The organism is Nitratireductor sp., from assembly GCF_017794765.1.
Lineage (GTDB): Bacteria > Pseudomonadota > Alphaproteobacteria > Rhizobiales > Rhizobiaceae > Nitratireductor.
On sequence record NZ_CP051236.1, the window covers coordinates 2,165,983 to 2,280,688 of the forward strand.

Sequence of the window (114,706 nt, forward strand, 5' to 3'; positions counted from 1 at the left end):
CGGGGGAAGAGGTTGATGTTTGATGCGTTCGGAGTGATGCGGCCCGCCAGAACAGTACTGTTCGGCGATGGCCAGCGAAGGGCAGTCGGTCGCGTTGCAGCGGGTTTCGGTAAAAGGGCGCTGGTGTGCACAGATGAGCGTTTCGCCGCGACGCAGGAGATGGCCGAACTCAAATCGCTGATGGAAGCACAAGGCATAGAGGTCCGCATCTTCGATGGGACGGAGCCAGAACTGCCAATTGCCGGTGTGCAAGAATGCGCGGAAGCCTACAGGGATTTCGCTCCCACAGTCATTGTCGGAGTGGGCGGCGGAAGTTGTCTTGATCTTGCCAAGCTGGTCAGCCTTCTGCTCGCGCATGGCGGGTCGCTTCCCGACTACTATGGCGAGATGAAGGTACCCGGTCCGATCATTCCGGTGGTCGCTATCCCGACCACCGCCGGCACAGGCTCGGAAGTTACACCGGTGGCCGTTCTGGCGGACAGCGAACGGGAGCTGAAAGTCGGCGTTTCCAGTCCCTTTCTGGTGCCGGAAGCAGCCATCTGCGATCCCGAATTGACGATTACGTGCCCGACATCTCTTACCGCAATTGCCGGTGCCGATGCGCTGACACATGCCCTTGAGGCTTATACGGCAATCCGGCATTCGCCCTCTTCGGAGATCGCTTTCGAGCGCGTGTTCGTCGGGAAGAACGTGATGAGCGATTACCATGCGCTCGAGGCGATCCGTGCAATCTCGCAGGCGCTTCCAAAAGCCGTCGCGAATGGTTCCGACCTCGAGGCCCGCCGGATGATGATGTATGGATCCGTCGTGGCGGGTCTGGCTTTCGGCGTTGCGGGGACGGCGGCAGCGCACGCCATACAGTATCCGGTTGGGGCTCTCACCAAGACGGCGCATGGCCTCGGTGTCGCTGCGTTAATGCCGTTTGTAATGCGCTTCAACCGTCCCCAGTGCACAAACGAGTTTGCACAAATAGCCAGGGCAATGGGTGCGGAAACGCAGCTGGATGAAGACGCCCTCGCGGATATGGCTATCGAGAATGTCTGCGCGCTTTTCTCCTCAATCGGTATTCCGCAAACCCTAGGCGAACTCGGCGTTCCAGGGGATCGGCTGGACTGGATCGCAGAAAAAGCACTGCTTGCTGGTCGCTTGGTCAACAACAATCCGCGCCCGCTCGATCTCGAGAGTGTGCGCCAGATCGTGGATGACGCACACACAGGGCTTTAAGCGCCCGGCATTCAAAACATTACGGAAAGCGACATGACACTACAGATCTCTCAAGTCCCGACGAATCTTCTCATCGGCGGTGAATGGTGCGAAGGCAGCAGCGGCAAGCGCATCCCCGTCTATAATCCCTCCAATGGCGAGGTTCTTGCCAGCGTCGCGGATGCCACACTGGACGATGCACGAAAAGCGATCGACGCGGCCGAACAAGCTGCGGCAGGCTGGCGCGCGACTGCCCCCCGCGAGCGCGGAGAAATCTTGCGGCGCTGCTTTGACCTGATGCAGCGCGACAAGGAGAAACTGGCCCGACTCATCTCACTGGAGAATGGGAAGGCATTGAAGGATGCGCGCGGCGAAGTTGCCTATGCGGCGGAGTTCTTCCGGTGGTTCTCCGAGGAAGCGGTGCGCGTGAATGGTGATGTCAGCGTTGCACCGGGCGGCGCAAGCCGCATCCTGGTTCAATACGAGCCAATGGGAATTGCCATGCTGGTGACACCCTGGAATTTCCCGGCGGCCATGGCGACGCGGAAGATCGCGCCGGCCCTTGCAGCAGGTTGCACCTGCATTCTCAAGCCGGCCACCGAAACCCCTTTAACGGCTTTCGTCATGGGAGAAATCCTGGCGGAAGCAGGCGTACCCGCGGGTGTCGTGAACATACTGACCACCTCCTCCTCCGGTAAGACGGTCAGCTCCATCCTCCACGACCCGCGGGTGCGCAAGCTCTCCTTCACTGGGTCCACGGAAGTCGGACGTATTCTTCTCCGTGAAGCTGCCGACACGGTCGTCCATTGTTCCATGGAATTGGGTGGCAACGCTCCGGTTCTCGTTTTTGATGATGCCGATCTCGACAAGGCGATCGAGGGGGTCATGCTGGCGAAGATGCGCAATGGTGGTGAGGCGTGCACGGCCGCGAACCGCATCTATGTGCAGGACAAGATTTATGACGCTTTTGTCGAGCGTCTTGGCCAGCGGATGGAAGCGCTGACGCTTGATGAAGCGGCGAAGGAGTCGACCGATTGCGGACCCCTGGTCAATGCACAGGCGGTCGAAACGGTCGGCGGCCTTGTGAAAGACGCAGTCTCCAAAGGAGCGCGCGTGGTGACGGGCGGCAAGCAGGTCACCCAGCCCGGACATTACTATCAGCCAACGGTGCTCGCTGAAATTCCGGAGAATGCGCTTCTGCTGCAGGAAGAGATTTTTGGTCCGGTCGCGCCTGTCATCCGGTTCCAAGATGAAGACGCCGCCATCAGATCGGCCAACGACACCGAGTATGGCCTTGTCGCCTATGTCTTTACCGAAGACTTCAGACGTGCATTGCGGGTCAGCGAGCGGCTGGAAGCAGGGATGATCGCCATCAACCGCGGGATCGTCTCCGACCCTGCCGCGCCCTTCGGTGGCGTAAAGCAAAGTGGTTTGGGACGCGAGGGCGCACATCACGGGATTCTGGAATTCATGGAGGCCAAGTACATCTCGGCTGAATGGTAGCAGCGTCCTCCATACGCGCTGTGGGGCAATCAATCTGTATGGATAACAAGACATGGGAGGAAAACATGTTGAACAGACGCAAAGTGCTGGGGGGTATTGCGGGGGGAGCCGGTGTCGCGGGCTTGGCAAGTCCTGCTCTGGCCAAGGGAACCAGGGAACTTTCCATGGTGACATCCTGGCCAAAGAACTTTCCCGGTCAGGGAACCAGCGCCGAAAGGATCGCTGACAGCGTCCAGCGCATGACGGATGGGCGGATCACCATCAAGGTGTACGGTGCCGGAGAACTCGTGCCGGCGTTTGAGGTCTTCGACGCCGTCTCCTCTGGCAAGGCCGACATGTATCACTCGGCGGATTACTATTTTCAGGGCAAATCATCCGCCTACAACTTCTTTTCGACCGTGCCGTTCGGTCTGATCTCGAACGAACTTGATGCCTGGGTCTATCACGGCGGCGGTCAGGAGCTTTGGGACGAGGTCAGCGCCGGCTTTGGGATCAAGCCGCATCTGTGCGGCAATAACGGTGTCCAGATGGGCGGCTGGTTCAACAAGGAGATCAATTCGCCGGAAGACTTCAAGGGGCTGAAGTTCCGAATGCCGGGGGTTGGCGGTGAAGTGTTGCGGCGCCTTGGCGCCAATACGCTGACCATGCCGGCGGGCGAGGTGTATACTTCCCTGCAGTCGGGTGCGATCGACGCTGCCGAGTGGGTCGGTCCATGGAACGATCTGTCGCTCGGCTTCTACAAGGTCGCGAAATACTATTATTGGCCCGGTTTTCATGAACCGGCATCGACCTTGTGTCTTGGCACCAACAAGACGCTTTGGGACGGGCTCGACGCGTTCGATCAGAACGCCATCGCCACCGCCTGCCGGGTCGAAAACACAGCGGTTCCAGCAGAGTTCTACTTCAACAACATGAAAGCGCTTGAAACGCTGGTGGACGATCACGGTGTCGAGCTTCGCGAGATGCCGGCAGACGTTTTCAATGCGTTTGGCGAGCAGACAGAGATCGTTCTCAAAGAGCTCGCGGACAAGGACGCGATCACACGCAAGGTGTATGAAAGCTATGTCTCTTTCCGCAACGATGTGTCCAAATGGACCCGCGTTTCCAATGGGGCCTATATCGCAAATCGTCAGCTCTTCCTCGAAAAGCTCCTGAAGCCTTGAACAACCGCTCTGGCGGCCGCTTTTGCGGCCGCTCGGATCGATGAATATGCGGGTTCAAGGGGGAGCACAATGAGCCAGAGATTTCTGACAGGTTTCAGCGATAGCATCGACAGGTTCAATGACCGGCTGGGAAGGTGGGGCTCCTGGCTGATAGGCGTCTTGATCCTGATCCAGTTTCTGGTGGTGGTCCTGCGCTACGTATTTGGTCTTGGGTCGATCAAGCTCCAGGAATCCATCATCTACACCCATGCGGTCGTGTTGATGTTTCTGGCGGCCTACACGCTGCGCCATGACGGGCATGTTCGGCTCGATATTTTCTATTCCGCCGCCAAAACGCGTAGCCGGGCATTGCTCGATCTGTTGGGGGGACTCCTCTACCTGCTGCCGATGTGCGTTTTCATGCTCTACGTCACGGCTCCTTATGTCGGCCGATCCTGGTCGGTTCTGGAGGGTTCGCGCGAATTGTCCGGACTGCCCGGCGTCTATCTCGTGAAAACAAGCATGCTGTTCTTCGCCATCCTCCTTTTGGCTCAGGGCCTGTCGATGATTGCCCGTGCCTGGCTCGTCTATCGATACGACGAGCCCGATACCACGGACGGTGTCGACCACAGCGCCGGAGTCTGACTATGAGCCAGGAAATCTTCCTCACAATCTACTTCGTGGCGTCCTGTCTGGTGCTCCTGACGGGGTTTCCGGTTGCATTCACACTTGGCGGCATTGCCCTGATCTTTGCCGGGATCGGTGCCTCCATCGGCCTCTTCAACCTCTCGTTTCTTGGATATTTCCCCGAGCGTCTTTACGGGATCATCACCAACGATGTTCTGGTGGCCATTCCGATTTTCGTCGCAATGGGGGTTATCCTAGAACGCTCGAAAGTCGCTGAAGAGCTGCTCTACAGCATGGCCCGGCTGTTCGGACGATTGCCGGGAGGGTTGGGTATCTCTGTCACGATCGTCGGTGCGCTGCTGGCAGCTTCCACCGGAATTGTCGGGGCAACAGTGGTGGCCATGGGTCTGGTATCGTTGCCACTCATGCTACGCCATCGATACTCTCCGCGCCTGGCATCGGGGTCCATCGCGGCGGCGGGAACGTTGGGACAGATTATTCCCCCGTCCACAGTGCTTATTCTGTTGGGTGACGCGCTTTCACCAGCATATCAGCAGGCTCAGCTCAAACAGGGAAATTTCGCTCCCGAACCCTTGTCCGTGGGGGATCTGTTTGCCGGTGCGCTCTTCCCCGGGCTGGCATTGGCAGGGCTTTATATAATGTGGCAAATCGCAGTGGCGATTTTCGCACCGCAGCTCTGTCCGCCGGTCAGGGAGGAGAGCGTTCCTGCGGAGAAACACCCGTTGCGGGAAGCCTTGCGCGCACTGGTCGCACCGCTCGTTCTTATCATCGCAGTGCTGGGGTCGATCATCGCTGGTATCGCAACGCCGACGGAAGCAGCCTCTGTGGGCGCTGTCGGTGCGATTTTTCTGGCGGGATTGCGTGGAGGGCAGACAGGCAACAGCCTGATTGTGCTCGCTATCGTCGCACTCGTCGTTGCGCTTGGCTTGCAAGCCTTCTTCGATCTTCGTGTCGCACGCTCGCAGATTCCTTTAGGTGACGTCGTTGCCATCTTCCTTGCGGCAGTCAGCGTGGTGCTGGTTCTAACGGGTCTCGGGGTCAGCTTTTTGAAGCTTCACAAGGCCGGGGTCATGGCATCTGCCTTCCAGTCCACCGTCAAGATCACAGTCATGATCTTCAGCATCATGATCGGCGCGGCGCTCTTCTCGCTGGTCTTTCGCGGCATGGGGGGTGATGACATTATTCACGAGGCGCTGAGCGGGCTTCCGGGTGGACTGACGACGGCCATCGTGGTCGTTCTGGGCGTGATGTTCCTCCTGGGTTTCTTCATCGATATCGTGGAGATCATCTACATCGTCGTACCGCTTGTCGCGCCGGTCCTGTTTGTTTTGGGCGCGGATCCGGTCTGGCTGGGCGTGATGATGGGCATCGTCCTGCAGACCTCCTTCCTGACGCCACCCTTCGGTTACGCGTTGTTCTATCTCAAGGGCGTAGCTCCAGCCTCAATTCGGACCACGGACATCTATCGTGGGGTCATACCTTTTGTCGGCGTGCAGATCCTGGCGCTGATCCTCATCTGGTTCCTTCCGCAAATTGCCTTGTGGCTGCCCGCGGCCATGGGCCGGTGACGGGGAGGGGCCGATAACGCCGCGTCCATGATGGTTCCGGCGCATATGCAGAAAACAGCAGAAAGAAAGGTCATCATGCTGAACAATGTTGATACCGAAGCTCTCGCCGGTGCGCGTCAGGCGATCCGGGAAAAACCGGAGGCGGGTATTGCTTCCTATGGCGTCTCCCTCGCCTGGCAATCGGGTGTGCGGGCGAATGTCCGCACCCTGCCCATGTCACTGGGCGGGGAGGAGATTTCGCGAAATTTTTCCTGGGTGGTGGACGAGCCGCCACAGCTGCTTGGTGAAAGCAAAGGGCCCACGCCTCAAGAATATCTGATGTCGGGTGTCGGCGCTTGCATCATGGTCGGCTTCATCGTCAACGCTTCTGTTAAGAAAGTGGCGGTGCGCAAGCTGAATGTTACGGTCAAGGGCAGCCTTGATCTTGCCGGCTTTCTCAACCTTCGGGATGATGCCAAGGTGGAAATGCTCGGGCTGGAGTATCAGATCGACGTCGATTGCGATGCCGATGATGTACAGCTTGAAGATATCCGGAAGGCGGCTGTCGAGTTCAGCCCCAACGCCATGACCGTTTCACGCGGTATCCCCCTTTCCGGCGAGGTGCGCCGCGCCGCATAGCCCTCCTCAGGGTTTCAGCGCTGCCCGCTTCAGTTTGCGGGCAGCGACAGTGTGCGAGATGTCCAGGCGCTTTGCCAGTTTGCGACTTGACGGGTGATCTTTGAAATGGGCCCGCAAGAGGAAGCGCTCGAACAAGGCCTGCGCGCTTTTGAAATCAGGTGCTTTTAGAATCTGGCTTTCCAAAACTTTTTCGGCGGGGGCTTCTGAAAGGCTTTCATCGCTTTTCGCGGATGCCCTATTGTCTGGGAATGCGCTGATCGACAGGTGGTTTTCACTGTCCTTCAACATGGAAACTGCGCGAAAAATCGCATTCTGCAGCTGACGCACATTTCCCGGCCAATCGGCGATCTGAAGGTGGCGCATGACGGTCCTGGGTACATCGACAGGGGTGCGACCAATCTGTCTGCTCGCCCGTTGGGTGAAGGTTTCAGCGAGCATGGGAATGTCTTCTCTCCGGTCCCGCAAGGCGGGAAGCTCAAGAGACAAGACGTTCAGCCGGTAGTAAAGATCCTGCCGGAACCGGCCTTCGGCAACGCGCTTTTCCAGATTGCGATGGGTGGCAGCGATAAGCCGGACATCAACGCGGCGCGCTGCTTTGCCCCCGACCCGGAGGAAACTGCCATCTTCAAGAAAGCGCAGGAGCTTGGCCTGGATATAAGGCGACAACTCGCCGATCTCGTCCAGGAAGAGCGTTCCCCCATCCGCCAGTTCCACAAGGCCCGGCTTGCCATTGGCGCCGGCCCCGGAAAAAGCGCCCGGTTCGTGACCGAACAGCTCACTTTCCGCGAGATTTTCTGGAATGGCTGCACAGTTCAAAGCAAGAAAGCTTTTGTTTTTCCGGGGACTGAGATCGTGGCACGCACGTGCGGCGAGTTCCTTGCCAGTTCCTGTTTCGCCTTGGATGAGTATCGTTGCGTTAATGGGCGCGAACCGCGCGATGAGATCGCGGGCGCGGACAAGAACAGGCGCCGTTCCCAGGATTTGTGAGAACGCGTCCTCTGTCGGTTGGTTGGAAACCCGGGAAAGGTCATGGCCGATCTGAGCCAGGGAGCGGAAGAGCAGCATCGCGCCCAGGCGCTCTTTCGTTCCGCGCTCACCGCTGCTTTGATCATGAGCGATCGGAATGACCACCACGTAGTAACTTTTTCGCCCGACCGGAATCTCCACGCTCCCTCCGTGGGAAATCAGCTTCTGCAGCTGTCTGCCGGTCGCTGAATCAGACAGATGCGGTTCGGGCTTTCCGATGGAATGGTCGATGAAATCGCCTTGTGAAACGAGGTTGTTTCCGGCTTCATTGATCATAATCACGCAACTGTCAGCGTCGACCACGAAAAGCGGTTCCTGCATGGCAGCGACCAGCGTGTCGAGCTGATAGCGGCGTACCTCTCCGGGAAGCATATCGATTTTTTGCACCGCATGAACGCCATCGACCTCGAGAAGCGTTGCAAAAAGGGCATCGCAGTGGTCATCCCGCAACCGGGGCACGTCCACATAGATGAAATGCCATTTGATCTCCACGCCCCTGAGCACAAAGCCATGCTGAGAAAACACTGAAAGAACATCAGCGGCTATGCCGACGCGCGTAAGCGTATGAATCTCGAGTTTCATGAAATCCGATCCGATATGAAATTTACACGAACCGTATCGATTTCGATACGATTTTGAAAGAGCTGCATCGAACCTCATATTTATGCAGCCGAATCAATGGGATATCGATAGCGATGGAAATGGCACGTTGCTTGCTGCGTGTTGTCTGTCCCCGTTGGGGTGTAAAAGGCAAAGGAGAAAAACATGCCATCTGTAGAGCAATTGTTGTGCCGGCCCGAAAGTATCGAAGCCATCGATGCGGTTTTGAAGGATCCGAAGAATCCGCTGGTGAAAGCTTTCTTCGACGTTGTTGCCAAATACGGTACGCCAGAAGAGATCAATGAGAAGGCGAACAAGGCCCGCGATATCAAGGCGATCAAAGAGCGGCTGAAGGCGATGAAATCGCCTTACCTCGCGGATTTGGAATGGCTTGAGGAGCAGCGCGACAAGGGTGCGTTCGTTTCAATGGACGAGTACTACACCCGTGTTCTGGGATCTGCCGAAGCGGCAAGCAACATCAACCAGGACAACGCTGTAACACTCGAAATCAGCGCGGTTCAGTTTTTTCCTTGGCTGATCAGTGAGGCACAGCATTCAATCCGCGACCGTTCCATCATGCCGGGACGCTATATCCGCGTTCGTAACATGAAGGAATCCGAGCAGGACCGTGGTGATCTTTTGGCGATCGCCGGAGCGATGCAGATCATCGGTGCTTCCTATGTGGAGACGCTCGATACCAAGGGCACGGATGGATCGAACGTGCATCTGGGAGGGCCCGATACAATTGCCGGATATTTCGGTGGTCTGGGCATGCCCAATGACTATCCGTTGAAGTGGCTGGACGAGTATCTGCACTACTACACCACCTACGGTATCCGACAGGTTCTGAATGTCAGCCAGGGCCAGCTCATGATCGGCTATTGGTTGAACAAGATCGGTGTCGACAACGAGTTCAAGATCTCCGTCTTCTATTCCGGACATGACAGCGCCTTCGGGGCATACTTCACCTTTGTCATGGCCAAGCTCATGGAGCGCGAGGACGGCCGCGTGCCGCTGATTGGCCTTAACCTGAGCAATTCGGTGTCATCGGATACCATCAGGCAGATCGCGACTTTGCGGGACCTGTTTGGCATGCGCGAAAAGGTGCGTATCGAGCATCACGTAACCGAAACCTACAAGCATATTGTTCAGCAGCCTTATCTGCGTCGCGATCAACTGGTGGAAGTGGCGGCAACGGTCTCGAACATCGCCGCGAAGCACGAAGGTGGCGAACCGGCGATCGAAGCGGAGCGGGCCCACCCCTCCGATTGCCTCGAATACTTCTGCACTTTGGAGGAGCTTGAGCGAACCGGTCACATGGCCGTTCTGGAACAGAATTATCTCGACAAGCATCATTCCATCAATTTGACGGCTGATGCGCTGACCAAAGCTGGAATAGGCTTTGTAGGCGCACGCAATCTGCACAAATAACAATGTTTGCCGGCGCGCACCAATCCAGTGCGCGCCGGTTCAAGGGAGCGGAGCTATGGGGTTGGGTTATTCGCGTGACATGCGGGTTAACAAACTGGCGGATCAATTGCCGCCAGGGATGGTGCTTTGCGGAAAAGACGTTCCTGAGCGCAATTGGGGGGATGCGTCGCTCGTTCCCAAGGTGGAACCACTTGCGCTAGTGCGACCCCGCACGACCAAAGACGTGTCTCTCACTTTGAAGTTGTGTAATGACATGGGGCTGAGTGTTGTTCCGCAAGGCGGGATGACGGGCCTCGTGGGCGGGGCTAATCCGGATCCGCATTCGATTGCACTGTCACTCGAACTGATGCGCGAGGTCGAGGAAATTGATCCGGTTTCTTCAACAGCAATCGTACAGGCAGGCGTTCCACTTGAAGCGCTGCAGGAGGCTGCAGGAAACGCTGGATGCATGTTCGGACTTGATCTTGGAGCCCGCGGGAGCTGTACGGTCGGTGGGGCGATCTCGACCAATGCAGGGGGCAACAGGGTTCTGCGCTACGGCATGATGCGCGAACTGGTTCTCGGTGTGGAAGCCGTGCTACCCAATGGTACGGTGATTGAAGACATGAACCGCATGATCAAAAACAACGCCGGCTATGATCTGAAGCAGCTGTTCATCGGCTCGGAGGGGACGCTTGGAATTGTAACCAGGGCTGTCCTTAAGCTGCATGCCGCACCCGCTTGCCACATGGCTGCGCTTTGCGCGCTTCCCGACGAAGCTTCACTTTTCCGATTGCTGGAGGCAGCGCGGCGCGATCTCGGACCGCTGTTGAGCGCATTCGAGGTGATGTGGCCCGATTTCTGGAACTGTGCCGCTAAACTGCGTGCTGACAATCAAATTCCGCTTCAGGATGGGCAAGCATTCTATGTTCTGATTGAGATTCAAGGAATGGATGCCGAAGTAGATCCTGTGCGCCTGCGGGATTTTCTGGAGAAATGTTACGAAGATGCTGTTCTTACGGATGGCGTCGTGTCTGCGAGCCAGAGGGATCTACAAAGGTTTTGGTCCATTCGTGATATGTCTGGCGAACTCACTGGTCTATTCGGGCCACATTGTGCATTCGATATCGGGGTCGCACCGGCAATAATACCCGAGCTAGTGCGTACCATCCGAAGAGAAATGGAGACCTCATTTTGCGAACTTGCCGCTGTGTTCTACGGGCACTTGGCGGACGGCAATCTTCATATCAACGCGTGGGACACGCGAGGACGTACACCGCCGTGTGAGAGATTCAGCGGAGCCGTCTATGAAATTGTTGTACAGGCTGGCGGAACGATCTCTGCCGAACACGGAATCGGCCTTCTGAAAAGGCGATATCTGTCGAAAGCAAAGTCCGGCCAGATGATGGATCAGATGCGCCAGTTGAAACGGGTGTTTGATCCGAAGTACATCCTCAATCCGGGGAAAGTGGTATGAAGATCCCTGGGACTATCTCGCCGTAATAATCGCTGACCTGAGAACGTGATAGTTCAAAAATCAATTCATGCGCAGCTATCGCGCCATGCTGGCGGAGCCACATGTCGATCGCGGAGATCATATCTAGCGTTGTTTTATTTTGCGACAGTGTGAAAATCGATCCTGACGTAGCATTGCTTGCATTTGGAGTATCATCAGGAGGGTCTGATCGCACGTAATGATGTTTGTACGCCCCTGAAACTGCCTGCAAGTTCAGTGGCGTCTCAATCCTGTCTGTCGGCGGTTGATCGAGGTTCCGCCTCCTGAGAGGAACAAGGTGACCAAGTGAGAAATGCCCGAGATAGGGTGCCAAATTGCGCCACGTCCCGAGCCAGGTTTTTTCAGGCACGTCGCGGGCCGATGGGCCAACCGGAAGCAGTACAAATCATTGTATTCAGATAGAGAATGGCGCACCCATCAGGATTCGAACCTGAGACCTCTACCTTCGGAGGGTAGCGCTCTATCCAGCTGAGCTATGGGTGCTTACCGTGTCGCAACTGCTTACGCAGTGCTTACGTGAACTTTTCGCGAATTGAAAGATCAGAACGAGGGCCTCGCAAATCCTTGTTCCTGTTGTCCTTTTTCGTTTCCTCGTTTGTGACTGCTCCCTTGACTTCAGCCTTCGGAGGGCAGCGCTCTATCCAGCTGAGCTACGGGTGCTGGCCGATCTGCGCTGGATACGAAGCATCAGCGCGCCGCTTTCATAGCCGAAGCATCCGCCTGCATCAACGATGAAATGCATGTCCCGACATTCCGATTGAAAAGCCGGGGCGACCGATAGCTGTCCGCCTGGACATCGAGCAGGAACTTTTGCTTTTGCCGCTGTCCCAAAGCGCTAGCGCTCGGTCTGTTCCATCATCATGAAGTCAACCAGCCGGTCGGGATCGCAGATGTGGCGGCGCATTTCTGTGGCCGCGCGCGCGCCCTCGCCAGCCTCAATGGCTTCCAGGATCATCGCATGTTCGTTATGCGACTGTCTCATGCGGTCGAGACGACGCAGAAGCCAGCGACGATAGGGGGCGAGCTTGGTACGAAGCCCCTCCAACTGCTCCATCAGATAAGGATTGCCCGCACCGCGATAGATTGCCTGGTGGAACTGGAAGTTCAACCGGTCAAAGCCGTTGCGGTCGCCGGCATCGACGATAGCTGCTGTTTCTTCATGTATGGAGCGTAGCTGCTCGATCTGTTGCTGGTTCATGCGCCGCGCCGCGCATTCGACAGCAAAGGACTCAAGCCCCGAAAGAACCTCGAACATCTGCGCCAGATTTTGCGCGGTAAGGGAGCGCACGATGGCGCTGCGGCGCGGTCGAAGCTCGATCAGGCGCTCCACGCCGAGCCTGCGCAGCGCTTCGCGGATCGGCGTGCGCGATACGCCGAAACGCTCCGCAAGCCGGCGCTCGTCCAGCTCGTCGCCCGGCCTGATCACACCGTCGATGATTTCCTGTTCAAGTTGCCGCGCCAGCCCTTCGGCCAGCGGCTTGTCGTCGGAAACAGTCTTGCGCCTTGCTGTCACCTTGCACCCGCATCCATACCCAGTTTCGAATTTCTTGACCGTTCTTCCGGCTATTGACAAGCCGGTTCGCCACAAACTACGGTTTGGTATACCAGATTTAATATTTGGTGTTCAAATGGGAACGAGAGCCGGGCAACCGGCGGGAGGAAATTGATGAACAGATTCATGGCAGCGGCGCTTGCCTGCGCTGCTTCGGTAATCGCCGTGGAAGCGGCGTCGGCCGAAACCGTTCTGCGGCTCAGCCATTCCTACACCGACGGCGACACACGCGATCTGTGGGCTGACCGGATCTCGGAGATCGTAGCCCAAAAGACCGGCGGAGAGGTGAAGGTGGAGGTCTATCCCAACCAGCAACTCGGCAAGGCGCGGGCGCAGGCCGACTTTGTGGCGCGAGATCGGATCGACATGGCGATCTACCCGCTGCCCTGGCTCTCGGGAAAGGTGCCGATGGCGGAGATCGGCGCGCTTCCGGGGCTCGTCGCATCCCCGCAGGACGGATTGGTGTGGCGTGAGCGGGCGATCTGGCCGATGCTCGAGGAGGCGGTGTCGGAAGCAGGCCTGGTTTTTGCCGGTGGCGGCTGGGCGATGGGCACGATCGGGAACAAGGGCGAGGCAATCGTGCTGCCGGAGGACCTGAAGGGTCACAAGATGAGAGGGCTTGGCAAGGCCACCGAGATCATGATGAACGGCTATGGCGCGACGATCACATCGCTGCCCGCGTCGGAAATCTACCAGTCGCTGCAGACCGGCGTTCTGAGCGGCGTGCTGACGATCTATGCGTCCTTCGAGGGATACAATCTGCAGGAGGTGGTCGATCACCTGATGGTCGGTCCAGGCTTCGTGGGCGCCATGCATTCGGTTCTCCTGTCGCCCGGTGTGGAGGAAAAGATCGGCGAGGCGCATTACGCGGCTCTTCTGGAAGCCATTGCCGAATCTGAAGCCTGGTTCGCAGAACAGACAGTCAAGGACAACAAGCGGATATCCGATGCCTTCCGGGAGGCCGGCGTCAGCGTGCATGAGCTCACCGAAGAGCAGGTTGCACAGTGGCATGATGCGGCGCGCGAGCACGCCTGGGCCTATTTCCGGGAAAGTGTCCCCAATGGTGATGCCGTTCTGAAAGCGGTGGACCAGCCGCGCCAATGAATGCGCTCAACGAAGCAAAGTCAGATCATGGCGGAGCGCCCGAAGGGGCGCCCGCAGAGCAGTCACCACTTCTGAAGGTGCTTTTCAGAGTGCGAGCGGTGCTGCAGCGTGTGTCGGCCGCCGCAGCCATGGTGTCGGCGGTCGGCGTCGTGGTGGCATCCGCCGTCATCACCTGGGCCGTGTTCGCGCGGGGCCTTCTCGGTGTCAATACGATATGGGAACTGGAATTCAGCGTCTACCTTCTGATCTTTGCCGCCTTCCTCTCGGCCGCCTTTACGGACCGCAGCGGCGGCCAGATCAGCGTCCAGATTCTCGCCGGATATCTGAAGGGGCGCGCCGGGCAGGTACACACCGCCAGCCTTGAATTCCTCGCGCTGTGCCTCTTCGTGCTCGTGACCTATTCCGGCTGGAACATGTTTCTTCATTCCTGGGAGACCGGCTGGCGTTCGGAGACCCTGTGGGGTCCACCGCTTTGGGTGCCGCATCTGGCGATCCCGCTTGGTGGAACACTTCTGGTCGCGTCGCTCGCGGTTGATCTGACGATCCGGCTGTGCGGTGGCCGGCTCGAACAGCCGCAGGGAGGGCATCACTGATGGATCCGGTCACGCTTGCCTTCGTTTCGGTTGGCATTCTTCTCCTTTTCATCCTGGCGGGGCTTCCCATCGGCTATGCGCTGCTTGGCGCGATGGTGGCCTCATCCGTTCTGGTCGGTGAGCCGGGTGAACTGCTTTACATCGCGGAAACGGCTTTCCAGTCGCTCGATTCCATCGAGCTGGTCGCGCTGCCGATGTTCATCTTCATGGGCGCGGTGGTGGCGGTCAGTCCAGCCGGCTCAGACATCTATTCCGCGCTGAGCAGACTCCTGCCCGTGCCCGGCGGGCTCGGCATGTCGACCATTGCCGGCTGCGCAATGTTCTCGGCCATCTCCGGGTCCTCGCCGGCCACGGTGGCGGCGATGGGCTCTTCAGGCGTGCCGGAAATGCTCGCGCGTCGATATCCGCCAGGGCTTGCCTGTGGCATCGTTGTCGGTGGTGGAACGCTGGGTATTCTCATACCGCCCTCCATAGTGCTTCTGCTCTATGGCGTGGTGACGAAAACCTCCATTGGCCAGCTCTTTCTTGCCGGCATTCTGCCGGGGCTGATGCTGGTGGTGCTGTTTTCGCTCTACACCTGGTTCGTCATGTGGCGACACCTGGCGAAACTGACGCCCGAACAGCGCGCGGAATTTGAAGAACTGGGCGCCGCGCGCGCCGCCAGCGGCCAGAGCGGCAGTTTTGGACGGGTTTTACCCTTCTTTGCTCTGATGGCCGGCATCATGCTGGCGCTCTATGGCGGCTGGGCAACGCCTTCCGAAATCGCCGCTGTCGGTGCGACGGCCTCCATCCTTCTGGTGCTGGTGATCTACCGCATCACAAGCTGGTCCGTGTGGCGCGAGCTTTTGCTCAAGACGGTACAGGACACGTCGATGATTCTCATCATCGCCGCCTTCGCCTACACCTTTTCGCAGTTTCTCGCCTTCCACAATGTCGTGTCCGCCATCACCAGCCTGCTGGTCGATGCATTCGACAATCGCTGGCTGACGCTGTTCGCCCTTTGGTTGGTGATGCTGGTTCTGGGCTGCTTCCTGCCGCCTTTTGCCATCGTCGTCATCGTGGCACCCATGTTCCTCCCCTTTGTGCTCAGCGCCGGTTTCGACCCGGTCTGGTTCGGCGTCTTTGTGACCCTGAACATGGAGATGGGCTGCATCACGCCGCCTCTGGGCATCAACCTTTTCGTGGTCAAGGCCATAGCCAGAAAGGTTGACATGCGGGAGATCATGATGGGTTCGCTGCCGTTCCTGGCGATCCTGGGCATTGGAACGCTGCTGATTACCCTGTTTCCCGAGATTGTTCTTTTCCTACCTTCGCAGATGATGAGATAACTATGTTGCAGTCGCCTTCGGCACAAGCGCGCGCCATCACGCGCATTCAGAGCTACGCTCTCAACATTCCAGCCGAGATCACGGCGGCGGGCGTCACCCGCAGTCTCGATCTATCCGCCGTGGTTTGCACGGTGGAGACCGCCGATGGTCATGTGGGACATGGCTTTACGGCCATCACCGAAGAACGCACCGTTGCCGAAGCCATCCGCGAGGTGGCAGCACCCGCGCTGGAGGGCATGGACCCACTGGCCACAGAAGCGATCTGGGAAAAGCTCTTCTGGCTAATGAGCCCGCGCGGGCAGACGGGTTATGCCTTGCATGCAATCTCCGCAGTCGACACTGCGCTGTGGGACCTGAAAGGAAAGATCCTCGGCCAGCCGGTGTGGCGGCTTCTGGGTGGCGCGCGCCGGGAAGTGCCGGTTTACGTCACCTGCGGCTTCAATTTTCTGACCATCGATCAGCTTGTGCAGTCAGCGCGTGGCTGGGTGGATGCCGGGTTCAACCGCCTCAAGATGACCGTGGCGCCAGAGGCCACCCGCCGTCGCGATGTGATCAACGTTGCTGAAATGATTGCGGAGGATGCGCGTCGGGTGGCTGCGGTGCGCGAGGCGGTTGGGCCGGACGTGCAGCTCTTCATCGATGCAAACTGCAATCTCGATCCTCACAGCGCGTTCAAACTGGCGCAGGCGGTGGCGCCCTACAGGGTCGATTTCTTCGAGGAGCCGCTTCTGAAAAACGATACCGGCTGGCTGGCGGATCTGCGCCAGCGCTGTCCCGTGCCGCTCGCGGGCGGACAGAACGAGGGGCTTGCCTATCGCTTTCGCGACCTGCTGGTGGAGAAATGCGTCGACGTTTTGCAGCCCAACGTTGTGATTGGAGGCGGTTTTACCCAAGCGCAGAAGATCGCGGCGATGGCAGACGCCTTTGCAACGCCGATTGCCAATGGCGGTGGCTGGCCTTTCCACAATGCGCATCTGCATGCCGGCGTGTCGAATGGCGGACTGGTCGAGTATCACGTGCCAGCAGTCAATGTGTGCGAGAAGATCTTCACCGGCCTGCAAAAGCCGGAACGCGGGAAGATGAGCCTTTCAGAACGCCCCGGCCTCGGATTCGATCTGAACATGGATGCGGTCAGCGCGTTTTCCGCGCGTCCTTCCGCTGCTGGTCATGGCAAGGGGTGAGGGTATGGGCGACAAACCGGTAATCGGCATGATCGTTCCACCGGCGGCGGGCGCTGTCCCGCCGGAACCTCGGGCGCTTTATGCGGCGCGGGCTGAATTCATCGCGGAGGGACTGGCCCTGAAGGCGCTTTCGCCGGAAGGTTATGACGCGGTGATCGAACGGGTGGAGGAGCTTTCCATGCGTCTCGCAAAGCGGGGCGCGCAGGCGATTTCTTTGATGGGGACATCGCTGAGTTTCTATCGTGGCGCTGCGTTCAACGCAGAACTCATTGCGACAATGGAAAAAGCCTCGCGGCTGCCCGCTACCACGATGAGCGACAGCGTCCTGGAAGCTCTGGCAGCGCTTGGTGTGCGCCGGCTGGCGGTGGCCACGGCCTATCGCAGTGTCGTCAATGACCGCCTGAAGACGTATCTGGAGAACGCCGGTTTCGAGGTGAAGGTCCTGCGCTCGCTCGACATCGAGGATGTGGATGCGATTGCGACTGTGACCAGCGAAACACTGATCGATCTGGGCGTGGGAACCTGCCGCGCCGCGAAGGATGTGGAGGCGCTCTTCATTTCATGCGGCGGTTTGCAGACGCTTCCGGTGACGGAAACCATCGAGCAGCAATGCGGTCTGCCGGTTGTTTCGAGCGCTCTGGCAGGGGCATGGGGCGCAATGGGGCTTCTGGGGCTTGACCGGCGTGCCGATGGGGCAGGCCGTTTGTTTCAGATTTAGCTTGTCACCGAAATAAAAACCACCTGCGAGGCGCTGACCCCGCAGGTGGTTTTTCCGGGGAAACATGGTCCCTGGAGCGCATTCAGCGCGCCGCTTTAACGGCCGAAACGATTGCCCGCATGAACGATAAGATGTCCGGCTTTGCGTTTTCCGACACTTCGTTCTGGGGCACCTCTCGAAGTTCTCGGGCCTTCATGATCACGCGGGGAGGGCGCCTGGAAGAGAGGAGCTAGGTGCTGCCGGAGCGGGCACCCTTGCCGAGATCCCTGCGCGCGCGCTCTTCCTTGTCCAGCTTCTCGAAACTCTCGATGACATCGTCTGCCTCCTGTTTGACGTCCGGAACGGCATGGCGCTGATTGCGGACCTTCGCCTGGTCGTCGCCCTGCAACTGATTATTGCCCATCCGGTCGGCGGCGAGATCGCTGCTCTGGATGTCCGATGCGCGATCTTTTTTCTGCCGGTCGCTCATGCCAGTGCTCCTTTCGGGGTCTGTTCAACATCTGTGGTCTGAACGGAGGACGGGAGGTTTCCGTTCCATCGCCGGGCGTCACGGCTCTCCGGAACGAAGAGAGCGGACGGGCGTTGGCCGCCAATGCAGGACACAATTGTTAAAGCGATCTGGAGCTGGCTGCAAAACAACCATGGCGCCGTCAGTGCGCTGGCAAGTCTCGCCACACTGGTGGTATGGACGCTCTATTTTCAGATGCTGCTGATGAACTACCGGCGCACGCTTCGTCCCAAAATCCTGATCAATCGGGGCGCTGGTCATCGCCTGCAGGCGCATTGCCTGATTGCGAACATGAGCGCCGAGCCCATTTATATCGAAGCTGTGTTGCTGGAGGTAGGCTATCTTGCCGACGGCGAGAAAGCAGTGGCACGCAATCGGTATTCACTAAGCGACCTCGATCTCGACATCCTGAATGGCAGCGACCGCAATCCGCAATGGTTTCAGGGGCCGCTCGATAGCAGCGAATGGCTTGATATCGGCACATTTCAGCAATTGATCGACAAGGTGCTCGAGCAGAACCGCACGGCTGAGGGCGCCTGGCCGGTTGATCGGAAACCGGCCCTTGAGAGGTTGCGCGAACTGACTGTCATCGTGGTGGCCACCTACCGTGCCCAGGACCTTCTGGTGGCTGCGCGCCGCAGTTTCGATGTAGAGCAGGACACGATCGGAAAACGGCTGATGCCGCGCCATTTTACGGCCGAACAGATCAGGTCCCGCAGCGACCGGCGAGCGCTTGAAAGGATCATGAGAGAAGGCAGATAGAGGCCTGGCTCATTGCCCGGGTGCGGCGCACACCCCGATCAGACAAGAGGCGGTTGAAGCACGCGCCGCGGAGCAATGAGCCCTGCCGTCAGGCCTTTGCGGTGGCGTCAAGAGCTGCGGCAAGATCGGCCTTCAGATCCTCAACATCTTCCAAGCCGACTTGCAGTCGGATCACCGGGCCTTCTTCGGGCGGCTTGGCGATCGTGCGGTCGTTGAGCTGCACGTGCACTGCAAGGCTCTCGTAACCTCCCCATGAATAGCCGAGGCCGAAATATTTCAATGTGTCGAGAAACGCGTGAGCCTGCTTTTCGCCGCCTCCATCGAGGACGATGGAGAACAGTCCGCTGGAACCGGTAAAGTCGCGCTTCCAGATCGCGTGGCCGGGATGTGATTCGAGAGCAGGGTGGAGAACGCGGGCAACGCCCTTCTGCCCCTCCAGCCAGCGCGCGAGCGCCAGTGCGCTCTGCTGGTGGCGTTCGAGTCGCACGCCCATGGTGCGCAAGCCACGCAGCACCTGGTAGACATCGTCCGGTGCAGCACAGATGCCGAGTGCCCCGTTGGCGTCGAGCAGGCGCTCGAAGCACGCTTCATTGGCCGAAACTGTTCCCAGAAGAACATCTGAATGGCCGCCAGGGTATTTGGTGGCCGCCTGAATGGAAATATCGACCCCGTGGTCGAGCGGGCGGAAGAAGAGTGGTGTCGCCCAGGTGTTGTCCATCATCACGATGGCGCCACCCCGGTGGGCGATGTCGACAATGGCCGGGATGTCCTGCATTTCGAACGTTCCGGAGCCCGGAGCCTCCGTAAGGACCACTTTGGTATTGGGTTGCATCAGTGTGGCGATGCCTTTGTCGGCAGCCGGGTCGTAATAGGTCACTTCGACGCCAAGCCGGGTAAGCATGGTATCTGCGAAATGGCGTGTCGGATGATAGACCGAATCGACGATCAGGATGTGGTCGCCGGACGACAGGAAAGCGAGCATCGGAACGGTGACAGCGGCTAGCCCCGAAGGCACGATAATGGTGCCGGCAGCCCCTTCCAGCTCGTTCATGGCGGCTGCCAGCGCGTCGGTGGTGGGGGTGCCGCGGGTGCCGTATGTATATTTCTGGTTGCGTGAGGCCATGGTCCCGGCATCGGGAAACAGCACGGTTGAAGCGTGAACCACCGGCGGGTTGACGAAACCGTGAAAGTCGCGCGGGTTGTTGCCCATATGGGCAAGTCGCGTGTTGTCTCCGACTTTAGTCTTATTCATTTCGTTCATGGAACCTGTCGCTTGATTGACTGCGGACGCGCCCTGGATTGTGAGCGGAAGGAAAACCCTCAAAACCGGGCGTTTGAGATGCCGGATGGAACGCCATTGTCGGCGACCCGTCAACCGGGGAGGAGCTGCGCGCGTGCCTCTGGAGCAAGGGTCTTTGGCTCTTGACCCAAACAGATTTATGGCATTCGATGGGACCAGTGCGTGGGAGAGGAAGTGCGTGTCCGCCCTCTTTGGGCCGGCGCTCCGATTGGGGTGTACGGGACATTCGCCTGCTTCCGCACTGAAAATGTCAGGGGATAAGCCCGAACACAGAAAAAAGGGTTCGTAATCATGAAAAATATTGTCAAAGCGTTGCTCGGCTCGGCCGCGATCGCGATGATGGCAGCACCGGCTTCCGCGGCCACGCTGGACGATGTCAAGGCGAAAGGCCACGTCCAGTGCGGCGTCAACACCGGTCTGATCGGTTTCAGCGCACCGGACGACCAGGGCAACTGGAAAGGCCTCGACGTGGATTTCTGCCGCGCCGTGGCTGCCGCAATCTTTGACGATCCCGAAGCAGTGGAGTTCACGCCACTGTCGGCGAAAGACCGTTTCACGGCGCTTCAATCGGGCGAGGTGGACGTGCTTTCGCGCAACACCACCTGGACGATCAGCCGCGACACCGCGCTTGGCCTCAACTTTGCTGGCGTCACCTACTATGACGGCCAGGGCTTCATGATCAATGCAAAGAAGCTTGAGGGCATCAACTCAGCACTTCAGCTTTCAGGCGCCGCGGTCTGCGTACAGGCCGGCACGACGACGGAATTGAACCTTGCCGACTACTTCAAGGCAAACAACATGGAGTACAGCCCAGTTGTTTTCGAGAAGTTCGAAGAGGTGAATGCGGCCTATGATGCAGGGCGCTGCGACGTCTACACGACCGATCAGTCCGGTCTTTATGCCGTCCGCTTAAACCTCACCAATCCGGATGATCACATCGTTCTGCCCGAAATCATCTCCAAGGAACCCCTTGGGCCAGCAGTGCGCCATGGCGATGACCAGTGGCTGGATATCGTGAAATGGGTCTATTACGCGCTCGTCAATGCAGAAGAGCTGGGCATCAGCCAGGCCAACCTCGAAGAGAAGATGAACTCGGACAACCCCGAGGTGCGTCGTCTTCTTGGCACCGAGGAAGGCAGCAAGCTTGGTACCGATCTTGGTCTGACCAACGATTTCGCCGTTCGTGCGATCAAGCATGTGGGCAATTATGGCGAAATCTTTGAGCGCAATGTGGGTGCAGAGAGCCCGCTGAAGATCTCGCGCGGGATCAACGCCCTTTGGACGAAGGGTGGCCTTCAGTACGGTATGCCGATCCGCTGATCGGATCCCGTCAAACTAATGCGTGAGAGGCGGTTCGCGCCGCCTTTCACCATTCCTGGTGAGGATAGCCATGGCCACCCCGCAATCAACTGTGGAGGGCGCGGCGCCTCGTGTGCCGCTCTTCTATGATCCGCGCGTTCGAGGAATTGCCTATCAAGTCCTGGTATTTGCCGGCCTGATTGCCCTGATCTACTGGATCATCGGCAACACGACGGCAAATCTACAACGTGCCAACATCGCATCCGGGTTCGATTTCCTGCAAGGACGTGCCGGCTTCGACATTGGTGACAGCCTTGTCGAATTTTCTTCCGATTCCACTTATGGGCGCGCACTCTTCGTCGGGTTCCTGAACACGCTTCGCGTGGCGATCGTCGGTATCATCACTGCGACGATCATCGGGTTCATCATCGGTATCGGCCGCCTGTCGAAGAACTGGCTGATCAATCGCATCTGTCTCGTCTATGTCGAGGTTTTTCGCAACATTCCGCCGCTTCTGGTGATCTTCTTCTGGTATTTCGGTGTCCTCTCCGTGTTGCCGCTGCCGCGCGAGAGCATCGACCTCCCGTTCGGATCCTACCTCAACAGCCGTGGGCTCTATTTTCCCCGCTTCCTGTGGGGTGAGGGGGCCTGGCTTGTACTCGTCGGACTTGTGCTTGGCATCGTCTTCACCTTCTTCGTGCGCCGCTGGGCGCATCGCAGACAGATGGCGACGGGCGAGCAGTTCCCGGTGTTCTGGACCAGCGTGGCGTTGATTGGCGGCTTGCCCCTTCTGGCATTTGTCGTCACCGGCCTGCCGCTGAGTTTCGAGTTTCCGGAACTGTCGACCTTCAACCTGCGTGGCGGCATTCAGGTGCGTCCGGAATTTCTGGCACTATATCTGGCCCTGTCGTTCTATACGGCTGCCTTCATCGCCGAGATCGTCCGCGCCGGGGTGCTTGGCGTCAGCCATGGCCAGAGTGAGGCCGCTCAGGCACTGGGCCTGCGCTCGAGCCAGTCGATGCGGCTGGTGATCATACCGCAGGCATTGCGGATCATTATCCCGCCGCTGACCAGCCAGTATTTGAACCTGACCAAGAACTCTTCGCTGGCGGTGGCAATCGGCTATCCCGATCTCGTTGCCACAGGCGGGACAACGCTCAACCAGACAGGTCAGGCCATTGAAGTGGTCGCTATCTGGCTGGTCGTCTATCTCGGTCTCAGTCTCGGAACGGCCGGTTTGATGAACTGGTACAACGCGCGAATGGCGCTGGTGGAGCGATAGGATGCAAGAACACGATCTTTCCTTCGTCCGCGCCGAGATGGTGGCCAATCAGGCGCCACCCGTCTCGGACCATGGGCCTGTTTCATGGTTGCGCAAGAACCTGTTTGCTAACGTGACGGACACGATTTTCACAATTCTTGGCATTGCTCTGATCGTGATGATCGTGCCGCCGGTAATCCAGTGGGCGTTCATTGATGCCCAATGGACCGGGGCGGACCGCTCCGTCTGTGCCACCGTGGTGCAGGGTGGCACGCAGCCGGAAGGCTGGTCCGGAGCATGCTGGGCCTTTGTGGATGCGAAATTCCAGCAATTCATGTTCGGGCGCTATCCCGTCGATGAACGCTGGCGCGTATATCTGACGGGCTTTCTGTTCGTGGCGCTTCTGACACCGCTCCTGATTCCCGGCGTTCCGCGCAAAGGGCTCAACGCCATCCTTCTGTTCGTCGTATTTCCGATTGTCGGCTTTGTCCTTCTGTCGGGAGGCGTGTTCGGGCTTCGACCGGTGCCGACCCCGCTCTGGGGCGGTCTGCTGGTGACGCTCGTGCTTGCATATGTGGGCATCGCGGTTTCGTTTCCGCTCGGCATACTTCTGGCGCTTGGCCGCCGGTCGCAAATGCCGGTGGTGAAGCTGGTGTGCGTTGTCTTCATCGAGACGATTCGCGGTGTGCCGCTGATCACCATCCTGTTCATGGCGAGCGTTATGCTGCCGCTTTTCCTGCCACCCGGCACCTCGTTCGACAAGCTTCTGCGGGCGCTGGTCGGCGTGGCGCTCTTTGCCTCGGCCTATATGGCGGAGGTGATCCGCGGCGGGCTTCAGGCAATCCCGAAAGGGCAATATGAGGGTGCGGATGCGCTGGGTCTGAGCTTCTGGAAGAAGATGAACCTTGTTGTTCTTCCGCAGGCGATCAAGTTGGTCATCCCCGGCATCGTCAACACCTTCATCGGCCTCTTCAAGGACACGAGCCTTGTCTACATCATTGGCATGTTCGACCTTCTGGGGGCAGTGCGACAGAACTTTGCGGACGCGAACTGGGCATCGCCCCAGACACCGATCACCGGTCTCGTGTTTGCCGGTTTCGTATTCTGGCTGTTCTGCTTCGGCATGTCGCGCTATTCAATTTTCATGGAACGCCGGCTCGATACCGGCCACAAACGCTAGGCCGAGAGCCAAGGGGAAACTAAAATGGCAAAGGAAAACGCCGTCCGGGCCGAAGAGCTCCACGCCGACCGAAGCAAGATGCAGATCTCCGACACAGACGTCGCGATCGACATCGTCGGCATGCACAAATGGTATGGTGACTTTCACGTGTTGAAGGACATCAATCTCAGGGTGATGCGTGGCGAGCGCATTGTGGTGTGCGGGCCTTCCGGCTCGGGAAAATCCACCATGATCCGGTGCATCAACCGGCTTGAGGAACACCAGAAGGGCAAGATCGTCGTAGACGGCATTGAACTCACCAACGATCTGAAGAAGATCGACGAGGTGCGGCGTGAAGTCGGAATGGTGTTCCAGCACTTCAACCTCTTTCCGCATCTGACCATTCTGGAAAACTGCACGCTGGCCCCGATCTGGGTGCGCAAGACGCCCAAGAAGGAAGCCGAGGCGACCGCGATGCACTTTCTGGAGCGCGTGAAGATCCCGGAACAGGCCAACAAATACCCCGGCCAGCTTTCGGGCGGTCAGCAGCAGCGTGTGGCGATTGCCCGCGCCCTGTGCATGAACCCGCGCATTATGCTGTTCGATGAGCCGACCTCTGCGCTCGATCCGGAAATGATCAAGGAGGTGCTCGACACCATGGTCGACCTTGCCGAAGAGGGTATGACCATGATCTGTGTCACCCACGAAATGGGCTTTGCCCGCCAGGTGGCCAACCGTGTGATCTTCATGGACCAGGGCCAGATCGTGGAGCAGAACACACCGGAAGCCTTCTTCGATAATCCGCAGCACGAACGCACCAAGCTGTTCCTGTCGCAGATCCTGCACTGATCTCCCGGCACGAACCGAAACACCAGCGCCGCGTCTCCCTGTGGAGGCGCGGCGTTTCTCATTTCTGATACAGGTAGGTGGTGCCGGGAGTTCAGAAGTGCTCGGGAGCTTCTGCGTCGAAACCGTATAGCCAGTCGAAATCAGCCATGAGAGCGTTATCGCCGCGCCCTCTCAGAACCATGTCGCGCGCAAGCGCGACCGCGCCGCGTGCATGCCATGTGAAGCGATTGAAGGCGCCGCGACGGGCAACGCGGATCACCCGGGGCTTGCGCGCCGCTTCATAGGTGGCGAGGGCAGAGGCCGGTTCGCCGGCAGCACCGACCAAAAGCCTGGCAAGCACGACCGCGTCCTCGATAGCCATCCCGGCACCCTGAGCGGCAAAGGGAGGGACTGCATGGGCTGCATCGCCGATGAGCGCCACCCCCTGCGGACTGGTCCACGCGTCTGCGGGGTTGACTGCATGAACCGGCCAGACCGTCCATGAGGCGCTCTCTGATCCTGCGAGCCGGCCGAGGGCCGGATTGACCCGGGCGAGGGTCTTTTTAAGAGGGGTATCATCGACGTCCTGCGCCCAGGCATTGAGCGGTACTTCGCCGGGCAAAATGACGACCAGATTGATCGCACGCCCACCGCTGATCGGGTAGGCGACGAGGTGAAACGCCGGATCCAGGAAGGCTGTCACCCTGTCAGCGACAAGAGCATCGCCCAGTGCTGCCCGCGCCTCTGCTACTGGCAACGTCGCACGCCAGGCAATGTATCCGGTGAAGCGGCTGCGCACGGAGGAGCGGACAAGACGTCGGGAATGTGACCACACGCCGTCGGCGGCGATCAGAAGCGGTGTGTGAACGTCCTCAATGGCGTCGTCTCGCCGGATGTGCAACCGCACACCGCCATCCTTTAGAAGCTCTGATTTCTCGACCAAAGCTCCGGTGACGACCTTAATCGACGCTTCGCTTCGCGCCCGCTCAAGAAGCGCGCTTTGCAGATCCGCGCGGTGTGCAACCAGATAAGGTGCATTCCAGCGTGTTTCGCCCGCATCCCCCAGACGAACTTGGGCAAGGGGAGACAGGTTGCCAGCCCTCATCAGGGTCACCGCCTGCGGGCGCACGGCCCGATCTCCAAGGACGTCAAGCACGCCGAGGCGGGCCAGAAGGCGCGTCGCATTGGGAGAAAGCTGAAGACCCGCGCCGACCTCAGTCAGATCAGGCGCGCGCTCGTAGATGCGCACCGGCAATCCTTGCCGTGCCATGGCGAGCGCAGCCGTCAGGCCGGCAATGCCTGCGCCGGCAATAATTGCTGCTGGGGCGTCCGTCATCGGCCTGTTGGCTACTCAGGCCGCTTCCTCGAACTGGCAACCTTCGGGCTTGGTCTCGGCGGGTTTCAGCGCCGGGTTGTAACGGTAGAGCGTCGAGCAATAGGGGCAGACCCGTTCGTTCTCGTCGCCCATGTCGATGAACACATGCGGATGATCGAAGGGCGGATTGGCGCCGACGCACATGAATTCCTTCACGCCGATTTCGATTACTTCGTGTCCGCTGGTGTTCTGAAAATGGGGAATGGCAGATCCGGCCATCATCGTCTCCCGCTTGGAATGCGTTGGAAGTTGCCTGCGTTTGTAGCATAAACTGCATCTTTGCAAGCCTATGATATGAAACTGTCGCAAAACCATGTCACCAGATAAACTGGCGGCAAGCGAACTGTGTCGTGTGACTGGAAAAGCGCGAGTGAGATTATGAATGAACTGAAGCCGGTTCGGAATGAGTTTTCTCTGGAGACAGGCGCTGCCGATGAAATCGCCGGCGCCAGCCCGGACCGTTTCGTCAACCGTGAATTCTCCTGGCTCCAGTTCAACAGGCGGGTTCTGGATGAGGCTCAGAACGAGAGCCACCCGCTTCTGGAGCGTCTGCGGTTCCTGTCGATCTCGGCCGATAATCTGGACGAGTTCTTCATGGTGCGTGTTGCAGGTCTCGCCGGACAGGTACGCGAGCACATCGCCACGCGCAGCGCAGACGGCCGCACGCCCGAAGAGCAGCTTGAACATGTGTTGCGCGAGGTGGCGCGGCTACAGATCGATCAGCACGACAGCCTCAATGCGCTTCTGGCGCTCCTGGGCAGGGAAGGCATTGAGCTCGTTCGTGCCGACGCCTTGAATCAATCTGACATGAAATGGCTGGAAGACCATTTCATGGAAGCGATTTTTCCGGTTCTGACTCCGCTGTCCATCGACCCGGCGCACCCGTTTCCATTTATTCCAAATCTTGGCTTTTCCATCGCGCTCGAACTGCAACACGAAGGCGAGCTGGAACCGATGACCGCGCTTTTGCGTCTGCCCGTGGCGCTTAAGCGGTTCATCCAGTTGCCCGACCGCAGCGGCACGGTCCGTTTCATTACGCTCGAAGATGTCGTCAGCCTGTTTATCGGAAAGCTTTTCCCGCGCTACCAGGTGATTGGCTCCGGCACATTCCGCATCATCCGCGACAGCGATATCGAGGTTGAGGAAGAGGCCGAGGATCTGGTACGCCTTTTCGAATCGGCCCTGAAGCGCCGTCGCCGCGGCTCGGTGATCCGCATCGAGTTCGACAATGAGATGCCAAAAGGCTTACGGGATTTTGTCGCGAGCGAATTGGGTGTCGCGGAAAACCGCATCACTGTTCTGGAACGGCCATTGGCCATCAACCAGATTTCCGAGATTGTGAAGGTGCCGCGGGAGGACCTTCTGTTCCAGCCTTACAATCCGCGCTTTCCCGAACGCATCCGAGAGCATAATGGCGATTGTTTCGCAGCCATCCGCGAGAAGGATTTGATTGTCCACCACCCCTATGAATCGTTCGACGTGGTGGTGCAGTTCCTGCGCCAGGCCTCGCAGGATCCGGAAGTGGTCGCGATCAAGCAGACACTCTACCGAACCTCGAATGACAGCCCGATCGTGCGGGCCCTGATCGAGGCATCCGAGGCGGGCAAATCCGTTACGGCGCTGGTGGAACTGAAAGCGCGCTTCGACGAGGAAGCGAACATCCGCTGGGCGCGCGACCTGGAAAGGGCAGGCGTGCAGGTCGTGTTCGGCTTCATTGAATTGAAGACGCATGCGAAAATGTCGCTCGTGGTACGCCGCGAGGAAGGCAAGCTGCGCAACTACTGTCATCTGGGCACGGGCAATTATCACCCGATTACTGCGCGGATTTACACCGACCTGTCCTACTTCACGGACGATCCGCAGATCGCACGTGATGTGGCGCAGGTGTTCAACTTTATCACCGGCTATGCCGAGCCCGATGGCGAAATGCGAATAGCCGTATCGCCTTTCTCGCTGCGCAACCGGCTGCTCGATCATATTCGCGCGGAGATCGAGCATGTTAAGGCGGGACGGCCGGGCCAGATCTGGATGAAGATGAATTCACTGGTGGACCCGCTCGTCATCGACGCGCTCTATGAGGCAGGGCAGGCGGGTGTCGAGATCGATCTGGTGGTGCGCGGCATCTGTTGTCTGCGTCCGCAGGTGCCGGGCCTTTCCGAGCGCATCCGGGTGAAATCCATCGTTGGCCGCTTTTTGGAACACAGCCGGATCTACTGTTTCGGCAACGGACACGGCCTGCCGTCCGACGAGGCGGTGGTTTATATTTCGTCGGCCGATATCATGCCACGCAACCTCGATCGGCGCGTGGAAACCATGGTGCCGATCACCAACCCCACGGTGCATGAGCAGGTTCTCGGGCAAATTATGCTCGGAAACATCATGGACAACCAGCAAAGCTTTGAAGTATTGCCCGATGGCACCTCTCGGCGCATTATGCCTGAAGAGGGAGAAGAACCGTTCAACGCTCAGGAATATTTCATGACGAATCCGAGCCTATCCGGTCGCGGCAATGCCTTGAAGTCTCATGCGCCGAAGCGGATCGCCGCTTTCAAAAAGCGCAAGAAGGTAGATGCCGAAGCCGTTTCACCAACGGACTAACGGACATATCTTTTGGGCATAGCTGAATCTCAGGGCCGGCTTCAGGACCGGCGTCCCGTTTCGGTCATCGATATCGGGTCAAACTCGATTCGCCTCGTGATCTACGAGGGGGTCGCGCGCTCCCCGAGTGTGTTGTTCAACGAAAAAATGCTGGCCGGCCTCGGCAAGAGTATCGTCACGACGGGCGAACTGGACCCTGAAGGCGTGACGCGGGCGGTCGAAGAGTTCCGCCGCTTCCGCGCGCTGTCCGAGCAGGCCGGCGCGCAATCCCTGCACGTGCTTGCGACCGCTGCGGCACGCGAGGCGAAGAACGGCCCGGACTTCATCCACCGGGCAGAAGACATTCTGGGCACGAACATTCGTGTGCTCTCCGGCCGCGAGGAGGCGAAATACTCCGCCTTCGGCATCATGTCGGGCTTTCACAAGCCGAACGGCATTGTCGGCGACCTTGGCGGCGGCAGTCTCGAACTCGTTGAGGTTGAAGGCTACGAGATGGGCGACGGCATTACCCTACCACTCGGCGGCTTGCGGCTTAAAGAGATGGCGAAAAACTCCGTAACCAGGGCCGGGCGCATCGCTCGAGATGAACTGGCCCGCGCCCCGTGGATGAAGGACGGAGCCGGGCGCCCCTTCTACTGCGTCGGCGGCACATGGCGAAACCTCGCCCGCCTGCACATGCTTGAAACCGGCTATCCACTCGAGGTGATGCACCATTACGAGATGGACATCGAGCAGTCGATGGATTTTCTGAAACGCGTCGCCGGCGGTGTCGACCGTTTCGCCGGTATCAGCCACATCTCCAAGAACCGCCGTACGCTTCTGCCCTATGGTGCGACGGTGCTGCAGGAAATCATCAAGGCATCAAACCCGTCCAAGATTGTCTTCTCGGCACTCGGCGTGCGTGAAGGCTATCTCTACTCGCTGCTGGAGGAAGAAGATCGCAGGCGGGATCCGCTGCTTTCGGCCGCTCAGGAACTCGCCGTGCTGCGGTCACGTTCGGTGACTCACGCGCGTGAACTGGCTGAGTGGAGTGGACCGGCGCTGGAGGCGCTTGGCATCGAAGAGACGGAGGAGGAGGCGCGCTATCGCGAGGCGGCGTGTCTTCTGGCCGACATTGGCTGGCGCGCGCACCCGGAATACCGGGGCACCCAGTCGCTCAACATTATCGCTCATGGCTCCTTCATCGGCATTGACCACCCGGGCCGGGCCTTCATCGCGCTTGCCAACCTGTTTCGGCATGAAGGGCTCTTCAATGATGCCCTGTCGCCGCGTATGCGCCAGCTGGCGACACCCCGTTACGTCGAGAGAGCACGGATACTGGGAGGTCTTCTGCGAGTGGTCTATCTGCTGACGGCTTCGATGCCGGGCATCATACCCAAGCTCAAGTGGGAAAAGCGGGAAGACGGTGCCATAGTGCTTCTCATTCCCAAATCACATGAAGCCTTGATGGGAGAACGCCCTGTTGGCCGAATGGCACATCTGGCCAAAGTCACGGGACTGAATTTGGCACTCGAAGTGGCGAAAGAATAGGCTGGGGTAGCGCTGACAGCCCCTTTCTCCTCCGTGATCCGGGAGAAAGGGCATTGATGTCAGAACAGCATCATCCGGCGATGATCGATTGGAAGAAAAAGGCTGTGGAATCCAGTTCTGCTGCTATTCCGCAGCCTCGCTATGGGCATCGGCGGGCTCAAAGATCTCGATCTTCCGATTGTTGAAACGCAGCGCAAGCTCGCCCTGCACCAGTTTCATCGCTTCCTTGCCGAAGACCTCGCGCCGCCAGCCTGACATGGCCGGAACATCAGCATCCGCGCCTTCGGCGGCGATACGGTCGATATCGTCGCTGGAGGCAAGCATTTTCGGCGCCACACCCTGCTTGTCGGCTACGAGCTTCAGCAACACTTTGAGAAGTTCGGCCGCAGCGGCTGCTCCCTCGGGGGCCTGGGGTGGACGGGGCAGGCGCGGCAGATCCTCTTTCGGAATCGCCATCGCCTTGGCGACGGCACCCAGAAGCCCCGCCGCTGCACTGGATCGTTCCCAGCCTTTCGGAATCGTGCGAAGCCGCCCCAGCGCCTCGCTGTCGCGCGGATGCTGCTGTGCCACTTCGTAGATTGCGTCGTCCTTGATGACGCGCCCACGCGGCACATTGCGCTCGCGCGCCTCACGCTCGCGCCAGGCCGCGACGTGCTGGAGTATGGCGAGGTCGATGGGTTTCTTGACGCGAAGCTTGAGCCTCTTCCATGCATCATCGGGATGCGGGTCATAGGTTTCGCGTGCTGTCAGCACCGCCATTTCCTCGTTGAGCCAATGCGCTCGACCCTCACGCTCCAGCTCGGTCTTGAGGTGCTGGTAAACATCGATGAGATGCGTCACGTCGGCGAGCGCGTAGCTTAGCTGCTTGTCGGAGAGAGGACGGCGGCGCCAGTCGGTGAACCGTGATGATTTGTCGATGCGTGCGCCTGTAATCTTCGCGACGAGCTGATCGTAGGAGACACTATCGCCGAAACCGCAGACGGAGGCGGCCACCTGCGTGTCGAAAAGAGGAGTGGGGATCAATTTCCCGAGATTGTAGACGATCTCGACATCCTGACGCGCCGCGTGGAACACTTTCACGATGTTCTCGTTGGCCATGAGCGCAAAGAACGGTGTGAGGTCGATCCCATCGGCGAGCGGATCGATGAGCGCGGTCGCACCCGGCGCTGCCATCTGGATCAGGCAGAGCTCCGGCCAGAAGGTCGATTCGCGGATAAACTCAGTATCGACGGTGACGAAATCGGATTTTTCGAAGACGTGAATCGCCGCTTCGAGGTCTTTTTGCTTGGTGATCAGATCCATTCTGTTTCTTTAGGTCATGCTGGCGAAAAAGGAAAGAATCCGCTTGCCGCGATTAAAGGTCGTCGATGGATCGCTGATTGCGGCTGCGCCGTGCCATCCGGACGAAAACAGGCGAAGTTCGCAACAGCGCCGCAAAGCGCCGCCGCCTCGCTGCCGGAACGGATGGGCGCACGCTCATCCGGTAGAAGGTCACGCCGATCAGCACCGCATAGACAATGGACGTGTAGGAGAAGAGCGCGTGTGGGCCAAAACGCTGCATCAGAAGTGAGGCCAGCAGAGGTCCGACCATGGCGCCGAGCGAATAGAAAAACAGCAGGCCGGCGGCGAGCTGCACGAACTGATCCTTCTGGGCATGATCGTTGGCGTGAGCCACGGACAATGAATAGAGCGACATGGCAAAAGCGCCAAACAGGAAGACAAGGAGCATGTTCGCGTTGGGGCTGTCGCTTGCAAACCAGACGATGATCAGCGCGGAGACAAGTGCACCGATGGTGGTGCAGAGAAGGACGACGCGACGGTCGTGACGATCGGAGAGCGCCCCCAGAGGATATTGCATCACCGCCCCGCCAATAATGCCCGCGCTCATGAAGGTGGCGATCTCCGAAACGCTGAAGCCGATGGATTGGCCGTAGATCGGCCCGACGATGCGGAAGGCACTGTTGGTGAGGCCGACCGCCAAACAGCCGAAGGCGGCCAGCGGCGAGATGCGCCAGACGGCGGCGAGGTCGAGGCGCAACTCGGCCGGCGGGCGGGGATTGGACCGGTCGGCCATGGAGACCGGCACCAGCGACAGGGTGATCATCATGGCCATGACGGCGAAGGTGACGAAGCCTTCGATGCCGAGTGCCGGCAGCATGTATTGCGAGCCGGTGACAGCGGCGATGTCGATGATGCGGTAGATGGCCAGAACGCGGGCGCGGTTGGTGTTTTGTGCGGCTGAGTTCAGCCAGCTTTCGATGGTGGTGAAGAGGCTGGAAAAGCAGATACCGGAAAGGAAACGCACCGCGATCCAGGCCAGCGGATCGACGAAGAGCACGAGCAGCAGCGCGCCGGCGGCTCCCAGTGCCGCAAGTGCCGCAAAAGCCCGGATATGGCCCACCGCGCGCAAAAGACGCGGTACGTAGAGACAGCCGATCAGGAAACCGGCGAAATACGCACTGCCCATGAGGCCGATAGTGGTTTCGGAAAAACCCTCCGCCGCGCCGCGAAGTGCGATCAGCGTGCCCTGAAGCCCGTTGCCGGCCAAAAGGATACCAGCGGCAATGAGAAGAGGGATCAGCGGGCGAAGGCTGGACATGGTGGGAGGCCCGTGCTGGGAGGCGCGGCAGGTCGCACCGTTCAACAACGAGCTATAGGATGCCCTGTACCAATTCTCTTGGGCCAGCAGGCCGGGGCGATGGTCCCAGTCGAGCGGATGCCAGCCGACGGAATGATCGAAAGCGTGGCCAGGGTGCCGGCAGAATTGAATGCCTTCAACGTCTGCCGGCGTGAAGCTAGCGGCCGTATCGTTCGATCACCTCATGCAACGCCACATGTCCGAGACACGCACCAGAACCGGCGACGCTTTCGCCGCTTTCGAGCGCCAATGCATAGGCAATGGCCGGGTCCGCCTCGATGCGTCGGCGTATATCGAAAAGCTTCGGCCAACGTTCCGGGGAAGCAACCTCGTGGAAATCAAGCCAACGTGCCACGCCGATGAGAAGAGCGTCCGCGAGAGTAGGGCTCTCGCCAACGAGATACGGCCCGTCTCCCGTCATGGCCTCAAGTTTATCGTGACGCTCGATGACTGCTTCGCGGCCAAAGGCGCGCAGCACCTCCTTCTTCTGCGCGTCAAGGGTATCGTCTTCCAGAGCCACCCAAAGAGGGCCGAATGCCGAGGTGAAGCCCGTGTTGATAAAGGCCATGAGCTGATGCATCCGGTCAGCTTCGGCTGAGCGGGGCGCAAAACTGATGCGCCGCTCATCATCCCGCGCTTCCAGCCACGCGGCAATGGCCATGGTTTCAGTCAGAGGCTCCCCCACATCGGTGATGAGCACGGGGGTTTCGTGCCGGGCGTTGAGGCGCGCATAGGAAGGCTCGCGCATCTCACCAAGCATATCCACCCGGCAAAGCCGGTAGGATTTGCCAAGCCATTCCAGCCCGGCCACAAGCCCCATGGAGCTTCCCGCCGGGAAGCCGTAGACAAGAATCGGTTCCATTTATCGTTCTCCGTGATTTCTCGGTGATCACGCTGCGCAGCGATGCTGGAACCTAGCGGCTTGTGCCACCATGTAAATTACGCACTTTTTTGTAACCCTGGACTGGACCCTCGCCATGAAAGATCTGGTTTCGCGCTGTCCCATCGAAGAGGTGATGCGCGTGTTGAGCGGCCGATGGCCGACGCTGCTCATCTATTACTTGAAGGAGGGCACGAAGCGCTTCAGCGAGTTGCAGCGTGATAACCCGACCGTGTCCCACCGGATGCTTTCGCTGGAGTTGCGCAAGCTCGAACAGGCCGGCATCGTTGAGCGCACGGTGTTCGACGGCTATCCGCTGCGAGTCGAGTACGATTTGACGAGGGCGGGGCTCGATCTCGTACCGTTGATCGATGCGCTCGGTGACTGGTGGACTGAAACTGACACCGCCCGTGTCATCGTGTCGAATGAAAAGGCCTGATACCGAGGCGGTGGGGGGCGCGCTGCGGCCCGGCACCTTGACAAATCAGGCCTCCCATGCGCTTTTCCCGCCGACCTTCCGGGACGGTTTCGCCTTGTTCCGGGCACGAATTTCAGAACACGGATGATATGACCATGCATCGCTACCGCAGCCATTCCTGCGCCGAACTCAGAAAATCCGATGTGGGCGCGAATGTGCGCCTGTCCGGCTGGGTGCATCGCGTGCGCGACCATGGCGGCCTCCTGTTCATCGACCTGCGCGATCATCACGGCGTGACGCAGATCGTCGCCGATCCCGATTCTCCCTCGTTCAAGACCGCGGAGACTGTCCGCGGCGAATGGGTGATCCGTGTCGATGGCGAGGTAAAGGCGCGCACCGACGAGACGATCAACAAGAACCTGCCCACGGGCGAGGTGGAGATTTTCGCCCGCGCGATCGAAGTGCTGTCCGAGGCGAAGGAGCTTCCGCTGCCGGTGTTCGGCGAGCCGGACTATCCTGAAGACATCCGCCTCAAATACCGGTTCCTCGATCTGCGCCGCGACACGTTGCACAAGAACATCGTTCAGCGCACGAAGATCATCGCCGAGATGCGCCGCGCCATGGGTGAGGCGGGCTTCACTGAATATTCGACGCCAATCCTCACTGCTTCCTCGCCCGAAGGTGCGCGCGACTTTCTGGTGCCGTCACGTCTTCATGAAGGCAAGTTCTACGCACTGCCGCAGGCACCGCAGATCTACAAGCAGCTGATCATGGTGTCGGGCTTCGACCGCTATTTCCAGATCGCGCCCTGCTTCCGCGACGAGGACCCGCGCGCAGACCGCCTTCCGGGCGAGTTCTACCAGCTTGACCTCGAGATGAGCTTCGTCGAGCAGGAAGACGTGTTCCAGACCATGGAACCGGTGATGCGCGGCATCTTTGAGAAGTTTGCCAACGGCAAGCCGGTGACGGACGTCTTTCCGCGCATTCCCTATGACGAGGCGATGCGCAAATACGGTTCCGACAAGCCGGATCTCAGAAACCCGATCGAAATGGAAGATGTCTCCGAGCATTTCCGCGGCTCGGGCTTCAAGGTTTTCGCCAACATTCTCGCCAATGACGAGAAAGCCGAAGTGTGGGCCATTCCGGCCAAGACGGGTGGCTCCAGAGCCTTTTGCGACCGCATGAACTCCTGGGCGCAGGGTGAGGGGCAGCCGGGGCTCGGCTACATCTTCTGGCGCAAGGAAGGCGAGGGACTTGAGGGCGCCGGCCCGATTGCCAAGAATATCGGTCCCGAGCGCACCGAGGCAATTCGCACCCAGCTTGGCCTTGAAGACGGCGACGCCTGCTTCTTCGCTGCAGGCGACCCGAAGAAATTTGCCGCCTTTGCCGGCGCTGCCCGCACACGAGCGGGCGAAGAACTCGATCTGATTGATCGCGATCAGTTCAAGCTCGCCTGGATCGTCGATTTCCCCTTCTACGAGTGGAACGAGGACGAAAAGAAAATCGACTTCGGCCACAACCCCTTCACCATGCCGCAGGGCGGTCTGGAGGGGCTGGAGGGCGAGGATCCGCTGTCGCTGAAAGCCTACCAGTACGATCTCGTTTGCAACGGCTTCGAGATCGCATCCGGCGGCATCCGCAATCATCTTCCTGAGGTGATGGTCAAGGCTTTCGAGAAAGTCGGCTTTACGCAAAAGGACGTTGAAGAACGTTTCGGCGGTCTCTACCGCGCATTCCAGTATGGCGCACCGCCCCATGGCGGCATGGCGGCCGGTATCGACCGCATTGTCATGCTGCTTCTTGGCGCAAAGAACCTGCGTGAGATCACCATGTTCCCGATGAACCAGCAGGCACAGGATCTTCTGATGGGCGCGCCTTCGGAAGCGAGCGCCGCACAGCTTCGTGAATTGAACCTGCGTCTGGCACCGGTCAAGAAGGATTGAGTGAGCGAATAGTGAGTAGCGAATAGCGAATAGCGAAAAAAGGGTTGCAGGCTGTGCAAGGCCTGCAACCCGTCTCTTTTTGCGACCAGCTATTCGCTACTCGCTACTCACTATTCGCTATTCACCACTCACTCATTCGCTGTGATCGAAAGGCCCACCTGCTTGGCCAGCGCTTCAGGTGAACCCATGGCAGTACCCATCAGAACGGCGAACGGAATCCCTTCTTCCGGCGCAACGCTGATCGTGATGTTGCGCGGATTGTCGAGATAGGTGGTAACGGCCTTTGAGAGGCGCTGTGTCAGGTCTGGACCGAGATACTGACCGGCCATGAGAGGCACGATGGCTTTGGCCTGATTGGCGACGTCTTCCGGCTTGACCCCTTGCTGTTCCGCCGCATAGGCGAGCACCTTTCCAGTCAGTGACGCATCCGAAAAGCGGATCGAAGCGCCATGCAGGCTGAGCTGCTGCATGAGGCCGAGCATGGCAAGGCCCTGCGCCTGCTTCTGCTGTTCGGTGCCGCTATCCATCTGGTTCTGCATATCCTGCAGGGTGCGGATGAACTCCGGCGTGTAGCCGCTGATGTCCGCCGTGATCGCCAGTGTTCCGGCATTCTCGACCTTGACGTCGTAGCGCGTGATCTTCATGCGACCGTCGGCCAGAGCCCAGCTACCGGCCATATCAACGCTGCCAGCAAGCTCCTCATAGCCATATTCGCCCAGTTTGCTGCGCGCATCGCCGTTGTCGGTAAGCGTTGCGACATCCAGCCAGAAATTCTCGACGGCTCCGACAAAAGACATTGCCTCGGAGCCGTCACCAAGCGTGGTGTTGGCGTGAAGCGATTCGAGGGTAAAGACGGGCGTTTCTTCTTTCCCCACACGCGCGCTGTCGAGCGCGAAGCGGCGATATTGCATCAGGCCGCCATAGGGCGCGTTTTCGCCCTCTTTAGGCAGAATGAGCCCTTCGACGGAAAGGCCGCTCAATGCGATATCGAAGCCTTCCTCCGACTGTTCGAAACTGTCGATCGCGATTCGGCCGATCTCGTAGACGTTGTCGGTTTCGGTAACGTCCTCCAGGAGAAAATCACCGAGCTCGACCTTCGCCTCGACGTCCAAAAGGCCGAGAGATGCATTTTCCAGAACGATCGAATCGCCATCCTGGCGGACGCCGCTCCATTCCGCCGTCAGCCCCTGATCTCCAAGCAGGGTCTTGTAGCGGGCGGCGACCTCTTCCGCCTCCCAGGCCCAGGCGGAGTGCAGCGCCGTTGCCGAGAGAAGCGCAGCGAGCGAAAGAGACTTCAGCTTGGTCATGTGGCTGAGCATGGGAATTTCCTTGAAATTGCGTAAGGTAACAGTCACCCAACAGGTTCGTTGGCTGAAAATGCGATCTGAGGATGACCTGAGGGCATTCCTGTGTCAATTTTACGGGCGTTCGAATGGTTTAAGCACCACCAAGGAATCTCCGGGAGAGGCAGAGAATGAGGGCATTGGGGCAACTGGGGGCAGGGCTTTTCCTGACGATGTTGTTTTCGCTGGCCGCACAGGCCGTAGAGCTCCACGAAGGCATCACCTACCGTCAGGGACTGAAACTCGACATTCATGCGCCAGACCGTCCTGGCCGCACGGCGCAGGCCGGTGTCGTTCGTATGAACCTTTTCTCCTTCGGTCAACGCAAGGCGCCCGTGGTGATCTACGCCCATGGCGGTGGCTGGGTGAAGGGCTCGCGCAAGAAGGTCTATTCGCTTCCCGAATGGCTTACCTCGCGCGGTTACCTGCTTGTGGCAATCGACTATCGCAAGGTTCCGCAGACGACGATTGACGGCCAGGTGAACGATCTTTCGGCGGCGATCGCCTGGGTGCGCTCCAACATTTCGCGTTATGGCGGAGATCCCTCACGCATCGTGCTCATGGGGCATTCTGCCGGGGCGCATCTGGTCGCCATGGCGGCCGCCCGCAACGTTGCGGGCTCTATCCGCGGGGTCATACCCAACGACGTGCAGGCCTATGACATGGTTGCCTACGCGGGTATGCGTGGTTCGCTCGGCTATCCCTACATCAATGCGTTTGGCTCCGATCCCAACGACTGGGTGCGCTGGTCGCCCGTCACCTATGCCCGGCGCGGCTCCGGCTTCCCGCCGCATCTCTTCCTGCATTCGGGCTCCAACGGCGCGCGCCGCAAGGCGCTGACCAATGGTTATTCCAATCTCCTGAGGGCGCGTGGAGCGCGTTCAGCCGTGTTCGACGGTGGTCGCTACACCCACGGCTCGATCGCGCGCAAGCTGGGTGAACCAGGCGATCCCGCGACATTGACCATCGAGCGGTTCCTGGCGCAGGTGACGCGGTGAGGGAACAGAGCGAGTAGCGAATAGGGAATAGCGAATAGGGAAAAAGGGCTGGACACCTGCGTCGCCTGAGGCAATCCATACTCGCTACTCGCTACTCGCTACTCGCTACTCGCTACTCGCTACTCNTACTCGCTACTCGCTACTCGCTACTCGCTACTCGCTACTCGCTACTCCCCCCTTGCCGCGAATCACCCTCTGGTCTAACCCGAACCCATGGGAAAAGATTTGCTTCCGCCCGGTGGCGACGGCGGTGATGCCGTCGAGCCGGTTGATCTGAAAAAGGCGCTTGAAGAGCGCTATCTCGCCTATGCGCTGTCGACGATCATGCATCGCGCTTTGCCGGATGTGCGTGACGGGCTGAAGCCGGTGCATCGGCGCATTGTCCACACGATGCGGCTCCTTCGTCTCAGCCCCGACCAGGGCTTTGCCAAATGCGCCCGCATCGTCGGCGACGTGATGGGCAAGTTCCACCCGCATGGCGACCAGTCGATATATGACGCTCTGGTGCGTCTGGCGCAGCCCTTTGCCATGCGCTATCCGCTGGTCGACGGGCAGGGCAATTTCGGCAATATCGATGGCGATAACGCTGCCGCCATGCGCTACACCGAAGCGCGCATGACCGAGGTCGCCTCGGAAATCCTGACCGGCATCACCGAGGATGCGGTTGATTTTCGCCTGACCTACAATGAGGAAGACGAGGAGCCCACGGTTCTCCCCGGCGCGTTCCCGAACCTTCTGTGCAACGGTTCGTCGGGCATTGCCGTGGGCATGGCCACCTCGATCCCGCCGCACAACGCGGCCGAGGTTTGCGATGCGGCGCTTGCCGTCATCGACGATCCGGAAATCGATCCGGACCGCCTTCTCGAGTTCGTCAAGGGGCCGGATTTCCCGACCGGCGGCATCATCGTCGAGGATCAGGCCTCGATCCGCGAGGCCTATTCGACCGGTCGCGGCGGTTTCCGCGTACGGGCGCGCTGGCACAAGGAGGATCAGGGGCGCGGCATGTGGACGGCTGTGGTCACCGAGATCCCCTATGGCGTGCAGAAATCGCGGCTGATCGAGAAGATCGCCGAACTGATCATCTCGCGCCGGCTGCCGCTCCTGGAAGACATTCGCGACGAGAGCGCGGAAGACATCCGCATCGTCCTGGTTCCCCGGAGCCGCACCGTTGCTCCGGAACTCCTGATGGAATCGGTTTTCAAGCTGACCGATCTGGAAAGCCGCTTCCCGCTCAACATGAACGTGCTTTCGCGCGGCAAGGTGCCGGGCGTGCTCTCGCTCAAACAGGTGTTGCGCGAATGGCTCGACCATCGCCGTGAGGTGCTTCTGCGCCGTTCGCGCCACAGGCTCGCCGAAATCGAGAAGCGGCTGGAAATTCTGGCCGGCTATCTGGTCGCCTATCTCAACATTGACGAGGTCATCCGCATCATCCGCGAGGAGGATGAGCCCAAGAAGGTGATGATCGCGCGCTTCGAATTGACCGACACGCAGGCCGAGGCGATCCTCAACATGCGCCTGCGCGCCCTGCGCAAGCTTGAGGAATTTGAGATCCGCAAGGAGTTCGAGAAGCTTTCCGAAGAGAAGGAAGGCATCGAGGCGCTGCTTGCCTCTACCGCACGCCAGTGGAAGACGGTGCGCTGGGAAGTGGCCAAAGTGCGCCAGACCTTCGATCCGGAGAAGAACCCGGCTCTCGGCAAGCGCCGCACCACCTTTGCTGAAGCGCCGGAGCACGATCTGGAAGAGGTGCACGAGGCGCTGATCGAGCGCGAGCCGATCACGGTGGTACTCTCCGAAAAAGGCTGGCTGCGCGCCATGAAGGGGCATCTGGCGGATTTCTCGTCTCTGTCCTTCAAGGAAGGCGACAGCCTCAAGATCGCTTTCCATGCACAGACGACCGACAAGATCCTGCTCTTCACGACGGGCGGCAAGGTGTTCACCATCGGCGCCGATCGTCTGCCTGGCGGTCGCGGCCATGGCGAGCCGGTGCGCATCATGGTCGACATGGACAATGATCAGGCCATCGTGACAGCCTTTGCGCATGATCCGGAGCGAAAGCTTCTGGTTGTCTCGCATCTGGGCAACGGCTTCGTCGTGGCCGAGAAGGAGATCGTGGCCAACACCCGCAAGGGCAAGCAGGTGATGAATGTAAAGACCCCGGACGAGGCCAAGCTCTGCCTGCCGGTTTCGGGCGACCATGTGGCGGTCGTCGGCCAGAACCGCAAGCTGCTTGTCTTCCCGCTCGCCGAAGTGCCGGAGATGACGCGCGGCAAGGGTGTGCGCCTGCAGCGCTACAAGGATGGCGGGGTCTCCGACATCAAGACCTTCGCCATGGAAGAGGGACTTTCCTGGAAGGATTCGGCTGACCGGACTTTCGTCAAGACGCGCGAGGAACTCACCGAATGGATGGGCAACCGTGCCGCCGCCGGCCGCATGGCACCGAAAGGGTTTCCGCGCACCGGCAAATTCGGATGAGGATCGCCAGCCGGGTCTGAAGGAGATCGTGCAGACAGAGGAGAGGCAACAATGCTGCACCGGATGAAAGGAATGAAACCCGCTGTGGCCGCTTTGGCGCTGGTCGGGTTTTTGGGGCTCGCGCAGCCTGCTGTATCGAAAGACAGCCTGCTTGAGGAAGCCGTCTCCTTTTCCGGACAGGTTCTTTATCTGCAGACGGATGTGCCCGGGCTCATCATCGGTGCCGTGCGGGATGGTGAAACAGCTGTTTTTGGATTCGGCGAAACCGCAAAGGGCAATGGCAAGACGCCAGATGGCGACACGCTGATGCGGGTAGGGTCGATCAGCAAGGTGTTCACCGGCGCGGTTCTTGCAAGCCTCGTGGCCGATGGCACGGTCAAATTCACCGATCGCCTGCAGGATCGGCTGGGCTGGGACGTGGAGATCCCCGTTCTCGATGACAAACCCATTCGCCTGATCGATCTGGCAACGCATACTTCGGGTCTGCCGCGCGAGGTGGATGTGGAGCGCGGGCCGGCCGATGACCCGTTCTCGACGGTGACGAAGGAAGCCTATTCGAAGGCGCTTTCGGAAGGCGCGCAGCTTTTTCCCGCCGGAACGGGCGGGCTCTATTCCAATTTCGGGTTTGACATGCTGGCCGTCGCTCTCGGCTCCGCCGCCGGAAAGCCCTATGCCGAGCTGCTCTCCGAGCGTGTGCTGGAGCCACTGGGGCTGAAAGACACCACGCTTGCACCCGGTGAGGCTGATCGCGATCGCCTGATGCAGGGGCACAATTTCGACGGTTCACCCTTGCCGGATGTTCCCAACACGCCGGTCATGGCCGGGGCCAGCGGTCTCTACACGACCACAAACGACATGCTGAAATGGCTCAAGTGGCATCTCGATCAATTCTCGTCGGACATGGCCGAGATGCGGATGCTCAACCATGCCTCCTATGTCCAGCGTGACGCGCTCGATCCGACCTACGGTTTTGATGAATCCGGCCATATGGATGCGATGGGGCTTGGCTGGGTGGTGATGCAGCCGGAAGGTGATCGCCCGCTTATCCTGCAGAAGGCTGGCGGACGGCAGGGCATGTTTGTCTATCACGCCTTTGCCCCCACGCGTGGTGTGGGCGTGTTCGTCGCCATAAACGAGTTCGATTTCTCCGCTTCCATGCTGATGGCCGAAGTGGTGAACGACCTCATCGCCGATCTCGCACCGCGCTGATTTGCGCTGCGGCCTGGATGCCTGTTTCCGCGCCGTGCGTCCTTCGACAAGCTCAGGATGAGGGACGCAAGGAGCCAGTCATCTCATTTCGGGATGGCGTGCTCCATCCTCCCTCATCCTGAGCTTGTCGAAGGACGCACTCCCTCTCAGTGCATCTGGCCTCTCACGTCCGCGATTGTGGAAAAGCGCTTCTTGTGAGCGGCAGGCTAAGGCGATTGGCACTATCTTCGCCGCACCAATCGATTCAGGGAATTCCATGTCCGCAGACCCCAAACGCATTGCCGCCCTCATCGCCGCCGAAATCAGCGCCCGCCCGGAGCAGGCGGAGGCCGCCATCGGGCTTCTGGATGAAGGGGCGACCGTTCCGTTCATCGCGCGCTACCGCAAGGAGGTGACGGGCGGACTCGACGACACGCAATTGCGTACGCTCTCCGAGCGGCTTTCCTATCTGCGCGAGCTCGACCAGCGGCGTGACACGATCCTCGGTTCGATCCGCGAGCAGGGCAGGCTGACGCCGGAGCTGGAGACGAAGATCGCTACCGCAGCGACAAAAGCCGAGCTTGAAGACATCTACCTGCCCTACAAACCCAAGCGGCGCACCAAGGCGCAGATTGCGCGCGAGCGCGGGCTGGGACCGCTCGCCGAAGCCATCTTGGCGGATCGCTCGAAAGTGCCGGCAGACCTTGCGAAGGACTATCTGGGCGAAGAGGTGCCGGATGAAAAGGCCGCGCTTGAGGGCGCGCGCGACATACTGGCCGAGCAATTTGCTGAAAATGCCGACCTGGTCGGGCAGTTGCGCAATCACATGAAGGAACGTGCGGTGCTGCGCGCCCGCGTGGTCGAGGGCAAGGAAGAGGCGGGCGCGAAATTTTCCGACTATTTCGACCATTCAGAGCGCTGGGCCGGTGTGCCGAGCCACCGTGCGCTCGCCATGCTGCGCGGCCGCAATGAGGACGTGCTGGCGCTCGATCTGGAAGTGGATAACGACGACACCAGTCCGCTGAAACCGGCCGTGCGCATGATCGCGGCAGCCTATGAGATTGGCGGCACTCTGCCTGGCGACCAGTGGCTGATGGAGGTCGCCGGCTGGACATGGCGTGTCAAACTTTTCCTGCATCTGAGCCTCGATCTGATGCGTGATCTGCGCGAGCGGGCCGAGGAAGAGGCGATTAACGTTTTTGCCCGCAATCTGAAGGATCTGCTTCTGGCCGCTCCTGCGGGAACGCGCGCAACGATGGGGCTTGATCCGGGCATCCGCACCGGCGTCAAGGTTGCGGTGGTAGATGGAACCGGAAAACTGCTGGATACCGAAACGGTCTATCCCTTCCCGCCTCGCAATGATCTGCGCGGCAGCCAGGCGGCACTTTCCGCGCTTATTCGAAAACATGGTGTGGAACTCATCGCCATCGGCAATGGCACGGCGAGCCGCGAGACTGAAAAGATGGTAGCCGACATGCTCTCCGACATGCCCGCGCCCAAACCGCTCAAGGTGGTGGTGTCGGAGGCCGGCGCGTCGGTTTATTCGGCATCGCCCACGGCGGCAGCCGAATTCCCCGATCTCGATGTGTCGCTGCGTGGGGCGGTTTCCATCGCGCGACGGCTGCAGGACCCGTTGGCCGAACTGGTGAAAATCGAACCCAAATCCATCGGTGTCGGCCAGTATCAGCACGACGTTGACCAGTATCGTCTCGCCAGGGCGTTGGATGCGGTGGTTGAAGACGCGGTGAACGCGGTAGGTGTCGATCTCAACACGGCATCGAAATCGCTTCTCGCCCGCGTCTCGGGCCTTGGAGAATCGATCGCAGAGGCGATTGTCGCCCATCGCAACGCTCATGGCGCTTTCTCAAGCCGCAAGCAGCTGCTGGAGGTGGCGCGGCTTGGTCAGCGCACCTTCGAGCAGTGCGCCGGCTTCCTGCGCATCCAGAACGGCACGGAGCCGCTGGATGCGTCCTCCGTCCACCCGGAAGCCTATGGCGTGGCGCGCAAGATCGTTTCGTCCTGCGGGCGCGACGTGCGTTCGCTGATGGGGGATGCGGCTGCCCTCAAGGCGCTCGATCCGCGTGTCTTCGTGGATGACCGCTTCGGCCTGCCGACGGTACGCGACATCATCGCCGAACTAGAGAAACCGGGTCGCGACCCGCGCCCGGCTTTCCGCACGGCGACGTTTGCTGAAGGTATCGACGACATCAAGGATCTGAAGCCCGGCATGAGCCTTGAAGGCACGGTGACCAATGTCGCCGCCTTCGGCGCCTTCGTCGATATCGGCGTCCATCAGGACGGTCTCGTCCATGTTTCGCAGCTTGCCGACCGTTTCGTGAAGGACGCGCATGAAGTGGTGAAGGCGGGCGATGTGGTGAAGGTGCGGGTGCTTGAGGTGGATATCAAGCGCAAGCGCATCAGCCTTTCCATGCGCAGGGATGCCGGCGGAACCACCGGGGCAGGGGCCGGCGGTGGAACCGGCGCTGGTCGTCCGCGCGATCAGGGCAAATCTGCCCGTGGCGGGATGCCACGCAATGGCGACGGAAAGCCGGGCGGGCGCGGCAGCAGTGAGCCGCAGGGCGCGCTTGCGGCTGCGTTGGCTCAGGCCATGAAGAAAAAATAGCGGGTGTCTGTCACTGCGCTCTCGCGGCGCACCCTACAGTGGGTGGCGCATCACGCCTTGCGCCAGTCGCCGCTTGCGGCCTGAATGCAGCTGCCACAGCGAGTGGGCGATTAGTGTCACGATCAGGATAGTACCGCCGATGAGGGTGGCGCTGCTCGGCACCTCTGAGAAGATGAGCCAGACCCAGACTGGCGCCAGCACTGTCTCCAGAAGGTAGAACATCGCCACTTCGGGTCCGGAAATGTACTTTGGGCCATTGGACAGGCAAAAGAAGGAAATCGGCATGATCACCGTTCCATTGAGGATGATCCACCAGGGAGCCTCGATGCGGTAGCCGGTTTGGACGGTCATGACCACCGCGACGATGAAGGGTAGTGCCACGGCCACGAGCGCGGCAAACCCCATGTCGCGCCCGCTGCCGCGCGTGATGGTGATGGCCGTTGCAAGAAGGAATGCGGCACCGAGCGCCATCACATCGCCAAACAGATTGCCGGCCCCGATGCCACCGCCCACGATGATCAGGACACCGATCAGCATGGCCCCCATGGCCATCAGCGTGACCGGTTTCGGCCTCTCCTTCAGAAACAGCCATGAAAGAAGCGCGGCAAACATCGAGTTGAAGGCGAGGATGAACACAAGGTTGGCGGTCGACGTGTTGTAGACGGCGGTGATGAAGCAGAGCGCGGAGAGTGCGTAGAGACAGGCGACCACCAGCCCGACCCGGCCGGGAACGAGAGGCGGGACATTTCTGGAGAATGCGCGCCAGATCAACCACACGATAAGGGCCACCGTCACGGTCAGGCCGCTACGGACCATCAGGATCGGCCAGGGATCGCCGTCGGCGAGCCGTATCAGCGGAATATCGATGGTGAGCGCCATGCCGCCAAAAGCTGTCAGTGCGAGCCCCTTGGCATGCGAGGAGGAAGCGGGAGGAGTGGACATGTAAGACCCTTCCGGGGGAGGCATGGCAGATGCAGAAAGGTTTTTAACATCGACGGTCAGTCGACGCGTTCCCATCCCTGCGGGCCCAGATGTTCCTGAGGCTTGAAACGCACCTTATAAGCCATTTTGCGCGAGCCATTGACCCAGTATCCGAGATAGACATGCGGCAGCCCGGCGGCGACCGCACGATTGATGTGGTCGAGGATCATGAAGGTGCCGAGCGAGCGATCGGTGAGCTCGGGATTGAAGAAGGAGTACACCATCGACAGTCCGTCGCCCATCGTGTCGGTCAGCGCGACGGCCATCAGTTCGCCCTCGCCCCTGCCGGTGATAAAACTGTCGGGACCGCGGCGGCGATACTCGATCACCTGGGTACTCACATGCGTGTCTTCGACCATCATTGCGTAGTCGAGCACGGTCATGTCTGACATGCCGCCCTTTTTGTGCCGGGCGTCGAGATAGGAACGGAACAGGGTGTATTGTTCGGTTGACGGTTCGGCATCACGGGCGGTGCCGATGAGATCGGCATTCTGCTTGAGAATGCGCTTCATGTTTTTCGTTGGCTGGAATTCCTGCGCGAGGATGCGGACGGAAACGCAGGCGCGACAGGTCTCACAGGCCGGGCGATAGGCGATGTTCTGTGAGCGGCGGAAGCCGCCCTGGGTCAGCAAATCGTTCAGTTCGGGTGCCTTGTCCCCCACCAGATGGGTGAACACCTTCCGTTCGAACTGCCCTTCCAGATAAGGGCAGGGTGAAGGCGCGGTCAGGAAGAACTGCGGCGATTGGGCGGGTTGCTGCGTCATGTCGGTAGGGCGTCACTCCTGGTCCTAAAGCCCATAATACCATGGCCCGACAAACGAAAACGTCAACCAAATTATCGCCACCAGCGGCATGCCGGCCTTGATGAAATCGCGGAAAGAATAGTGGCCGGGGCCCATGACCATCAGGTTTGTCTGGTAGCCGATCGGCGTTGCGAAAGAACAGTTAGCGGCAAAAATGGTTGCCGCGATGAAGGCTTCCGGAGGTGCGCCGATGGCGGCAGAAATTCCGAGCGCTATGGGTGTGAAAAGCACGGCTGTTGCATTGTTGGAAAGAAAATTGGTCAGAATGGCGACCACTGCAAAATAGCCTGAAAGAATGATTGCGGGCGCCTGCCCTTCAAGCGCGGCAACGGCCGCATCGGCAATGAGTTGCGCGCCACCTGTCCGCTCCAGCGCCGTCGCTGCAGCAATAGCCGAGCCCACGAGCAGGAAGATTTGCCGATCAAAGGCACGGCCAGCCTGGGCGAGTGTCAGGCAGCCCGTGGCGATCATGGCAAAGGCACCGGCAATGGCGGTGGCGACAATCGGCGCAATGTCAAGCGCTGCCGTGACGACGATGCCAGCGAAAATCACGAAAGCGATCCAGGCTTTGCGGCGCTGGGGGACGGGCTCGGCAGACCATTCCAGGACAAGAAGATCATGGCTTTCGCGCAGATCCTCGAACGCGCGATCGGTGCCGCCGACAAGGATCGTGTCACCGGGTTCGAGCCGGATATCGGAGACCGGAGTGCGGCCCATCCGGCTTTTGCGCTGTACACCCAGCATGTGGACACTGTGCTCGGTCTCGATCCCGGCATTGCGGATCGTGCGTCCGGCGTGGCGAGAGCCGGGCGGAATGACGGCTTCGGCGATGTGGTAGTCGGGGCCTACCGTCGCTGAGTCCGATTCGGCAATGTGCCCGGCCGCGCCATGCGAAAGCGCCTGCGTGAAGGCGCGTCGGGTGGCTGTCACCATAAGGCGGTCCCCCTCCGACAGCACCACATTCTCGAAAGGAGGATGAAAGCTCATTCCGCGCCGAACGATGAGGCGGGGAGTAAGATCGCCGAGCCCCTGGAACAGGCCGGCTTTGGATTCCTTGCCGATGAACGGATGACCCGGCACCACGCGAATTTCGCCGATGAACTGGGTTCCGGACTGCATCTGCCGAAAGGTCTTTTCGCTGCTCGAATCCCGCAGGATTCGTGGCATGACGAAAAAGACGTAGAGCGCCCCCGTGGCCGCCAGAAGCAGGCCGGGCATTGTGATGTCGAAGAAGCCGATCGAAATGCCGGCCTTGCCCGCGACGCCGGCCACGAGCAGGTTGGTGGATGATCCGATCAGCGTGGTCATGCCCCCTAGAATGGTCATGAACGACAAGGGCATCAGCGCCTTTGAAACCGGGAAATTGCGTTGTGCGGCAAAAACGATGAGCACCGGAATGAAGATGACGACCACAGGGGTGTTGTTCAAGATCGCGCTCAGCATCGCCGCCGTGAGGAGCGTTATGATGATGGTTCGCGTGCTCGAGCTACCCGCTGACTTCGCCAAGATGCGGGCTGGTTTGTCGAGTGCATCAGTGGCAAACAGCCCCTGTCCGACGATTAGCAGCGCCAGAACCGTCGCGAGCGCAGGGTTGGCGAAACCGGACAGAAGTTCATCGGGCGGCAACGCGCCGGACGCCCCTTCATAGGGGATGAACGCAAAGAGTGCCAGAAAGGCGACCAGGCTGCCGAGCGCGACGCTCTCCAGCGTGAAGCGTTCGCTGACATAGGCGGCGACGGTTGCGAGAATGATCGCATAGGTCGCCCAGAGATGAAAATCGGCCATTCAGGTCCCGCTGCTTGACGCTGTCAGCGCAGGCGATGATTTGCGCCTGCGATCCGTTGAGGAGAATAAGCACGGGCAGGCGCGCCGCAAGCATGGATTTGTCCCATGCTGTGAAAAGCCGGACAAATGAGGGGAGTAGACCGCATCGGTTGAGAAAGATTTTTGCTTGCCGTCGGCTTATGGTCAAGTTTCAGGGCTTTGCGCCGGGTATCAGGTTTTCGGGCGAGCCGAGGATAACAATGTCGAGCAACCGGTCATGAAGGGTTTGCCTGTTGGCCAGAACGAAAGGCGCAAACAGGATGAGCGGTGTGAAAACCGTCGCGGTCGCCAGAAACAATAGAAAATGGGCGATCCCATACCGGGCCGTAATCTTCGTATTGTCGAGGCGCTCAAGACGCAGCCCAAGAACGCGCATCCCGAGAGTCGCCTGGCGACGTCCTCCCAAGGTGATGCCGATATAGAGCAGGACTATGGCCAGCGTCGCCACAGAGGCAATCGCTGCGGCCATCGTATAGAAGGCGTTGACGGATTGTTCGGAAAATCCATGCGTCGTAAGGCCCTGCGTTCCGCCGACCCCGGTCAGATACTCCATCAACAACGTCGCACCGACAGCGAGAGCGAAAGCCAAAGCGACATAAAGAGCATAATCGATGAACAGCGCGAGAACGCGGCGGAGGTGCAGCCAGCTTCCCTGGCGAATGTGAATTTCCGTTCTGCGGCTCTCAGAAGTGGTCTCCCACCGGCGGGCGTCGTCAAAAGTATCAGTCATCGAAATACTCACTGTATCGAATATGCCCCCGTAGAGGAATCAATATACAGCGGCGCCCACAGCGTATAAATCTAAAGTATATGGTTGCGTTAATAATACAACTTTTAGGGGTATTTAGCTCGAGCGAACGACAACGGTTCCCAGCAGAAGGTCGTGCACGGTGCGTTTGTGATCCAGAAAAAGGCTCGCAAGGAGAATGAGAGGGGTCAGGATCGCATTGCCCGCCCAGAAAAGGACCGTATGAACCACAGCCAGAAGTGAATCGACTCGCCCGCCGTCAAGGCGCGCAAGCCGAATGTCCATGAACTGCATGCCAAGCGTCGCCTGTCGGCGGCCTCCCAAAGTCAACGCTACATAGAGAAGGGCGGTCAGGGGCGCGAGAATGCCGAACAGAAGCCAGCCGAGACCCAGGGTCAGGATGCCGAGAAGAGCGACGATGATCGCGACCGGAATCATCATCAGCCCTATCAGCAGGTAATCTATGAAAAACGCTGCGATACGGCGCGTACGAACGCCGCGATAAAGATATCCATCATCCTGTGCCGTATTCAGGATTTCGCCATCAAGGGGCCGGGCTGTCATGAACAATGCCTTTCGGTTGGTTCACCGCACAGATGGGTAACCCTGTCGGCGCTTCAAGCTCTCGGGCGTGAAATCAGAGCAATTCCGCCATTTCGGGTGCAAAATAGGTGAGAATCCCGTCGCAACCGGCGCGTTTAAAGGCAAGAAGGCTCTCGATCATGGCCTTCTCACCGTCGATCCACCCGTTGGCCGCCGCAGCCTTGATCATCGCAAACTCGCCGGACACCTGGTAGGCGAAGGTCGGAACGGCAAATGTGTCTTTCAGCCGGCGGGCGATGTCGAGATAGGGAAGCCCGGGCTTCACCATCAACATGTCCGCTCCTTCCAGAAGATCCTGCTCGGCTTCCCGGATGGCCTCGTCGCTGTTGGCGGGATCGATATAGTAGGTCTTCTTGTCGCCCTTCAGAAGACTGCCCGTACCAATCGCTTCGCGGTAAGGGCCATAGAAGGCAGAGGCAAATTTTGTTGCATAGGACATGATGGCGACATCCTGGAAGCCATTCTGATCGAGTGCGTCACGGATCGCACCGATGCGGCCGTCCATCATGTCGGAGGGCGCGATGATGTCGGCGCCTGCCGCAGCCTGTCCGACGGCCGCCATCGCAATGAGGGCGACTGTTTCGTCATTGACGATCTCGCCATCGCGCAGGATCCCGTCATGGCCGTGGCTGGTAAACGGATCGAGTGCCACATCGGTTATCACGCCGATCTCCGGCACCGCCTCCTTGATCGCGCGGGTGGCCCGGTTGATCAGATTGTCCGGGTCGAGGCTATGGGAGCCTGTTTCATCCCTGCGCCCGGGGTCGATATTGGGGAAGGTGGCAATGGCGGGTATGCCCAGTTTCGCTGCCCGCTCCGCCTGTCTTACCGCATGATCGACCGTGTGCCGCATGACACCGGGCATTGCCTCGAGTGGCTCCTGCCGGTTGTCACCCTCCATCAGGAACAGCGGCCAGATAAGATCGTCGACCGTCAGATGGGTCTCGCGCACAAGACGGCGCGACCAGTCGGCCTTGCGGGTGCGTCGCAGTCGTCGACCGCCCGTGATCTCGTCGACGGTACGGCGGGTGCCCAGACTGTTGATGGTGCAGGAAAACTTGTTCACGGCTTCGACTCCAGTGTGGCGTCTCTCTATCATGCAGGTGAAACCGGTCCAAGTCCGCGTCCGGTGTCCTGTGGTCGCATCCGCTTATAGCATTGACGGCCCGGGTAGCGGCGAATAATCACCTTAAAGGGTTTGCTGCTTTTGCAACGATTGGGGGTTCCGGTGAAGGTCGATTTCGGTGGCGCTGGAGATATCCTGTTCGAACAGGTCGGGCGTGCCGGGCTCGTAACGCTTTCCCGGCCGACCTCCTTGAATGCCATCAATCACGGCATGGTTAGCGCGCTTGCTCGGGCACTTTCGGCCTGGGAGGCCGACAGAGCAGTCGAGCGCGTCATCATTCGCGGGGAGGGACGGGCCTTCTCTGCAGGCGGCGACATCCTGGATGTCTACCGCGCCGGGCTCGAAGGCAAGGCCAGTCCAGGCTTCTTCGCGGACGAGTACCGGCTCAACGCCGCGATTGCCCGTTTTCCAAAACCCTATATCGCGTTGATTGACGGTATCGTCATGGGCGGAGGTGTCGGCGTCTCCTTCCATGGTTCCCATCGCGTGATGACTGAAAATGCGATTTTTGCGATGCCCGAAGTGGGGATCGGTTTCTTCCCCGACGTCGGTGGCAGTCACCTTTTGTCGCGTTTGCCTGGCGAGCTGGGCATGTATCTGGCCCTGACCGGCAGTCGCATTCGCCGTGGCGACGCCTGTGCCGCGGGGCTGGCCACACATTCGGTGGATGCAGAAAATTTGCCGGCTCTCACCGAGGCATTGTGCGAAACCGACGATGTGGATGGAACGCTCTCCGTGTTCAGCGGCGAGGCCGAGTCGGAGTTGAACGAGGCAATCATACACGCGATTGCGCGCCACTTCTCCTTCGGAAGCCTTGCTGAAATCCTGGAATCGCTGTCCGGTGATCAGGATGAATGGGCACGCGAAACCTTGGCAACAATCAAAAAGCGCTCGCCCACCAGCCTTTGCGTCGCATTCCGCCAGGTGCGGGCTGGTGCAATGCTGGAAATGGACGAGTGCATGAAGATGGAGTTCCGCATCCTCAACCGGATGCTCACCGGGCACGACTTCTACGAGGGCATTCGTGCCGTGCTGGTAGAAAAGGGCAGCACGCCGCGCTGGCAACCGGAAACGCTGAGCGAGGTCAGTGAAGAACGCATCAACGCGTATTTCGCGCCATTGCCCGACGGGGAGCTGAGTTTGTGAACGGCGAGACCCTTTCCGGCCTAACGTCCACCAGACCGTCGCAGCTCGACAGTTTTTATTCCGGCTTCCATCGAGCGATCGCGCTCGCCTGCCTGATCATGGGGCTGTTTTATTGGGTCCGGCTTCTGGGCTTCTATCCAGGGCTGATGTGGCGGTTTGATCTGATGCCGGTCCACTGGCAGGTCGCCAGTGTCATTCTGGCCGTTATCTATCCCTTTGCTTCGGTCGGTCTGTGGCTGATCGCTCCGTGGGGCGCAGTCATCTGGTTTCTGTGCGCTGCCGCCGAGGTGGTGATGTACGGCCCGTTATCGGATCTCTTCGGGGACAATTATCCGCTGATCGGCTTCCACCTTCTGGTGGCCGCCAGCTACGGTGCGTTGCGTTTTGTCCGCTATCGCAGCAGACGCAAAGCCATGCAGTAGCCCGGCTGCTTCCCATCCCGGGTCAACGCCTCTCTCAAGCTTTCATCGAATGCCCGCAGCCCGGTTTACCGGCTGTTAGCCGTGTTTGCAGGGGCGGCTTTTGTAAGGCGTTGTTAAGGCTAGTGTTTAAGTCGAATTTTAGAAGCATTCGATAGGGTCAGGCCAAGGTGAGACAAAAAACAAAAATCACCGGCGTCAAACGAGAGGCTTTAGTTATGAATACTTCGCGACCCGCGGCGAAACCTGCCGCTACGAATGACGAACGCAAAGATGCACTGCGTTCTCTTTATCTTGAATCTCTCCAGCTCGTGGAGCGACTGCACCGCCGTCTGCTCGACGTGATCAAGGACGAGTTCGAGCGCAACGGACGCAGCGATATCAATGCCATCCAGGCATTGCTGCTCTTCAATATCGGTGACACGGAACTGACGGCTGGCGAGCTGCGCTCGCGCGGCTACTACCTCGGCTCCAACGTCTCCTACAACCTCAAGAAGCTGGTTGATCTCGGCTTCGTGAACCACCAGCGCTCGCGCGTCGACCGTCGTTCGGTGCGCATCAGCCTGACGCCCAAGGGTGTGCAGGTCGCCAAGGTGGTCGAGGGGCTTTACAACCGTCATATCGGCTCCATTGAGCAGGTGGGCGGGATCAGCCCTGACGAGTTCAGCCAGATGAACCGCGCCCTTCAGCGGCTGGATCGCTTCTGGAACGACTCGATCGCATACCGCATGTAGTCTCATCTTGATCACCTGGCTGCGCGCCGGTGTGCAGCCAGTGAAGGCCGGCGTGGCGGGACGCCGGCCTTCACGCGTTTGTTATCGTGCTTAAAGTGACGCGTGGTCACGTTAAGGTCATAATCCGGTGGAATGCAGCCTTGTGAAGACCGCACGGCGCGTCAGCGCCAGTTTCTAAGTAGGGTTCGCGGATTCTTAACGCAGTCGAGGCATGTATAGCTGCAGGACTGCATGCAGCACCCGGAAAAGGGGCTGACAAGCCAAGAGAGCACGGATACGCGTATGAAGACGAACCGCCGCCTATTTTTAACCGGTGCCGGCGCAGCCGCAACGGCAGCGATGACCGGAGCCGCCAGTGCCCAGGACCTGATCGAAGCGATCATTCGTTCGCCCCGGCGCGGCGCCTGGAACGATCAGTTTGACGCGCGGGCAAGCAGCGGCGGCAAGGTGGCGTCCAACCTTCCGATCTTCAGCCAGGAAACGGTGTCCTATGTCGAGCGCGCGATCATGGAGTATTCCAGTATCGTTTCGCAGGGCGGCTGGCCTCGCGTGCCGGATGACAAGAAACTGGAGCTGGGCGTGGTCGATCCCAATGTGGAGATCCTGCGCCGCCGGCTGATGATCTCGGGCGATCTTTCGGAGCGCGCGGGCATGTCGCAGTCGTTCGATTCCTACGTGGATGCGGCGGTGAAGCGTTTTCAGGCACGGCACGGCCTGCCTGCCGACGGTGTGACGGGGCGGCACACGTTTGCAGCCCTTAATGTCCCCGCAGCCATTCGGCTCGGCCAACTGGAGACCAACCTGGTTCGGCTTCGCTCCATGTCCGGTTTCCTTGGTGACCGCTATGTGGTGGTGAACATCCCTGCTGCTGAAATCGAGGCGGTGGACAATGGCCGCGTAATGCTGCGTCATACGGCGATTGTCGGCAAGATCGACCGCCAGACGCCGATCCTGAATTCCAAGATCAATGAAATCATCATCAATCCTTACTGGAATGCGCCCGTTTCGATCGTCCGCAAGGACATCATCCCGCTGATGCGCAAGAACCCGAACTATCTGACGGACAACAATATCCGCCTGATCGCGCCCGATGGCAGCGAGGTGGATCCGTTGACGGTGGACTGGTCGACGGACGACGCTGCAAAATACCGCTTCCGCCAGGATCCGGGCCGGATCAACGCGATGGCGTCGATCAAGATCAATTTTCCAAACCCGCACGCCGTCTACATGCACGACACGCCGCAGCAGGGGCTGTTTCGCGATCTCGACCGGTTTTATTCGTCGGGCTGCGTGCGCGTTCAGAACGTGCGCGACCTCGTCACCTGGCTCCTGCGTGAGACCGATGGCTGGGACCGCCGGCGCATTGAGCAGACGATCCAGACGGAAGAGGATGTCCGGGTTTCGCTCAACAATCCTGTTCCAGTGTATTTCACCTATATCTCCGCCTGGTCGACGGGCGACGGTGCCGTGCACCTGCGCGACGACATTTATGGACGGGACGGGGCGAGCGAATTGCAGATTTCGACTGCGCTCTGACCGACACAGCCATGATGAATTGCCGCAGCCGCCCGGAAACGGGCGGCTGTTGCGTTTGCGGAGCATAAATTTTCGCCGGCAGGCGTGGTGAGGTCGGGGGAAAAGTGCTAGATGCGCCACTTCCGCATTTGATCCATCATCGAAGGGGACACACCGCCATGGCAATTGCGACCGCCGCCGCTTCCAGCGAGACCGACGCATTCTTCACCCGACCGCTCGAAGACAGCGACCAGGACATTTTCTCCGCAATCCGTCAGGAACTTGGCCGCCAGCGTCACGAGATCGAGCTGATCGCCTCGGAAAACATCGTCTCGCGCGCCGTGATGGAAGCGCAGGGCACGGTCCTGACCAACAAATACGCGGAAGGTTATCCGGGCAAGCGGTATTATGGCGGTTGTCAATATGTCGATATCGTAGAGGAATTGGCCATTGAGCGCGCCAAAAAGCTGTTCGGCTGCGGGTTCGCCAATGTGCAGCCCAATTCCGGTTCGCAGATGAACCAGGCCGTGTTTCTGGCGCTCCTGCAACCGGGCGACAGTTTCATGGGCCTCGACCTGAATTCTGGCGGTCATCTGACGCACGGTTCGCCGGTCAACATGTCCGGCAAGTGGTTCAACCCCATCTCCTACGGTGTGCGCAAGGACGATCACCTGCTCGACATGGACGAGGTGGAGCGGCTGGCCAAGGAACACAGGCCGAAGCTGATTCTGGCCGGCGGCACCGCCTATTCGCGGGTGTGGGACTGGAAGCGTTTCCGCGAGATTGCCGACGAGATCGGCGCTTACCTGATGGTCGACATGGCCCATATCGCCGGCCTCGTTGCCGGTGGCCAGCACCCGTCGCCAGTGCCGCATGCCCATGTGGTCACCACCACGACGCACAAATCGCTGCGTGGCCCGCGCGGCGGCATGATTCTGACCAATGACGAAGCATTGGCGAAAAAATTCAATTCGGCCGTGTTCCCGGGCCTGCAGGGCGGCCCGCTGATGCATGTGATTGCCGCCAAGGCGGTTGCGCTGGGCGAGGCGCTCAAGCCGGACTTCAAGACCTATGCGCGCGACGTGGTGGCGAATGCCCGTGCTCTGGCCGAGAGCCTTAAGGAAACCGGTCTCGATATCGTGTCGGGCGGCACCGACAACCACCTGATGCTCGTGGACCTGCGCCCCAAGAACGCAACGGGCAAGCGCGCCGAGGCCGCTCTTGGCCGCGCCAACATCACCTGCAACAAGAACGGCATCCCCTTCGATCCCGAAAAGCCCTTCGTGACATCGGGCATCCGTCTAGGCACGCCGGCTGGCACCACGCGCGGGTTCGGCACGGCGGAGTTCCGCGAGATCGGCCAGCTGATCGCCGAGGTGCTCGACGGTCTTAAGGCAGCGAACTCTGACGAGGGCAACGCCAAGGTCGAACAGGCTGTGAAGGACAAGGTGATCGCACTCACCGAGCGCTTCCCGCTTTACCCCTATCTGGGGTAAGCAGTCACGAATGGATTCGTGAACAAGGGCCCGATATGCGCTGTCCGTACTGTCAGTCGGAAGACACACAGGTAAAGGATTCCCGCCCCGCAGAAGACGGGGCGGCGATCCGGCGACGGCGTGCCTGTCCCGATTGCGGCGGGCGTTTCACCACTTTTGAGCGTATTCAGCTGCGCGATCTGGTGGTGGTCAAGCGGTCGGGCCGCAAGGTGCCGTTCGACCGCGACAAGCTGATGCGTTCCTTCGATATCGCACTTAGAAAGCGCAATGTGGAGCCAGAGCGCGTGGAACGCGCGGTCACCGGCATCGTGCGCCAGCTCGAAAGCTCGGGCGAGACGGAAGTCCCTTCCGACGACATCGGCCTGCTTGTCATCGATGCGTTGAAGGCGCTGGATGACGTGGCCTATGTGCGCTTTGCCTCGGTCTATCGCAATTTTCGCGAAGCCAAGGATTTTCAGGACGTTCTGGGTGAACTGAAAGGCAAAGAGGACTGAGGATGGAAAGCGCGCCGGCCAGCGAGCTCGACCGGCGGTTCATGGCCGCTGCGATCCGGCTGTCGCGCCGCAATCTCGGCCTGACCGGCACCAACCCCTCCGTTGGAACGCTGATCGTGCGCGATGGACGCATCGTCGGCAGGGGCGTCACCGCCATTGGCGGGCGCCCGCACGCCGAGCCGCAGGCGCTGGCGGAAGCCGGCGAGGCGGCGCGTGGCGCAACGGCCTATGTGACGCTCGAACCCTGCGCCCATCACGGCCGCACCCCTCCTTGCGCCAATGCGCTTGTCTCCGCCGGCATCGCCCGTGTGGTGGGAGCGGCGAGCGATCCCGACCTGCGCGTCAGCGGCAGGGGCTACGCCATCCTGCGCGAAGCGGGCATTGAGGTGGTGGAAGGGGTGCTGGCAGAAGACGCCACGGACATGTTGCGCGGCTATCTCACTCGCTCCATGAAGAAACGTCCGGAAGTGACTCTCAAGCTTGCCATATCCGCCGATGGGATGATCGGTCGGAAAGGGGAGGGACAGGTTGCAATCACCGGCCCCGTATCACGCAGGCAGGCGCACATGATGCGGGCGGAGAGCGACGCTATCCTCGTCGGCATCGGTACGGTGTTGGCGGACGATCCGTCGCTGACCTGCCGGCTGCCGGGGCTTGAACACCGCTCACCGCTCCGCGTCGTGCTCGACCGGGGGATGAAGCTCCCGGTGCAGTCCGTTCTGGCACAGTCTGCACGCGATGTGCCGGTTCTGATCACGGCGGCGGAAAACTGTCAGCCGGAAAGCAGAAAGGCCCTGGCCGAGGCAGGCGTCGACTTTCTCGGCGTCGAACTCCATGACGGCGAGATCGCATTGCCGGAATTTCTGGAGGATCTGGCAGCGCGGGGTATTCTGACCCTCATGGTGGAGGGTGGGGCCTTCACTGCCCGGATGTTCATCGAGGAAGGGGTGGTCGACCGGCTCGCACTCTTTGTTGGGCCATCGGAAATCGGCCCTGGCGGGATTGCCGCACCGATCGATTGCGACCATATCCCGGAAGGTTTTCACCTGCTGCGCGAAGCGCGGTTTGGCGATGATATGTATCTGGAATATGCGAGAGGCGACTGATGTTCACCGGCATTGTCACGGACATAGGTGTGGTGCAGTCCGTCACCCCGCGCGACGAAGGGGTGCTGCTGCGCATCGAGACCCACTACGATCCGGAGACCATTGACATTGGCGCTTCCATAGCCTGCGCCGGGGTTTGTCTCACGGTCGTGGCGCTGCCAGAAGCCGGCGCGAACACGCGCTGGTTCGAGGTCGAGGCCTGGGAGGAGGCGCTGCGGCTGACCACGGCTTCGCGTTGGCAGCCAGGATATAGAATCAATCTGGAACGTGCGCTCAAGGTTGGCGACGAGCTAGGTGGACATATCGTCTCGGGCCATGTGGACGGAATGGCTGAAATTGTCGAGCGCAGGGATGAGGGCGAGGCCGTTCGCTTCGTGCTTGAAGCGCCGAAGGAACTCGCCAAATTCATCGCGCCCAAGGGCTCTGTGGCGCTGGATGGCACGTCTTTGACCGTCAACCGCGTGGAGGGCGCGCGTTTCGACGTCCTGCTCATTCATCATTCGCTTTCCGTCACCACCTGGGGAGAGCGAAAGGTGGGCGACCGGGTCAATATCGAGGTCGATACGATGGCCCGTTACGCCGCACGTCTTGCGGACGCGGCCAAAGAGGCTTAAGGCAGCGCTCTCATTCTAGAGTTTTAGCCGTGTGGAGAATGTCCATGGCCGATGCGCGCCCCCTGAGGCTGCTGATCGTCGAAGCCCGTTTCTATGACCATTTGGCCGATGGCCTTCTTGAAGGTGCAAAGGCAGCATTGGATGCCGCCGGTGCATCCTATGACGTGGTGACCGTTCCCGGTGCGCTTGAAGTGCCTGCCGCGATCGCCTTTGCAGCGTCCGGAAACGGCGGCGGGCTTTATCATGGCTATGTGGCTCTTGGCTGTGTCATTCGTGGCGAGACCTATCATTTCGATGTTGTCGCGAATGAATCGAGCCGCGCCCTCATGGATCTGGCCGTGCAGAAGAATCTCGCCATTGGCAATGGTATTCTGACTGTCGAGAACGAGGCGCAGGCGCTCGCCCGTATCGAGAAAAGTGAAGGAACCAGCGGCGAGAGCATGGGCAAGGGATATTTTGCCGCCGAGGCAGCACTGACGATGATTGCGCTCAAACAGCGCATGGGAGCTTGATGTGACCGAACCGACCGCAGACGGCTTTCGCCCGGCCAACAAACGGGGTTCAGCCCGCCTTGCAGCCGTTCAGGCGCTTTATCAGATGGACGTTGCAGGCACCGGCCTGCTTGAGACCACCGCAGAGTACGAGCTTTTCCGCCTTGGCAAGGAGATCGACGGCGAGCTTTACCGCGATGCCGATCCGCAATGGTTCCGCGCCATTCTGTCGGGCGTTGTCGAAGACCAGAAGACGATCGATCCGGTGATCCGCAAGGCACTGACGGAGGACTGGCCGCTCTCGCGTCTCGATTCGACGCTGCGCGCCATCCTGCGCGCCGGCGTCTACGAGCTGACCAGACGCAAGGATGTGCCGGTGGCCGTAATTGTTTCTGAATATGTGGACATCGCCAAGGCGTTCTACACCGAGGACGAGCCGAAGCTCGTCAATGCCGTGCTCGACCGGGTCGCCCGGCGCAGCCGCAATGAGGGCAGGGGGAAAGATCCGGAATGACCGGCACGCGCGATGACCTGTACCGCGAGGCAAAACGCACCGCGCTGATCCTTGCTTCCGCACAGGCCATCGTTGGATCCGCCGCCCCGATCGCCATCTCCATGGGCGGTCTCGCCGGATTTTATTTGCTCGGCAGCGACAAATCGCTCGCAACGGCTCCCGTAACGGGTTTCAATGTCGGTATCGCGCTCGGCGCACTTCCCGCTGCCGCCCTGATGCGCGCCGTCGGCCGCCGCAACGGCTTCATGGCTGGCGGTCTAGTGACGGCGAGCGGCGGTTTCGTTGCTGCGACGGCTCTTTTCCAGAGCAGCTTCTGGCTGTTCGCCTTCGGACTCCTGCTGACCGGAATCGGAAACGCGTTTCTGCAGCAATATCGTTTTGCGGCGGCCGACAATGCGCCCTCTGACTTCAAGCCCAAAGCCATATCCTGGGTGCTGGGCGGCGGCGTCTTCGCCGCGATCATTGGCCCGCAAACCGTGATCTACACGCGTGACCTGTTTGCACCGATACAGTTTGCCGGCGCCTTCGCAGCACTTGTGTTCCTTGGCCTTCTGGGATCTTTGATCCTGTCTTTTCTTCGCCTGCCCAAGGAAGCTCCTTCCGCAGTGCTTGATGATCACGAGCCAGCCCGCCCGCTGGCCCGGATCCTATTGCAACCACGTTTTCTGGTCTCGCTTTTCTGCGGCATCGCGTCCTATGCGCTGATGAGCTTCGTCATGACAGGCGCGCCGCTGGCCATGGTGGGCTGCGGTTTCACGCCGGACGAGGCGACGCTCGGCATTTCATGGCATGTGATGGCGATGTTCGCGCCTAGTTTCGTCACAGGCCGGCTGATTGCCCGCTTCGGCAAGGAAACCATTGTGGCCACAGGACTGCTGACCCTCATTGCCTGCGCCATTGTGGCGTTATCGGGCATCGAGCTTTGGCAGTTTTGGACAGCGCTGATCCTGCTCGGGATCGGCTGGAATTTTGGCTTCATCGGCGCGACCGCGATGGTAGCCGAATGCTACCGGCCATCGGAGAAGAACAGCGTTCAGGGCGTGCACGACTTCCTGCTCTTCTCGACCACGGCGTTTGCCTCGCTGATGTCAGGGCAGATCTACAATGCCTTTGGCTGGAACATGCTCGCATGGATCGTGATTCCCGTCGCCGGTTCGTGCCTTCTTGCGCTTGGCGCCATGGCGGTCACCCGCCGCAGACGCCAACCCGCCTGATCCCGCAACGCCAGACGGCACAAGGCCTTCAGGCGCATTCCGGAGACTTCTGCGACAAATTATCCCAGCACTAGCTTGACGTGTCCGCGCGCCTTCGCCCAAGCTGCGCGCATTGGGCCGGGAGGGGCGCAAATGCCGCCGGCCTTTTCAGCGTGACCCGGGAGGGGGTTCCAGCCGAGGGTCGAAATCAAGGGATAGATTGGCAATGAACATGCTTTACGTGGTCATCGCCTGCGGTGTGCTTTCCATACTCTATGCCATCTGGGCAACCCGATCGGTGCTGGCCGCCGATCAGGGCAATGCACGCATGCAGGAAATCGCCGGCGCAATCCGGGAGGGCGCGCAGGCCTATTTGACAAGGCAGTACACCACGGTCGCCATTGTCGGCGTTGTGGTTTTCATTCTCGCGTGGTGGCTTCTCACCGGCGTGGCGGCCATCGGCTTCCTCATCGGTGCGGTGCTTTCAGCCTCCGCAGGTTTCATAGGCATGCACGTTTCGGTGCGTGCCAATGTACGCACGGCGCAGGCAGCCTCTAACAGCCTGGCCGCCGGTCTGGACATCGCATTCAAGTCCGGTGCGATCACCGGGCTTCTGGTGGCGGGGCTCGCGCTGTTGGGCGTATCAGTCTATTTCTGGGTTCTCACTGGGCCGCTTGGCCATGCGCCGACGGACCGTATTGTCATCGACGCACTGGTGGCGCTCGGTTTCGGCGCCTCGCTCATCTCCATCTTCGCGCGCCTCGGCGGCGGCATTTTCACCAAGGGTGCGGATGTCGGCGGCGATCTGGTGGGCAAGGTGGAGGCTGGCATCCCCGAGGATGATCCGCGCAACCCGGCCACGATTGCCGACAATGTGGGCGACAATGTCGGCGACTGTGCAGGCATGGCTGCCGACTTGTTCGAGACCTATGTGGTGACGGTTGTGGCCACCATGGTGCTCGCCTCGATCTTCTTCACCGGCGAGGTGGCACTGACACTCATGCTTTTCCCGCTGGTTATCGGTGGTGCCTGTGTGGTGACTTCGATCATCGGCACATTCTTCGTCAAGCTTGGCTCCAACAACTCGATCATGGGCGCGCTCTATAAAGGCTTCTGGGCCACCGCCGCGCTCTCGGTCGTCGCGCTCGGTGGCATTGTCTGGGGGTGGCTGGGCGGTTCCACGTCCTTCTCGGCCAGCAATGGAAGCACCTTCACGGGTACGTCCCTTTTCTGGTGCGGCGTTGTGGGGCTGGGCGTTACAGGCCTCATCATCTGGATTACCGAATATTATACCGGTGTCGGCTACCGGCCGGTGCGTTCCATCAGCCAGGCTTCGGTGACCGGACACGGCACCAATGTCATCCAGGGACTGGCGGTTTCGCTTGAGGCCACAGCACTTCCCGCCATCGTCATCATCGCCGGCATCATCCTGTCATTCAACCTGGCGGGGCTGTTCGGCATCGCCATAGCGGTGACGACCATGCTGGCACTCGCCGGTATGGTGGTGGCACTTGATGCGTTCGGTCCGGTGACGGACAATGCAGGCGGCATCGCCGAAATGTCTGACCTGCCGAGCGAAGTGCGCCAGACGACCGACGCGCTCGATGCGGTGGGCAACACCACCAAGGCGGTGACCAAGGGCTATGCCATCGGTTCCGCCGGGCTTGGCGCGCTGGTTCTGTTCGCCGCTTATACCGAAGACCTGAAATACTTTGCCGCCAATGCGGAGCCTGGCACCTTCTTTGAAGGTGTGAGCGTGGATTTCTCGCTCTCCAACCCCTATGTGGTGGTCGGCCTTCTCTTTGGCGGGCTGCTGCCGTATCTGTTCGGCGGGCTCTCCATGACGGCGGTTGGCCGCGCGGGCGGTGCCATCGTACAGGAGGTGCGCCGGCAGTTCCGCGAGAAGCCGGGCATCATGGAGGGCAAGGAAAAGCCGGATTACGGTGCGGCGGTCGACCTTCTGACAAAGGCCGCGATCAAGGAAATGATCGTTCCTTCGCTCCTGCCGGTGCTCTCGCCGCTCGTTGCGTTCGCGGTTGTCTATGCCATCGCCGGCAAGAGCGAGGCCTTCTCCGCGCTCGGCGCGATGCTTCTGGGCGTCATCGTCACGGGGCTGTTCGTGGCAATCTCGATGACCGCCGGCGGCGGCGCCTGGGACAATGCCAAGAAATCCTTCGAGGACGGTTTCGTGGATGCCGACGGCATCAAGCACGAAAAGGGTTCGGAGGCCCACAAGGCGTCGGTGACGGGCGATACCGTGGGTGACCCTTACAAGGACACGGCCGGACCGGCAGTGAACCCGATGATCAAAATCACCAACATCATCGCACTGTTGCTTTTGGCCGTTCTGGCTCACTGACAGGCAGGCAAGACCTGCATTCGTGACAAAGAAAAAACCCGCGAGCGTCGCTCGCGGGTTTTTGTTGTTGCCTGAGATTGGCGATCGGTCAGCCGCCGCCGAAGAGGCCTGACGGAGGGCCGCCCTTCGAGGCGCCGGCAAGAATCTGGCCGATAAAGGTCTGTTCCTTGCCGCCAGTCGGCGTGGTGCGTGAAATGAAATCGAACACCTTGCCGTCTTCCATCCCGTAATGGGCGATCTTCGAGACGCGCTCATCGTCACCGAAATAAACAGCGAGAACCTGCTGCTCGACAAGGCGCGGACGCATGAAAGCTGCCCCACGCACCCGTTTCTGCGAAATGTAGTAGAAGGCTTCATCGTCGAAGGTTGCCGTTGTGGACGGCGAACCGAGCGCGAGAAGCACCTGCTCGCGGCTGGAGCCGACGGGAACCAGCTCCAACGCCTGCTCGTCGATGACATAACCCTGCGTAAGGGTTTCGCGCGCATCCAGCGTGTTGGCGACATTGCAGCCGGACAATGCAGCCGCAGCGCCGGCAAGACCGGCGGCCAAAATTGTGCGTCCGACAGGATAAATGTTGATTTTCTTCACCTGCAACGACATCTCCATAGCGTCCCCGGCGCGAAGGCTTTCGAGTGAAAGCCCTTGTCCCCGCCGGCAAAACGGGTAAACCAGCTTAAGCGCCGATGCAACCTGATCCTGTCCCAAACCAGCCCCGAGGGAGGGCATTTCTCATGTTCCAGAAGCTGTTTGGCTTTGGGCAGCGTTCGCGCCGTACGGTCATCGACGGCTTGTATGAACGAATCGTGGCGGCCTCGCGGCAGCCAGTCTTTTATGCACGCTGGGAGGTGCCCGACACGCCGCTCGGCCGCTTCGAGATGATCGCGCTTCATATGATTCTGTTTCTGCGCCGGGTACGAAACGAGGAGGGGGCGGCTGTTCGGGATGTTGCGCAGGAGGTCACGGACGTTTTTTTCGCGGACGTGGAGCACGCGATTCGCGAACTGGGGATCGGAGATTTGGGGGTCCCCAAGCGGATCAAAAAACTGGCACGCATGTTTTATGGCCGCGCCGCCGCCTATGGCGAAGCGATTGACGCCGGCGACGTGGAAACGCTGGCAGCTGCCCTGCGCCGCAATATCCGCCCCGACGCCGAGAATTGGTCGGGTGCCGAACCGCTTGCTCTATATGCGTTTGAAGCTGCGGCCCTGCTTGAAGACCTGAAGGTGGAAGGCCTGACCGCCGCCGACATTTCATTCCCTGATGCAGAAAGGGAGCGCTGAGCCATGATCGACAGGAACGCGACCGATAAGAAGAAAAGGGCGCCGGTCTCACACGAGGTGAATGTTCATCGCCTTGCCCGAAAGGGGATGGCGGTTTTGATCAAGGCTGACGAGAGTGAACGCAAGTCCCTTGCCGACGAGCATGATCTTCTTTCTGTCGAGCGTTTCACAGCGGACCTCACCGTGCGGCCGTGGAAAGCCGATGGCGTGCGCATCACCGGCACGGTGGAGGCGGACATAACCCAGGCCTGCGTGGTGACACTCGAACCCGTTTCAAGCCACATCAAGGAAGACGTGTCCGCGACGCTCGTACCAGAGGGATCGCGGCTGGCGCGCAATGAAATTGACGGTGGAGAGTTCGTACTTGACGCGGAAGGTCCGGACATGCCCGACACCTTTCACGGCAGCATTATTGACGTTGGTGCGCTTGTAGAAGAGTTCTTCACACTCGGCATCGACCCCTATCCGCGCAAAGCCGGGGCTGTTATGGAAGCCGGGCAGCCTGAGGACGAAGCGCCAAAAGAGCCCGGTCCGCTGTATGAAGGGCTGCGAAAGCTTGGACAAAAGTCCTGAATTGCATGTTGAAGGCGCGAAACGAGGTTGTGCCTCCGGTCAAAAACGCTATTTTCGCCGCACATTTGAGCCGATACCGGCGCCCGATCAACCATTGAGGCACATCACGCGTGGTACGCATTTCGATTGACGCTATGGGTGGGGATCATGGTCCCGAGGTCACGCTGCGTGGCCTGACCAAGGTTATCGAACGACGTCCCGACGCCCGCTTTCTCATTTATGGCCGCGAGGATGTTGTCCTGCCGATCCTTGATGGCTTACCCGCCCTCAGGGACGTCAGCGACTTCACGCATTGCGAGGTAGCGGTGCGGATGGACGACAAGCCGAGCCAGGCCCTGCGGCAGGGGCGCTGGAAATCCTCCATGTGGAAGGCCATCGAAGCGGTCAAAAACGGCGAGGCGGATGCCTGTGTTTCTGCCGGCAACACCGGCGCGCTGATGGCCATGTCGAAGTTCTGTCTGCGCACCATGGCCGATATCGAACGCCCGGCAATTGCCGCGATCTGGCCGACCATGCGCAGCGAAAGCATTGTATTGGATGTTGGCGCAACCATTGGCGCTGATGCTCAGCAGCTGGTCGACTTCGCCATCCTTGGTGCCGCCATGGCCAACGCGCTTTTCGATCTCGATCGGCCCACGGTCGGCCTCCTGAATGTGGGGGTTGAAGAGATCAAGGGCCAGGAAGAAGTCAAAGAGGCCGGGCGCATGCTGCGCGAGGCCGCGCTCAACACGATGCGCTATGAGGGCTTCGTGGAGGGTGACGATATTGGCAAGGGCACTGTCGATGTGGTCGTTTCGGAAGGCTTCGCCGGCAACATCGCGTTGAAGACAGCCGAAGGCACAGCGCGACAGATTGCCGGGTATCTCCGCGAGGCTATGGGACGCACGCTGATGGCGCGCATAGGCTATCTTTTCGCGCGTGGCGCCTTCCAGCGTCTAGGCGAGAAGATGGACGTTCGCAAGGTGAATGGTGGCGTCTTCCTGGGCCTCAACGGGATCGTCGTCAAAAGCCATGGCGGGGCGGATGCTGAAGGGTTTGCGGCAGCCGTCGAGCTTGGATATGAAATGGCGCGCAGTCATCTGCTCGACAGGACTCGCGCCACCCTGGACCTCTATCACGCCCGCAAGCCGCAAGTGGCTGCCGGCGCTGCAGCCGTGAATGAATAGGACGCTGTGATGACTAGATCCGTCGTGCGTGGCATTGGCTCTGCTCTGCCACGCCGCATCATGAAGAATGCTGAATTTGAAAAACTCGTGGATACGTCTGACGAGTGGATCGTCCAGCGGACCGGCATCCGCCAGCGTCACATCGCCTCGGAAGACGAGACGACGGCATCGCTGGGAGAGGCGGCTGCGCGCGCGGCTCTCGATAGCGCGGGATTGACGCCAGCCGACATCGACATGATCATTCTGGCGACCTCGACGCCCAACAATACCTTCCCGGCGACCGCCGTGGAAATCCAGGAGCGGCTTGGCATGCCAGGCGGCTTTGCCTTCGACATGCAGGCCGTTTGCAGCGGCTTCGTCTATGCCATCACCACAGCAGATCTCTATATTCGTGGCGGTCAGGCAAAGCGGATGCTGGTGATCGGTTCGGAAACGTTTTCGCGCATTCTCGACTGGAATGACCGCACAACCTGTGTCCTGTTCGGAGATGGAGCGGGCGCGGTGGTTCTGGAGGCCGAGGACGGAGAAGCCGCACTTGCCCAGCGCGGTATCATCGCTTCATCCCTGCGTTCCGACGGCAGCCAGCGTGACAAGCTCTATGTGGATGGCGGACCATCGACCACCTGCACGGTTGGTCACCTGCGCATGCAGGGAAGGGAAGTCTTCAAACACGCTGTCGGCATGATCACTGACGTGATCGAGGATGTCTTTGCCAAGGCTGGCATTACAGCCGACGACATCGACTGGTTCGTTCCGCACCAGGCCAATCGGCGGATCATTGACGCATCGGCCAGGAAGCTTGGCATAGCTGAGGAGAAGGTTGTGGTGACCGTGGATCTGCATGGCAACACTTCTGCAGCCTCTGTCCCGCTGGCGCTTTCTGTGGCCGTCGAGCGCGGCCAGATCAAGAAAGGCGATCTCGTTCTTCTAGAGGCGATGGGCGGTGGTTTCACATGGGGCGCGGTGCTGGTGCGCTGGTAGCGGACGTAAATCACGTGTATCGTCCTTGACCGTTGCGAAGCAATTTTTGTAACGTCAGCGCCACGTATTGAAATCACAAGCATTTTCAAGATCTGGATGGGTAGCCCTATGGGGGGAAAGACACTGACGCGTGCCGAGCTGGCAGAGGCCGTCTATCGGAAGGTCGGACTGTCGCGAACCGAATCCGCTCAGCTTGTCGAAATGGTTCTTCAGGAAGTCTGCGACGCGGTGGTGCGTGGCGAGACGGTGAAGCTTTCCTCTTTCGCCACCTTTCAGGTGCGCGACAAGAATGAGCGCATCGGCCGCAATCCCAAGACCGGCGAAGAAGTGCCGATCTCTCCGCGGCGAGTGATGACCTTCAAAGCCTCGAACGTGCTCAAGGAGCGTATTCTGAAGGCGCATCAGGCAAGGCGCATGCGCAAGAGCGCCTGACACGCGCTTTTGGAAACGGCACCACTCTCATTTTTCCCTGGTCGGGAAGTGGTTTACACTCTCGAATCGGTTGGGTGTTCTGAAGCTGCAAAAGCGGTGGATGGAATGCCCGGTTTGCAGGGCAGGTGGCTTGGCGCGCCGGCCTTCAGGAGATTGCGAGATCATGGACAAGAGCCCCGACGCTTTCCGCACCATCAGCGAAGCGGCTGAAGAGCTGGACCTGCCGCAGCACGTTCTGCGCTTCTGGGAAACGCGGTTTTCACAGATCAAGCCACTAAAGCGGGGCGGCGGCCGCCGCTATTACCGTCCCCAGGATATCGACCTGATCAAGGGCATTCGTCACATGCTCTATGACCAGGGATACACCATTAAAGGCGTGCAAAAGCTTTTGCGCGAAAACGGCAACCAGTTTGTCGTCGCCATCGGTCGTGGCGATGTGGCAGCCGTCGAAGCGATCGCCCAGAGCCATCAGGCCGAAGCCGAGAAAGCCGCTTCTGAAGAGGAAGTTCTGGTGGGCACGCCGAAGGCCAAGCCGAGCAAGCGCTTCTTCGGCTTGGGCCGCGGCGAACAGGATGGGCCTGTCACTGCGGATGCGGCGAGCCTTTCGCGTGACAATCGTGCGCTTCTGCAGGAGGCGTTGTTCGACCTGCTGGAATGCAAGCGCCTGCTCGATCAGGTGCGATAGACGCTTTTCCGCCTTCCCCGAGAGGGCGTTGAAGAAAGTTGGCGCTGCGGACGGCTTTTTGCCTTCGAACGGTTTTTAGGCCTTGCGCGTGGGGAGAGGAAACTATATCCCTTGCGCCGGTTCGGAGCGTAGCGCAGCCCGGTAGCGCACTTGACTGGGGGTCAAGGGGTCGTGGGTTCGAATCCCGCCGCTCCGACCATTTTTCCCTAGGTCCATTCTTGTCACATGGTTTACATTTGATACCGGAGAGATGGTTTACACTTTCTCCGGAGCGAATGGGTTTGATGCCGGTTCGACACGATCCTCCTTATTGTCGAAGAAACCCAGATCATAGTCGAGGAATGAGACGAGCCAAATTCCATCATCGACTTCGCGCAGTCCCAGGATTTGGCCTGCGAAGACCTGGCTGAGATTGATTTTTCGTTTTCCGATGCAGATTCTRCCGCATCGTGTGACACGCACGGTGCGGTCATGAAGCGGGTAGTCCGGTTCGTCGGGCGGCCGATAGGCGCGGGGTGACGGTGTATAGAGTTCGCCCGGATAGGCACCGCCCAGTCCCTGATGGGGCCTTTCATTGTTGTAAACCTCGATGAAGCGATCGAAGCGCTCCTGCTGCTGCAGGAAGTTGAAGGCGGCCGGCTTTGCGGCTTCCTTCTTGAGGGTGAGATGCATGCGCTCGTGGCGCCCGTTCTCTTGCGGATGACCGGGTTTGATGCGTTCGATTGTGATACCCAGACGCARCCACCACACAGACAGCCTGCTCAATCCGAACAGCGCATGCGGGCTGGCGAAGGGYGYGCCGTTATCGGTACGGATTGCGSCTGGCACTCCGAAATCCCTGAAAACCCGCTCGAAAACGGAGAAGGCGAAGTCCGACTTCGTCGAGGTCAAGCCTTCGCAGGCCAGCAGATAGCGCGAATGATAATCGGTGATGGYCAGGGGGTAACAATATTGCCGGTTGCCGAGCCTGAACTCTCCCTTGTAGTCGGCGCACCAAAGGCCGTTCGCCTSAACTGCGCTGCGGAGAGCAGTCCCCCGGGCCTTGTAACGGCGCCGTCTGCGGCGCGTGACCAGGCCGTGCCGGTCGAGCACCGCATGCACCGTGCTGATGGCGGGGGGCTTGATCATCGGATATTGCCGGATCAGCTTGTCGCGGATCTTTGGCGCCCCCCAGGATGAATGTTCGCGCTTCAGACCCAGGATGCAGCGCTCGATCTGGACGGGAAGCCTGTTGGCCTGGCGATAGGGTCGCCGTGAGCGGTCGTTCAACCCGTCAAGGCCACACTCCTTGTAGCGCTCGAAAATCCTGTAGCCGGTGACCCGTGATATGCCGAACTCCCGGCAAAGAGGCGCCATCTGCTCTCCTTCAAGCAGACGAGCGATGAATCTGAGACGTTCGTCCATTGGCTTACACTCTTTCCAAGGCATTCGGGTTCCCCCAAATGCGAGATGTGTAAACCATGTGTCCGGTATGAAGTGTCACCTATCTCTCGATAAGCTCACTAGATTTTGGCGTATCGAGGCCTCTCTTGTCTGACGCCCTGACTTGCTGGTTTTGAAAATTCCGGCTGGCTTGCAAGCAACGTCCACTGATCTGATCGCGGTTCGAAGCCACACCTATCCTGCTCGTGTTTCCTTCGTGCGCCAGATCCCGAATGCATGTTTTGTGTTAGGCTTTGCCAGTAGACACCACTGCTGGAGCTGATTTCGATGAGAAAAACATCCCTTCCGCAGTTTCTTCGGAGCGCATGCCTGTCAGCGATCTGGTCGTTGGGCGCATTGTCTGCCGCATCAGCCGAGCCAGAGCGCATCACCTTTGCACACAAAAACTGGTCGGACCTTCGGGGCATACTCAATGTCTTCGAAACGCTCAGGTCGGCCTGCCTTACCCAACCGGTCACGCAGGAACTTCCCGCGCAACTGTTGCCCGAGGGATACCAGATTGTCTCATCTGACCTTTACGCCCTCGGCTTTGAGGCTGGCTCGAAGCCGAAAGCGGTGGTGCTTTCCAAGAATGGGGAGGAGGCAAGGGATCTCGCCGAGGGAGAGCCCTACGTGGAACTGACATTCGCCACTGATGCAACACCGAGCGGCGGTTGCCGTGTAACGTGGAGCAGGGACTGGGATTACTCCGAGGGTGTGAACGGCGTAATGAATAGCATGGCCGTTCTGTTCGATCCCTGGTTCTCGTATTCGCTCAGGGCCGTGCGTGCGTCACGGCCAGACGAAGGGTTCACGCCGCAGGATCAATATAGCCAGGTCAGCGAATGGGCGGTGCCATGCTTTGATGGTCAATGGTGTCGAGTGGGCGCTATTCTTGAGTTGAGGCGGGATGAAGGGGTTCGCCTCACCATAACGCGAGGCGAAGAGCCGGTGGGCGCACGGAATGACAACTAGGTCGAGAGCGCGGTGTGGAGGTGTATGCAGCCATTCTGACGCCGGCTCCGCCTCATCCTAAAGGCGCCGTGCCATCCACTTCTGCTCCAGCGCGATCATGCCCCATAGAAGGCCGAGGAGGAGGTAGAAATGGCGCCAGTGATCGGTGTCGATGACGGTGCCGAGGGCCACATGTCCAACGAAGACGATGTAGACGCAGATCAGATATGGCTGCCAGGGGCGGCGGCGGAACAGAATGCGGAAGCCTGCTGTCACCGTCCACAAAATCAGCGTCAGGTAAGCAGCGAAACCTAACCATGAATAATCGAGCAATGCCTTGAGCCAGATATTGTGCGTGTCCTCACCGAGAATCTGGCCGAATTGCAAAGGCCCAATTCCAAAAGGGTGCTCGGTCGCCCATCCGAAACCAATCCCGAACCGGGCAAAGCGGCCAAGGCGGGCGCTGTCATAATCCTGCACGAGCTGAGCGCGTTGGGTGAAGAGCTCCGAGACCGCCGGAATCTGAAGTGCGAGAATGAGGGCAAGTGCGATGCCGGCGGCCGCAAGCAGCGCCGTAACGGCAATACGCAGCCGCGCGCTGGCTGTACCGGCATTGAGAAAGACAGCGAGAACGAGAAGGCTTGCCGTCATGAGAAGAAGGCCCCACGCGCCCCGCGAAAATGAGAAGAAGATACCACCCGTGATGATGAGCAAAAGCGGAGCGGACAGAAGAGCAATGCGTGGCCGCGCGGTCAGGATCAGGTAAAGCAGATAGATCGCTGGCAGTGTGAGAAAAGGGCCGAAGACGTTCGGATCTTCGAACACACCGGCTGCACGCCCGAACTTGGTAAACATCTCGGCGCCGGGAAACGCGTTGAAATAGCCCAGAATGCCGAACAGCGCGGTGGCCGCGGCAGCCGCCACCCAGGCACGGAAAACAACAGAAAGCAGCTCGGACTCCGCCTCGATGATCGCGGCGAAGAATACGGATGTGAGAGCGAGGAAGAGCGACACCGCGATGTAAAGCGGGATCGTGCCGAGATCTGCAAGTTGGGACAATGAAATAAGACCGCCGATATTGAAAGCGACGAGCAGCGCCAGAAGCGGCGCGGTCCGTCGCGATATCCGCAGGCCTGCGAGCGCCCAGATTGCGATCAGGCCCACCATGTAGAGCTCATAGGGGGCTGGTTCGCGAATAACGAAGCCCGACAGGAAAACTCCAAAGCCGATCGCTGCCAGCTTCGCGAGCGAAACCAGCTTGGCGTCGATGGCGGCGCGGGCAAGCCCGGGCGGCTCTCTATCGTAGGTGAGCAGGCTCAATAGGCGTTTTCCGTATTGAACAGGCTGATTGGCGTCAGGAACAGGATCTTGAGGTCGAGCCAGAGCGACCAGTTTTCGATGTAATAGAGATCGTACTCCGTGCGTTTGCGGATTTTCTCGTCCGAATCAACCTCGCCGCGCCAGCCATTGATCTGCGCCCAGCCGGTGACACCGGGTTTCACTTTGTGACGGGCGAAGTAGCCATCGACGACTTCTTCATAAAGCCGATTGTGTGCCTGGGCGGCCACCGCATGCGGCCGCGGCCCCACCAGAGAAAGGCTGCCAAAAAGCGCGTTGAAGAACTGAGGCAGCTCATCGATGGATGTCTTGCGGATAAAGCGGCCGACACGGGTGACCCGTGGGTCGTTCTTGGTCACGGCATTTCTTGCCGTCGGGTCGCACTGATCCACATACATGGAGCGAAACTTCAGCACCTCAATGGACTCGTTGTTGAAGCCGTGGCGCTTTTGCCTGAACAGCACAGGCCCCTTGCTGTCGAGCTTTATTGCGATGGCCGTGGCGATCATGATTGGAGAGAAAACGAGAATTCCGAGCAGGCTGAAGAAGATGTCGAACCCTCTTTTAGCGACCGAATCCCAGTCGTTGATGGGACGGTCGAAAATATCCAGCATCGGCACCGAGCCGATATATGAGTAGGCACGCGGGCGGAACCGCAGATGGTTTGCATGAGCCGAGAGACGGATGTCGACCGGCAGCACCCAGAGTTTTGAAAGAAGCGACAGCACACGCTTCTCTGCCGAGATTGGCAACGCGACAATCAGCATGTCGATCCTGGCGATGCGGGTGAACTCCACCAGTTCGGTGATGGTGCCGAGCTTCGGATAGCCGGCAACAACGGGCGGTGAGCGCAGATCGTCGCGATCATCGAACAGTCCGCAGATGCGTATGTCGTTATAGGGTTGCTGCTCGATGGAGCGAATGAGTTGCTCGGCGTTGGCACCCCCACCCACGATAACCGCTCGGCGTTCGATCGTGCCGTTGCGCGCCCAGCGGCGCAGGAGCTGCGACATGGTAATGCGCAACACCAGAAGCGTCATGAACCCGCAGACAAACCAGGACCCGAGCCAGAAGCGCGAAAAGCTGTCGGAAATTTTCAGGAAGAAACCCGTCAGAGCCAGCGCCGCGAATGTCGCCATCCAGGCGATGAACACTCGCCCCATTGCGCCGGTTGGGTTGCGCAGCGCGCGCATCTGGTAGCAGCTGGTGAATTCGCACAGCACCACCATGAGAAGGGAGCCGCCGCCGATTACGGTCATATAGTGCCAAAAAAGCACTGGCGAGAAGCCTACGTAAATCGCGTAGAGAACAAAGCCGGTCGCGAGCAACATCACGAGCTCGACCAGGCGCATTACACCCAGAACCATGACTGGCGACATGGTCTCGCGCTTGTATTGTTGTGCGACCTGCCAAGCTATGGGGTTGAGCTTGCTCTGCTCCTCGCCGGCCTTCAGCATGCCCGATTGTTTCGGCGCCTTCGATACCTGAAGCCGTTTCGGGTCAATCTGATTCATGAACTGGCAATGCCCCCTGAGGTTTGCGACCGTACGATAGGTGCCAGGGGCTAAAATTCTGTTTCAGGCACAGACTTGCTAAAACTGCTCGTATTTGTGCTTAACGTTTGGTGTCCAGGCTGGCCCGGTATGCCGTCTCAATGGTGGCGGCCATGACGTCCGCACCGAAGCGCATCCGCAGATCGGCCGTTCCCGGCATCAGGGCATGGAAAGCCGCTTCGTCATCAAGCGCCAGTTGCATCTTGCCGGCTATGGCGTCGGCGTCAGGTCGGGTGAGGGCAGGGGAATCCTCGCCGAAGATTTCGGGAATTCCGCCAACAGCACTGGCGATCAGGGTGCGACCGGCCGCCAGTGCCTCCAGCACGATATAGGGCATGGCTTCGGCGCGCGAGGGCACCACCATGATCCGGGCCAGTGAAAACGCATTGCGCGCGGGCATGGCCGGAAGGAAGCGAATACGTTCGCCGAAACCGAGTTCCTGCGCCTGATGTCTGTAACGATCGAGATCGTCGCCGTCTCCGACCATGACGGCAGTCAGCCTGCGGTCGATTAACCGCTCCGTCAGTGACAGCGCATCAATGAAAAGGTCTGGGCCCTTCAGATCGCGCATCATGCCGATGTAGAGGAAATCGGCCGCTTGCGAGAGGGTTTCAACGGGGTCGAACTCATCTGCAGTCAGCCCGTTATAGACCAGTGTGCTGGGTGCGCGGGGAATTCCGACCTTCTGTTCAAACGTACGCCGTTCGTAATCGGACACGAACAGGATGTGATCGGTCAGGCGATCCATCATGCGTTCGATTGAAAAGAAGAAGCGTCCGGTAGCGGTCTGCGCTGCATAATGCAGGCTCCCTCCGTGTGGCGAATAGATCCGTGCGGGCCTCTGGCCCGACATCCGCATCAAGGTACCGAACACCCGTGCGTATACCCCGCCCTTGGCTCCATGTCCGTGCAGCACGTCGGGACGCATCTCGCGCACGACGCCATAGGCACGCCGCGCGGCGGTGAGATCGCCCAGTCCGATATGGCGCTGCATGGGGGTGCGCTTCACCCCAAGGGAAAGCCGCGGCTCCAGATCAGCGATAAGGCTTGCTTCATAGCTTCCGCCGGTGGTGGAATCGCAGATAATACCGACCTCGTGCCCGGCAGCGCGCTGAGCATCGCAAAGGTCACGGACATGGCGAAAGATTCCGCCGACCGGAGAGCGGAAACAGTGTACGATCCTCAGTCTCTCGCGAGAGGGCACGGCCTCGACCCCTGTTGGCGGATACGCTTCAGAACAGGCGTTCGCGGACATAGACAGTGTCACCAGGAAGAAGCGGATCTGAGGTGACGACACGTCCGGTCAACACCTTGCCGTTGATGTCGCGGGTGATGTCGACATTGCTCTGATTGGCGCGGGGGCTGAAACCACCGGCGGCGGCAACAGCCTTTTGAACTGTCATGCCAGGAACATAGGAATACTGCCCGGGAGACCCGACTTCGCCCATCACGAAAACGGGGCGATAACGGTCAATTTCGACCGTCACATCCGGATCACGCAGATAGCCCTGCCTGAGCTTGCCGGCGATCGACTGCTCAATCTGTTTTAAGGTCCTGCCCCGGGCAGGTACCGAACCGATCAGCGGAAATGCGATGTAACCAGCCTGGTCGACGCTGTAGGTGTTGGTGAGGTTGTCCTGATCAAAAACGGTGACGCGAAGCGAGTCTCCGGCGTCCAGAACATATGGCTGGTAAAGCGCTTCGTGGAAGGCCGCCGGTGCCGGGCGATACCCCGAACAGCCCGCAGCAAGAACGAGTGCTGCCAGCACGGGCAGGAGTTTGGCTGTTTTCATCATGACCGACTGCAAACCTCTGACGTCATCAAGTCCCGCCCTTGATCCGTAAGCGAAATCGCCACCAGAGCAGGCACCATGCTCGTTTTATCCATCCGTTAGGGTTAATGTCGGGTAAAGCTGCGCCTTATACCCCCATAACGCGCATGCGTTTGCCCTTGAACGGCTGACGCGCAGCTTTAACCGGCTGGTTACTATGCCCGTTTACCTTGGCGGCAAGCAGATTGGGAGCCAACTGGATGAACAGCGATCAGATCGCGCATGGTGACGTGGATGTGGACCTGAGCCGGCTTTTTGCCGGTGTCCGGCGCAAATGGCCACGCATTCTCTTCGCCGCGCTTGTCATCACCGGACTGGTTTTTGCCGTTACCTATACCGTCACACCGCAATACCGCGCCCAGACGCGGCTTCTGATTGAGACCCGCGAATCCGTATACACGCGCCCGCAGGGCGTGAACGATGGAGACCGGCCAATTCTTGACGGGGAGGGCGTGGCAAGCCAGGTGGAACTCATCACCTCCACCGAAATCCTCACCAGCGTCGCCGAGCAATACAATCTTGCCAATCGCGGCGAGTTTGAAGGCGGCGGGGGTTCCTTTCTGTCCGGCTTGCTCGTGATGGCGGGCATCAAGAGCGCTCCGGTCGAAGGAACACAGGAAGAAAAGGTGCTACGCGCGTTCCGCGAGCGCCTCACCGTCTACCGGGTCGAGAACTCACGCGTCATTGTTATCGAGTTTTCTTCTGAGGATCCCAAGCTTGCGGCTGAAATTCCGAACGCGGTGGCAGACGCCTACGTCGCGATGCAGAGCGAAGCGAAGCTTCAGTCGAACACCAGTGCGACCCAGTGGCTGGAACCGGAAATCCAGGATCTGCGCGAGCGCGTGAAAGAAGCCGAAGCCCGTGTCGCAGAGTACCGGGCGCAGTCCGATCTCCTGCTCGGTCAGAACAACACCGTGCTGGCCACGCAGCAGCTTGCTGAACTGTCTAGCGAGCTGTCTCGCACCCGCGCCAATCGTTCCGCAGCGACAGCGCAGGCAGATTCCGTGCGCAGCGCACTGGAAAGTGGCGCTCCCGTAGAAACCCTGCCTGAAGTCATGGCATCGCCGCTTATTCAGCGCTTGCGTGAACGTCAGGTGGAACTCAACGCGCAAATCGCCGACCTTTCCACGACGTTGCTTGGCAATCATCCACGCATTCGCGCCCTGCGTTCGCAACTCGCCGATTTCGACGCACAGATCAGGAGCGAGGCCAACAAGGTGCTGGCTGGTTTCGAGGCCGAAGCCGCAACGGCGCAACGGCGCGAGGAAGAGCTGACGGCCGAACTCAATCGTCTGAAGGCAGCGTCTGCTGTTGCTGAAGAAGAACAGGTGGAACTTCGCGCACTGGAGCGGGAAGCCACGGCGCAGCGCGAACTGCTCGAATCCTATCTGACACGCTATCGTGAGGCGGCGTCTCGCAGCGACCGCAATTATCTGCCCGCGGATGTCCGGATCTTTTCGCGTGCCATCACGCCAAGCGAGCCATATTTCCCGAAAATCATGCCGATCACGGTTGCCGCCTTTGTCGCCTCGCTGCTGATCATGGCCATCATCACATTGCTGCAGGAGCTGTTTAGTGGTCGCGCCATGCGCCCGACCGCCGGTGTTGCTGCTCCGGTGCCTGCGACCGCACGAATGCCGCGTGCTGAGCCATTGGTCGAGGTCGATATGCCAAAGCCGCAGGCTCCGAAAGCGCCACCTGCCAGAAAAGTGGTTTCCGCTCCCCTCCCAGAACCGGAAGAGCAGCATGAGCGGAAGCGCGTGGCACGCTACGGTGAGATCGACATCGAACAGGCATCCGAAAGACTGGTGACCGGCGGCGCAACGCGCGCATTGTTTATCTCTCCCGAAGGCGATGAGGCTGCCGCGGCATCGGTTTTGGTCGCGCGGGATGTGGCCGATTCCGGCCTGCGCGTTCTGCTTCTCGATCTCACTGCTTCGGGCGCGGCCTCTTTGCCGATGCTTGAAAGTGTCGCCTATGCCGGGATCACCAACCTTCTCGCTTCCGAATCGCAATTTGCCGACGTGATCCATACGGATCTCTTTTCGGAGTGCCATATCATTCCCGTCGGCACGGCTGACCCGCAGCGCGCCATGCGCGCGGCGGACCGGTTGCCCATCATCATGGAATCATTGTCGGCCGCCTACGATGTCGTCATCGTCGAATGCGGGCCGACGGATGCGCAGGCGATCCGTCGTCTGCTCTCGTCCGATACGGAAGTGCTTGTCAGCATGATCGACCCGGACGAAGGTGAACTCGTTCTGGAGATGCTGGACGAACTCCGCGACAGCGGCGTCGACGCGCCAATCCTGGTTTCACCTGCCGGCTACAGCATGCCGCCTGCGCCTCCCGGGCGCGACGCGGCCTGATCCTCTCGGCGAGGCTCAGCGATGTGCTGAGCCAAGCTGGCGCCGCAGTGCCTTCGCCAGCCGCCAGAGCCTGGGATTGTTGTTGATCAGATGCTTGGCGCGCGCGGCAGCGGACAGTCCAGAGGCCAGGACGCGGCCCTTCCCGGTAAGCGGAACGAATGTGTCGAACTGGATGGTTTCCAGATCGCACCACAGACGTTTGTAGTACTCGTCGCCAACGCTGAAATCATAGATTTTCAGCCCTTCCGAACACGCTTCCTGAATGTTCTCATAGAAGAGGAAACGGCCGGGGCTGGCATCGGTCAGTTCATCGTCCGCGATTGAACTGAACTCGCAGACTAGGCGATCGCCCGTGCGACTTGAGCCTGTTACGGCACGGAGTTTTCCGGCCACTTCAAGCCCGTGAAGCACAAAGCGCGGATCTTGCGTCTCAGCCGCATCACCAAACAGTGTGCGAAACGCGTTTTTCACCGCGTCAGGTGCAAAAACATTCTGAATGCCCATCTGGGCGAAGCGGTGCGCCTTCATGTCAAAGAAGGCGTTAAGCATCACTTCAGCTTCGGCGCGTGAACGGGCGAGACGGCGCTCCACCTTACCGGCAGCCTCCAGTTTACGTGCCTGAGAGCGATGCTGCTTTCGCTTCCGCTTGCCACTGGAACGCGCGAGCACCGCATCAAAGCCCCCGTCCAGGTTGACCGCAAGCGAGACATTGGGACTGTCGCTATGCGGCCAGCCCAGCAGGGGATTGTCCTGACCGGCGCACTCACGCAGTTGTCGTTCGAGAACCAGAACGTCGATCTCCGGCCGGGCTTGCCGGATGCCATCGCGCAGCGCGGTGAGATGTGTTTTGGGAAAACCGTCGCAAAGCCGAACGTGAAGGGCGGGAAAATTACCGTTGGCGTGACGGTCGCCTATGAAACGGGCGATGCGAAAGCGGCCCTTCTGAACGACCTCGAGCGCAAGGCTCAGCAAGTGTCCCTGCCCGTCGCAAAGGCGCACGATGATTGAAGGATGAGGCGTGTGTCTGGTCCACGCTGACACCCAGTCGGGGCTTTGGGCGGGCATGAAGCAGGCCTCGGCGCAGTCCTCGCGGTAGCGCCGCAGAACCGCAGCGCTGGCATCGCACACTTCAACGCTGAGACCATTCCCGCCTTTCATGCCGGCGGGAGGAACACGCTCTGGCTGCCTGGCAAACGTCATCTTCCATCGCTGTTATCGAAGCCGCCTTTCCGGCAGCGCCGTTTCTGTGTAGCGATAAAAGGTGAAGGAATAATCGACGGTTCAGGCGTCGCGCTCGGGCTTGCCGATCATCCAGCGGATGATGAACATGGCCGGGATGATCCAGAGCAGTCCGGTCAGGAAGAAATAGGCAAGGTGGATCAATGGGCCTGACTGAGCCAACTGAGCGACAGCAATCGCGGTCGATAAGATGGCGTAAATGGCTACAAGCGCGACGAGCGCGACCATGCCAATGAATTTTCGCAGACGTACGGGCATGACAAACACCTTTTGCTCGTCTCATAGAGCGCGGGAAGAGGGGATGCAATCACGCAACTGACGTGGCGCGACGGCTTGTCGCGCAAAGGGTGGTTCGACTTGCAAGTCAGAGGGCTTTGGTTCACCAACGGTCAACTTCCAAAATGACGATGGCTGACGCTGTGGATATGACCGCTTCCAGTGCTGCAAGGGCAGATGTCTCGCAGGAGACTCTTTTGCGCAACCGCAAATTCGTGCGCTTCTGGCTTTATTTTGTGCTTTTGACGCTGTTCGCCCTGGTAATCGTCGGCGGAGCGACCCGGCTGACGGAATCGGGCCTCTCCATCACGGAGTGGAAACCGATTCATGGTATCATCCCGCCACTGAGCGAGGCCGAATGGCAGGAGGAACTGGAGAAATACCGCCAGATTCCTGAATACCAGCAGGTCAACAAGGGCATGAGCCTCGATGATTTCAAGACCATCTTCTGGTGGGAGTGGGCGCATCGGCTGCTAGCGCGCGGTGTTGGTTTTGTTTTTGCGCTGCCGTTGGCCTTTTTCTGGTTGACTGGGCGGCTCGAGAACAGCCTGAAGCCGAAGCTTCTTGGCATTCTGGCGCTGGGTGGCCTGCAGGGTGCGGTCGGCTGGTGGATGGTCGCCTCCGGCCTGGTGGACCGGGTCGATGTGAGCCAGTACAGGCTTGCCACGCACCTCACCATCGCCTGCCTCATCTTCGCCGCTACGGCGCTGGTCGCTCGTGGCCTTGCGCCGCACTCCACCGGCAGGGCGGAGGAAGGTGTGCGCCGCTTCGCCGGCTGGATGGTGATCGCGGTGCTGTTCCAGATTTACCTAGGCGGTCTTGTCGCCGGTCTGCGCGCCGGAATGACCTACAACACCTGGCCGCTGATGGACGGCGCGCTGGTGCCGGGCGGACTGTTTGCGCAGACGCCGGCCTGGATCAATTTCTTCGAGAACCCGAAAATGGTGCAATTTGTACACAGGCTCGGCGCCTATGCGCTTCTGGTCCTCGCGCTCTGGCAGATCGTGTTCGTGATCCGGCGGGAACCGGGGACGCCACATGCACGCCGCACCATCCTCTTTGGGATTCTGGTGTTGGCGCAGGCCGCCATCGGCATCATGACCCTTATCATGGTCGTGCCCATCGACGTGGCGCTCACGCATCAGGGGGTGGCGCTTGTCGTGCTCTTCTTCGTCTGCGCTCACTGGCGCGCGACCAAGGGGCCTTATCCTCTCCCTGAACCGTCACACCGCAAACGTGACGAGGACGAGGTCTACGCGGCCGTATAATTTCAGATAAACGACCAAATAAGAAAGGCGCGTCTGTCGGGGCGCGCCTTCATTCTTGCCATGAGCAGAAGCTCAAAGTCCTTTTAACATCAGATCCATGTTCTGCACCGCTGCACCTGAAGCGCCCTTGCCGAGATTGTCATAGACGGCAATGAGCAGCGCCTGCGCTCGGGCGTCGTTGGCAAAGACGTGCAGCGTCATCGTGTTGGTGTCGTTGTGGGTCTCGGGATCGATATCCGCCGTGCGTTCGATTGCGGCGAGTGGGGCGACCTTCACTACACCGCCCTCAATCGCGCCGTAATGGTCGGCGAGTACAGCATGGAGTTCCGCGGCTGAAGGAACCCGGTCGAGATGCCCAAGCTGCAGGGGGAGGGCGGTCAGCATGCCCTGGGCGAAATTGCCCACCGCCGGCTGCATCAGCGGCGTGCCTGCAAGCCCCGCATAGGTCTGCAGTTCGGGCAGGTGCTTGTGGTTGAGTGTGAGCCCATAAGGCATGAATTTCGGTGCTTCGGCGCCCTTCGCCTCATAGTCCTCGATCATGCTGCGGCCGCCACCCGAATAGCCCGAGATGCCGTTGACAGTGACGGGCAGATCGGCGGGCAGAAGGCCTGCACCGATGAGCGGCCGTAGAAACGCGATGGAGCCCTGCGGCCAGCAACCGGGATTGGCAACCCGTTTCGCGTCGCGGATCGCAGCGCCCTGCGCCCTGTCCATCTCCGCAAAGCCATAAGTCCAGCCCTCCGCGACGCGATGAGCCGTGGAGGCATCAATGACGCGGGTTGCGTCATTCTCGATCAGCGAGACGCTTTCACGCGCGGCGTCGTCCGGCAGGCATAAAATCGCGATGTCGGCCCTGTTGAGGAACTCCGCACGCGCCGCAGGATCCTTGCGCTTCTCGGCGGGGATGGAGATCACCTCGATGTCGCGGCGCTCGGCCAGACGCGTCCTGATCTGCAGGCCGGTGGTGCCGTGTTCGCCGTCGATGAAGATTTTCGCCGTCATGATGTCAGTCCTGGAAAAGAGTCTTGTTTCAACTGGTTGCGCACGCGTTTGGAATCAATCCTTAAAGCGCTTGAATCGATGCTTCAGCTCTTATCGTCGCCTTCTCACTGCGAGAAGGCCGAGATAGTGCATGGCGATGGTCGCGCCGGCGATTGCCGTTACATCGGCATGATCGTAGGCAGGGGCAATTTCGACAATGTCCGCACCGACCATGTCGAGCGCGCCGAGCTGGCGCAAAACCGAGAGCATTTTCGCACTGGACGGGCCGCCGGCCACGGGGGTTCCGGTGCCTGGCGCATAGGCGGGATCAAGGCAGTCGATGTCGAAGGTGATATAGGCGGGGCGGGTGCCCACACGCGCAAGAATAGCTTCGGCGATCTCCGCGGCCTTCATCTCTTCCACATCATAGCCATGCAGGATCGCAATGCCGCAATCTTCAGGCGCGTGCGTGCGGATGCCGACCTGAATGGAAGCAGCCGGATCGATGACGCCATCCCGCACCGCACGCCCGACGAAGGAGCCATGGTCGATCCGCTTGCCGTCATCGTGCCACGTGTCCTGATGGGCATCGAACTGGACGAGCGCGAGCGGGCCGTGCTTTGCCGCATGGGCTTTCAGCAGCGGCCAAGTAACGAAATGATCGCCGCCAAGCGACAGTAGAAAGGCGCCGGCCTTTAGTATCTTCGTCGCTTCGCGCTCGATGGTCGCCGGTGTCTTCTGATGATTGCCGTAATCGAGCAGGCAGTCGCCATAATCAATGACGGACATTTCTGCGAACAGATCCGCGCCAAACGGATATTGTGGGTCATTGTCGAAGATCGCCGAGGCACGGCGGATCGCCTGTGGACCGAAGCGCGCGCCCGGTCGATTGGAGACGGCTGCGTCGAACGGGATGCCCCAGACCACAACGTCGGCGCCCTTCAGTGATTTGGTGAACTTGCGGCGCATGAAGGAGAGCGCTCCCGCATAGGTGGGGTCGCTGGCCGCACTGGTGAGGGTGCGGGCGGTGAATGCGTGGTCGATCGACTTCGACGGCATGGCGCTTCTCCTGTGATGATCCAGATGGGTAGGGTGAAGCCAAAACCCGCGCAAGAAAAAAGCGGACCCGAAGGCCCGCTTTTTCGTATCCGGCAGTTCTGGAAGCTTAGCGCTTGGAGAACTGGAACGAGCGGCGAGCCTTTGCCCGGCCATACTTCTTGCGCTCGACCACGCGGCTGTCGCGGGTCAGGAAGCCACCCTTCTTGAGGACGCCGCGCAGCTCTGGTTCGTAATGGGTCAGAGCCTTGGAGATGCCGTGACGGACGGCACCGGCCTGACCGGACAGGCCTCCACCGACGACGGTGGCGACGATGTCATACTGGCCGTTGCGGTCGGCAGCGACGATCGGCTGCTGCAGGATCATCTGCAGAACCGGGCGTGCGAAATATGCCTGGAACTCCTTGCCGTTGACGGTGATCTTGCCGGAGCCCGGCTTGACCCACACGCGGGCAATGGCGTTCTTGCGCTTGCCGGTGGCGTAAGCGCGGCCCTGGGCGTCCAGCTTCTGCACATGCACCGGAGCTTCCTGCTCGGCGGTCTGCGCAGCGGTTGCCGCACCCAGCTCTTCGAGGGAATTGATTTCGGCCATTACTGGGCCCTCACATTCTTCTTGCTCATGGCGGCGACGTCGAGCGTCTCCGGGTTCTGGGCGGCGTGCGGATGCTCGGCGCCGGCGTAGACGCGCAGATTCTTCATCTGGCGGCGACCAAGCGGACCGCGCGGGATCATGCGCTCAACGGCCTTCTCAAGCAGACGCTCGGGGAACCGCCCCTCGAGCAGCTGGCGCGCGGTGCGCTCCTTGATGCCGCCGGGGTGACCCGTGTGCCAGTAGTATTTCTTGTCGGTGTATTTCTTGCCGGTCAGCACAACCTTGTCGGCATTGATGATGATGACATTGTCGCCATCGTCCACATGCGGGGTGAAGGTGGGCTTGTGCTTGCCGCGGAGACGGTTTGCAACGATAGAAGCGAGACGGCCGACGACAACGCCTTCGGCGTCGATCAGGATCCACTTCTTCGTCACTTCCGCAGGCTTCTGCGAAAAGGTTTTCATGGGTCTTTTTCCACTTTCATGAACCCGGCCCTCAGGCTGGGCGTTTCTTGTTGCTTGTGTTTGACATTGTCGAAACCCGGCAGGCTCAGGCAATGCAAACCAATGCAGCACGACAGTTAAGGTGCAGCGCTGGTTATCTATAGGGGGGTGGGATGGACGTCAAGTGCAATATTTTGGGCGGCGTCATGAAAACATCAATAAAAACAAGAGGTTGAAATTACGGTATCCAGATACCGCCATAAATCAGCGCTGCTTACCGCATTTCTGAGGCAGAACGGGTCATTCGGCGGGCGGGATGGAGTAGGTTCCGGTGGCGTGAGCGACGGTTCCGCCTGTATCGCCGGCCACCAGTTCGGCCTCGAAAACCATCAGCCGGCGACCGAGTTTCAGAATGCGGCAATGGCCGTCCACCGTGCCGGGGCCGGCCTTGCGCATGAAGTTTATGTTGAGATTGGTGGTCACGGCGAGCGCCTTGCGGCCGATATGGGAGAGCGCACACACATAGCCGCCGATATCGGCCAGCGCAAAGAGAGACGGACCGGAAACCGTGTCGCCGGGACGCAGATGCCGGAACCCGGCCTCAAGCCGCACCGTACAGCCACCCGGAGAGACGTTAAGCGCGCGATAGTCGGGAACCTCACCGCTGCAGGCCTGTGGAAACACTTCGCGCAGATATGAATTGACTTCTTCGGCGTTCATCACCGGTTGGAACCTTTGTCCACCGCTGCGTGCATCCATCAACCTTGTCCTCCCCATTTTGCCTGACTGGCGCTTTGCGAAGGCGCCCAATCGATGAGAGAATTGCCGGATTGCCGGATCAACACAAGCGGCACTAAGGTGGCAACGCATCACACGCAGGGAGGAAGACCATGGCCGAAGCGGCTGCAGATCAGGAGAGGATACAGGCACCCGTCGCTGTGAGCGAGGCCGATGGCATCCTGCGGCTGACGCTTGCCAGCCCGCCGGCCAATGCGCTGTCCATTGCCATGATGGAGGCGCTGAAAGGCGCTCTCGAGCGCGCCCGCGACGACGAAGCGGTGCGTGTCATCATTCTCCGCTCCGAAGGCAGGGTGTTTTGTGCCGGCCATGATCTGAAGGAGTTGACGGCGCACCGTGCTGACGCGGACCGGGGCAGGGGGTTCTTCGAAAAGACCATGCTTCTGTGCGCCAGCCTGATGCAGACCATCGTGCGCCACCCCAAGCCGGTGATTGCCGAGGTGAGCGGGGTCGCCACCGCTGCCGGCTGCCAGCTTGTCGCCTCCTGTGACCTTGCGGTTGCGAGCGATACAGCGCGGTTTGCAACGCCGGGTGTCAATATCGGCCTGTTCTGTTCGACGCCCATGGTGGCTCTGTCGCGCAATATTTCGCGCAAGCACGCCATGGAAATGCTGCTTACGGGAGAGATGATCGACGCGCAGACGGCCCGTTCGTTCGGTCTGGTCAACCGTGTGGTGCCGCAGGATGTCTTGAATCAGACCGCGATGAATTTCGCACAAACCATTGCTTCCAAATCACCTTTGACGCTCAAGATCGGTAAGGAAGCGTTCTACTCACAGGCCGAGATGGAACTTTCGCAGGCCTATGACTACACGGTGCGGGTGATGGTGGAGAACATGATGGCGCGAGATGCGGAAGAAGGTATTGGCGCCTTTATCGAAAAACGCGCGCCGCAATGGCAGGGCAAATAAGAAGAGCCTGCCGATAACGGCAGGCAGTCTGTATTTTGCGGCTGCCCCGGTTTTCGTCAGTCATCCGTCCAGCAGATGTGCACGGGGCACGCATCCGTATCGAAAGCGGGGACGCGCCGAACCTTCAACGTGTTGAATGCGGCCGGACACTCCTCGAGATTTGCCACGAACCGATCATAACGCTGAATGGGACCGCCGTTTCTGGACGGGTAGCGCAAAATGATTGAACCGTGTTTTCTAATGGACGCCTGGATTTGCTGACAGGTCAGTCCTGCGGCCCATGTACTTTGGTTGGGGAACAGCAGGACCGTACCCAGGATTGTGACCAAAAGCTTGTGCATGGCTTCCCTTTCCGAACATCGTTGCAAGTCACGCCATCTCCGGAGAAAAATGGCGCACCGGCGAGGTGCGGCGGGAAGTAATGCCTGAGGCTAGTTCAGGGAAAAAGTTGATATAAGCATAAATGAATAAAGGATTTTTTCTGTTTTTAAGTATATCATTCCGGCTGGTATCAGCGACCGGAATGGAGCCCTGATCTGTCCTGTAAGGCGGCAGGAAAAATCAGTGGGATTTAAACCAGGGACGTTGGAAAAGCCGCTCCCTGATTTCCGGTTTGCAGCGTAGCACCGGGCAGGATTCGCGGTCTGCCGCAGGAATGGTAGCGCGGGCACCGATATGGCCAACGGGGCAAAGCCGCTCATGCGACACATAGCGATCATAGCGCGGGAGACTGGGGTTGTTGCGCGACTGATAACGCATGATGGCAGCACCCTCCGCCGCGATCCGCGCTTGCACCTCGGCGCAGCTCATGGCAGTTGACGTGTAACGGGATATTGCCTCTGCCGGGCTGGCGATGAGCGTCGCTCCGATGGCGAGTATTGCGTATCTCAACATGTTCGACCCCTGGTTTACTGCGGGCTGGAATAAGCAGAACCTTATCATGAAGCTTGTTTGCGCCGAGAATGCGGTCGGCCGGGGTTTCAAGATCGGGCTGGCCCGACGGGTGCCATTCGCGGCAAGCCGAGGAGAAGAACAACACCGACAAAGCGAATCTCCGGGAGCGACGATGAACCACGACAAATATGACGATGCCTACATCTCCGGTATTCTGAATGCGGTAAAGACGGTCGCCATCGTCGGCGCATCTGCCAATGAGGTGCGACCGAGCTTCTTCGTCACCAAATATCTGATCGACAAGGGCTATTCGGTGTTTCCCGTCAATCCCGGGCAGGCAGGCAGGGAGATTGCCGGACGACCGGTCGTTGCCCGTCTCGCCGATTTGTCGGAACCGGTGGACATGGTCGACATCTTCCGCCCTTCGGCCGCCATCCCCGGCGTGACGGATGAGATACTGGCAATGGACCCGCTCCCCAAGGTGGTCTGGATGCAGCTTACGGTGCGTGACGATGCTTCCGCCGGGAGGTTGGAGGAAAAGGGGATCCAGGTGGTGATGGATCGCTGCCCGAAGATCGAGTATGCCCGGCTCTCCCGCGAGATTGGCTGGAACGGTGTGAACAGCCGGGTCATTTCCTCGAAAAAGCCCATCATGCGCAAAGGTTTTCAGAGTTTCGGCATACGTCAACGCTGATTTTCCAAAGAACGCCAGCCCACAGGGACAAAACGCCTTTTCCTGCGACGGCGCCCTCTGTATTGATGCCCCGAACGAATATCTGTTTTTTTGGAGGAATAGTCATGAGTGAGCGTACGCCCGGTTTCGACACGCTGGCAGTGCATGCAGGGGCTCAGCCCGATCCGGCGACAGGCGCGCGCGCCACGCCGATCTACCAGACCACCTCCTATGTCTTCGACGATGCGGACCATGCCGCCTCTCTGTTTGGCCTCAAGGCCTTCGGCAATATCTACACCCGCATCATGAACCCGACGCAGGCTGTTCTCGAAGAGCGCGTCGCGGCTCTGGAAGGCGGCACGGCGGCGCTCGCCACGGCGTCGGGTCACGCAGCACAGCTCCTCACTTTCCACACGATCATGAAGCCCGGCGCGAACTTCATCGCTGCCAGGAAACTTTACGGCGGGTCGATCAACCAGTTCGGCCATGCTTTCAAGAACTTTGACTGGCATGTGCGCTGGGCCGATCCGGAAGACCTCGACAGTTTTGAAAGCCAGATCGATGACAATACGCAGGCGATCTTCGTCGAAAGCCTCGCAAATCCCGGCGGCACCTTCGTGGATCTGGAGAAGATCGGCAATGTCGCCCGCAAGCATGGCCTGCCGTTCATCGTCGACAACACCATGGCCTCACCCTATCTGTTGCGCCCCATTGAGCACGGCGCCGATGTTGTTTTGCACTCGCTGACCAAGTTCATGGGCGGCCACGGCAATTCCGTGGGCGGTGTTCTGGTCGACGGCGGTACGTTCGACTGGTCGAAGTCGGGTAAGTATCCAATGCTTTCCGAGCCGCGCCCCGAATATGGCGGCATGGTATTGCATGAGACCTTTGGCAACTTCGCGTTCGCGATTGCCGCCCGCGTCTTGGGACTGCGTGATTTCGGCCCGGCGATCTCGCCCTTCAACGCGTTCCAGATTCTGACCGGCATCGAGACGCTCGCCCTTCGCATGCAACGTCACAGCGACAATGCGCTCAAGGTCGCCGAGTGGTTGAAGGGCCACGACAAGGTGTCCTGGGTTTCCTATCCGGGCCTGCCCGATGATCCCAATCATGGCCTCATGAAGAAATACTCCCCCAAGGGCGCGGGTGCGGTCTTCACCTTTGGCCTGAAGGACGGCTTCGATGCGGGTGTGAAGGTGGTGGAGAGCGTGGAGCTATTCTCGCATCTGGCCAATATCGGCGACACGAAATCCCTGATCATTCATCCGGCGTCCACCACGCATCGCCAGCTTTCCGATGAGCAAAAGGCTGCAGCTGGTGCAGGCGTCGATGTGATACGCCTGTCGATCGGTATCGAGGATGTGGAAGACATCATCGCCGATCTGGAGCAGGCGCTGGCCCAGATCTGAACCAGATACGCTTGCTTGGCTTTTTATGCGGCGCGGGCTCTTTGGCCCGTGCCGTTTCCATTTCGCGCGAGACCGAGCCTCGTCAAGAGCCAGTATGCCAGCGGCAGTCCAGCCGCTCAAGCCCATGAAAATGATAGGTGTCGCCATAGGTCGGTGGCGCCTTCAGAGCGAGCGGGGGCAGGCGTTCGAACAGAACTTTCAATCCCACCTGCATTTCCAGTCGCGCCAGTGGCGCACCTATACAAAAATGGATGCCGGCACCGAACGAGACGTTTTTTTGATCTCCACGTCCAGGCCGGAAGTTGCGCGGATGATCGAAGGCGCGCGGGTCGCTATTGGCCGCACCCAGCATCAGCCCCAAGGTTTCGCCGGGCTTCAGGGTGAGGCCAGCCGTGACCTCAACGGTCTCGTAGGCGTAGCGTGTGAACATGTGCAGCGGCGGATCGTAGCGCAGGCATTCCTCGACCGTGGCCGCCGTCTCTGCCTCGGAGGCGAAGAAGCGGCGCGGGTCGCCGCCCTGCGCAAGAATGGTGGATATGGCATTGCCGAGCTGGTGCACGGTCGCTTCGTGTCCCGCATTCAGGAGCAGGATCGCAGACGAAGCTAGTTCATCTTCGGAAAGCTGCTCACCATCTTCTTTCGCGGAGATCAGAAGGCTTAGCAGATCATCGCCGGGAGAGGCACGCCGCTTCACGGCATAGGCACGGATGAAGGCGGAGAAGTCGCGTGCGGCCGCGTCGGCGCGGCGCTGGGTTTTCTCATCCGAGCCATGCATATACATGGCCACCATACGGTGCGACCACTCGACCAGTTGCGGCCCCATTTCGCCCGGAACGCCAAGCATTTCCGTGATGATGACCAGCGGTATGGGCGTTGCGTAGGTGGCAAGGAGCTCCGCCTCGCCATCCCGCTCGAAGCCGGTGATGAGTTCATGGCAAAGTGCTTCGACGCGCGGGCGCAGGCGCTCCACCTGACGCGAAACGAAGGCGCGGTTGACGAGTTTTCTGAGCCGCGTATGGACTGGCGGTTCCAGCTCCAGCATGGAGTTCGCCTCGACCGCGTCGAAATGGGCAAGATGCGTTCGGGACGCAGGGTCCGGCTTGCGCCCGTCGGGCTGCTGGCGCCCGAGGCGCCGGTCGCGCAGCGCGCGATTGACGCCGTCATGATCGATCAGGCACCAGAAGCCGTAATTTTCCCAGAAGAAGGCCGGTCCCTGCGCGTGGAGGAACGCGTAGGCGTCATAAGGATTGCAAACGAATTCCGGCTGGTGCGGGTCGAGCTGGACGGATTTTCGATCAGCGTCGAACTGGAGATAGGCAGGCTTGGAGTGCATGTTGCTGGCAATCCGGCTTCCAGGACAGACGATGCCATGTGGCACCAATCGCCATTCATAACGGGCGAATCGGCAGCAGACGAGCATCTTGATACGCGCTTGCTCTTGCGTCAGGGGAAGGGGGCATCCTATTTATCCCCTTGAACCAAACGATTCTGCCGCTTTTGCGCGCGCCGGATTTGCGGCGTGCGACTTCCAACCGAAAGGTATATTCATGCCGAATCCCGTCGATACCGCCATGAATCTGGTGCCCATGGTCGTCGAGCAGACGAACCGGGGTGAACGGGCTTACGACATCTTCTCGCGCCTTCTCAAAGAGCGCATCATCTTTATCACCGGCCCGATCGAGGATGGCATGGCCTCGCTCGTGTGTGCGCAGCTTCTTTTTCTTGAGGCCGACAATCCCAAGAAAGAGATCGCGCTCTACATCAATTCGCCGGGCGGTGTGGTGACCTCGGGCATGGCCATCTACGATACCATGCAGTTCATCCAGCCTCCGGTCTCCACCCTGTGTATCGGCCAGGCCGCGTCCATGGGATCGCTGCTTCTGTGCGCCGGTCACAAGGATATGCGTTTTGCCACGCCCAACGCACGCATCATGGTGCATCAGCCCTCCGGGGGTTTTCAGGGGCAGGCGTCCGATATCGAGCGCCACGCGCAGGACATCATCAAGCTGAAGCGTCGCCTGAACGAGGTCTATGTCCAGCATACCGGCCAGGACTACGAGACGATTGAAAAGACGCTCGACCGTGACCACTTCATGACCTCGGACGAGGCGCAGGAGTTCGGCCTGATCGACAAGGTGATCAGTTCGCGCGAAGCGGTCGAGAAAGCGCCCGGATCCTGAGGTCCGTTCAGGCATTCATTAACGCAGGGCCCGGCAAGGCGCCGGGTGAGGTGCGATTCGGTGCGCATTTGCGGCCGATTGCGTCAATTCTGTCACATTTTTGTGTTTGCAGCCGGTGTGTGAACGCCTACGTTAAACCTATATTGAGTTTCCAGAGCCAAGGTCTGGTCAGGGGCTCGGTATGGTTGCCGCGTTTTCGGATTTGTGGTTCGTTTCGAAGACAGAGCGTGGACCACCTGGAGGTTATCCCATCTTCAGGGTCCATGACCGCCCGGCAGGTACGGGGCGACATGCCGGTGGGTAGTGAAAGGACGTAAGACATGAGCAAGGCCAGCAACGGCAGCGGGGACTCCAAGAACACGCTGTACTGCTCCTTCTGCGGCAAGAGCCAGCACGAAGTCCGCAAACTGATTGCGGGACCGACTGTCTTCATCTGCGACGAGTGCGTCGAACTGTGCATGGACATCATCCGCGAGGAAAACAAATCCTCGATGGTGAAGTCGCGCGAGGGCGTGCCCACACCGCAGGAGATCATCGAAGTGCTTGACGATTATGTGATCGGCCAGGGCCACGCCAAGCGCGTGCTTTCCGTGGCGGTCCACAATCACTACAAGCGCCTTGCCCACGCATCCAAGAACGCTGATGTGGAGTTGGCCAAGTCGAATATCCTGCTGATTGGTCCGACGGGCTGCGGCAAGACATTGCTGGCGCAGACACTCGCCCGCATCATCGACGTGCCCTTCACCATGGCCGATGCGACGACGCTCACCGAAGCCGGCTATGTGGGCGAAGATGTCGAGAACATCATTCTCAAGCTGCTGCAGTCGGCCGATTACAATGTCGAGCGCGCGCAGCGTGGCATTGTCTATATCGATGAGATCGACAAGATTTCTCGCAAGTCCGACAATCCTTCGATCACGCGTGACGTGTCAGGCGAGGGCGTGCAGCAGGCATTGCTGAAGATCATGGAAGGCACGGTTGCTTCCGTTCCGCCCCAGGGCGGTCGCAAGCACCCCCAGCAGGAGTTCCTGCAGGTGGACACGGCCAACATACTCTTCATCTGCGGTGGCGCATTTGCTGGCCTTGACAGGATCATCTCCGACCGTGGCCGCAAGACATCCATCGGCTTTGGCGCGACGGTGGCCTCGCCGGAGGATCGTCGAACGGGCGAGCTTTTCCGCCAGGTGGAGCCGGAAGACCTTTTGAAATTCGGTCTTATCCCCGAATTCGTTGGACGTCTCCCGGTTTTGGCGACGCTTGAAGACCTGGACGAGGCTGCTCTCGTGCAGATCCTGAGCGAGCCCAAAAACGCTCTGGTCAAGCAGTATCAGCGCCTGTTCGACATGGAGAATGTGGAACTGACCTTCCATGAAAACGCGCTTGCTGCGATCGCTCGCAAGGCTATCGAGCGCAAGACGGGTGCACGCGGTCTGCGTTCTATCATGGAAGCGATTCTCCTCGACACCATGTTTGAGCTGCCCGCGCTGGAGGGGGTCCAGGAGGTCGTCATCTCCGACGAGGTTGTCGCCGGCAATGCCCGCCCGCTCTATATTTACGCAGAGCGCGAGCAGGAAAAGGGTAACGCCAGCGCCTGACGAAACGTCCGCGTCTGGAAGTTTGAGTGTTTGCGTCACCGGAGTCCTGCTTCGGTGACGTTCGCGTTTTTGCAGCGTCGTTGTACCCCAAAACCACCGAATCGGGACGGTCAGAGGTTGCAGGCTGTGTGTCCGGTCCATGCATCCTGCCTAGGCCCTTGATCTTCTCGGTTCATGTCTCCAACTAAGGGAGGAGTAATGGTGGGGTGGTTTCCACACGGACATCGCGCAAAGATGCGGTTGCTTCTGGTGGATAACGCTCTGGCCGGATAGACTGAAACCCGTGGCCGGCTCTCGAGCGGTCGCGGTTTGAAAAGGCTGAAACATGACTGATACCCCCAAGACCGCTGGTGGCACCGCATTTCCCGTATTGCCCCTGCGCGATATCGTGGTGTTCCCGCATATGATCGTCCCGCTCTTCGTCGGCCGCGACAAGTCGATCAAGGCGCTGGAAGAAGTGATGGGCGCCGAGCGTCAGATCCTGCTGGCAACGCAGATGAACGCTGCGGACGACGACCCGGATCCGAGTGGCATTTACGACGTCGGTACGCTTGCCAATGTGCTGCAGCTCCTGAAGTTGCCGGACGGAACGGTAAAGGTGCTGGTCGAGGGAACATCGCGTGCCCGCATTTCGCAGTTCACCGACCGTGAGGAGTTCCATGAAGCGACCGCGGATCTGCTCCCGGAGCCGGAAGAGGACCAGGTCGAGATCGAGGCGCTGGCGCGTTCGGTCGTTTCCGATTTTGAGAATTACGTAAAGCTCAACAAGAAGATCTCGCCCGAAGTGGTGGGGGCCGCGACCCAGATCGAGGATTACTCGAAGCTGGCCGATACGGTTGCCTCACATCTGGCGATCAAGATTCCCGAGAAGCAGGAAATGCTGGCCACGCTCTCCGTCCGCGAGCGGCTCGAAAAGGCCATGGGCTTCATGGAAGCCGAGATTTCCGTGCTGCAGGTGGAAAAGCGTATCCGTTCGCGCGTCAAGCGTCAGATGGAGAAGACCCAGCGCGAGTACTATCTGAATGAGCAGATGAAGGCCATCCAGAAGGAGCTCGGCGAGGGCGAGGACGGCCGCAACGAGGCTGCCGAACTGGAAGAGCGCATCAACAAGACCAAGCTCTCCAAGGAAGCGCGCGAGAAGGCCGAGGCCGAGCTGAAGAAGCTCAAGACCATGTCGCCCATGTCGGCCGAAGCCACGGTGGTTCGCAACTATCTCGACTGGCTGCTTTCCATACCGTGGAGGAAGCCAAGCAAAATCAAGAACGATCTCGAATTTGCCGAGAATGTGCTCGACACCGATCATTTCGGTCTTGAGAAAGTCAAGGAGCGCATCGTCGAGTACCTGGCAGTCCAGAGCCGTCAGAAGAAGCTCAAGGGGCCGATCCTGTGCCTCGTCGGCCCGCCCGGCGTCGGCAAGACATCGCTCGCCAAGTCCATCGCCAAGGCTACGGGACGTGAATATGTCCGCATGGCGCTCGGCGGTGTGCGTGATGAGGCTGAAATCCGCGGGCACCGTCGCACCTACATCGGCTCGATGCCCGGCAAGGTCGTCCAGTCGATGAAGAAGGCGAAAAAGTCCAACCCGCTCTTCCTGCTCGATGAGATCGACAAGATGGGCATGGATTTCCGTGGTGATCCCTCTTCGGCGCTGCTTGAGGTTCTCGATCCGGAGCAGAATTCGACTTTCATGGACCACTATCTCGAGGTGGAATACGACCTGTCGAGCGTGATGTTTGTCACCACGGCCAACACGCTGAACATTCCGCCAGCGCTGATGGACCGCATGGAGATCATCCGCATCGCCGGCTACACCGAAGACGAGAAGGTGGAGATCGCCAAGCGGCACCTCCTGCCCAAGGCCGTGCGTGAGCATGCTCTGGAGGCGCATGAGTTCTCCGTGACCGATGGCGCGCTCCAGCAGATCATCCGCACCTACACACGTGAGGCGGGTGTTCGCAATCTCGAGCGTGAACTGATGAAGCTCGCCCGCAAGGCGGTGACGGAAATCCTGCGCAACGCGAAGAAGGACGGCGGCAAGGACAAGGTCGAAGTGACCGAGGACAACCTGTCGGATTATCTGGGCGTGCAGCGTTATCGCTTCGGTCAGGCCGAGGGTGAGGACCAGGTTGGCGTCGTGACGGGTCTCGCCTGGACGGAAGTTGGCGGCGAGTTGCTCACCATTGAAGGCGTCATGATGCCCGGCAAGGGCAAGATGACCGTTACCGGCAATCTGCGCGACGTGATGAAGGAATCGATCTCCGCTGCGGCATCCTATGTCCGCTCGCGCGCCGTCGATTTCGGCATCGAGCCGCCGGTCTTCGACAAGAAGGACATCCACGTGCACGTGCCGGAAGGCGCTACCCCCAAGGATGGTCCGTCTGCGGGCGTTGCGATGGCCACATCCATCGTGTCCATCATGACCGGCATTCCGGTGCGCAAGGACATCGCCATGACCGGCGAGATCACACTGCGTGGCCGTGTGCTTCCAATCGGTGGCCTGAAGGAAAAGCTTCTTGCTGCCTTGCGCGGTGGGATCAAGAAGGTGCTCATTCCTGAAGAGAACGCCAAGGATCTGGCAGACATTCCCGAGAACGTGAAGAACGGCCTCGAGATTGTTCCCGTAAGCCGCGTCGGCGAGGTGCTGGAACATGCGCTTACCCGCATGCCCGAGCCGATCGAATGGGTGGAGCCCGTCGAGCCGGCCGGAAAGGTCGCTGCAGGCGGGACCGAAGGGCAAACAATCGCCCATTGATTCCGTTTCGCCGCACCGGTTGAGCAAAGGCCCGTAACCGGTGCGGTGCAAGGGATTGAGGCATTTCCACGCCGTATTTTCGGCAGAATCATCAGAAGCCGGGCATTTTGTCCGGCTTTTCTGTCGAAAACCGCAGAAAACGTGGGTTTTAGAGCGCCTGAAAGCATTTCTTGCTTGGTGGCGGCAATTGTTCTCCCTAGACTGCCTCGAGCCGAGTGAGTCGCATCACTTGGTCCTTATCAGGAAGGGGTAATTACATGAACAAGAACGAGCTCGTATCCGCAGTCGCAGAAGAGGCAGGCCTCTCCAAAGGCGACGCCCAGTCCGCGGTCGATGCGGTTTTCTCCGTGATCGAAGGCGAACTCAAAAAGGGTGGGGACGTGCGCCTCGTCGGCTTCGGCAACTTCTCCGTCTCGCGGCGTGAAGCCTCAACGGGCCGCAACCCGCAGACCGGTGCTACGGTTCAGATCCCGGCTCGCAACGTGCCGAAGTTCTCGGCCGGCAAGGGCCTCAAGGACGCGGTCAACAGCTGATCGCGCCCTCAAGGGAATGCAAGAAAAGCCGGGTTCCAGCCCGGCTTTTCTTTTGTCTCAAACACGAGAGCGACGCTGGCGTCATTCTCTGTCCGGCACCCTTGCGGAGGTGGCCTACCCCGCCTGTCTGGAGCGCGTCTTGCATGCCTCAAGGGACATATGAAGAAGCGGATAGGGGCGACCTGCGCCATCCCTCGGCGAGCGCGCCTTCACCTCGAAGCCCATCTTTCGATAGAAGCCAAGTGCCAGCTCATTCTGCTCGTTGACATCCAGGGTAATGTGTCTGCCGGCGACCTCGCGCGCATGTGCGATTAAGCGCGCACCAAGACCTGTGCCGCGCGAATCCGGATCCACGAACAGACTGTCAATATGCCCTTCGCAGAGTCCCATGAAGGCGAGGGGCGAATCCTCTTCATCGACTGCGACCCAAAGGTCCGCACCCGGAAGATAGGTTCCGGCCACGTCGGCCTCGATCGCGCGGAAGTCTGATTCAGAGAGGAAGTCATGCGTCGCGCGGACAGACCGCCGCCAGATCTCGATAAGGTCGACGAGGTCGTCTTTTCGGGATTTGCGAATCTCGGACACGCATCTACTCCAGGGGAGAGGGGGACAAGTCAGCGGCACGGCAACGCGCCGGGGCGAAGAAGTCGCAACATTCGCGGAATGAGGAGGGAATGGTGGGCGATGACAGGCTCGAACTGCCGACATCTTCGGTGTAAACGAAGCGCTCTACCAACTGAGCTAATCGCCCATTCCAAGCGGATCGTTTAGGGGGTTCGCGCTCGGATCGCAAGCAAAAAACGCCTTCTCCAACGCATATTGAACCAACATCAAGAAAGTTTCACAAACTGCAGATTGGCTGCTTGACACCACATCAAGAACCCCCTAATTCAGCGCTCATCGACGCGTTGATGCTTCGGCACAGCGCCTCAAGCGCGGGTGTAGCTCAGTTGGTTAGAGTGCCGGCCTGTCACGCCGGAGGTCGCGGGTTCGAGCCCCGTCACTCGCGCCACTTCCCATAAATCCGGAGAAGTGGCGCCGGGGGATAATTGCCCCAGAACATCCGTTTCCAGTTCCAGACTACCTTTGATATTGAGCCGCATGCGTATCGATTGCGCGGCAAGCGGTACGGCCGATACGGCTTGTCCGACCCGCCTGTTGCGGCAAGGCATGTGCCTGCCCGGCAGCCCCATCGGAACGGCCAGTGGCGCCGTCATCGGATCGTTGCTGTGCGGAATGGGTCCACGGCCTGTGGCTCGCCCGTTCGTTCCGCCACGTCCAGAAGATAGACGAACATGATCACGGCGGCGGCTGCCGGTGAAAGCAAAAGCGCAACGCGCAACAGACACGAGAACAGCTTTGTCAGGCTCATGACAATGAGTGTAATGATCGAACTTTAATGCTCTCTGCACGGAAGCGTTAACCATCGCTCATGAGGTGCCGAAAACTGCCGTTCGGCTGCTTCTCTTAACCTGAGAGATATCATTGGGCACTAAGCTGCTGCCTCAATGTGTGGGGGCCTTTAGCCGTGCTGACGAATATTGAAGCCCGCAAGGAAACGCGCAGAGGATCTGTCCTTGAGACCGTCCAGGCTGCATTTCTGCTCGGCGTGGTGATTTTCGGTACTTGCCTTTTTGGCATTTACACGCGCCCGCTCGATTTTCTGGCGAACGTCTGGCCCGCCAACGCCGTAATGCTCGGCCTGCTTCTGCGGTTTCCCAAAACCGCAACCCCGCTGGGTTGGCTGGGAGCGACGGCGGGCTTCATCGCTGCTGATCTGATGACCGGCTCGCCCCTGGACAAGGCGTTGATACTGACAGGTGCCAATCTCGCCGGTATCGGCGGGGCTTACACGGTTCTGCGAATGTATTCCCGCGAGGCGATCCAGCTTCAGACGCCGGAGTCTGTTCCGCAACTGATTTCTGCTATCGGGTTTGGGGCGTGCCTGGCCGGCTTTGTGGGGGCGGTCGCCAATCCTGTGCTGTTTGGCGGCAGTGCTGTTGGGGGGTGGAGCTTCTGGTTCGTCACCGAATTTGCGAACTATGTCGCCATCCTCCCGGTCATTCTGACCGCTCGCCTGTTTTCATTCCCGCGCGGTGTGTCGACGAAGCGGCTGGCCTATCTCGGCCTACCGGTACTTTCTCTGGTTCTCAGTTGTTTTGCCAGTTTCCAGATTGGTGGTCCCGGCGCCGTCGCATTTCCCGTGCCGGCCCTCCTGTGGGCCGCGATTGTCTATCCGCGCTTCGTGACAGTCCTTTTGACATCGGTGTTCAGCTTTTGGAGCCTGATCGCGCTCTCGACCAATCTGTTCGACCGCGTGGTTGGTGTGTCGGAGGAAGGAGCGCTTGTATCGATGCGGCTCGGTGTCAGTCTGATCACCCTGGCGCCTTTGATGCTCGCCAGCGCTATGGCAAAGCAAAAAGATCTGATTGCACAATTATCCCATCTCGCGCGCCACGATCCCCTGTCCAGCCTCCTCAATCGGCGCTCGTTCGGCGAAGAGGCGCAGAAGCTTGCCCGGTACTGCGCCAAACAATGCCATCCATATTCGGCGCTGATGCTGGATATCGATCACTTCAAGTCGATCAACGACCGTTTCGGCCACGCAACCGGTGACCAGGTAATTTCGATCGCGGCGGCAAAGATCTCGGCGTGCCTGCGCTCTGGCGATATTATCGGCCGGGTAGGGGGCGAGGAATTTGCCATCCTTCTACCCAAATGTACTCGTGAACAGGCGCTTGAAGTTGCTGAGCGGATACGACGCGCTTTTGCGCAGGGGCATGTGACGCCAGACGGCGGGATCCCCATCAGTGTAACCGTGAGCGTTGGATTGGCGTCGTCGGACGATGGTTCGGCTGATGTCGAAACTCTTATGGAAGAGGCCGACAAGGCACTTTATCGCGCCAAACATCTGGGGCGCAACCGTTCCGAGATACATGATCAGGAGCCAGGCTGGAGGTCCGCGTAAATCTTGTCCCTGGCCTGATCGTACAGGCGCAGCCGACGGATAGTGACGACTTTCCTCACAGAAGCTCTTGCATTGCATGCCACGCAACACCATCTCCTGGCGAGCGGTGGTTGAACCGGCGTGGGACGTCCTGCAAGATATGTGGTGAGGTTCCCCGGAAGATCACTGTATTCGATCCGAACGACCCCGTGGTGACCGTGAAGGTACCGGCACCCGGTGGCTCTCAGGAACGAAGGAAGCGGGCCGGGGCCCGCTTTTTTGCTTTTCAAAGCACGTCAGATCATGCAGGCGGAGGCTACAGGCCGAGCAGGGCCTTTGCTTCCTCAAGGCTCGACATGGATGCGTCGTGATCGCCGGCCTTGTGCTGTTCCTCGCCCATTGTCCGCAGTTCCTTGACACGAGCCGTATCGCTCTCTGACAGCGAGGCTGTCTGCATCGCCTGATCGATTTCGCTCATCAGGCTGGGGCATGCATGCGCAAAAGCCGCTGCCGGCCATAGGCCGATCAGCGCAGCAAGAAGTGCATAGGGTTTCATGATATCCTCCATGTCGCCACACGCTTGAAGCTTCAAGTGCGGCGAGACCAGCGATCTTACACCCATTCTGCTCCTGGTACCAATCGGAGATGTGATTGCTGCTGTGGGTGCCGGGCGACCCGTGCATAGGGAGAAAAAAAAGCCCCGCAATCTGGATCGCGGGGCAGGCGGCAACTCATTGTGCCTGGGAGCTACTGCACGAGCACCGGGCGTTTGCAGCTGACGCCGGTGACCCTTACATCGGCTTCGCCGATCTTCACACCAGCCAGCGCAAGCACATTGTAAAGGAGTTCGTCGATCGGTTCCGAGAGGCTTGAGAGGAGCGCCTTGACGGTGCCCTTCACAAGCGTGGTGTTGAGGAGCGTTCCGCCGAGAAGCGACCCGCCCAGAACTTCTACGTCGAGATGGAGGTTTTCGAGCAGTGAACTGGTTGTCGAGCCCAGAATGTCCCGTGTTGATACGCTCCTGATGCGTCCTTGCCGGATATCCGAACTTGAGAAGCGCAGCCGTGTCGGTTGCATGTTCTGCGTTTCAACATGCGCCTTGCCGTTGACCGATACGCTCAAGATGCCTCCAACGTCGATCATCCTGGCGGGACTGACCCGAGCCTGATCCGAAAATGTCGACAAAGTACGGTCATCAACTTCACCGAGCGCGATCTCCAACACTCCCGGCATCGCGTCAACAGAGACACTGCCTTTATTTGGCTGCGAGGGGCTGCATTGGATATCGGCGATGCGTGCCTCGGCATGCGCCACTTCCACATAGAGCGGAATCCGTAGCTTCGTTTTCAGGACCACCAGGTCGATACCGACTTCAAACGAGACCTTCAGGCGCGTTTGTGCCGTTCGTACGGCTGTGCCGATGGGCGCCAGCGCATGGCTGGGCGTTCCGGCGGGTGGTTCACCGATTGCAAGCTTGACCGAAAGATTGGTGAGCGGAGAGAGATTTAAGCCGGCATCGACTGCAACCTGATTGTCACCATTGGCAAGTGCGGCAGCCATGGTAATCATTTCAAGCGCTGCAATCCTCATCTCCCAGGGAGCAGTGGTGGCTATGCTCAGCGCGCCAATTGCATCGAGGTTCAGAAGCTGCTCCAGCCTGATGGTATTGCTGTTCTTCGCGGTTGCCGTCTCGAGTGTCCTGAGGACACTCTGAACCGTTGGCGGCACGCCGCTCGTCAAGCGCATGGTTGACAGCAATTCAGGCAGGGTAAGGTCGGTTTCGAGTATCTGGCTGTATGTCAGGCCGGTCAGATCCAGGCGTGTTGCCAGAGACTGCATGAAGGAAAGGATATCGATGTCGGCGTCGAGCAATCCCTCATAGTCCATCGCTTTCAGCGAGATCGTCGTGCCGAGCAGACCGCCAAGCAGGCCGTTCAATAGACCTTCGTTGAGGCTTGCAAGACGGGATCCGACCGAGAAACCCGCGAGCTTTTCTGCTGATGCGGTACCGACCGCAGACAATTCCGGCGGGTCGGCGAATATCGCACCGAAATACAGGTCACCGCGTTTTCTGATCGTCACCCTTGCGGCGTCAGGCGACGTTTCCATCTCCACAAAGCGTAGACTGGTGGCAATGGAGGGGTCGGGATAGTAGCGTCCGCGCACCAGGCGCGCGATGCCGTGTTTTTCCTGCTCTATATACTCATCGGCGGACAGGTAGCGACCATCGAGCAGAAGTCCCTCGTCGGTCTCGAGAGCGATCTCCTGGTTATTGAGAGAGAAAAACTGGGCGACGGCTTTCTCAGCCCTGGCTATATCAGCAGCTGCAACGATCGAAGCGAGGTCGGCTGTCTTCTGAAGCTTGCGGTCTTGCAGGGTGAGATTACCATAGTCCACCCCCAGTGCCACACAGCCAATCATGATGGGGACAAACAGGGCGAACAGTGTTGCGACATTTCCGCGGCGATCGTTGGCGAACCTGCTGATGTGTGAAAAGCGGGTTCTGGGCATGTCACAGCCCTCCTAACCGGATCGTCGAGTACCCCACAATTTCCTTGTCGGGCATCACGTAGGAATAGAGCGACCAGATCGGCAGGTCGCTGGCATCGTATTTGACGGAAACGGTAAACTGGTTGGGGTTACCGGCATCGTCCGCGACCTGGATGTCGAACTTTTTCGTGTCGATGAATGGATGATCGGTCATCGACCGTTGGATGAAATCACGCGCCAGCGTTTGCCTCTCCATCTGAGAGAGCCCCGCGACTGCAACACGGGCGGCATCAGCGCTGACCTGCTGTACGGAATGAGCGGCGCTTAGATAGATCCCGTAAGCAATCATCGAAAAAACGGTGAGAAAGAACACCGGCGCAATAATGGCGAATTCAAGCGCTGCTGTGCCGTCTGATCGGTGGAAAAATTTTACGAAATATCTTTTGTCCATTTCCAGTACTCCCAAGCCCGAGAACAGGATTGATGAGCAGAAATAAACAAAGATTAAACACGAGATCCTTGTTTTATTACTAGAGATTGTACCTGCCAGGTTGTGGATTTTTTAAAAGCAACCGCTGAGTTGTGCGGACATTTTTTCTTCAAGGCAACTCTGGGTTACACAATTTTGATTTGTATTTTTGTACTATTTCGAAAAGTTCGGGTTTTGTGGGATTCTTTTGAGTGCGCCTGGATCGGGAATATCACCTTGAGATTGCAAAATTCAGATAGCAGTTTCGCGCAAGCAGTTTCGATCTGACAAAAAGAAGACATCATTCTCAAAAAGCAGAGGTTGTAAAAAAAATCGAAAAGTTTTGTAAATGTGAGAGTAAATCCCGAAATGGTTGCAAAAAGCACCAGGGAGGCGGAAGGATTGGTGGTTGACGATGGGTCAAGCGCCGCATCCTCATTTGATAGGACCCAATTGCTGCGCCAGGTTTCCGCGAGGCATGACGAGAACCGAATCCAGGTCGAGCCAATGCGCGAGACGCTCAAGCTCCCGGCGCAGCGCTTCCGCCGTGTGGGCGGGGGCCTTGGGCTCTGCATGGCTCGACTGAACGAGCAGAACCCGTTCTTTCCGATCCGCCTTGAGATCCACACGCGCCGCGATGCGATCCCCCAGAAGAAAAGGCAGAACGTAATAGCCATGCTCGCGCCTGTGAGCGGGAGTATAGATTTCGATCCGATAGCGAAAGCCGAAGATGCGTTCGGCCCGGTCGCGCTCCCAGACGACTGGATCGAAGGGTGCGAGCAGCGCGGCCCGATCGATGCGCCGCGGCAGCTGCGCGTCCTTGTGAAGGTATGCAGCGTGGCGCCAGCCGCGGATCTCCACGGGATACAAGACACCATCCTCGACGAGCTCGGCGACACGCGCCTTGGATACATCGGGTTTCAGTCGAAAATAGTCCCTGATGTCCGGCTCGCTGGCAACGCCGAGCGCGCGCGCCGCTATGTTGACCAGAGCACGCTGTGCGTCATCTTCTCGTGGAGTGGGGGCATCGAAAACATCGCGCGGCAACACACGCTCGGGGAGATCGTAGAGACGCTCAAAGCTTGGTCGGCGGGAATGGGTGGTGATACGACCGCACCAGAAAAGCCACTCGAGCGCTTTTTTGGTTTCGCTCCAGCCCCACCAGCCGCCGCTTCCGCTTTCCCCATCAAGTTCGGAAGCAGCCAGCGGTCCTCGGCTCTCCACCTCTTTGTATAGACGTTCGACGAGCTCTCTTTTCTCGCGAGCGAAATGGACGAGCCCCTTGTAGACGCCTTCACCGCGCCGCGCGCGCTCCATTCGCCAGCGCAGAAAGGGCTGAAGTTCAACCGGCAGGAGCGAGGCCTCATGGGCCCAGTATTCAAACAGCATGCGCGGTTTTTTCGCGTGGGCTCTCTGCAGAACCTCCACCGGATAGGGTCCCAGACGTGCATAAAGCGGCATGAGGTGTGCGCGGGCTACCACATTGACCGAGTCGATCTGTAGCAAACCGGTGCGGGCCAGCGTACGCCGAATATGATGACGGGTAATGGGCCCCCGGGGGCGTGATGTGGAAAATCCCTGGGCGCCGAGGGCAATTCGCCGCACCTCTGCCGGTGTGAGTCGCTCTCTTCGCATATGCCTGCGTTCTTCCCCGCCATTCGCTTTGTAACAGACCTAACCAGTCGGCCAGGCGGATGCCACCCGATTGTTCCAAAGCAGCGGAGTCTCCTGACAGAAAGGAGAGGGCGCTTTACAGGCGGATTTTGTGCGTTATCTGCGCTGTGGCGGAACGCCGGAAGGGGCGCTGTTTGTGAACAACGGCGGATATGCGTGCGACAATGCCGCAATCTGGCCAAGGTTTGACTTGCGTCGCCAAGCGCCCTGCGCTAACCCTCGCCGCGTTGCAACATGAGCCTAGCCTTGCTGCCTTGGCCGTAGGCGCAAAATCCCGGTCTCGGGCCTCGATACGCAGCCTCGCCCGCGGCGGGCAACGGAAAGTCGGACCATGAATGAGCTTCTGAGTTCATACCTACCTATCGTTATTTTCATCGGCGTTGCGCTTGTCGTCGCTCTTGCGCTGGTGGTTGCGCCATTCCTGGTGGCCTATCGCAATCCGGATCCTGAGAAGCTGTCGGCCTATGAATGCGGTTTCAACGCGTTTGATGATGCCCGCATGAAGTTTGACGTGCGTTTCTATCTGGTGGCGATTCTGTTCATCATCTTTGATCTGGAAGTGGCCTTCCTCTTCCCGTGGGCGGTGGCGTTCGGAGATATCGGCTGGCTCGGCTTCTGGTCGATGATGGTGTTCCTCGGAATTCTCACCATCGGCTTCATTTACGAATGGAAGAAGGGAGCGCTGGAATGGGACTGAACAACGACACGCTTGTAGCGCCCCGGCCCAAGGGATTGATCGATCCGAACACCGGCAACCCGGTCGGTTCGGATGATCCTTTCTACACAGGCATCAACAACGAACTCTCCGACAAGGGCTTTCTCGTCACCTCGTCCGAGGCTCTCATCACTTGGGCGCGCACCGGATCGCTCATGTGGATGACCTTCGGTCTGGCATGCTGCGCCGTGGAGATGATGCACATCTCCATGCCGCGCTACGATGCAGAGCGTTTTGGCATCGCGCCGCGTGCGTCACCGCGCCAGTCCGACGTGATGATCGTCGCGGGAACGCTGACCAACAAGATGGCGCCGGCGCTGCGCAAGGTCTATGACCAGATGCCCGAGCCGCGCTACGTCATCTCCATGGGCTCGTGTGCCAATGGCGGCGGTTATTATCACTATTCCTATTCGGTGGTGCGCGGCTGCGATCGCGTCGTGCCTGTCGATATCTATGTGCCCGGCTGCCCGCCCACGGCGGAAGCGCTGCTTTACGGCATTCTTCTTCTGCAGAAGAAGATCCGTCGCACCGGCACGATCGAACGTTAGAGGCGGATATGAGCGAAGCGCTGAAGGACCTGGCGGCCTACGTCACGGAAAAACTCGACGCGCAGATTCAGGATGCGGTCGTTGCCTATGGCGAACTGACCTTCCTGGTCGAGCCGGGCGACATCGTGGATGTGCTCAATTTTCTGAAGAACGATGTGCAATGCCAGTTCTTCGCTTTCATCGACATTTCGGGAGCGGACTACCCCTCGCGGCAAAAGCGTTTCGAGGTGGTGTACCATCTTCTGTCGCCGCGCCAGAACCAGCGCGTCCGGGTAAAGCTGTCGACGGATGAGGACACACCCGTGCCTTCGGCCATCGAAGTGTTTCCCGCGGCTAATTGGTTCGAGCGCGAAATCTATGACATGTACGGTGTCCTTTTCACAGGCCACCCGGATCTGCGGCGCATCCTCACCGACTACGGTTTCGAGGGCCACCCGCTGCGCAAGGACTTCCCTCTGACCGGCTTTGTCGAGGTTCGCTACGACGACAATCTGAAGCGTGTCGTCTACGAACCCGTCGAGCTGCGGCAGGAATTCCGCAATTTCGATTTCCTTTCGCCATGGGAGGGGACGGATTACGTTCTGCCCGGCGATGAGAAGGCGAAAGAGTGAAGGAAAGCGAATAGGGAGTAGCGAATAGCGAATAGAGAGGCTCGGTTGACGATCAACTCGTACAGGGACCTTCTGATATGGAAAGCAGCGATGGATTTGGCTACGGACTGCTATCGTGCAACCAGCGACTTTCCAAAATCAGAGATTTACGGCCTTACGAGCCAGATCAGACGGTCAGCCGGTTCGGTGCCGGCGAACATTGCTGAAGGGCATGGGCGTGAACTTACCGGAGCTTTCATTCAGTTTCTGCGTGTCGCGCAGGGTTCGCTCAAGGAATTAGAGACGCATCTGATGTTGGCGTCGCGCTTGAATATGTTGGAAGAAGGCAGGCTGCAGGAATTGCTCCAGGCGGCTGAAGAGATTGGAAAGATGATCAGATCAATGATCCGGCGACTACAGGAAAAATCGGCATGACGGGATCGCTTTCTATTCGCTATTCGCTATTCGCTATTCGCTCTGGCCGCGAAGGGGCCATGCGTCATGACTGAACACTCCGTCCGCAACTTCAACATCAACTTCGGCCCGCAGCATCCGGCGGCTCACGGGGTTTTGCGCCTCGTTTTGGAGCTGGACGGTGAGGTGGTCGAGCGTGTCGATCCGCATATCGGGCTTCTGCATCGCGGCACCGAAAAGCTGATCGAGCACAAGACCTATCTGCAGGCCGTGCCTTATTTCGACCGGCTCGACTATGTCGCGCCCATGAACCAGGAACACGCCTTTGCGCTGGCCGTGGAGCGTCTGATCGGCATTGACGTTCCGATCCGCGGTCAGCTTATCCGCGTGCTCTTCTCCGAGATCGGCCGCATTCTGAACCACCTCCTCAACATCACCACGCAGGCGATGGATGTCGGCGCGCTCACCCCGCCACTCTGGGGCTTTGAAGAGCGCGAAAAGCTGATGGTGTTTTATGAGCGGGCGTGCGGCGCGCGCATGCACGCGGCCTATTTCCGCCCCGGCGGTGTGCATCAGGACATTCCCGACCGGCTCGTCGAGGACATCGGCAACTGGATCGATCCGTTCCACAAGACGGTGGACGATCTCGACAGTCTTTTGACCGGAAACCGCATCTTCAAGCAGCGCAATGTCGACATCGGCGTCGTGACGCTGGAGGACGCATGGGCCTGGGGTTTCTCGGGCGTCATGGTGCGCGGTTCGGGTGCTGCATGGGATTTGCGCAAGAGCCAGCCCTATGAATGCTACCCGGAGATGGATTTCGACATCCCGGTCGGAAAGAATGGCGACTGTTATGACCGCTATCTCATCCGCATGGAAGAGATGCGCCAGTCGGCGAAGATCATGCGCCAGTGCGTTGATCGGCTGCTGGGCAAGGAGCGTGTCGGCCCTGTCTCCAACACCGACGGCAAGATCGTCCCGCCCAAGCGCGGCGAGATGAAGCGGTCGATGGAAGCGCTGATCCATCACTTCAAGCTCTACACCGAAGGCTACCACGTTCCCGAAGGCGAGGTGTATGCCTGCGTGGAAGCGCCCAAGGGCGAGTTCGGCGTCTATCTGGTCTCCGACGGGACCAACAAGCCCTATCGCTGCAAGCTGCGCGCCCCGGGCTTTGCTCATCTCCAGGCCATGGATTTCCTGTGTCGCGGCCATCTTCTGGCCGACGTCGCCGCCGTGCTTGGCTCCCTCGACATCGTGTTTGGTGAGGTAGACAGATAAATGTCAGTCCGCCGTCTCGCAGACGAAGCCGTCCAGCCGCAGAGCTTCGCTTTTTCCCGTGCCATGAACGGGGAGGTGAAGCGCTGGCTGGGCAAATATCCGAAAGACCGCAAGCAGTCGGCGGTGATCCCGCTTCTGATGCTGGCGCAGGAGCAGGAAGGCTGGGTCACGCGCGCGGCCATCGAGCATGTGGCAGAAATGCTGGACATGCCGCTTATCCGCGTTCTGGAAGTGGCGACCTTCTACACCCAGTTCCAGCTCGCGCCCGTCGGCACCCGCGCCCACATTCAGGTGTGTGGCACCACACCCTGCATGCTGCGTGGCTCCGGCGAACTGATCGAACTGTGCAAGAAGAAGATCAATCCGGAACCCTTCCACCCCAATGCCGACGGCACGCTGTCGTGGGAAGAGGTGGAGTGTCAGGGCGCCTGCGTGAACGCGCCGATGGTCATGATCTTCAAGGACACCTATGAAGACTTGACGCCCGAGCGCCTCGAAGAAATCATCGATGCATTCGAGGCCGGCAAGGGCGACACGATCAAGCCCGGTCCGCAGATCGACCGCATCTATTCGGCACCGGCGAGCGGCCTGACGGCGCTGACCGACGAAAAGGCCGTTACGGGCAAGACGAAGGCGAAGGCCGGCAGCCGGAAAAAGGCTTCCGCAGGCACCGAGGTGCCGCCGTCTCGCGCGGCCAAACCCGACACGTCTGCCACCGAAACCGATCCGGCGATCAAGTCGCCGTCACCGGTCAAGGCGGACAATGGCAAGACATCGGCAGCCGCCGCTGTTTCTGCCAAGGCTGCTCCGAAGAAAAAGCCTGGCACCTCGCCCAAATCCGCCACCGCGCCCAAAGCGTCTGCGGCCGCAAAACCGGCAAAACCGGCCAAGCCCGCGCTTGAAGACAAGAACCGTCCGGCCGGCATCGCCCGTCCGGCAGAACCTGACGACCTCAAGATGATTTCCGGCATTGGCCCGAAGATCGAGGGCATTCTGCACGATCTCGGCATATTCACCTTCGAGCAGGTTTCGAAGTGGAAGAAGGCCGAGCGCGAATGGGTCGATGGTTATCTGAGCTTTCATGGCCGCATCGAGCGCGAGGACTGGGTCAAACAGGCCAAGGCGCTCGCCAAGGGCGGCGAAGCCGAATACATCAAAGTTTTCGGCAAGAAGCCGAGGTGAGGGACTGAGTCATGCTCCAGGATAAAGACCGCATCTTCACCAATATCTACGGCCAGTTCGACCGTTCCCTGAAGGGCGCGCAGTCGCGCGGTCTGTGGGACAACACGAAGGGCCTGATCGACAAGGGCCGCGACTGGATCATCAACGAGATGAAGGCGTCGGGCCTGCGCGGGCGCGGCGGCGCCGGCTTCCCGACCGGTCTCAAATGGTCGTTCATGCCGAAAGAGCCGGGCGACCGCCCGCATTATCTCGTCGTCAATGCCGACGAATCGGAGCCCGGCACCTGCAAAGACCGCGATATCATGCGCCACGACCCGCACACGCTGGTCGAGGGATGCCTGATCGCCGGCTTCGCCATGGGCGCGCACACCGCCTATATCTACGTGCGCGGCGAGTTCATCCGCGAGCGCGAGGCGCTCGAGCGTGCGATTGCCGAGTGTTACGAGGCGGGCCTTCTCGGCAAAAACAACAAATGCGGCTGGGACATGGACGTTTTCGTCCATCACGGCGCCGGCGCTTATATCTGCGGTGAGGAAACGGCACTTCTCGAAAGCCTTGAAGGCAAGAAGGGCCAGCCTCGCCTGAAGCCGCCATTCCCCGCGAATGTCGGCCTCTATGGTTGCCCGACCACCGTGAACAACGTCGAATCCATCGCCGTTGCGCCAACCATTCTTCGCCGGGGCGCATCATGGTTCTCCTCCTTCGGGCGCGAGAACAACAAGGGCACGAAGCTTTTTTGCATCTCCGGCCACGTGGAAAACCCGTGCACGGTGGAAGAGGAGATGTCGATCCCGTTCCGCGAGCTGATCGAGCGCCATTGCGGCGGCGTCCGTGGCGGCTGGGACAATCTTCTGGCGGTCATTCCGGGCGGCTCTTCGGTGCCATTGGTGCCGGCCAGTGAGATCATCGATACGCCGATGGACTTCGACAGCCTGCGCGATCTGAAGTCCGGTCTCGGCACCGCCGCCGTGATCGTGATGGACAAGTCCACCGACATCGTGAAGGCGATTGCGCGGCTCTCCTACTTCTATAAGCACGAGAGCTGCGGCCAGTGCACGCCATGCCGCGAAGGCACCGGCTGGATGTGGCGCGTGATGGAGCGTCTGGTGGTTGGTCAGGCTCAGAAGCACGAAATCGACATGCTGCTCGATGTGACGAAACAGGTGGAAGGCCACACGATCTGTGCCTTGGGTGATGCGGCTGCGTGGCCCATCCAGGGCTTGGTGCGTCATTTCCGCCCGGAAATCGAGCGGCGCATCGACGAGTTCACCCGCAATGCGCATCAGGCCCGGCCGGCGCTGGTGGCGGCGGAATAAAAGTGAAGGTTTGCTCCGGAAGGGGCGAGAGGTAAGCGGACAGCGACCATGGCAAAATTGAAAGTCGACGGCACGGAGATCGAGGTACCCGATCACTACACGCTGCTGCAGGCCGCCGAGGAGGCGGGCGCGGAGGTGCCGCGCTTCTGTTTCCATGAGCGTCTGTCGATCGCAGGCAATTGCCGCATGTGTCTGGTGGAAGTGAAGGGCGGACCGCCCAAACCGGCCGCCTCCTGCGCCATGGGCGTGCGCGATCTGCGTCCCGGACCCAATGGCGAGGCACCGGAAATCTTCACCAACACGCCGATGGTCAAGAAGGCCCGCGAAGGCGTGATGGAGTTCCTGCTCATCAACCATCCGCTCGACTGCCCGATCTGCGATCAGGGCGGCGAATGCGACCTGCAGGATCAGGCCATGGCCTTCGGCGTGGATTCGTCCCGCTACAGGGAAAACAAGCGCGCCGTCGAAGACAAATATATCGGCCCGCTCGTCAAGACGATCATGACCCGCTGCATCCACTGCACGCGCTGCGTCCGCTTCACCACCGAGGTGGCGGGCATCTCCGAGCTTGGCCTGATCGGCCGTGGCGAGGATGCCGAGATCACCACCTATCTCGAAGAGGCGATGACGTCCGAGCTTCAGGGCAATGTGATCGACCTGTGCCCGGTCGGCGCGCTGACCTCGCGCCCCTATGCGTTCCAGGCACGTCCGTGGGAGCTCAGCAAGACCCAGTCCATCGACGTGATGGATGCGGTTGGTTCGGCTATCCGCGTCGATACGCGTGGACGCGAAGTCATGCGCATCCTGCCGCGCATCAACGAGGCGGTGAACGAGGAATGGATTTCCGACAAATCCCGCTTCGTCTGGGATGGCCTCAGAACCCAGCGTCTCGACCGCCCTTATGTGCGCAAGGGCAAGCGGCTGCAGCCGGCCACCTGGCCCGAGGCGTTCGATGCCATCGCCAAGGCCGTATCGAAGGCCCAGCCGGAAAAGATCGGCGCGATTGCCGGCGATCTGGCCGCCGTCGAGGAAATGTACGCGCTGAAATCGCTGATGCAGTCGCTGGGTTCGGCGAATTATGATTGCCGTCAGGACGGTGCCGCACTCGACCCGGCGCTTGGCCGTGCGGGCTACATTTTCAACCCGACCATCGAGGGCATCGAGGACGCCGACGCGCTTTTGATCATCGGCGCCAATCCGCGCTTCGAGGCGTCGGTTCTCAACGCCCGCATCCGCAAGCGCTGGCGCATGGGCGATTTCCCCATCGGCGTGATCGGCGAGATGGGCGATCTGCGCTACGATTACGATATGCTCGGCACCGGTGCCGAGACGCTCAAGGAACTTGCCGAAGGCAAGGGCAAATTCGCTTCGGTTTTGAAGAAGGCCAAGCGGCCGATGATCATCGTGGGGCAGGGCGCGCTTGCCCGCTCCGATGGTGCGGCGATCCTTGGCCTTGCGGCAAAGCTGGCCGGCTCGGTCAAGGCAGTGTCTGCCGAATGGAACGGTTTTGCCGTGCTGCATACGGCGGCGTCCCGCGTCGGCGGTCTCGATCTCGGCTTCGTGCCAGGGAAGGGCGGCAAGGATATGAAGGGCATGATGGGCGCGATGGATGTGCTCTTCCTGCTCGGTGCCGACGAGATCGACATGAACGCGATCGGTGGGGCTTTCACCGTCTATATCGGCACCCATGGCGATGCCGGTGCGCATCGCGCCGATGTCATCCTGCCGGCTGCGACCTATACGGAGAAGTCCGGCACCTATGTGAACACCGAGGGGCGGGTGCAGATGACCAACCGCGCCGGTTTCGCGCCGGGCGAAGCCAAGGAAGACTGGGCGATCCTGCGGGCATTGTCCGATGTGCTCGGCCACAGGCTGCCGTTCGATTCGCTGGCCGCCCTGCGCGCAGCCCTTTATGCTGAATTCCCGCATTTCGCGGCCATCGACACGGTTACGCCTGCCGATGCAGGCGATGTCGAAAAGCTTGCGAAGCTTGGCGGGCGGCTTACCAAGGCACCCTTCACCTCGCCGGTGAAGGATTTCTATCTCACCAACCCGATCGCCCGTGCCTCGGCCGTGATGGCCGAATGTTCGGCGCTGGCGCGCGGCGACGTAAAACAGGCGGCCGAGTAGAGACGAATGGATACCTTCTTTTCAACCTACGTCCTTCCGGGGCTTCTGATCCTTCTGCAGTCGGTGGCGATGATCGTCATCCTCCTGATATTCGTCGCCTATATCCTTTATGCCGACCGCAAGATCTGGGCCGCCGTGCAGCGCCGCCGGGGTCCGAACGTGGTCGGCCCGTGGGGGCTGTTCCAGGCGTTTGCCGACCTTTTCAAGTTCGTCTTCAAGGAGCCGGTGATCCCATCGGGCGCCAACAAGGGCGTGTTCCTGCTGGCGCCGGTCGTTGCCTCGGTTCTGGCGATTGCCGCATGGGCGGTGATCCCGGTCAATGAAGGCTGGGCCATTGCCAATGTGAACATCGGCATTCTCTACGTTTTCGCCATCGCTTCGCTGGAAGTCTATGGCGTGATCATGGGCGGCTGGGCCTCCAACTCGAAATATCCATTCCTCGGCGCGCTGCGTTCGGCGGCACAGATGGTCTCTTATGAGGTCTCCATCGGCTTTGTCATCGTCACCGTCCTGCTCACGGTAGGCTCGCTGAACCTGACCGACATCGTGCTCGCCCAGGGCGACGGTCTTGGCACCATGCTTGGCCTGCCCAACACGTTCCTCGACTGGAACTGGCTGGCGCTGTTCCCCATGTTCATCGTGTTCTTCATCTCGGCGCTGGCCGAGACGAACCGCCCGCCCTTCGATCTGGTGGAAGCTGAATCCGAGCTCGTGGCCGGTCACATGATCGAGTATTCCTCGACGCCGTTCCTGCTCTTCTTCCTCGGCGAGTATGTGGCCATCGTCCTGATGTGTGCGCTCACCACCATCCTATTCCTGGGTGGCTGGCTGCCGCCGCTCGACATGGCGCCCTTCACCTGGGTGCCGGGCGTGATCTGGTTCGTGTTGAAGATGTGCATGGTCTTCTTCATGTTCGCGCTGGTGAAGGCTTTCGTGCCGCGCTACCGCTACGATCAGTTGATGCGCCTTGGCTGGAAAGTGTTCCTGCCGCTGTCGCTCTTCATGGTCGTTGCCACCGCGGCCTTCCTGAAAATCACGGGGATGGCATGACCATGAGAGTTTCCATCCCTGAAACACGCTTCGGAGAAAATCGATGAGTGCGCTTGCACAGGCAGCCAAGTCGCTGCTTCTCAAAGAGTTCGTCGGGGCTGTCATCCTGTCCATGCGGCAGTTCTTTGCGCCGAAATACACGCTGAACTACCCGCATGAAAAAGGCCCGGTCAGCCCGCGCTTTCGTGGCGAGCACGCATTGCGCCGCTATCCCAATGGCGAAGAGCGCTGCATTGCCTGCAAGCTGTGCGAGGCGATCTGCCCGGCCCAGGCCATAACCATCGAGGCGGGTCCCCGCCGCAATGACGGCACGCGCCGCACGGTGCGCTACGACATCGACATGGTGAAGTGCATCTATTGCGGTTTTTGTCAGGAAGCCTGCCCGGTGGACGCTATCGTCGAGGGGCCGAACTTCGAATTCGCGACGGAAACGCGCGAGGAACTTTATTACGACAAGGACAAGCTGCTTGCCAATGGCGATCGCTGGGAGCGGGAACTGGCGCGCAACATTGCGCTGGATGCACCATACCGGTGACGGTTTGACCTGTGGACGGGGGCAGGGCGCCCGTCTAAACGAAGCATCGTGAATACCCGGCGCGCCGGGTTTATTGAAAAGCCGTGGCGTTTTGTTGCGGCAGGCTAGGTACCGAGGGAACCATGCTGACAGGACTTGAGGCGATTTTCTTTTATCTGTTCGCCTTTCTCACCGTGGCGGCGGCCTTCATGGTCATCGCGGCACGCAATCCCGTGCATTCGGTGCTCTTTCTGATCGTCGCGTTCTTCAACTCGGCCGGTCTCTTCCTTCTGACAGGCGCGGAGTTCCTCGCCTTCATCATGCTTGTCGTCTATGTGGGCGCGGTCGCCGTGCTCTTCCTGTTCGTCGTCATGATGCTGGATGTGGATTTCGCCGAACTGAAGCGCGGAGCGCTGCAATATGCGCCGGTGGGCGCGCTGGTCGGCATCATCCTTGCCGCGGAGCTTGTCATCGTGCTGGGAGGCTATGCCTTCGCGCCCGAGCTTTCGGGCGAGGTTGCGCAGCCAACGCCGCCGATCGATGTGCGACACAACACGGCGGCACTCGGCGACATTCTCTACACGGATTACATCCATTTCTTCCAGATCGCCGGCATGGTGCTTTTGGTCGCCATGATCGGCGCCATCGTGCTGACGCTGCGCCACAAGGACAACGTCAAGCGGCAGAACATTTCTGCCCAGGTGGCGCGCACGCCTGAAACGGCGATCGAGATCAAGAAAGTCGAAACGGGCGAGGGACTTTGATCATGCTGGAAATCGGCATCGCACACTATCTGACCGTCTCGGCCATCCTGTTCACGCTCGGCGTGTTCGGCATCTTCCTGAACCGGAAGAACGTCATCATCATCCTGATGTCGGTCGAGCTGATCCTGCTTGCGGTCAACCTGAACTTCGTCGCCTTCTCCTCGGTTCTGGGAGATCTCGTCGGACAGGTTTTCGCACTCTTCGTTCTCACCGTCGCGGCGGCGGAAGCCGCGATCGGTCTTGCCATTCTCGTCGTCTTCTTCCGCAATCGCGGCACCATCGCCGTCGAAGACATCAACATGATGAAGGGCTGAGCATACGGCCATGTATCAAGCGATCGTATTTCTCCCGCTTATCGGCTTTCTGATTGCCGGGCTGTTCGGCCGCTCCATCGGCGCGAAGGGGTCCGAGCTGATCACCAGCGGCCTGATGGTTATTGTCGCGCTTCTGTCCTGGGTGGCCTTCTTTTCGGTCGCCATGGGCAGCGGCGAGGCATTCACCGTACCGCTCCTTTCCTTCATCACGTCGGGTAATCTGGATGTGTCGTGGGCGATTCGCGTCGACACGCTGACTGTCGTCATGCTGATCGTGGTGAACACGGTCTCGGCGCTGGTTCACATCTATTCGATCGGCTACATGCACCACGATCCGCATCGGCCGCGCTTCTTCGCCTATCTGTCGCTCTTCACCTTCGCCATGCTCATGCTGGTGACATCGGACAATCTGATCCAGATGTTCTTCGGCTGGGAAGGCGTGGGTCTGGCCTCCTATCTCCTGATCGGCTTCTGGTTCAAGAAACCCTCGGCCAATGCCGCAGCCATGAAGGCATTCATCGTCAACCGCGTCGGCGATTTCGGCTTCCTGCTTGGCATTTTCGGCGTCTACATGCTGTTCGGTTCGGTGAACTTCAGCACCATCTTCGCCAATGCGGCCACCTATCTGCCCGCCGAAGGCGCAGAGGCTGGCGAGCCGGTCCTGACCTTCCTCGGCTACGCGCTGGACAAGGGCGGCGCGCTGACGGCGATCTGTCTGCTTCTGTTCATGGGCGCCATGGGCAAGTCCGCGCAGGTGCCGCTGCACACATGGCTGCCGGACGCCATGGAAGGCCCGACCCCGGTCTCTGCGCTCATCCACGCCGCCACCATGGTGACGGCCGGTGTCTTCATGGTCGCGCGTCTGTCGCCGATCTTCGAACTGTCGCACACGGCTCTCACCGTCGTGACCTTCGTCGGCGCGTTCACGGCCTTCTTCGCCGCGACCGTGGGCCTCGTGCAGAACGACATCAAGCGCGTCATCGCCTATTCGACCTGTTCGCAGCTCGGCTACATGTTCGTGGCCCTTGGCACCGGCTTTTACAGCGCGGCCATCTTCCACCTGTTCACGCACGCCTTCTTCAAGGCACTCCTGTTCCTTGGGTCCGGTTCGGTTATCCATGCCGTT

At 59.7% G+C, this 114,706-nt stretch carries 106 protein-coding genes and 4 tRNA genes (2 of these 110 running past the window's edge); 71 read left to right on the forward strand and 39 right to left on the reverse strand.

From position 1 onward, the window contains the following. From HF949_RS10240 to HF949_RS10270, 7 genes are all read left to right on the forward strand, one after another. Positions 1–16: the end of an Ldh family oxidoreductase gene (locus HF949_RS10240; protein WP_292894706.1), read on the forward strand. 1,010 nt of this gene lie to the left of the window's left edge; the window shows 16 of its 1,026 coding nt (coding positions 1,011–1,026); the start codon falls outside the window, past its left edge; its stop codon occupies positions 14–16. Further along, positions 16–1,224: an iron-containing alcohol dehydrogenase gene (locus HF949_RS10245; protein WP_292894709.1), complete on the forward strand. Its 1,209-nt coding sequence runs from the start codon at positions 16–18 to the stop codon at positions 1,222–1,224. The genes HF949_RS10240 and HF949_RS10245 overlap by 1 nt, the downstream gene beginning before the upstream one ends. Positions 1,225–1,257: 33 nt before the next feature. Beyond that, positions 1,258–2,706 carry an NAD-dependent succinate-semialdehyde dehydrogenase gene (locus HF949_RS10250; RefSeq protein WP_292894712.1) on the forward strand — a complete coding sequence of 483 codons (1,449 nt, stop codon included), beginning with the start codon at positions 1,258–1,260 and terminating at the stop codon, positions 2,704–2,706. A gap of 65 nt (positions 2,707–2,771) precedes the next feature. Then, positions 2,772–3,869 (forward strand): TRAP transporter substrate-binding protein, encoded by a 1,098-nt coding sequence (locus HF949_RS10255; RefSeq protein WP_292894715.1) that lies wholly within the window; start codon positions 2,772–2,774, stop codon positions 3,867–3,869. A gap of 69 nt (positions 3,870–3,938) precedes the next feature. Then, on the forward strand, positions 3,939–4,493 hold the full coding sequence (locus tag HF949_RS10260; protein ID WP_292894717.1) for a TRAP transporter small permease subunit: 555 nt from the start codon (positions 3,939–3,941) through the stop codon (positions 4,491–4,493). Positions 4,494–4,495: 2 nt separating this feature from the next. Beyond that, positions 4,496–6,064, forward strand: coding sequence for a TRAP transporter large permease (locus tag HF949_RS10265; RefSeq protein ID WP_292894720.1), 1,569 nt, complete (start codon positions 4,496–4,498; stop codon positions 6,062–6,064). Positions 6,065–6,139: 75 nt separating this feature from the next. After that, positions 6,140–6,682 carry an OsmC family protein gene (locus HF949_RS10270; RefSeq protein WP_292894723.1) on the forward strand — a complete coding sequence of 181 codons (543 nt, stop codon included), beginning with the start codon at positions 6,140–6,142 and terminating at the stop codon, positions 6,680–6,682. A gap of 6 nt (positions 6,683–6,688) precedes the next feature. Here HF949_RS10270 and HF949_RS10275 read toward each other — a convergent pair whose 3' ends face one another. Continuing rightward, positions 6,689–8,011: a sigma 54-interacting transcriptional regulator gene (locus tag HF949_RS10275; protein WP_292894726.1), complete on the reverse strand. Its 1,323-nt coding sequence runs from the start codon at positions 8,009–8,011 to the stop codon at positions 6,689–6,691. Between the two features lie 462 nt (positions 8,012–8,473). Here HF949_RS10275 and HF949_RS10280 point away from each other — a divergent pair, with 462 nt between their 5' ends. Both HF949_RS10280 and HF949_RS10285 read left to right on the forward strand, forming a co-directional pair. Beyond that, positions 8,474–9,739 carry a hypothetical protein gene (locus tag HF949_RS10280; protein ID WP_292894729.1) on the forward strand — a complete coding sequence of 422 codons (1,266 nt, stop codon included), beginning with the start codon at positions 8,474–8,476 and terminating at the stop codon, positions 9,737–9,739. Positions 9,740–9,794: 55 nt separating this feature from the next. Further along, a complete protein-coding gene (locus HF949_RS10285; RefSeq protein ID WP_292894732.1) occupies positions 9,795–11,195 on the forward strand; it encodes an FAD-binding oxidoreductase in 1,401 nt (466 codons plus the stop codon). 445 nt (positions 11,196–11,640) lie between these two features. Here the strand turns inward: HF949_RS10285 and HF949_RS10290 are convergent. Next, positions 11,641–11,717 (reverse strand) — tRNA-Arg (locus HF949_RS10290). Positions 11,718–12,069: 352 nt separating this feature from the next. Then, entirely contained in the window at positions 12,070–12,747 is a 678-nt protein-coding gene (locus HF949_RS10295) for a GntR family transcriptional regulator (protein ID WP_292894735.1), read from the reverse strand. A 153-nt stretch (positions 12,748–12,900) separates the two neighbouring features. Between HF949_RS10295 and dctP the strand changes: the two genes are divergently transcribed. The 5 genes from dctP to HF949_RS10320 are packed head-to-tail and all read left to right on the forward strand — an operon-like array spanning position 12,901 to position 17,710. After that, positions 12,901–13,890 carry a TRAP transporter substrate-binding protein DctP gene (dctP, locus tag HF949_RS10300; RefSeq protein WP_292894738.1) on the forward strand — a complete coding sequence of 330 codons (990 nt, stop codon included), beginning with the start codon at positions 12,901–12,903 and terminating at the stop codon, positions 13,888–13,890. Further along, entirely contained in the window at positions 13,887–14,483 is a 597-nt protein-coding gene (locus tag HF949_RS10305) for a TRAP transporter small permease (RefSeq protein ID WP_292894741.1), read from the forward strand. Before dctP ends, HF949_RS10305 begins: the two co-directional genes overlap by 4 nt. Next, a complete protein-coding gene (locus HF949_RS10310; protein WP_292894744.1) occupies positions 14,483–15,811 on the forward strand; it encodes a TRAP transporter large permease in 1,329 nt (442 codons plus the stop codon). The genes HF949_RS10305 and HF949_RS10310 overlap by 1 nt, the downstream gene beginning before the upstream one ends. Before the next feature lie 2 nt (positions 15,812–15,813). Then, entirely contained in the window at positions 15,814–16,992 is a 1,179-nt protein-coding gene (locus tag HF949_RS10315) for a mandelate racemase/muconate lactonizing enzyme family protein (RefSeq protein WP_292894747.1), read from the forward strand. A 4-nt stretch (positions 16,993–16,996) separates the two neighbouring features. Continuing rightward, complete coding sequence (locus HF949_RS10320) at positions 16,997–17,710, forward strand: aspartate/glutamate racemase family protein (protein WP_292894750.1); 714 nt, start codon at positions 16,997–16,999, stop codon at positions 17,708–17,710. Between the two features lie 229 nt (positions 17,711–17,939). On the opposite strand, the gene HF949_RS10325 is transcribed toward HF949_RS10320, so the two are convergent. Then, a complete protein-coding gene (locus HF949_RS10325; RefSeq protein WP_292894753.1) occupies positions 17,940–18,179 on the reverse strand; it encodes a hypothetical protein in 240 nt (79 codons plus the stop codon). A gap of 123 nt (positions 18,180–18,302) precedes the next feature. Between HF949_RS10325 and HF949_RS10330 the strand changes: the two genes are divergently transcribed. Continuing rightward, positions 18,303–18,980: a hypothetical protein gene (locus HF949_RS10330; RefSeq protein ID WP_292894755.1), complete on the forward strand. Its 678-nt coding sequence runs from the start codon at positions 18,303–18,305 to the stop codon at positions 18,978–18,980. 88 nt (positions 18,981–19,068) lie between these two features. Here HF949_RS10330 and HF949_RS10335 read toward each other — a convergent pair whose 3' ends face one another. Continuing rightward, complete coding sequence (locus HF949_RS10335) at positions 19,069–20,241, reverse strand: cystathionine beta-lyase (RefSeq protein ID WP_292894758.1); 1,173 nt, start codon at positions 20,239–20,241, stop codon at positions 19,069–19,071. A 330-nt stretch (positions 20,242–20,571) separates the two neighbouring features. Here HF949_RS10335 and HF949_RS10340 point away from each other — a divergent pair, with 330 nt between their 5' ends. The 4 genes from HF949_RS10340 to HF949_RS10355 all read left to right on the forward strand — a co-directional run bounded on the left by HF949_RS10340 (position 20,572) and on the right by HF949_RS10355 (position 24,848). Further along, positions 20,572–21,600 (forward strand): amino acid ABC transporter substrate-binding protein, encoded by a 1,029-nt coding sequence (locus tag HF949_RS10340; RefSeq protein WP_292894761.1) that lies wholly within the window; start codon positions 20,572–20,574, stop codon positions 21,598–21,600. Positions 21,601–21,670: 70 nt separating this feature from the next. Next, positions 21,671–22,861 carry an amino acid ABC transporter permease gene (locus HF949_RS10345; protein ID WP_292894763.1) on the forward strand — a complete coding sequence of 397 codons (1,191 nt, stop codon included), beginning with the start codon at positions 21,671–21,673 and terminating at the stop codon, positions 22,859–22,861. A 1-nt stretch (position 22,862) separates the two neighbouring features. Further along, a complete protein-coding gene (locus tag HF949_RS10350; RefSeq protein WP_292894766.1) occupies positions 22,863–24,020 on the forward strand; it encodes an amino acid ABC transporter permease in 1,158 nt (385 codons plus the stop codon). Between the two features lie 24 nt (positions 24,021–24,044). Next, the gene (locus tag HF949_RS10355; RefSeq protein ID WP_292894769.1) at positions 24,045–24,848 is read left to right on the forward strand and encodes an amino acid ABC transporter ATP-binding protein; all 804 of its coding nucleotides are present in this window, start codon (positions 24,045–24,047) and stop codon (positions 24,846–24,848) included. 91 nt (positions 24,849–24,939) lie between these two features. On the opposite strand, the gene HF949_RS10360 is transcribed toward HF949_RS10355, so the two are convergent. Both HF949_RS10360 and HF949_RS10365 read right to left on the reverse strand, forming a co-directional pair. Then, positions 24,940–26,163 (reverse strand): FAD-dependent monooxygenase, encoded by a 1,224-nt coding sequence (locus HF949_RS10360; RefSeq protein WP_292894772.1) that lies wholly within the window; start codon positions 26,161–26,163, stop codon positions 24,940–24,942. Positions 26,164–26,178: 15 nt separating this feature from the next. Beyond that, positions 26,179–26,421, reverse strand: coding sequence for a zinc-finger domain-containing protein (locus tag HF949_RS10365; RefSeq protein WP_292900122.1), 243 nt, complete (start codon positions 26,419–26,421; stop codon positions 26,179–26,181). Positions 26,422–26,580: 159 nt separating this feature from the next. Here HF949_RS10365 and HF949_RS10370 point away from each other — a divergent pair, with 159 nt between their 5' ends. Beyond that, the gene (locus HF949_RS10370; RefSeq protein WP_292894775.1) at positions 26,581–28,800 is read left to right on the forward strand and encodes an RNA degradosome polyphosphate kinase; all 2,220 of its coding nucleotides are present in this window, start codon (positions 26,581–26,583) and stop codon (positions 28,798–28,800) included. Between the two features lie 12 nt (positions 28,801–28,812). Then, positions 28,813–30,330 (forward strand): exopolyphosphatase, encoded by a 1,518-nt coding sequence (ppx, locus tag HF949_RS10375; RefSeq protein WP_292894778.1) that lies wholly within the window; start codon positions 28,813–28,815, stop codon positions 30,328–30,330. Positions 30,331–30,453: 123 nt separating this feature from the next. Here ppx and rnd read toward each other — a convergent pair whose 3' ends face one another. The 3 genes from rnd to HF949_RS10390 all read right to left on the reverse strand — a co-directional run bounded on the left by rnd (position 30,454) and on the right by HF949_RS10390 (position 33,830). Beyond that, positions 30,454–31,632, reverse strand: a complete 1,179-nt coding sequence (rnd, locus tag HF949_RS10380) for a ribonuclease D (RefSeq protein ID WP_292894781.1) — start codon at positions 31,630–31,632, stop codon at positions 30,454–30,456. A 52-nt stretch (positions 31,633–31,684) separates the two neighbouring features. Continuing rightward, positions 31,685–32,929, reverse strand: a complete 1,245-nt coding sequence (locus HF949_RS10385) for an MFS transporter (protein WP_292894784.1) — start codon at positions 32,927–32,929, stop codon at positions 31,685–31,687. Positions 32,930–33,125: 196 nt separating this feature from the next. Continuing rightward, a complete protein-coding gene (locus HF949_RS10390) occupies positions 33,126–33,830 on the reverse strand; it encodes a glutathione S-transferase family protein (protein ID WP_292894787.1) in 705 nt (234 codons plus the stop codon). 115 nt (positions 33,831–33,945) lie between these two features. On the opposite strand from HF949_RS10390, the gene HF949_RS10395 reads away from it, so the two are divergent. Together HF949_RS10395 and aspS are read left to right on the forward strand one after the other, a co-directional pair. Then, positions 33,946–34,287 carry a winged helix-turn-helix transcriptional regulator gene (locus tag HF949_RS10395; RefSeq protein ID WP_292894790.1) on the forward strand — a complete coding sequence of 114 codons (342 nt, stop codon included), beginning with the start codon at positions 33,946–33,948 and terminating at the stop codon, positions 34,285–34,287. Between the two features lie 134 nt (positions 34,288–34,421). Continuing rightward, positions 34,422–36,209, forward strand: coding sequence for an aspartate--tRNA ligase (gene aspS / locus HF949_RS10400; RefSeq protein WP_292900123.1), 1,788 nt, complete (start codon positions 34,422–34,424; stop codon positions 36,207–36,209). Positions 36,210–36,337: 128 nt separating this feature from the next. Here aspS and HF949_RS10405 read toward each other — a convergent pair whose 3' ends face one another. Beyond that, positions 36,338–37,528, reverse strand: a complete 1,191-nt coding sequence (locus tag HF949_RS10405; RefSeq protein WP_292894793.1) for a hypothetical protein — start codon at positions 37,526–37,528, stop codon at positions 36,338–36,340. A 155-nt stretch (positions 37,529–37,683) separates the two neighbouring features. On the opposite strand from HF949_RS10405, the gene HF949_RS10410 reads away from it, so the two are divergent. The 4 genes from HF949_RS10410 (at position 37,684) to HF949_RS10425 (ending at position 44,833) form a co-directional block, all read left to right on the forward strand. Further along, on the forward strand, positions 37,684–38,550 hold the full coding sequence (locus HF949_RS10410; protein ID WP_292894796.1) for an alpha/beta hydrolase: 867 nt from the start codon (positions 37,684–37,686) through the stop codon (positions 38,548–38,550). 213 nt (positions 38,551–38,763) lie between these two features. Further along, positions 38,764–41,022: a DNA topoisomerase IV subunit A gene (gene parC / locus HF949_RS10415; protein ID WP_292894799.1), complete on the forward strand. Its 2,259-nt coding sequence runs from the start codon at positions 38,764–38,766 to the stop codon at positions 41,020–41,022. Positions 41,023–41,094: 72 nt separating this feature from the next. After that, positions 41,095–42,231, forward strand: a complete 1,137-nt coding sequence (ampH, locus tag HF949_RS10420; RefSeq protein ID WP_292894802.1) for a D-alanyl-D-alanine-carboxypeptidase/endopeptidase AmpH — start codon at positions 41,095–41,097, stop codon at positions 42,229–42,231. Between the two features lie 256 nt (positions 42,232–42,487). Further along, positions 42,488–44,833, forward strand: coding sequence for a Tex family protein (locus tag HF949_RS10425; RefSeq protein WP_292894805.1), 2,346 nt, complete (start codon positions 42,488–42,490; stop codon positions 44,831–44,833). A 33-nt stretch (positions 44,834–44,866) separates the two neighbouring features. On the opposite strand, the gene HF949_RS10430 is transcribed toward HF949_RS10425, so the two are convergent. The 6 genes from HF949_RS10430 to hemB all read right to left on the reverse strand — a co-directional run bounded on the left by HF949_RS10430 (position 44,867) and on the right by hemB (position 50,858). Continuing rightward, a complete protein-coding gene (locus tag HF949_RS10430; protein WP_292894808.1) occupies positions 44,867–45,775 on the reverse strand; it encodes a DMT family transporter in 909 nt (302 codons plus the stop codon). Between the two features lie 56 nt (positions 45,776–45,831). Then, on the reverse strand, positions 45,832–46,578 hold the full coding sequence (locus HF949_RS10435) for an arginyltransferase (RefSeq protein ID WP_292894810.1): 747 nt from the start codon (positions 46,576–46,578) through the stop codon (positions 45,832–45,834). A 24-nt stretch (positions 46,579–46,602) separates the two neighbouring features. Next, complete coding sequence (locus HF949_RS10440; RefSeq protein WP_292894813.1) at positions 46,603–48,402, reverse strand: SLC13 family permease; 1,800 nt, start codon at positions 48,400–48,402, stop codon at positions 46,603–46,605. Between the two features lie 190 nt (positions 48,403–48,592). Next, a complete protein-coding gene (locus tag HF949_RS10445; RefSeq protein WP_292894816.1) occupies positions 48,593–49,171 on the reverse strand; it encodes an RDD family protein in 579 nt (192 codons plus the stop codon). 114 nt (positions 49,172–49,285) lie between these two features. After that, on the reverse strand, positions 49,286–49,753 hold the full coding sequence (locus HF949_RS10450) for an RDD family protein (RefSeq protein WP_292894819.1): 468 nt from the start codon (positions 49,751–49,753) through the stop codon (positions 49,286–49,288). Between the two features lie 73 nt (positions 49,754–49,826). Next, positions 49,827–50,858, reverse strand: coding sequence for a porphobilinogen synthase (gene hemB / locus HF949_RS10455; protein WP_292894821.1), 1,032 nt, complete (start codon positions 50,856–50,858; stop codon positions 49,827–49,829). A 162-nt stretch (positions 50,859–51,020) separates the two neighbouring features. Here hemB and HF949_RS10460 point away from each other — a divergent pair, with 162 nt between their 5' ends. The 12 genes from HF949_RS10460 (at position 51,021) to HF949_RS10515 (ending at position 62,999) form a co-directional block, all read left to right on the forward strand. Further along, the gene (locus HF949_RS10460; protein ID WP_292894824.1) at positions 51,021–52,064 is read left to right on the forward strand and encodes an enoyl-CoA hydratase/isomerase family protein; all 1,044 of its coding nucleotides are present in this window, start codon (positions 51,021–51,023) and stop codon (positions 52,062–52,064) included. After that, positions 52,061–52,486 (forward strand): DUF6163 family protein, encoded by a 426-nt coding sequence (locus HF949_RS10465; protein ID WP_292894827.1) that lies wholly within the window; start codon positions 52,061–52,063, stop codon positions 52,484–52,486. Before HF949_RS10460 ends, HF949_RS10465 begins: the two co-directional genes overlap by 4 nt. Positions 52,487–52,701: 215 nt before the next feature. Continuing rightward, positions 52,702–53,217 (forward strand): transcriptional regulator LdtR, encoded by a 516-nt coding sequence (ldtR, locus tag HF949_RS10470; protein ID WP_292894830.1) that lies wholly within the window; start codon positions 52,702–52,704, stop codon positions 53,215–53,217. Positions 53,218–53,499: 282 nt separating this feature from the next. Further along, a complete protein-coding gene (locus tag HF949_RS10475; protein WP_292894833.1) occupies positions 53,500–54,753 on the forward strand; it encodes a L,D-transpeptidase family protein in 1,254 nt (417 codons plus the stop codon). Positions 54,754–54,911: 158 nt separating this feature from the next. Beyond that, entirely contained in the window at positions 54,912–56,228 is a 1,317-nt protein-coding gene (gene glyA / locus HF949_RS10480; protein WP_292894835.1) for a serine hydroxymethyltransferase, read from the forward strand. A 35-nt stretch (positions 56,229–56,263) separates the two neighbouring features. Continuing rightward, entirely contained in the window at positions 56,264–56,722 is a 459-nt protein-coding gene (gene nrdR / locus HF949_RS10485) for a transcriptional regulator NrdR (RefSeq protein WP_292894838.1), read from the forward strand. A 2-nt stretch (positions 56,723–56,724) separates the two neighbouring features. Next, positions 56,725–57,828 carry a bifunctional diaminohydroxyphosphoribosylaminopyrimidine deaminase/5-amino-6-(5-phosphoribosylamino)uracil reductase RibD gene (gene ribD / locus HF949_RS10490; RefSeq protein ID WP_292894840.1) on the forward strand — a complete coding sequence of 368 codons (1,104 nt, stop codon included), beginning with the start codon at positions 56,725–56,727 and terminating at the stop codon, positions 57,826–57,828. After that, positions 57,828–58,442 (forward strand): riboflavin synthase, encoded by a 615-nt coding sequence (locus HF949_RS10495; RefSeq protein ID WP_292894842.1) that lies wholly within the window; start codon positions 57,828–57,830, stop codon positions 58,440–58,442. Before ribD ends, HF949_RS10495 begins: the two co-directional genes overlap by 1 nt. A gap of 44 nt (positions 58,443–58,486) precedes the next feature. Then, a complete protein-coding gene (ribH, locus tag HF949_RS10500; protein WP_292894845.1) occupies positions 58,487–58,954 on the forward strand; it encodes a 6,7-dimethyl-8-ribityllumazine synthase in 468 nt (155 codons plus the stop codon). Between the two features lies 1 nt (position 58,955). Next, on the forward strand, positions 58,956–59,447 hold the full coding sequence (gene nusB, locus HF949_RS10505; RefSeq protein WP_065817708.1) for a transcription antitermination factor NusB: 492 nt from the start codon (positions 58,956–58,958) through the stop codon (positions 59,445–59,447). After that, complete coding sequence (locus HF949_RS10510; protein WP_292894857.1) at positions 59,444–60,661, forward strand: MFS transporter; 1,218 nt, start codon at positions 59,444–59,446, stop codon at positions 60,659–60,661. The genes nusB and HF949_RS10510 overlap by 4 nt, the downstream gene beginning before the upstream one ends. Before the next feature lie 205 nt (positions 60,662–60,866). Then, positions 60,867–62,999, forward strand: coding sequence for a sodium-translocating pyrophosphatase (locus HF949_RS10515; RefSeq protein ID WP_292894860.1), 2,133 nt, complete (start codon positions 60,867–60,869; stop codon positions 62,997–62,999). Between the two features lie 88 nt (positions 63,000–63,087). Here HF949_RS10515 and HF949_RS10520 read toward each other — a convergent pair whose 3' ends face one another. Further along, a complete protein-coding gene (locus HF949_RS10520) occupies positions 63,088–63,606 on the reverse strand; it encodes an outer membrane protein assembly factor BamE (protein WP_292894863.1) in 519 nt (172 codons plus the stop codon). A gap of 125 nt (positions 63,607–63,731) precedes the next feature. Between HF949_RS10520 and HF949_RS10525 the strand changes: the two genes are divergently transcribed. The 7 genes from HF949_RS10525 to HF949_RS10555 all read left to right on the forward strand — a co-directional run bounded on the left by HF949_RS10525 (position 63,732) and on the right by HF949_RS10555 (position 68,316). Beyond that, complete coding sequence (locus tag HF949_RS10525; protein WP_292894866.1) at positions 63,732–64,280, forward strand: ubiquinol-cytochrome C chaperone family protein; 549 nt, start codon at positions 63,732–63,734, stop codon at positions 64,278–64,280. A gap of 3 nt (positions 64,281–64,283) precedes the next feature. Further along, a complete protein-coding gene (locus tag HF949_RS10530; protein WP_292894869.1) occupies positions 64,284–64,853 on the forward strand; it encodes a YceD family protein in 570 nt (189 codons plus the stop codon). 110 nt (positions 64,854–64,963) lie between these two features. Next, a complete protein-coding gene (gene plsX, locus HF949_RS10535; protein WP_292894872.1) occupies positions 64,964–66,019 on the forward strand; it encodes a phosphate acyltransferase PlsX in 1,056 nt (351 codons plus the stop codon). Positions 66,020–66,028: 9 nt separating this feature from the next. Continuing rightward, positions 66,029–67,000, forward strand: coding sequence for a beta-ketoacyl-ACP synthase III (locus HF949_RS10540; RefSeq protein ID WP_292894875.1), 972 nt, complete (start codon positions 66,029–66,031; stop codon positions 66,998–67,000). A gap of 108 nt (positions 67,001–67,108) precedes the next feature. Next, a complete protein-coding gene (locus tag HF949_RS10545; protein WP_292894877.1) occupies positions 67,109–67,432 on the forward strand; it encodes an integration host factor subunit alpha in 324 nt (107 codons plus the stop codon). A 163-nt stretch (positions 67,433–67,595) separates the two neighbouring features. Beyond that, positions 67,596–68,117: a MerR family transcriptional regulator gene (locus HF949_RS10550; RefSeq protein WP_292894880.1), complete on the forward strand. Its 522-nt coding sequence runs from the start codon at positions 67,596–67,598 to the stop codon at positions 68,115–68,117. Positions 68,118–68,239: 122 nt separating this feature from the next. Then, positions 68,240–68,316 (forward strand) — tRNA-Pro (locus HF949_RS10555). Positions 68,317–68,372: 56 nt separating this feature from the next. Here HF949_RS10555 and HF949_RS10560 read toward each other — a convergent pair. After that, positions 68,373–69,545: an IS481 family transposase gene (locus HF949_RS10560; protein ID WP_441338361.1), complete on the reverse strand. Its 1,173-nt coding sequence runs from the start codon at positions 69,543–69,545 to the stop codon at positions 68,373–68,375. Between the two features lie 282 nt (positions 69,546–69,827). On the opposite strand from HF949_RS10560, the gene HF949_RS10565 reads away from it, so the two are divergent. Beyond that, the gene (locus HF949_RS10565; protein ID WP_292894884.1) at positions 69,828–70,514 is read left to right on the forward strand and encodes a hypothetical protein; all 687 of its coding nucleotides are present in this window, start codon (positions 69,828–69,830) and stop codon (positions 70,512–70,514) included. A 57-nt stretch (positions 70,515–70,571) separates the two neighbouring features. Here HF949_RS10565 and HF949_RS10570 read toward each other — a convergent pair whose 3' ends face one another. From HF949_RS10570 to HF949_RS10585, 4 genes are all read right to left on the reverse strand, one after another. After that, positions 70,572–71,813 carry an O-antigen ligase family protein gene (locus HF949_RS10570; RefSeq protein WP_292894886.1) on the reverse strand — a complete coding sequence of 414 codons (1,242 nt, stop codon included), beginning with the start codon at positions 71,811–71,813 and terminating at the stop codon, positions 70,572–70,574. Continuing rightward, positions 71,810–73,288 carry an undecaprenyl-phosphate glucose phosphotransferase gene (locus HF949_RS10575; protein ID WP_292900124.1) on the reverse strand — a complete coding sequence of 493 codons (1,479 nt, stop codon included), beginning with the start codon at positions 73,286–73,288 and terminating at the stop codon, positions 71,810–71,812. The genes HF949_RS10570 and HF949_RS10575 overlap by 4 nt, the downstream gene beginning before the upstream one ends. A 157-nt stretch (positions 73,289–73,445) precedes the next feature. Next, on the reverse strand, positions 73,446–74,639 hold the full coding sequence (locus HF949_RS10580) for a glycosyltransferase family 4 protein (RefSeq protein ID WP_292894888.1): 1,194 nt from the start codon (positions 74,637–74,639) through the stop codon (positions 73,446–73,448). Further along, complete coding sequence (locus tag HF949_RS10585) at positions 74,617–75,180, reverse strand: polysaccharide biosynthesis/export family protein (RefSeq protein ID WP_292894890.1); 564 nt, start codon at positions 75,178–75,180, stop codon at positions 74,617–74,619. Before HF949_RS10585 ends, HF949_RS10580 begins: the two co-directional genes overlap by 23 nt. 236 nt (positions 75,181–75,416) lie before the next feature. Here HF949_RS10585 and HF949_RS10590 point away from each other — a divergent pair, with 236 nt between their 5' ends. Continuing rightward, positions 75,417–77,585, forward strand: a complete 2,169-nt coding sequence (locus HF949_RS10590) for a GumC family protein (protein ID WP_292894893.1) — start codon at positions 75,417–75,419, stop codon at positions 77,583–77,585. A 15-nt stretch (positions 77,586–77,600) separates the two neighbouring features. On the opposite strand, the gene HF949_RS10595 is transcribed toward HF949_RS10590, so the two are convergent. Together HF949_RS10595 and HF949_RS10600 are read right to left on the reverse strand one after the other, a co-directional pair. Further along, the gene (locus tag HF949_RS10595; protein WP_292894895.1) at positions 77,601–78,785 is read right to left on the reverse strand and encodes a GNAT family N-acetyltransferase; all 1,185 of its coding nucleotides are present in this window, start codon (positions 78,783–78,785) and stop codon (positions 77,601–77,603) included. A gap of 81 nt (positions 78,786–78,866) precedes the next feature. Further along, positions 78,867–79,082 carry a DUF2842 domain-containing protein gene (locus HF949_RS10600; RefSeq protein WP_292894898.1) on the reverse strand — a complete coding sequence of 72 codons (216 nt, stop codon included), beginning with the start codon at positions 79,080–79,082 and terminating at the stop codon, positions 78,867–78,869. Between the two features lie 167 nt (positions 79,083–79,249). On the opposite strand from HF949_RS10600, the gene HF949_RS10605 reads away from it, so the two are divergent. Next, the gene (locus HF949_RS10605; protein WP_292900125.1) at positions 79,250–80,368 is read left to right on the forward strand and encodes a COX15/CtaA family protein; all 1,119 of its coding nucleotides are present in this window, start codon (positions 79,250–79,252) and stop codon (positions 80,366–80,368) included. Positions 80,369–80,440: 72 nt separating this feature from the next. Here the strand turns inward: HF949_RS10605 and argC are convergent, their stop codons facing one another. The 5 genes from argC to HF949_RS10630 all read right to left on the reverse strand — a co-directional run bounded on the left by argC (position 80,441) and on the right by HF949_RS10630 (position 84,199). Then, positions 80,441–81,370, reverse strand: coding sequence for an N-acetyl-gamma-glutamyl-phosphate reductase (argC, locus tag HF949_RS10610; protein WP_292894901.1), 930 nt, complete (start codon positions 81,368–81,370; stop codon positions 80,441–80,443). 90 nt (positions 81,371–81,460) lie between these two features. After that, on the reverse strand, positions 81,461–82,408 hold the full coding sequence (speB, locus tag HF949_RS10615) for an agmatinase (protein ID WP_292894903.1): 948 nt from the start codon (positions 82,406–82,408) through the stop codon (positions 81,461–81,463). A gap of 106 nt (positions 82,409–82,514) precedes the next feature. Continuing rightward, positions 82,515–82,997 (reverse strand): 30S ribosomal protein S9, encoded by a 483-nt coding sequence (gene rpsI / locus HF949_RS10620; protein ID WP_292894906.1) that lies wholly within the window; start codon positions 82,995–82,997, stop codon positions 82,515–82,517. After that, positions 82,997–83,461 carry a 50S ribosomal protein L13 gene (gene rplM / locus HF949_RS10625; RefSeq protein ID WP_007007923.1) on the reverse strand — a complete coding sequence of 155 codons (465 nt, stop codon included), beginning with the start codon at positions 83,459–83,461 and terminating at the stop codon, positions 82,997–82,999. The genes rpsI and rplM overlap by 1 nt, the downstream gene beginning before the upstream one ends. Positions 83,462–83,740: 279 nt before the next feature. Then, positions 83,741–84,199: a PaaI family thioesterase gene (locus tag HF949_RS10630; protein WP_292894917.1), complete on the reverse strand. Its 459-nt coding sequence runs from the start codon at positions 84,197–84,199 to the stop codon at positions 83,741–83,743. A 131-nt stretch (positions 84,200–84,330) separates the two neighbouring features. Here HF949_RS10630 and HF949_RS10635 point away from each other — a divergent pair, with 131 nt between their 5' ends. Beyond that, positions 84,331–85,149 carry an enoyl-CoA hydratase gene (locus tag HF949_RS10635; RefSeq protein WP_292894920.1) on the forward strand — a complete coding sequence of 273 codons (819 nt, stop codon included), beginning with the start codon at positions 84,331–84,333 and terminating at the stop codon, positions 85,147–85,149. A 561-nt stretch (positions 85,150–85,710) separates the two neighbouring features. Here the strand turns inward: HF949_RS10635 and HF949_RS10640 are convergent. Then, positions 85,711–86,043: a hypothetical protein gene (locus HF949_RS10640; protein WP_292894923.1), complete on the reverse strand. Its 333-nt coding sequence runs from the start codon at positions 86,041–86,043 to the stop codon at positions 85,711–85,713. Between the two features lie 172 nt (positions 86,044–86,215). On the opposite strand from HF949_RS10640, the gene HF949_RS10645 reads away from it, so the two are divergent. Further along, the gene (locus HF949_RS10645) at positions 86,216–86,737 is read left to right on the forward strand and encodes a CoA-binding protein (RefSeq protein ID WP_292894925.1); all 522 of its coding nucleotides are present in this window, start codon (positions 86,216–86,218) and stop codon (positions 86,735–86,737) included. 104 nt (positions 86,738–86,841) lie between these two features. Further along, positions 86,842–88,125 (forward strand): O-acetylhomoserine aminocarboxypropyltransferase, encoded by a 1,284-nt coding sequence (locus HF949_RS10650; protein WP_292894928.1) that lies wholly within the window; start codon positions 86,842–86,844, stop codon positions 88,123–88,125. Positions 88,126–88,207: 82 nt separating this feature from the next. Here HF949_RS10650 and HF949_RS10655 read toward each other — a convergent pair whose 3' ends face one another. Further along, entirely contained in the window at positions 88,208–89,458 is a 1,251-nt protein-coding gene (locus HF949_RS10655; RefSeq protein WP_292894931.1) for a cytochrome P450, read from the reverse strand. A gap of 214 nt (positions 89,459–89,672) precedes the next feature. Here HF949_RS10655 and HF949_RS10660 point away from each other — a divergent pair, with 214 nt between their 5' ends. From HF949_RS10660 to hupB, 4 genes are all read left to right on the forward strand, one after another. Continuing rightward, positions 89,673–90,305 carry an ATP-dependent Clp protease proteolytic subunit gene (locus HF949_RS10660; protein ID WP_292894934.1) on the forward strand — a complete coding sequence of 211 codons (633 nt, stop codon included), beginning with the start codon at positions 89,673–89,675 and terminating at the stop codon, positions 90,303–90,305. A 320-nt stretch (positions 90,306–90,625) separates the two neighbouring features. After that, positions 90,626–91,900: an ATP-dependent Clp protease ATP-binding subunit ClpX gene (gene clpX / locus HF949_RS10665; protein WP_292894937.1), complete on the forward strand. Its 1,275-nt coding sequence runs from the start codon at positions 90,626–90,628 to the stop codon at positions 91,898–91,900. 325 nt (positions 91,901–92,225) lie between these two features. Next, on the forward strand, positions 92,226–94,652 hold the full coding sequence (gene lon, locus HF949_RS10670; protein WP_292894940.1) for an endopeptidase La: 2,427 nt from the start codon (positions 92,226–92,228) through the stop codon (positions 94,650–94,652). 257 nt (positions 94,653–94,909) lie between these two features. Further along, positions 94,910–95,185, forward strand: a complete 276-nt coding sequence (gene hupB, locus HF949_RS10675) for a DNA-binding protein HupB (protein WP_223020414.1) — start codon at positions 94,910–94,912, stop codon at positions 95,183–95,185. A gap of 114 nt (positions 95,186–95,299) precedes the next feature. Here hupB and HF949_RS10680 read toward each other — a convergent pair whose 3' ends face one another. Together HF949_RS10680 and HF949_RS10685 are read right to left on the reverse strand one after the other, a co-directional pair. Beyond that, positions 95,300–95,770 (reverse strand): acetyltransferase, encoded by a 471-nt coding sequence (locus HF949_RS10680; RefSeq protein WP_292894946.1) that lies wholly within the window; start codon positions 95,768–95,770, stop codon positions 95,300–95,302. Positions 95,771–95,860: 90 nt separating this feature from the next. Then, positions 95,861–95,936, reverse strand: a tRNA-Val gene (locus HF949_RS10685). A gap of 184 nt (positions 95,937–96,120) precedes the next feature. On the opposite strand from HF949_RS10685, the gene HF949_RS10690 reads away from it, so the two are divergent. After that, positions 96,121–96,197, forward strand: a tRNA-Asp gene (locus HF949_RS10690). A gap of 201 nt (positions 96,198–96,398) precedes the next feature. Here the strand turns inward: HF949_RS10690 and HF949_RS10695 are convergent. Then, positions 96,399–96,557, reverse strand: coding sequence for a hypothetical protein (locus HF949_RS10695; protein WP_292894949.1), 159 nt, complete (start codon positions 96,555–96,557; stop codon positions 96,399–96,401). Positions 96,558–96,713: 156 nt separating this feature from the next. Here HF949_RS10695 and HF949_RS10700 point away from each other — a divergent pair, with 156 nt between their 5' ends. After that, a complete protein-coding gene (locus tag HF949_RS10700; protein ID WP_292894952.1) occupies positions 96,714–98,153 on the forward strand; it encodes a GGDEF domain-containing protein in 1,440 nt (479 codons plus the stop codon). A gap of 295 nt (positions 98,154–98,448) precedes the next feature. Here the strand turns inward: HF949_RS10700 and HF949_RS10705 are convergent, their stop codons facing one another. The 4 genes from HF949_RS10705 to HF949_RS10720 all read right to left on the reverse strand — a co-directional run bounded on the left by HF949_RS10705 (position 98,449) and on the right by HF949_RS10720 (position 102,726). Further along, complete coding sequence (locus HF949_RS10705; RefSeq protein WP_292894955.1) at positions 98,449–98,688, reverse strand: hypothetical protein; 240 nt, start codon at positions 98,686–98,688, stop codon at positions 98,449–98,451. 191 nt (positions 98,689–98,879) lie between these two features. Then, a complete protein-coding gene (locus HF949_RS10710; protein ID WP_292894958.1) occupies positions 98,880–100,643 on the reverse strand; it encodes a pilus assembly protein TadG-related protein in 1,764 nt (587 codons plus the stop codon). A gap of 1 nt (position 100,644) precedes the next feature. After that, positions 100,645–101,073 (reverse strand): TadE/TadG family type IV pilus assembly protein, encoded by a 429-nt coding sequence (locus tag HF949_RS10715; RefSeq protein ID WP_292894961.1) that lies wholly within the window; start codon positions 101,071–101,073, stop codon positions 100,645–100,647. Between the two features lie 453 nt (positions 101,074–101,526). Next, positions 101,527–102,726 carry a winged helix-turn-helix domain-containing protein gene (locus HF949_RS10720; RefSeq protein ID WP_292894964.1) on the reverse strand — a complete coding sequence of 400 codons (1,200 nt, stop codon included), beginning with the start codon at positions 102,724–102,726 and terminating at the stop codon, positions 101,527–101,529. Positions 102,727–103,096: 370 nt separating this feature from the next. Between HF949_RS10720 and HF949_RS10725 the strand changes: the two genes are divergently transcribed. The 13 genes from HF949_RS10725 to nuoL all read left to right on the forward strand — a co-directional run. After that, positions 103,097–103,462, forward strand: coding sequence for an NADH-quinone oxidoreductase subunit A (locus HF949_RS10725; RefSeq protein ID WP_007007904.1), 366 nt, complete (start codon positions 103,097–103,099; stop codon positions 103,460–103,462). Further along, positions 103,453–104,028 carry a NuoB/complex I 20 kDa subunit family protein gene (locus HF949_RS10730; RefSeq protein WP_007007903.1) on the forward strand — a complete coding sequence of 192 codons (576 nt, stop codon included), beginning with the start codon at positions 103,453–103,455 and terminating at the stop codon, positions 104,026–104,028. The genes HF949_RS10725 and HF949_RS10730 overlap by 10 nt, the downstream gene beginning before the upstream one ends. An 8-nt stretch (positions 104,029–104,036) precedes the next feature. Beyond that, positions 104,037–104,639, forward strand: coding sequence for an NADH-quinone oxidoreductase subunit C (locus HF949_RS10735; protein ID WP_292894971.1), 603 nt, complete (start codon positions 104,037–104,039; stop codon positions 104,637–104,639). Positions 104,640–104,684: 45 nt separating this feature from the next. Continuing rightward, complete coding sequence (locus tag HF949_RS10740; protein ID WP_292894973.1) at positions 104,685–105,053, forward strand: four helix bundle protein; 369 nt, start codon at positions 104,685–104,687, stop codon at positions 105,051–105,053. 66 nt (positions 105,054–105,119) lie between these two features. Next, positions 105,120–106,310 carry an NADH-quinone oxidoreductase subunit D gene (locus HF949_RS10745; protein ID WP_292894975.1) on the forward strand — a complete coding sequence of 397 codons (1,191 nt, stop codon included), beginning with the start codon at positions 105,120–105,122 and terminating at the stop codon, positions 106,308–106,310. Next, positions 106,311–107,492, forward strand: a complete 1,182-nt coding sequence (locus HF949_RS10750) for an NADH-quinone oxidoreductase subunit E (protein WP_292894978.1) — start codon at positions 106,311–106,313, stop codon at positions 107,490–107,492. An 11-nt stretch (positions 107,493–107,503) separates the two neighbouring features. Beyond that, positions 107,504–108,808, forward strand: a complete 1,305-nt coding sequence (gene nuoF / locus HF949_RS10755) for an NADH-quinone oxidoreductase subunit NuoF (protein ID WP_292894981.1) — start codon at positions 107,504–107,506, stop codon at positions 108,806–108,808. Between the two features lie 48 nt (positions 108,809–108,856). Next, positions 108,857–110,938 (forward strand): NADH-quinone oxidoreductase subunit NuoG, encoded by a 2,082-nt coding sequence (nuoG, locus tag HF949_RS10760; RefSeq protein WP_292894984.1) that lies wholly within the window; start codon positions 108,857–108,859, stop codon positions 110,936–110,938. A gap of 6 nt (positions 110,939–110,944) precedes the next feature. Continuing rightward, a complete protein-coding gene (nuoH, locus tag HF949_RS10765) occupies positions 110,945–111,988 on the forward strand; it encodes an NADH-quinone oxidoreductase subunit NuoH (RefSeq protein WP_292894987.1) in 1,044 nt (347 codons plus the stop codon). 43 nt (positions 111,989–112,031) lie between these two features. Then, positions 112,032–112,523 carry an NADH-quinone oxidoreductase subunit NuoI gene (gene nuoI / locus HF949_RS10770; RefSeq protein WP_065817666.1) on the forward strand — a complete coding sequence of 164 codons (492 nt, stop codon included), beginning with the start codon at positions 112,032–112,034 and terminating at the stop codon, positions 112,521–112,523. A 122-nt stretch (positions 112,524–112,645) separates the two neighbouring features. After that, positions 112,646–113,266: an NADH-quinone oxidoreductase subunit J gene (locus HF949_RS10775; RefSeq protein ID WP_292894991.1), complete on the forward strand. Its 621-nt coding sequence runs from the start codon at positions 112,646–112,648 to the stop codon at positions 113,264–113,266. Positions 113,267–113,271: 5 nt separating this feature from the next. After that, positions 113,272–113,580 carry an NADH-quinone oxidoreductase subunit NuoK gene (nuoK, locus tag HF949_RS10780; protein ID WP_025030250.1) on the forward strand — a complete coding sequence of 103 codons (309 nt, stop codon included), beginning with the start codon at positions 113,272–113,274 and terminating at the stop codon, positions 113,578–113,580. A gap of 10 nt (positions 113,581–113,590) precedes the next feature. Beyond that, positions 113,591–114,706 carry the 5' portion of an NADH-quinone oxidoreductase subunit L gene (nuoL, locus tag HF949_RS10785; RefSeq protein WP_292894994.1) on the forward strand. It continues 870 nt past the right edge of the window, so 1,116 of the gene's 1,986 nt are visible here — the first part of the coding sequence; its start codon is at positions 113,591–113,593; the stop codon falls past the right edge of the window.

Bases quoted from the DNA above. Each gene is read 5' to 3' on its own strand.
- HF949_RS10245 (WP_292894709.1), top strand. From the start codon at position 16: ATGTTTGATGCGTTCGGAGTGATGCGGCCCGCCAGAACAGTACTGTTC.
- HF949_RS10250 (WP_292894712.1), top strand. From the start codon at position 1,258: ATGACACTACAGATCTCTCAAGTCCCGACGAATCTTCTCATCGGCGGT.
- HF949_RS10255 (WP_292894715.1), top strand. From the start codon at position 2,772: ATGTTGAACAGACGCAAAGTGCTGGGGGGTATTGCGGGGGGAGCCGGT.
- HF949_RS10260 (WP_292894717.1), top strand. From the start codon at position 3,939: ATGAGCCAGAGATTTCTGACAGGTTTCAGCGATAGCATCGACAGGTTC.
- HF949_RS10265 (WP_292894720.1), top strand. From the start codon at position 4,496: ATGAGCCAGGAAATCTTCCTCACAATCTACTTCGTGGCGTCCTGTCTG.
- HF949_RS10270 (WP_292894723.1), top strand. From the start codon at position 6,140: ATGCTGAACAATGTTGATACCGAAGCTCTCGCCGGTGCGCGTCAGGCG.
- HF949_RS10280 (WP_292894729.1), top strand. From the start codon at position 8,474: ATGCCATCTGTAGAGCAATTGTTGTGCCGGCCCGAAAGTATCGAAGCC.
- HF949_RS10285 (WP_292894732.1), top strand. From the start codon at position 9,795: ATGGGGTTGGGTTATTCGCGTGACATGCGGGTTAACAAACTGGCGGAT.
- dctP (WP_292894738.1), top strand. From the start codon at position 12,901: ATGAACAGATTCATGGCAGCGGCGCTTGCCTGCGCTGCTTCGGTAATC.
- HF949_RS10305 (WP_292894741.1), top strand. From the start codon at position 13,887: ATGAATGCGCTCAACGAAGCAAAGTCAGATCATGGCGGAGCGCCCGAA.
- HF949_RS10310 (WP_292894744.1), top strand. From the start codon at position 14,483: ATGGATCCGGTCACGCTTGCCTTCGTTTCGGTTGGCATTCTTCTCCTT.
- HF949_RS10315 (WP_292894747.1), top strand. From the start codon at position 15,814: ATGTTGCAGTCGCCTTCGGCACAAGCGCGCGCCATCACGCGCATTCAG.
- HF949_RS10320 (WP_292894750.1), top strand. From the start codon at position 16,997: ATGGGCGACAAACCGGTAATCGGCATGATCGTTCCACCGGCGGCGGGC.
- HF949_RS10325 (WP_292894753.1), bottom strand. From the start codon at position 18,179: ATGAGCGACCGGCAGAAAAAAGATCGCGCATCGGACATCCAGAGCAGC.
- HF949_RS10330 (WP_292894755.1), top strand. From the start codon at position 18,303: ATGCAGGACACAATTGTTAAAGCGATCTGGAGCTGGCTGCAAAACAAC.
- HF949_RS10335 (WP_292894758.1), bottom strand. From the start codon at position 20,241: ATGAACGAAATGAATAAGACTAAAGTCGGAGACAACACGCGACTTGCC.
- HF949_RS10340 (WP_292894761.1), top strand. From the start codon at position 20,572: ATGAAAAATATTGTCAAAGCGTTGCTCGGCTCGGCCGCGATCGCGATG.
- HF949_RS10345 (WP_292894763.1), top strand. From the start codon at position 21,671: ATGGCCACCCCGCAATCAACTGTGGAGGGCGCGGCGCCTCGTGTGCCG.
- HF949_RS10350 (WP_292894766.1), top strand. From the start codon at position 22,863: ATGCAAGAACACGATCTTTCCTTCGTCCGCGCCGAGATGGTGGCCAAT.
- HF949_RS10355 (WP_292894769.1), top strand. From the start codon at position 24,045: ATGGCAAAGGAAAACGCCGTCCGGGCCGAAGAGCTCCACGCCGACCGA.
- HF949_RS10360 (WP_292894772.1), bottom strand. From the start codon at position 26,163: ATGACGGACGCCCCAGCAGCAATTATTGCCGGCGCAGGCATTGCCGGC.
- HF949_RS10365 (WP_292900122.1), bottom strand. From the start codon at position 26,421: ATGGCCGGATCTGCCATTCCCCATTTTCAGAACACCAGCGGACACGAA.
- HF949_RS10370 (WP_292894775.1), top strand. From the start codon at position 26,581: ATGAATGAACTGAAGCCGGTTCGGAATGAGTTTTCTCTGGAGACAGGC.
- rnd (WP_292894781.1), bottom strand. From the start codon at position 31,632: ATGGATCTGATCACCAAGCAAAAAGACCTCGAAGCGGCGATTCACGTC.
- HF949_RS10385 (WP_292894784.1), bottom strand. From the start codon at position 32,929: ATGTCCAGCCTTCGCCCGCTGATCCCTCTTCTCATTGCCGCTGGTATC.
- HF949_RS10390 (WP_292894787.1), bottom strand. From the start codon at position 33,830: ATGGAACCGATTCTTGTCTACGGCTTCCCGGCGGGAAGCTCCATGGGG.
- HF949_RS10395 (WP_292894790.1), top strand. From the start codon at position 33,946: ATGAAAGATCTGGTTTCGCGCTGTCCCATCGAAGAGGTGATGCGCGTG.
- aspS (WP_292900123.1), top strand. From the start codon at position 34,422: ATGCATCGCTACCGCAGCCATTCCTGCGCCGAACTCAGAAAATCCGAT.
- HF949_RS10405 (WP_292894793.1), bottom strand. From the start codon at position 37,528: ATGCTCAGCCACATGACCAAGCTGAAGTCTCTTTCGCTCGCTGCGCTT.
- HF949_RS10410 (WP_292894796.1), top strand. From the start codon at position 37,684: ATGAGGGCATTGGGGCAACTGGGGGCAGGGCTTTTCCTGACGATGTTG.
- parC (WP_292894799.1), top strand. From the start codon at position 38,764: ATGGGAAAAGATTTGCTTCCGCCCGGTGGCGACGGCGGTGATGCCGTC.
- ampH (WP_292894802.1), top strand. From the start codon at position 41,095: ATGAAACCCGCTGTGGCCGCTTTGGCGCTGGTCGGGTTTTTGGGGCTC.
- HF949_RS10425 (WP_292894805.1), top strand. From the start codon at position 42,488: ATGTCCGCAGACCCCAAACGCATTGCCGCCCTCATCGCCGCCGAAATC.
- HF949_RS10430 (WP_292894808.1), bottom strand. From the start codon at position 45,775: ATGTCCACTCCTCCCGCTTCCTCCTCGCATGCCAAGGGGCTCGCACTG.
- HF949_RS10435 (WP_292894810.1), bottom strand. From the start codon at position 46,578: ATGACGCAGCAACCCGCCCAATCGCCGCAGTTCTTCCTGACCGCGCCT.
- HF949_RS10440 (WP_292894813.1), bottom strand. From the start codon at position 48,402: ATGGCCGATTTTCATCTCTGGGCGACCTATGCGATCATTCTCGCAACC.
- HF949_RS10445 (WP_292894816.1), bottom strand. From the start codon at position 49,171: ATGACTGATACTTTTGACGACGCCCGCCGGTGGGAGACCACTTCTGAG.
- HF949_RS10450 (WP_292894819.1), bottom strand. From the start codon at position 49,753: ATGACAGCCCGGCCCCTTGATGGCGAAATCCTGAATACGGCACAGGAT.
- ldtR (WP_292894830.1), top strand. From the start codon at position 52,702: ATGAATACTTCGCGACCCGCGGCGAAACCTGCCGCTACGAATGACGAA.
- HF949_RS10475 (WP_292894833.1), top strand. From the start codon at position 53,500: ATGAAGACGAACCGCCGCCTATTTTTAACCGGTGCCGGCGCAGCCGCA.
- glyA (WP_292894835.1), top strand. From the start codon at position 54,912: ATGGCAATTGCGACCGCCGCCGCTTCCAGCGAGACCGACGCATTCTTC.
- nrdR (WP_292894838.1), top strand. From the start codon at position 56,264: ATGCGCTGTCCGTACTGTCAGTCGGAAGACACACAGGTAAAGGATTCC.
- ribD (WP_292894840.1), top strand. From the start codon at position 56,725: ATGGAAAGCGCGCCGGCCAGCGAGCTCGACCGGCGGTTCATGGCCGCT.
- HF949_RS10495 (WP_292894842.1), top strand. From the start codon at position 57,828: ATGTTCACCGGCATTGTCACGGACATAGGTGTGGTGCAGTCCGTCACC.
- ribH (WP_292894845.1), top strand. From the start codon at position 58,487: ATGGCCGATGCGCGCCCCCTGAGGCTGCTGATCGTCGAAGCCCGTTTC.
- HF949_RS10510 (WP_292894857.1), top strand. From the start codon at position 59,444: ATGACCGGCACGCGCGATGACCTGTACCGCGAGGCAAAACGCACCGCG.
- HF949_RS10515 (WP_292894860.1), top strand. From the start codon at position 60,867: ATGAACATGCTTTACGTGGTCATCGCCTGCGGTGTGCTTTCCATACTC.
- HF949_RS10520 (WP_292894863.1), bottom strand. From the start codon at position 63,606: ATGGAGATGTCGTTGCAGGTGAAGAAAATCAACATTTATCCTGTCGGA.
- HF949_RS10525 (WP_292894866.1), top strand. From the start codon at position 63,732: ATGTTCCAGAAGCTGTTTGGCTTTGGGCAGCGTTCGCGCCGTACGGTC.
- HF949_RS10530 (WP_292894869.1), top strand. From the start codon at position 64,284: ATGATCGACAGGAACGCGACCGATAAGAAGAAAAGGGCGCCGGTCTCA.
- HF949_RS10540 (WP_292894875.1), top strand. From the start codon at position 66,029: ATGACTAGATCCGTCGTGCGTGGCATTGGCTCTGCTCTGCCACGCCGC.
- HF949_RS10545 (WP_292894877.1), top strand. From the start codon at position 67,109: ATGGGGGGAAAGACACTGACGCGTGCCGAGCTGGCAGAGGCCGTCTAT.
- HF949_RS10550 (WP_292894880.1), top strand. From the start codon at position 67,596: ATGGACAAGAGCCCCGACGCTTTCCGCACCATCAGCGAAGCGGCTGAA.
- HF949_RS10565 (WP_292894884.1), top strand. From the start codon at position 69,828: ATGAGAAAAACATCCCTTCCGCAGTTTCTTCGGAGCGCATGCCTGTCA.
- HF949_RS10575 (WP_292900124.1), bottom strand. From the start codon at position 73,288: ATGCTGAAGGCCGGCGAGGAGCAGAGCAAGCTCAACCCCATAGCTTGG.
- HF949_RS10580 (WP_292894888.1), bottom strand. From the start codon at position 74,639: ATGTCCGCGAACGCCTGTTCTGAAGCGTATCCGCCAACAGGGGTCGAG.
- HF949_RS10585 (WP_292894890.1), bottom strand. From the start codon at position 75,180: ATGATGAAAACAGCCAAACTCCTGCCCGTGCTGGCAGCACTCGTTCTT.
- HF949_RS10590 (WP_292894893.1), top strand. From the start codon at position 75,417: ATGAACAGCGATCAGATCGCGCATGGTGACGTGGATGTGGACCTGAGC.
- HF949_RS10595 (WP_292894895.1), bottom strand. From the start codon at position 78,785: ATGACGTTTGCCAGGCAGCCAGAGCGTGTTCCTCCCGCCGGCATGAAA.
- HF949_RS10600 (WP_292894898.1), bottom strand. From the start codon at position 79,082: ATGCCCGTACGTCTGCGAAAATTCATTGGCATGGTCGCGCTCGTCGCG.
- HF949_RS10605 (WP_292900125.1), top strand. From the start codon at position 79,250: ATGACCGCTTCCAGTGCTGCAAGGGCAGATGTCTCGCAGGAGACTCTT.
- argC (WP_292894901.1), bottom strand. From the start codon at position 81,370: ATGACGGCGAAAATCTTCATCGACGGCGAACACGGCACCACCGGCCTG.
- speB (WP_292894903.1), bottom strand. From the start codon at position 82,408: ATGCCGTCGAAGTCGATCGACCACGCATTCACCGCCCGCACCCTCACC.
- rpsI (WP_292894906.1), bottom strand. From the start codon at position 82,997: ATGGCCGAAATCAATTCCCTCGAAGAGCTGGGTGCGGCAACCGCTGCG.
- rplM (WP_007007923.1), bottom strand. From the start codon at position 83,461: ATGAAAACCTTTTCGCAGAAGCCTGCGGAAGTGACGAAGAAGTGGATC.
- HF949_RS10630 (WP_292894917.1), bottom strand. From the start codon at position 84,199: ATGGATGCACGCAGCGGTGGACAAAGGTTCCAACCGGTGATGAACGCC.
- HF949_RS10635 (WP_292894920.1), top strand. From the start codon at position 84,331: ATGGCCGAAGCGGCTGCAGATCAGGAGAGGATACAGGCACCCGTCGCT.
- HF949_RS10640 (WP_292894923.1), bottom strand. From the start codon at position 86,043: ATGTTGAGATACGCAATACTCGCCATCGGAGCGACGCTCATCGCCAGC.
- HF949_RS10645 (WP_292894925.1), top strand. From the start codon at position 86,216: ATGAACCACGACAAATATGACGATGCCTACATCTCCGGTATTCTGAAT.
- HF949_RS10650 (WP_292894928.1), top strand. From the start codon at position 86,842: ATGAGTGAGCGTACGCCCGGTTTCGACACGCTGGCAGTGCATGCAGGG.
- HF949_RS10655 (WP_292894931.1), bottom strand. From the start codon at position 89,458: ATGCACTCCAAGCCTGCCTATCTCCAGTTCGACGCTGATCGAAAATCC.
- HF949_RS10660 (WP_292894934.1), top strand. From the start codon at position 89,673: ATGCCGAATCCCGTCGATACCGCCATGAATCTGGTGCCCATGGTCGTC.
- clpX (WP_292894937.1), top strand. From the start codon at position 90,626: ATGAGCAAGGCCAGCAACGGCAGCGGGGACTCCAAGAACACGCTGTAC.
- lon (WP_292894940.1), top strand. From the start codon at position 92,226: ATGACTGATACCCCCAAGACCGCTGGTGGCACCGCATTTCCCGTATTG.
- hupB (WP_223020414.1), top strand. From the start codon at position 94,910: ATGAACAAGAACGAGCTCGTATCCGCAGTCGCAGAAGAGGCAGGCCTC.
- HF949_RS10695 (WP_292894949.1), bottom strand. From the start codon at position 96,557: ATGAGCCTGACAAAGCTGTTCTCGTGTCTGTTGCGCGTTGCGCTTTTG.
- HF949_RS10705 (WP_292894955.1), bottom strand. From the start codon at position 98,688: ATGAAACCCTATGCACTTCTTGCTGCGCTGATCGGCCTATGGCCGGCA.
- HF949_RS10710 (WP_292894958.1), bottom strand. From the start codon at position 100,643: ATGCCCAGAACCCGCTTTTCACACATCAGCAGGTTCGCCAACGATCGC.
- HF949_RS10715 (WP_292894961.1), bottom strand. From the start codon at position 101,073: ATGGACAAAAGATATTTCGTAAAATTTTTCCACCGATCAGACGGCACA.
- HF949_RS10720 (WP_292894964.1), bottom strand. From the start codon at position 102,726: ATGCGAAGAGAGCGACTCACACCGGCAGAGGTGCGGCGAATTGCCCTC.
- HF949_RS10725 (WP_007007904.1), top strand. From the start codon at position 103,097: ATGAATGAGCTTCTGAGTTCATACCTACCTATCGTTATTTTCATCGGC.
- HF949_RS10730 (WP_007007903.1), top strand. From the start codon at position 103,453: ATGGGACTGAACAACGACACGCTTGTAGCGCCCCGGCCCAAGGGATTG.
- HF949_RS10735 (WP_292894971.1), top strand. From the start codon at position 104,037: ATGAGCGAAGCGCTGAAGGACCTGGCGGCCTACGTCACGGAAAAACTC.
- HF949_RS10745 (WP_292894975.1), top strand. From the start codon at position 105,120: ATGACTGAACACTCCGTCCGCAACTTCAACATCAACTTCGGCCCGCAG.
- HF949_RS10750 (WP_292894978.1), top strand. From the start codon at position 106,311: ATGTCAGTCCGCCGTCTCGCAGACGAAGCCGTCCAGCCGCAGAGCTTC.
- nuoF (WP_292894981.1), top strand. From the start codon at position 107,504: ATGCTCCAGGATAAAGACCGCATCTTCACCAATATCTACGGCCAGTTC.
- nuoG (WP_292894984.1), top strand. From the start codon at position 108,857: ATGGCAAAATTGAAAGTCGACGGCACGGAGATCGAGGTACCCGATCAC.
- nuoH (WP_292894987.1), top strand. From the start codon at position 110,945: ATGGATACCTTCTTTTCAACCTACGTCCTTCCGGGGCTTCTGATCCTT.
- nuoI (WP_065817666.1), top strand. From the start codon at position 112,032: ATGAGTGCGCTTGCACAGGCAGCCAAGTCGCTGCTTCTCAAAGAGTTC.
- HF949_RS10775 (WP_292894991.1), top strand. From the start codon at position 112,646: ATGCTGACAGGACTTGAGGCGATTTTCTTTTATCTGTTCGCCTTTCTC.